Origin of the sequence: Comamonas sp. SCN 65-56 (genome assembly GCF_001724135.1) — a bacterium.
Lineage (GTDB): Bacteria > Pseudomonadota > Gammaproteobacteria > Burkholderiales > Burkholderiaceae_C > Comamonas_C.
This window is the reverse complement of the sequence record NZ_MEDS01000025.1, coordinates 110,633-222,417: the sequence shown is the minus strand read 5'-3', so window position 1 is coordinate 222,417 and position 111,785 is coordinate 110,633. Positions and strand designations below refer to the sequence as shown.

General features: G+C 66.1%; 104 protein-coding genes, 2 tRNA genes and 1 CRISPR repeat array (2 of these 107 running past the window's edge). Of the genes, 53 read left to right on the top strand and 53 right to left on the bottom strand.

Going from position 1 to position 111,785, the window contains the following annotated elements:
* Positions 1-1,573, bottom strand: partial view of a DUF4139 domain-containing protein gene (locus ABS45_RS13950; protein ID WP_291556354.1) — the 5' portion only. The gene continues 26 nt to the left of window position 1, outside the view; only the first 1,573 of its 1,599 coding nucleotides appear in the window; its start codon is at positions 1,571-1,573; its stop codon lies off the left edge, out of view.
* Between the two features lie 76 nt (positions 1,574-1,649).
* Between ABS45_RS13950 and ABS45_RS13945 the strand changes: the two genes are divergently transcribed.
* Positions 1,650-2,447, top strand: a complete 798-nt coding sequence (locus ABS45_RS13945; protein WP_291556352.1) for a DUF169 domain-containing protein — start codon at positions 1,650-1,652, stop codon at positions 2,445-2,447.
* Between the two features lie 24 nt (positions 2,448-2,471).
* Here ABS45_RS13945 and thiL read toward each other — a convergent pair whose 3' ends face one another.
* The 5 genes from thiL to apaG form a co-directional block, all read right to left on the bottom strand.
* On the bottom strand, positions 2,472-3,458 hold the full coding sequence (thiL, locus tag ABS45_RS13940) for a thiamine-phosphate kinase (protein ID WP_291556350.1): 987 nt from the start codon (positions 3,456-3,458) through the stop codon (positions 2,472-2,474).
* Positions 3,451-4,596, bottom strand: a complete 1,146-nt coding sequence (locus ABS45_RS13935) for a YbdK family carboxylate-amine ligase (RefSeq protein WP_291556348.1) — start codon at positions 4,594-4,596, stop codon at positions 3,451-3,453. The genes thiL and ABS45_RS13935 overlap by 8 nt, the downstream gene beginning before the upstream one ends.
* Positions 4,593-5,855, bottom strand: a complete 1,263-nt coding sequence (locus ABS45_RS13930; RefSeq protein ID WP_291556346.1) for a cation:proton antiporter — start codon at positions 5,853-5,855, stop codon at positions 4,593-4,595. The genes ABS45_RS13935 and ABS45_RS13930 overlap by 4 nt, the downstream gene beginning before the upstream one ends.
* Positions 5,856-5,938: 83 nt before the next feature.
* Positions 5,939-7,915, bottom strand: coding sequence for a site-specific recombinase (locus ABS45_RS13925; RefSeq protein WP_291556344.1), 1,977 nt, complete (start codon positions 7,913-7,915; stop codon positions 5,939-5,941).
* Positions 7,912-8,316 (bottom strand): Co2+/Mg2+ efflux protein ApaG, encoded by a 405-nt coding sequence (apaG, locus tag ABS45_RS13920; RefSeq protein WP_291556342.1) that lies wholly within the window; start codon positions 8,314-8,316, stop codon positions 7,912-7,914. The genes ABS45_RS13925 and apaG overlap by 4 nt, the downstream gene beginning before the upstream one ends.
* A gap of 53 nt (positions 8,317-8,369) precedes the next feature.
* Between apaG and rpe the strand changes: the two genes are divergently transcribed.
* Positions 8,370-9,056, top strand: coding sequence for a ribulose-phosphate 3-epimerase (rpe, locus tag ABS45_RS13915; RefSeq protein ID WP_291556340.1), 687 nt, complete (start codon positions 8,370-8,372; stop codon positions 9,054-9,056).
* 129 nt (positions 9,057-9,185) lie between these two features.
* Here the strand turns inward: rpe and ABS45_RS13910 are convergent, their stop codons facing one another.
* Entirely contained in the window at positions 9,186-9,572 is a 387-nt protein-coding gene (locus ABS45_RS13910; RefSeq protein WP_291556338.1) for a hypothetical protein, read from the bottom strand.
* Between the two features lie 5 nt (positions 9,573-9,577).
* Entirely contained in the window at positions 9,578-11,251 is a 1,674-nt protein-coding gene (locus tag ABS45_RS13905; protein WP_291556336.1) for a hypothetical protein, read from the bottom strand.
* Between the two features lie 246 nt (positions 11,252-11,497).
* On the opposite strand from ABS45_RS13905, the gene ABS45_RS13900 reads away from it, so the two are divergent.
* Both ABS45_RS13900 and ABS45_RS13895 read left to right on the top strand, forming a co-directional pair.
* A complete protein-coding gene (locus tag ABS45_RS13900; RefSeq protein WP_291556334.1) occupies positions 11,498-12,136 on the top strand; it encodes a response regulator transcription factor in 639 nt (212 codons plus the stop codon).
* 22 nt (positions 12,137-12,158) lie between these two features.
* Positions 12,159-13,994: an ATP-binding protein gene (locus tag ABS45_RS13895; RefSeq protein ID WP_291556333.1), complete on the top strand. Its 1,836-nt coding sequence runs from the start codon at positions 12,159-12,161 to the stop codon at positions 13,992-13,994.
* Here the strand turns inward: ABS45_RS13895 and ABS45_RS13890 are convergent.
* Positions 13,984-14,352, bottom strand: coding sequence for a hypothetical protein (locus tag ABS45_RS13890; RefSeq protein WP_291556331.1), 369 nt, complete (start codon positions 14,350-14,352; stop codon positions 13,984-13,986). The two genes, ABS45_RS13895 and ABS45_RS13890, sit on opposite strands and share 11 nt — an antisense overlap.
* A gap of 96 nt (positions 14,353-14,448) precedes the next feature.
* Here ABS45_RS13890 and gph point away from each other — a divergent pair, with 96 nt between their 5' ends.
* Positions 14,449-15,171: a phosphoglycolate phosphatase gene (gene gph / locus ABS45_RS13885; protein WP_291556329.1), complete on the top strand. Its 723-nt coding sequence runs from the start codon at positions 14,449-14,451 to the stop codon at positions 15,169-15,171.
* Between the two features lie 27 nt (positions 15,172-15,198).
* Here the strand turns inward: gph and ABS45_RS13880 are convergent, their stop codons facing one another.
* From ABS45_RS13880 to ABS45_RS13870, 3 genes are all read right to left on the bottom strand, one after another.
* Positions 15,199-16,308, bottom strand: a complete 1,110-nt coding sequence (locus ABS45_RS13880) for a caspase family protein (RefSeq protein ID WP_291556327.1) — start codon at positions 16,306-16,308, stop codon at positions 15,199-15,201.
* A gap of 384 nt (positions 16,309-16,692) precedes the next feature.
* Positions 16,693-18,249, bottom strand: a complete 1,557-nt coding sequence (locus ABS45_RS13875) for a ShlB/FhaC/HecB family hemolysin secretion/activation protein (RefSeq protein WP_291556325.1) — start codon at positions 18,247-18,249, stop codon at positions 16,693-16,695.
* Between the two features lie 170 nt (positions 18,250-18,419).
* Entirely contained in the window at positions 18,420-18,881 is a 462-nt protein-coding gene (locus tag ABS45_RS13870; protein WP_291556323.1) for a DsrE family protein, read from the bottom strand.
* 214 nt (positions 18,882-19,095) lie between these two features.
* On the opposite strand from ABS45_RS13870, the gene ABS45_RS13865 reads away from it, so the two are divergent.
* The 9 genes from ABS45_RS13865 (at position 19,096) to ABS45_RS13825 (ending at position 29,484) form a co-directional block, all read left to right on the top strand.
* A complete protein-coding gene (locus ABS45_RS13865; RefSeq protein ID WP_291556321.1) occupies positions 19,096-19,569 on the top strand; it encodes a type III secretion system chaperone in 474 nt (157 codons plus the stop codon).
* A gap of 28 nt (positions 19,570-19,597) precedes the next feature.
* Positions 19,598-21,112, top strand: coding sequence for a hypothetical protein (locus tag ABS45_RS13860; protein ID WP_291556320.1), 1,515 nt, complete (start codon positions 19,598-19,600; stop codon positions 21,110-21,112).
* A 21-nt stretch (positions 21,113-21,133) separates the two neighbouring features.
* Positions 21,134-21,496 (top strand): hypothetical protein, encoded by a 363-nt coding sequence (locus ABS45_RS13855; protein ID WP_291556319.1) that lies wholly within the window; start codon positions 21,134-21,136, stop codon positions 21,494-21,496.
* Between the two features lie 261 nt (positions 21,497-21,757).
* Positions 21,758-23,257, top strand: coding sequence for an anthranilate synthase component I (gene trpE / locus ABS45_RS13850; protein ID WP_291556318.1), 1,500 nt, complete (start codon positions 21,758-21,760; stop codon positions 23,255-23,257).
* On the top strand, positions 23,254-23,823 hold the full coding sequence (locus tag ABS45_RS13845) for an aminodeoxychorismate/anthranilate synthase component II (protein ID WP_291556317.1): 570 nt from the start codon (positions 23,254-23,256) through the stop codon (positions 23,821-23,823). Before trpE ends, ABS45_RS13845 begins: the two co-directional genes overlap by 4 nt.
* Positions 23,824-23,889: 66 nt before the next feature.
* Entirely contained in the window at positions 23,890-24,927 is a 1,038-nt protein-coding gene (gene trpD, locus ABS45_RS13840) for an anthranilate phosphoribosyltransferase (RefSeq protein ID WP_291556316.1), read from the top strand.
* 8 nt (positions 24,928-24,935) lie between these two features.
* A complete protein-coding gene (gene trpC, locus ABS45_RS13835; RefSeq protein WP_291556315.1) occupies positions 24,936-25,739 on the top strand; it encodes an indole-3-glycerol phosphate synthase TrpC in 804 nt (267 codons plus the stop codon).
* A gap of 213 nt (positions 25,740-25,952) precedes the next feature.
* On the top strand, positions 25,953-28,217 hold the full coding sequence (locus ABS45_RS13830; RefSeq protein WP_291556314.1) for a diguanylate cyclase: 2,265 nt from the start codon (positions 25,953-25,955) through the stop codon (positions 28,215-28,217).
* 97 nt (positions 28,218-28,314) lie between these two features.
* Positions 28,315-29,484, top strand: a complete 1,170-nt coding sequence (locus ABS45_RS13825; protein ID WP_291556313.1) for a diguanylate cyclase — start codon at positions 28,315-28,317, stop codon at positions 29,482-29,484.
* 14 nt (positions 29,485-29,498) lie between these two features.
* Here the strand turns inward: ABS45_RS13825 and queA are convergent, their stop codons facing one another.
* Both queA and ABS45_RS13815 read right to left on the bottom strand, forming a co-directional pair.
* A complete protein-coding gene (gene queA, locus ABS45_RS13820) occupies positions 29,499-30,614 on the bottom strand; it encodes a tRNA preQ1(34) S-adenosylmethionine ribosyltransferase-isomerase QueA (RefSeq protein WP_291556312.1) in 1,116 nt (371 codons plus the stop codon).
* 38 nt (positions 30,615-30,652) lie between these two features.
* Positions 30,653-31,930, bottom strand: coding sequence for an HD-GYP domain-containing protein (locus ABS45_RS13815; RefSeq protein WP_291556311.1), 1,278 nt, complete (start codon positions 31,928-31,930; stop codon positions 30,653-30,655).
* A gap of 70 nt (positions 31,931-32,000) precedes the next feature.
* Between ABS45_RS13815 and recG the strand changes: the two genes are divergently transcribed.
* The 4 genes from recG to ubiA all read left to right on the top strand — a co-directional run bounded on the left by recG (position 32,001) and on the right by ubiA (position 36,734).
* Positions 32,001-34,091, top strand: a complete 2,091-nt coding sequence (recG, locus tag ABS45_RS13810; RefSeq protein ID WP_291556310.1) for an ATP-dependent DNA helicase RecG — start codon at positions 32,001-32,003, stop codon at positions 34,089-34,091.
* 72 nt (positions 34,092-34,163) lie between these two features.
* The gene (locus ABS45_RS13805) at positions 34,164-35,129 is read left to right on the top strand and encodes a LysR substrate-binding domain-containing protein (RefSeq protein WP_291556309.1); all 966 of its coding nucleotides are present in this window, start codon (positions 34,164-34,166) and stop codon (positions 35,127-35,129) included.
* A 146-nt stretch (positions 35,130-35,275) separates the two neighbouring features.
* Positions 35,276-35,782, top strand: coding sequence for a Dps family protein (locus ABS45_RS13800; RefSeq protein ID WP_291556308.1), 507 nt, complete (start codon positions 35,276-35,278; stop codon positions 35,780-35,782).
* A 64-nt stretch (positions 35,783-35,846) separates the two neighbouring features.
* Complete coding sequence (gene ubiA, locus ABS45_RS13795) at positions 35,847-36,734, top strand: 4-hydroxybenzoate octaprenyltransferase (protein ID WP_291556307.1); 888 nt, start codon at positions 35,847-35,849, stop codon at positions 36,732-36,734.
* Here the strand turns inward: ubiA and proC are convergent, their stop codons facing one another.
* Positions 36,735-37,571 (bottom strand): pyrroline-5-carboxylate reductase, encoded by an 837-nt coding sequence (gene proC / locus ABS45_RS13790; RefSeq protein ID WP_291556306.1) that lies wholly within the window; start codon positions 37,569-37,571, stop codon positions 36,735-36,737.
* A 62-nt stretch (positions 37,572-37,633) separates the two neighbouring features.
* Positions 37,634-39,139: a glycerol kinase GlpK gene (gene glpK / locus ABS45_RS13785; protein WP_291556305.1), complete on the bottom strand. Its 1,506-nt coding sequence runs from the start codon at positions 39,137-39,139 to the stop codon at positions 37,634-37,636.
* Between the two features lie 47 nt (positions 39,140-39,186).
* Here glpK and ABS45_RS13780 point away from each other — a divergent pair, with 47 nt between their 5' ends.
* The 4 genes from ABS45_RS13780 (at position 39,187) to ABS45_RS13765 (ending at position 45,713) form a co-directional block, all read left to right on the top strand.
* A complete protein-coding gene (locus ABS45_RS13780; RefSeq protein WP_291556304.1) occupies positions 39,187-40,767 on the top strand; it encodes a glycerol-3-phosphate dehydrogenase/oxidase in 1,581 nt (526 codons plus the stop codon).
* A 126-nt stretch (positions 40,768-40,893) separates the two neighbouring features.
* On the top strand, positions 40,894-42,891 hold the full coding sequence (locus ABS45_RS13775) for a molybdopterin-dependent oxidoreductase (RefSeq protein WP_366246633.1): 1,998 nt from the start codon (positions 40,894-40,896) through the stop codon (positions 42,889-42,891).
* Between the two features lie 3 nt (positions 42,892-42,894).
* The gene (locus ABS45_RS13770; protein WP_291556303.1) at positions 42,895-44,748 is read left to right on the top strand and encodes an NAD(P)H-dependent oxidoreductase subunit E; all 1,854 of its coding nucleotides are present in this window, start codon (positions 42,895-42,897) and stop codon (positions 44,746-44,748) included.
* Positions 44,745-45,713, top strand: coding sequence for a 2Fe-2S iron-sulfur cluster-binding protein (locus ABS45_RS13765; protein WP_291556302.1), 969 nt, complete (start codon positions 44,745-44,747; stop codon positions 45,711-45,713). The genes ABS45_RS13770 and ABS45_RS13765 overlap by 4 nt, the downstream gene beginning before the upstream one ends.
* Positions 45,714-45,730: 17 nt before the next feature.
* Here ABS45_RS13765 and selB read toward each other — a convergent pair whose 3' ends face one another.
* Together selB and ABS45_RS13755 are read right to left on the bottom strand one after the other, a co-directional pair.
* On the bottom strand, positions 45,731-47,545 hold the full coding sequence (gene selB / locus ABS45_RS13760; RefSeq protein WP_291556301.1) for a selenocysteine-specific translation elongation factor: 1,815 nt from the start codon (positions 47,543-47,545) through the stop codon (positions 45,731-45,733).
* Between the two features lie 93 nt (positions 47,546-47,638).
* Positions 47,639-47,734: transfer RNA gene (locus ABS45_RS13755), tRNA-Sec, on the bottom strand.
* A 301-nt stretch (positions 47,735-48,035) separates the two neighbouring features.
* Between ABS45_RS13755 and rplN the strand changes: the two genes are divergently transcribed.
* From rplN to ABS45_RS13665, 18 genes are all read left to right on the top strand, one after another.
* Complete coding sequence (rplN, locus tag ABS45_RS13750) at positions 48,036-48,404, top strand: 50S ribosomal protein L14 (protein ID WP_291557243.1); 369 nt, start codon at positions 48,036-48,038, stop codon at positions 48,402-48,404.
* Positions 48,405-48,418: 14 nt separating this feature from the next.
* Complete coding sequence (rplX, locus tag ABS45_RS13745; protein ID WP_291556300.1) at positions 48,419-48,739, top strand: 50S ribosomal protein L24; 321 nt, start codon at positions 48,419-48,421, stop codon at positions 48,737-48,739.
* An 11-nt stretch (positions 48,740-48,750) separates the two neighbouring features.
* The gene (gene rplE, locus ABS45_RS13740) at positions 48,751-49,290 is read left to right on the top strand and encodes a 50S ribosomal protein L5 (protein WP_291556299.1); all 540 of its coding nucleotides are present in this window, start codon (positions 48,751-48,753) and stop codon (positions 49,288-49,290) included.
* An 8-nt stretch (positions 49,291-49,298) separates the two neighbouring features.
* Positions 49,299-49,604: a 30S ribosomal protein S14 gene (gene rpsN / locus ABS45_RS13735; RefSeq protein ID WP_291556298.1), complete on the top strand. Its 306-nt coding sequence runs from the start codon at positions 49,299-49,301 to the stop codon at positions 49,602-49,604.
* 21 nt (positions 49,605-49,625) lie between these two features.
* Positions 49,626-50,021, top strand: a complete 396-nt coding sequence (gene rpsH / locus ABS45_RS13730; RefSeq protein WP_291556297.1) for a 30S ribosomal protein S8 — start codon at positions 49,626-49,628, stop codon at positions 50,019-50,021.
* 22 nt (positions 50,022-50,043) lie between these two features.
* Entirely contained in the window at positions 50,044-50,577 is a 534-nt protein-coding gene (rplF, locus tag ABS45_RS13725; RefSeq protein ID WP_291556296.1) for a 50S ribosomal protein L6, read from the top strand.
* Between the two features lie 14 nt (positions 50,578-50,591).
* Complete coding sequence (gene rplR, locus ABS45_RS13720; RefSeq protein WP_291556295.1) at positions 50,592-50,957, top strand: 50S ribosomal protein L18; 366 nt, start codon at positions 50,592-50,594, stop codon at positions 50,955-50,957.
* Positions 50,958-50,969: 12 nt separating this feature from the next.
* Positions 50,970-51,491 carry a 30S ribosomal protein S5 gene (gene rpsE / locus ABS45_RS13715; RefSeq protein WP_291556293.1) on the top strand — a complete coding sequence of 174 codons (522 nt, stop codon included), beginning with the start codon at positions 50,970-50,972 and terminating at the stop codon, positions 51,489-51,491.
* A gap of 26 nt (positions 51,492-51,517) precedes the next feature.
* Positions 51,518-51,700, top strand: coding sequence for a 50S ribosomal protein L30 (rpmD, locus tag ABS45_RS13710; protein ID WP_024538823.1), 183 nt, complete (start codon positions 51,518-51,520; stop codon positions 51,698-51,700).
* Between the two features lie 10 nt (positions 51,701-51,710).
* A complete protein-coding gene (rplO, locus tag ABS45_RS13705) occupies positions 51,711-52,142 on the top strand; it encodes a 50S ribosomal protein L15 (protein WP_291556290.1) in 432 nt (143 codons plus the stop codon).
* Between the two features lie 17 nt (positions 52,143-52,159).
* Positions 52,160-53,479 carry a preprotein translocase subunit SecY gene (gene secY / locus ABS45_RS13700; RefSeq protein ID WP_291556288.1) on the top strand — a complete coding sequence of 440 codons (1,320 nt, stop codon included), beginning with the start codon at positions 52,160-52,162 and terminating at the stop codon, positions 53,477-53,479.
* 121 nt (positions 53,480-53,600) lie between these two features.
* Positions 53,601-53,714, top strand: a complete 114-nt coding sequence (gene rpmJ / locus ABS45_RS13695; protein WP_084301239.1) for a 50S ribosomal protein L36 — start codon at positions 53,601-53,603, stop codon at positions 53,712-53,714.
* A gap of 23 nt (positions 53,715-53,737) precedes the next feature.
* Positions 53,738-54,103: a 30S ribosomal protein S13 gene (rpsM, locus tag ABS45_RS13690; protein WP_024538820.1), complete on the top strand. Its 366-nt coding sequence runs from the start codon at positions 53,738-53,740 to the stop codon at positions 54,101-54,103.
* Between the two features lie 16 nt (positions 54,104-54,119).
* Complete coding sequence (gene rpsK, locus ABS45_RS13685) at positions 54,120-54,524, top strand: 30S ribosomal protein S11 (RefSeq protein ID WP_291556286.1); 405 nt, start codon at positions 54,120-54,122, stop codon at positions 54,522-54,524.
* Between the two features lie 89 nt (positions 54,525-54,613).
* Entirely contained in the window at positions 54,614-55,237 is a 624-nt protein-coding gene (rpsD, locus tag ABS45_RS13680) for a 30S ribosomal protein S4 (protein WP_291556284.1), read from the top strand.
* A 112-nt stretch (positions 55,238-55,349) separates the two neighbouring features.
* Positions 55,350-56,342, top strand: a complete 993-nt coding sequence (rpoA, locus tag ABS45_RS13675; protein WP_291556282.1) for a DNA-directed RNA polymerase subunit alpha — start codon at positions 55,350-55,352, stop codon at positions 56,340-56,342.
* A gap of 86 nt (positions 56,343-56,428) precedes the next feature.
* Positions 56,429-56,818 (top strand): 50S ribosomal protein L17, encoded by a 390-nt coding sequence (gene rplQ, locus ABS45_RS13670; protein ID WP_291556280.1) that lies wholly within the window; start codon positions 56,429-56,431, stop codon positions 56,816-56,818.
* 23 nt (positions 56,819-56,841) lie between these two features.
* A tRNA-Met gene (locus ABS45_RS13665) sits at positions 56,842-56,918 on the top strand.
* Positions 56,919-57,675: 757 nt separating this feature from the next.
* Positions 57,676-62,706: a CRISPR direct-repeat array (repeat unit 29 nt; unit sequence GGGCCTATCCCCGCTCGCGCGGGGCAACC).
* 56 nt (positions 62,707-62,762) lie between these two features.
* Here ABS45_RS13665 and cas2e read toward each other — a convergent pair.
* The 7 genes from cas2e to ABS45_RS13630 all read right to left on the bottom strand — a co-directional run bounded on the left by cas2e (position 62,763) and on the right by ABS45_RS13630 (position 68,842).
* Entirely contained in the window at positions 62,763-63,080 is a 318-nt protein-coding gene (gene cas2e / locus ABS45_RS13660; RefSeq protein WP_291556278.1) for a type I-E CRISPR-associated endoribonuclease Cas2e, read from the bottom strand.
* On the bottom strand, positions 63,052-63,945 hold the full coding sequence (cas1e, locus tag ABS45_RS13655; RefSeq protein ID WP_103046046.1) for a type I-E CRISPR-associated endonuclease Cas1e: 894 nt from the start codon (positions 63,943-63,945) through the stop codon (positions 63,052-63,054). Before cas1e ends, cas2e begins: the two co-directional genes overlap by 29 nt.
* An 11-nt stretch (positions 63,946-63,956) precedes the next feature.
* Positions 63,957-64,727, bottom strand: a complete 771-nt coding sequence (gene cas6e / locus ABS45_RS13650) for a type I-E CRISPR-associated protein Cas6/Cse3/CasE (protein WP_291556273.1) — start codon at positions 64,725-64,727, stop codon at positions 63,957-63,959.
* Positions 64,724-65,434: a type I-E CRISPR-associated protein Cas5/CasD gene (gene cas5e, locus ABS45_RS13645; protein WP_291556271.1), complete on the bottom strand. Its 711-nt coding sequence runs from the start codon at positions 65,432-65,434 to the stop codon at positions 64,724-64,726. The genes cas6e and cas5e overlap by 4 nt, the downstream gene beginning before the upstream one ends.
* Before the next feature lie 3 nt (positions 65,435-65,437).
* Positions 65,438-66,622: a type I-E CRISPR-associated protein Cas7/Cse4/CasC gene (cas7e, locus tag ABS45_RS13640; RefSeq protein ID WP_291556269.1), complete on the bottom strand. Its 1,185-nt coding sequence runs from the start codon at positions 66,620-66,622 to the stop codon at positions 65,438-65,440.
* 98 nt (positions 66,623-66,720) lie between these two features.
* Entirely contained in the window at positions 66,721-67,263 is a 543-nt protein-coding gene (locus ABS45_RS13635) for a type I-E CRISPR-associated protein Cse2/CasB (protein ID WP_291556267.1), read from the bottom strand.
* Positions 67,256-68,842 carry a type I-E CRISPR-associated protein Cse1/CasA gene (locus tag ABS45_RS13630; protein WP_291556265.1) on the bottom strand — a complete coding sequence of 529 codons (1,587 nt, stop codon included), beginning with the start codon at positions 68,840-68,842 and terminating at the stop codon, positions 67,256-67,258. The genes ABS45_RS13635 and ABS45_RS13630 overlap by 8 nt, the downstream gene beginning before the upstream one ends.
* A 178-nt stretch (positions 68,843-69,020) precedes the next feature.
* Between ABS45_RS13630 and ABS45_RS13625 the strand changes: the two genes are divergently transcribed.
* Together ABS45_RS13625 and ABS45_RS13620 are read left to right on the top strand one after the other, a co-directional pair.
* The gene (locus ABS45_RS13625) at positions 69,021-69,311 is read left to right on the top strand and encodes a nucleotidyltransferase family protein (RefSeq protein ID WP_291556263.1); all 291 of its coding nucleotides are present in this window, start codon (positions 69,021-69,023) and stop codon (positions 69,309-69,311) included.
* Complete coding sequence (locus tag ABS45_RS13620) at positions 69,308-69,676, top strand: DUF86 domain-containing protein (RefSeq protein ID WP_291556261.1); 369 nt, start codon at positions 69,308-69,310, stop codon at positions 69,674-69,676. The genes ABS45_RS13625 and ABS45_RS13620 overlap by 4 nt, the downstream gene beginning before the upstream one ends.
* On the opposite strand, the gene cas3 is transcribed toward ABS45_RS13620, so the two are convergent.
* The 5 genes from cas3 to ABS45_RS13595 form a co-directional block, all read right to left on the bottom strand.
* Entirely contained in the window at positions 69,667-72,315 is a 2,649-nt protein-coding gene (cas3, locus tag ABS45_RS13615; protein ID WP_291556259.1) for a CRISPR-associated helicase Cas3', read from the bottom strand. The genes ABS45_RS13620 and cas3 overlap by 10 nt on opposite strands.
* 450 nt (positions 72,316-72,765) lie before the next feature.
* Positions 72,766-73,677, bottom strand: coding sequence for a tRNA 2-thiocytidine(32) synthetase TtcA (ttcA, locus tag ABS45_RS13610; RefSeq protein ID WP_291556257.1), 912 nt, complete (start codon positions 73,675-73,677; stop codon positions 72,766-72,768).
* 5 nt (positions 73,678-73,682) lie between these two features.
* Positions 73,683-74,063 (bottom strand): dihydroneopterin aldolase, encoded by a 381-nt coding sequence (locus ABS45_RS13605; protein ID WP_291556255.1) that lies wholly within the window; start codon positions 74,061-74,063, stop codon positions 73,683-73,685.
* 18 nt (positions 74,064-74,081) lie between these two features.
* A complete protein-coding gene (locus tag ABS45_RS13600; RefSeq protein WP_291556253.1) occupies positions 74,082-74,495 on the bottom strand; it encodes a dihydroneopterin aldolase in 414 nt (137 codons plus the stop codon).
* On the bottom strand, positions 74,492-75,325 hold the full coding sequence (locus tag ABS45_RS13595) for an SDR family oxidoreductase (protein ID WP_291556252.1): 834 nt from the start codon (positions 75,323-75,325) through the stop codon (positions 74,492-74,494). Before ABS45_RS13595 ends, ABS45_RS13600 begins: the two co-directional genes overlap by 4 nt.
* A gap of 27 nt (positions 75,326-75,352) precedes the next feature.
* Between ABS45_RS13595 and ABS45_RS13590 the strand changes: the two genes are divergently transcribed.
* Genes ABS45_RS13590 through trxC form a run of 4 tightly spaced genes read left to right on the top strand, consistent with a single transcriptional unit; the run spans position 75,353 to position 78,101 of the window.
* Positions 75,353-76,435 (top strand): SAM-dependent methyltransferase, encoded by a 1,083-nt coding sequence (locus ABS45_RS13590; RefSeq protein ID WP_291556250.1) that lies wholly within the window; start codon positions 75,353-75,355, stop codon positions 76,433-76,435.
* A gap of 9 nt (positions 76,436-76,444) precedes the next feature.
* Positions 76,445-76,639, top strand: a complete 195-nt coding sequence (locus tag ABS45_RS13585; RefSeq protein WP_291556248.1) for a DUF2905 family protein — start codon at positions 76,445-76,447, stop codon at positions 76,637-76,639.
* A 58-nt stretch (positions 76,640-76,697) separates the two neighbouring features.
* On the top strand, positions 76,698-77,597 hold the full coding sequence (locus ABS45_RS13580) for a GGDEF domain-containing protein (protein WP_291556246.1): 900 nt from the start codon (positions 76,698-76,700) through the stop codon (positions 77,595-77,597).
* A gap of 60 nt (positions 77,598-77,657) precedes the next feature.
* Positions 77,658-78,101, top strand: coding sequence for a thioredoxin TrxC (gene trxC, locus ABS45_RS13575; protein WP_291556244.1), 444 nt, complete (start codon positions 77,658-77,660; stop codon positions 78,099-78,101).
* Position 78,102: 1 nt separating this feature from the next.
* On the opposite strand, the gene ABS45_RS13570 is transcribed toward trxC, so the two are convergent.
* Genes ABS45_RS13570 through ABS45_RS13560 form a run of 3 tightly spaced genes read right to left on the bottom strand, consistent with a single transcriptional unit; the run spans position 78,103 to position 80,622 of the window.
* Entirely contained in the window at positions 78,103-78,861 is a 759-nt protein-coding gene (locus ABS45_RS13570; protein WP_291556242.1) for an enoyl-CoA hydratase/isomerase family protein, read from the bottom strand.
* A complete protein-coding gene (locus ABS45_RS13565) occupies positions 78,858-79,448 on the bottom strand; it encodes a cysteine dioxygenase (RefSeq protein ID WP_291556240.1) in 591 nt (196 codons plus the stop codon). Before ABS45_RS13565 ends, ABS45_RS13570 begins: the two co-directional genes overlap by 4 nt.
* A gap of 4 nt (positions 79,449-79,452) precedes the next feature.
* Complete coding sequence (locus tag ABS45_RS13560) at positions 79,453-80,622, bottom strand: CoA transferase (RefSeq protein ID WP_291556238.1); 1,170 nt, start codon at positions 80,620-80,622, stop codon at positions 79,453-79,455.
* A 357-nt stretch (positions 80,623-80,979) separates the two neighbouring features.
* Here ABS45_RS13560 and ABS45_RS13555 point away from each other — a divergent pair, with 357 nt between their 5' ends.
* A complete protein-coding gene (locus tag ABS45_RS13555) occupies positions 80,980-82,296 on the top strand; it encodes an MFS transporter (protein WP_291557239.1) in 1,317 nt (438 codons plus the stop codon).
* 80 nt (positions 82,297-82,376) lie between these two features.
* Here the strand turns inward: ABS45_RS13555 and ABS45_RS13550 are convergent, their stop codons facing one another.
* Complete coding sequence (locus tag ABS45_RS13550) at positions 82,377-83,045, bottom strand: GntR family transcriptional regulator (RefSeq protein WP_291557236.1); 669 nt, start codon at positions 83,043-83,045, stop codon at positions 82,377-82,379.
* A gap of 140 nt (positions 83,046-83,185) precedes the next feature.
* Between ABS45_RS13550 and ABS45_RS13545 the strand changes: the two genes are divergently transcribed.
* From ABS45_RS13545 to ABS45_RS13535, 3 genes are all read left to right on the top strand, one after another.
* Positions 83,186-83,920 carry an alpha/beta hydrolase gene (locus ABS45_RS13545; protein WP_291556236.1) on the top strand — a complete coding sequence of 245 codons (735 nt, stop codon included), beginning with the start codon at positions 83,186-83,188 and terminating at the stop codon, positions 83,918-83,920.
* A gap of 8 nt (positions 83,921-83,928) precedes the next feature.
* Complete coding sequence (locus ABS45_RS13540; RefSeq protein WP_291556234.1) at positions 83,929-85,170, top strand: iron-containing alcohol dehydrogenase; 1,242 nt, start codon at positions 83,929-83,931, stop codon at positions 85,168-85,170.
* A gap of 151 nt (positions 85,171-85,321) precedes the next feature.
* Positions 85,322-86,167 (top strand): fatty acid hydroxylase family protein, encoded by an 846-nt coding sequence (locus ABS45_RS13535; protein ID WP_291557233.1) that lies wholly within the window; start codon positions 85,322-85,324, stop codon positions 86,165-86,167.
* A 99-nt stretch (positions 86,168-86,266) separates the two neighbouring features.
* Here ABS45_RS13535 and glcF read toward each other — a convergent pair whose 3' ends face one another.
* The 11 genes from glcF to ABS45_RS13480 form a co-directional block, all read right to left on the bottom strand.
* Positions 86,267-87,502, bottom strand: coding sequence for a glycolate oxidase subunit GlcF (gene glcF, locus ABS45_RS13530; RefSeq protein WP_291556232.1), 1,236 nt, complete (start codon positions 87,500-87,502; stop codon positions 86,267-86,269).
* A 3-nt stretch (positions 87,503-87,505) separates the two neighbouring features.
* Entirely contained in the window at positions 87,506-88,600 is a 1,095-nt protein-coding gene (glcE, locus tag ABS45_RS13525) for a glycolate oxidase subunit GlcE (RefSeq protein WP_291556230.1), read from the bottom strand.
* Between the two features lie 2 nt (positions 88,601-88,602).
* A complete protein-coding gene (locus tag ABS45_RS13520; RefSeq protein ID WP_291556228.1) occupies positions 88,603-90,087 on the bottom strand; it encodes an FAD-linked oxidase C-terminal domain-containing protein in 1,485 nt (494 codons plus the stop codon).
* A 154-nt stretch (positions 90,088-90,241) separates the two neighbouring features.
* Positions 90,242-90,976 (bottom strand): transcriptional regulator GlcC, encoded by a 735-nt coding sequence (gene glcC / locus ABS45_RS13515; RefSeq protein ID WP_291556226.1) that lies wholly within the window; start codon positions 90,974-90,976, stop codon positions 90,242-90,244.
* 83 nt (positions 90,977-91,059) lie between these two features.
* On the bottom strand, positions 91,060-92,319 hold the full coding sequence (locus tag ABS45_RS13510; RefSeq protein WP_291556224.1) for a multifunctional CCA addition/repair protein: 1,260 nt from the start codon (positions 92,317-92,319) through the stop codon (positions 91,060-91,062).
* Between the two features lie 8 nt (positions 92,320-92,327).
* The gene (locus tag ABS45_RS13505) at positions 92,328-92,621 is read right to left on the bottom strand and encodes a type II toxin-antitoxin system RelE/ParE family toxin (protein WP_291556221.1); all 294 of its coding nucleotides are present in this window, start codon (positions 92,619-92,621) and stop codon (positions 92,328-92,330) included.
* Positions 92,618-92,920 (bottom strand): CopG family transcriptional regulator, encoded by a 303-nt coding sequence (locus ABS45_RS13500; RefSeq protein WP_291556219.1) that lies wholly within the window; start codon positions 92,918-92,920, stop codon positions 92,618-92,620. Before ABS45_RS13500 ends, ABS45_RS13505 begins: the two co-directional genes overlap by 4 nt.
* 70 nt (positions 92,921-92,990) lie before the next feature.
* A complete protein-coding gene (locus tag ABS45_RS13495) occupies positions 92,991-93,677 on the bottom strand; it encodes a glutathione S-transferase family protein (RefSeq protein WP_291556217.1) in 687 nt (228 codons plus the stop codon).
* A 124-nt stretch (positions 93,678-93,801) separates the two neighbouring features.
* On the bottom strand, positions 93,802-94,524 hold the full coding sequence (gene arsH / locus ABS45_RS13490; RefSeq protein ID WP_291556215.1) for an arsenical resistance protein ArsH: 723 nt from the start codon (positions 94,522-94,524) through the stop codon (positions 93,802-93,804).
* 131 nt (positions 94,525-94,655) lie between these two features.
* The gene (locus tag ABS45_RS13485) at positions 94,656-95,876 is read right to left on the bottom strand and encodes an MFS transporter (RefSeq protein WP_291556213.1); all 1,221 of its coding nucleotides are present in this window, start codon (positions 95,874-95,876) and stop codon (positions 94,656-94,658) included.
* 5 nt (positions 95,877-95,881) lie between these two features.
* A complete protein-coding gene (locus tag ABS45_RS13480; protein ID WP_291556210.1) occupies positions 95,882-96,454 on the bottom strand; it encodes a 5-formyltetrahydrofolate cyclo-ligase in 573 nt (190 codons plus the stop codon).
* Positions 96,455-96,471: 17 nt separating this feature from the next.
* Here ABS45_RS13480 and ABS45_RS13475 point away from each other — a divergent pair, with 17 nt between their 5' ends.
* On the top strand, positions 96,472-98,502 hold the full coding sequence (locus ABS45_RS13475) for a lytic transglycosylase domain-containing protein (protein ID WP_291556209.1): 2,031 nt from the start codon (positions 96,472-96,474) through the stop codon (positions 98,500-98,502).
* Positions 98,503-98,529: 27 nt separating this feature from the next.
* Here the strand turns inward: ABS45_RS13475 and ABS45_RS13470 are convergent, their stop codons facing one another.
* The 5 genes from ABS45_RS13470 to ABS45_RS13450 form a co-directional block, all read right to left on the bottom strand.
* Positions 98,530-99,213 carry a Fe2+-dependent dioxygenase gene (locus tag ABS45_RS13470; RefSeq protein WP_291556207.1) on the bottom strand — a complete coding sequence of 228 codons (684 nt, stop codon included), beginning with the start codon at positions 99,211-99,213 and terminating at the stop codon, positions 98,530-98,532.
* Positions 99,207-100,301, bottom strand: coding sequence for an alpha-hydroxy acid oxidase (locus tag ABS45_RS13465; RefSeq protein WP_291556205.1), 1,095 nt, complete (start codon positions 100,299-100,301; stop codon positions 99,207-99,209). The genes ABS45_RS13470 and ABS45_RS13465 overlap by 7 nt, the downstream gene beginning before the upstream one ends.
* A gap of 52 nt (positions 100,302-100,353) precedes the next feature.
* Positions 100,354-101,979, bottom strand: a complete 1,626-nt coding sequence (locus ABS45_RS13460; RefSeq protein ID WP_291556203.1) for a thiamine pyrophosphate-binding protein — start codon at positions 101,977-101,979, stop codon at positions 100,354-100,356.
* 107 nt (positions 101,980-102,086) lie between these two features.
* Positions 102,087-104,429 carry a TonB-dependent receptor gene (locus tag ABS45_RS13455; protein WP_291556201.1) on the bottom strand — a complete coding sequence of 781 codons (2,343 nt, stop codon included), beginning with the start codon at positions 104,427-104,429 and terminating at the stop codon, positions 102,087-102,089.
* Between the two features lie 178 nt (positions 104,430-104,607).
* Positions 104,608-105,501 carry an MBL fold metallo-hydrolase gene (locus tag ABS45_RS13450; protein ID WP_291556199.1) on the bottom strand — a complete coding sequence of 298 codons (894 nt, stop codon included), beginning with the start codon at positions 105,499-105,501 and terminating at the stop codon, positions 104,608-104,610.
* A 227-nt stretch (positions 105,502-105,728) separates the two neighbouring features.
* Between ABS45_RS13450 and ABS45_RS13445 the strand changes: the two genes are divergently transcribed.
* Complete coding sequence (locus ABS45_RS13445; RefSeq protein ID WP_291556197.1) at positions 105,729-107,378, top strand: tetratricopeptide repeat protein; 1,650 nt, start codon at positions 105,729-105,731, stop codon at positions 107,376-107,378.
* Positions 107,379-107,386: 8 nt separating this feature from the next.
* The gene (locus ABS45_RS13440) at positions 107,387-108,517 is read left to right on the top strand and encodes a DegT/DnrJ/EryC1/StrS family aminotransferase (protein WP_291556195.1); all 1,131 of its coding nucleotides are present in this window, start codon (positions 107,387-107,389) and stop codon (positions 108,515-108,517) included.
* A 61-nt stretch (positions 108,518-108,578) separates the two neighbouring features.
* Here the strand turns inward: ABS45_RS13440 and ABS45_RS13435 are convergent, their stop codons facing one another.
* The 3 genes in view from ABS45_RS13435 to ABS45_RS13425 are tightly spaced (at most 56 nt apart) and all read right to left on the bottom strand, a layout consistent with a single transcriptional unit that may run on beyond the window.
* Positions 108,579-109,118, bottom strand: coding sequence for a methyltransferase domain-containing protein (locus ABS45_RS13435; RefSeq protein WP_291556193.1), 540 nt, complete (start codon positions 109,116-109,118; stop codon positions 108,579-108,581).
* Positions 109,119-109,127: 9 nt separating this feature from the next.
* On the bottom strand, positions 109,128-111,014 hold the full coding sequence (locus ABS45_RS13430) for a class I SAM-dependent methyltransferase (protein ID WP_291556190.1): 1,887 nt from the start codon (positions 111,012-111,014) through the stop codon (positions 109,128-109,130).
* A 56-nt stretch (positions 111,015-111,070) separates the two neighbouring features.
* Positions 111,071-111,785 carry the 3' portion of an aromatic ring-hydroxylating dioxygenase subunit alpha gene (locus tag ABS45_RS13425; protein ID WP_291556188.1) on the bottom strand. It continues 398 nt past the right edge of the window, so only the last 715 of its 1,113 coding nucleotides appear in the window; the start codon falls outside the window, past its right edge; its stop codon occupies positions 111,071-111,073.

Genomic DNA, 111,785 nt, shown 5'->3' with positions numbered 1-111,785 from the left:
CCTTGTCGTGCTCGACCAGGTAGCGTGCGGCAAAGCGCGCCGTGGCGCCCGCGGCCAGCTCCTGCTGCCAGGCGATGCTGCCTTCCTGCCCACCCCAGGCGGTTTCCCTGGGCGCGGGCTCGTAGCTGGGTTTGACGCGGATGGCGTCGTTCTTCGAGATCGGTGCGGCGTCCAGCACCTGCAGCGCGATCGCTCGTGCGTGGCGGTTTTCCACCTGGTAGGCGCGCTCCAGCGTGCGCTCGATCCGCCCGCCGGTGAAGCCGACGTTCGCCGTATGGTCCTTGAGCGGCTCGGCGGTGACGATGATGCGTTCATCGCGCCCGAAAGACAGACCGTTCTTCACCCAGTCGCTCGCGCCGGGGTTGAACTGCCCCTGGCCGACGTAGGCGCCATCGCGCAGCAGCGCCACCGGCCCCACCGGCCAGATGCCGGGGAGCGCCGGCATCTGCGCCACCAGGTAGGCGGCCTGCTCCAGCGCCGGTGTGGTGCGCGCCAGCAGGGCCGCCTCGACGGTCTGCTCGTCCAGCGCCAGCGTCGTCCTCTGCCCGCCCGTGGGCACATTGATGCGCTGGGGCACGGCAAACGTCGTGGCAAAGCTGCCCTCGCTGATGGCAACGTCAAAGCTCGGTTCGGCCGCGCTCTCGGCCTGCGCGGCCTTCATCGCCGGAGCGCCGGCCATGTGCGCGCCGGGTGCGGGCGCCGGCATGGCGAGCGGCGCCGGCCGCTGCACATCCAGCGTCCAGGGGCGTGGCAGGCGCCCGCTGGTCGTGGCCAGCGGCTGGCCGGTGGAGAGCGTCAGCTGCACGCCGCTCCAATCCTCGCCGGTGTCCTGCGCCACCAGCGCCAGGCGTTCGATGCGCACGCGGGCGGTTTTGCTGTCCAGGCTGGCGCGGTAGCTGGGCGACCAGCTCGGGCCGCGCACCTGGTAGGACAGTTGCAGATCGGCATCGGCCTGCGCCGCCAGCGTGATGTGCACCACCGCCACCTTGCCGGTCTGCGCATTGCCGGGCTCGGCCTGCAGGCGTTTGAGCGCGCGCTCTTTCTCCTGCACCGTGCGCAGCGCCAGGTACAGCTGTTGCTGCGTCTCGCGCGTGTGCCGGCGCAGGGCCTCCATCATCGGGCCCATCTGGGCGGCAGTCGCTGCCGTGGCGCCGGGTCCGGGGGCGTGGTTCGCCTGCGATTTCAGGTAGGTTTGCGCCAGCTCCAGCGCATCAGCGTCCGCGCGCGCCTGCGCCAGCGCATCTTCTGCAGCGCGCAGGCGATCCTGCTGTCCGCTCTCGCAGCCTTCGGCAAGCTGGCGGTCCGTGATCTGCACGCTGATCTCGCCGATGCGCACCGCGCCGGTGCCGGAAACCTGCAGGCTGCGCGCATCGAGCTTCTCCGGCAGACAGGCGAAGGTGGCGCTGCGGCTGCCGGCGGCCACGCGCAGGCTGCGCTGCACCGTGGCGCTGCCGGGGTAGAGCGTGACGCTGCTGATGCGCGAGCTGTTGGCTGAATGGCCGCCCTGCGCAGGGGCAAGCAGTGGAGCGAGCGCCACTGCGGCGGCGAGGAGGGGGGCGAATCGAAAAGCCATCGTTCAGGGATTCCAATGGACGGGAAGAAGAGGCATAGTGTGCCCCAGCCCTTCACTACTGCGTACGACGAATCGCATGACTCCTGCCGCCCCAACCGCCCTCTCTGCTGCCGATGGCACCGCCCTGACCGATGCCCTCATGCGCCTGCTGCGCCTGAAGACCACACCCATCGTCATGCAGATGTTTGCCAGCGTGGCCGAAATGGAGGCCGTGCCGCGCATCCGGCGGCCGAGCCATGTCCACACCACCGACCAGATCGTCGGCCAGGCCGCGCGCCTGGGCTTTACCGTGGGCATCACGGTGGATGACCTGGTCGGTCCGCAGTGCAGCGCGGTGCTGGGCCTCTCGCCGCGCGATGCGGCGTTCGAGCGCGGCGAGGACTTCGCCGGAGTCTGGTTCGACACCGTGGAAGATGCCAGCGCCCACCAGAAGGCGATGCACACCGCGCCCTACGGACGCTGGACCGCGATGGCGGTCTCGCCGCTGAACAGCGGGCGCCTGACCGCGCCGCAGATCGCGCTGGTCTATGCCAACCCGGCGCAGATGATTTTGCTCATCAACGGCCTGCAGCACAGCGGCTACCGCAAGCTCGAATGGGGCGCGGTGGGTGAATCGGCCTGCGCCGATTCCTGGGGCCGCGCGCTGGCCACGGGCGAGCCCAGCCTGTCCATCCCCTGCTTTCCCGAGCGGCGCTATGGCGGCGTGGCCGACGATGAGCTGCTGCTGGCGCTGCAACCTGCCGACCTGGCCAAGGCGGTGGCGGGGCTGGAGCGGCTCTCGGCCAACGGCCTGCGCTACCCGATTCCGCCGTATGGCGTGCAGATGGACGTGCGCGCGGGGATGCAGCGCAGCTACAGCGGCAAGAAGGTGTGAGTGCGGCCCTGCCGCGCCGACAGGTCAGGCGAAATGGTCGTAGCCGGCGAATTGGCCGGCGACCGGCGCGCCCTGCGCGTCCACCAGGCGCAGGCCGGGCGCGGCTTCGATGCGGCCGATGCGCGTGACCGGCGTCGCGCTGGCGGCTGCCGCGGCCTGCACCGCGGCGCGCTGCGCCGGCGCGGCGGTGAACAGCAGCTCGTAGTCATCGCCGCCGGCGAGCGCGCAGCGGCGCAAGGTTTCCATGCTTGAAAGGCCGGTAACGCCCGCCCCGCTTGCGCTGTCAGCTATCAATGGGTGAGTTGCTGCGTTCGCATCCACTGTCGCTCCGACGCTGGACGCGGCCAGCAGATGGGACAGATCGCCCAGCAACCCGTCGCTGACGTCCAGCATCGCGTGCGCCAGCCTGCGCAGCCGCTGACCCAGCGCCACGCGCGGCAGCGGACGCTCCAGGCGAGTGCGCAGCGGCGCCAGCAGGGCCTCGGGCAGTGCCCATTCACCGCGCAGCGCGCCCAGCGCCAGCCGCGCCTGGCCCGGCGCGCCGCTGACCCAGACATCGTCGCCCGCGCGCGCGCCGCTGCGCAGCAGGGCCTGGCCGGCGGGCACTTCGCCAAACACCGTGATGCAGAGGTTGAGCGGCCCGGCCGTGGTGTCGCCGCCCACCAAGGTGCAGCCATGTGCGTCGGCCAGCGCGAACAGGCCCTGCGCAAAGCCCTGCAGCCAGCGCTCGTCGATGCGTGGCAGCGCCAGGGCCAGCGTGAACGCCAGCGGCCGCGCGCCGCAGGCCGCCAGATCCGACAGATTGACCGCCAGCGCCTTGTGGCCGAGCGCCGCGGGGTCTACGTCCGAAAAAAAGTGCCGGCCCTCGACCAGCATGTCGCTGGAGACCGCCAGCTGCATGCCCGGCCTGGGTGCCAGCAGCGCGCAGTCGTCGCCCACGCCCAGCGCCACGCCACGCCCCTGCGGCGCGGGACGCGTGAAATAGCGTGCGATCAGGTCGAATTCACCCATGGTGCGCCAGGGATGTGGAGCCCGCGCCCCGAAACCGCAGCCCTGCCTGCCGCGTCACCTCCGCCAGCAGTTCTTCCCGAGCCATGCATTCGCGCAGCCAGCGGGCATCGTTCTGGCCGGTCTGCGACTGGCTGCGCAGCAACTGCAGTGCGGGCGTGGCGCCGTGCGCCTGGCCGTAGGGCGCGATGCGATCGATGGTGCGCAGGATGTGCTCGCGCAGCGGCAGGTGCTCGCCGCTGCCGGGGTCGACGTATTCCGCCTCCAGCCCGAAGCGGCAGGCCTGAAAGCGGTTGTAGGTGTAGACGAGGTAATCGTCCTCCTGCGGCGTGAACGGTTGCTCGGCCAGGAACCAGGCGGCGAGCGACTGCACGAAGCCGGCGAGCGCCGCCGCGCGCTCAATGGTGAGCGGCGTGTCGAACACGCGGATTTCGACCGTGCCGAACTCCGGCTTGGGCCGGATATCCCAGTAAAAATCCTTCATGCTCCTGACCACGCCGGTGGCGGTCATCTTGCCGAAATAGGCTTCGAATTCGGCCCAGGTCAGCACGCAGGGCGCGCGCCCCGAGAGCGGAAACGCGAACACCGAGTTCAGCCGCGCGGAATCAAACTGCGTGTCGTGCCCCTGCACGAAGGGGCTGGAGGCCGAGAGCGCGATGCAGTGCGGGATGTAGCGGCTCAGGCGGTGCAGCATCATGAGTGCGGCATCCGCGTCGGGGCAGCCGACGTGCACATGCTGGCCGAAGATGGTGAACTGCTTGGTGAGATAGCCGTAGAGCTGCGTGAGCTCCTGAAAGCGCGGCTTGTCGTAGATGCGCCGCTCGTGCCACTGCTGGAAGGGGTGGGTGCCGCCGCCGAGCACCGCGATGTTGAGCTTGTCGGCGCTTTTCACCAACGCATCGCGGATCTGCGTGAGCTGGCTCAATACCTCGGCGCTGCTGCGGCAGACGTCGGTGGAAATCTCGATCATGCCGCTGGTCATCTCGGGCACGACGGAACCTGGCAACTGGTGGTGCTCCATCAGGCGCAGCATGTCGGCGGCGTAGGGCGCGAGGTCGTAGTCGTGGGTGTTGACCAGCTGCAGCTCCAGCTCCACGCCCAGCGTGAGCGGCTCGGAATCGTGAAACGCACCCAGGTTCATGCGCCGTCTCCTTCAGCGGTAGCCGCGCGCTCGCGCATCTGCGGCGTCCAGGGTTTCAGGCTTTCGCCTGCGCCGTACAAGGCGATGGTGGTGATGATGGCCCCCAGCACTTCCATCAGCAAAATGGCCGGCAGTGCGATCTCCGCCATCGGCGCCGCCGCCTCGGGCGCCGCGGCGACAAAGCCGGATGCCACCAGCAGCGCCACGCCCGAGAGCGGCGACATGGCGCCGCTGGTCCAGGCCGCCTGGCGCCAGCTGGCGCCGCTGCCCGGGTTGGCCAGCGCCACGCCAACCGCCTTGGCCGCCAGCCGCACGGCCACCAGCACCAGCACCGCGCCGGCCACGGCAGCACTCCAGTGCCCCTGCGCGGCGATGGTGGAGACGAGCACGAACATCAGCATGGCCAGCAGCGTGGAGGCGGAACTGCCCTGGCGCGGCCAGGCCCAGGGCCGGACGTAGAAATGCTTGAGCAGCATGCCCGCGAGCAATGCCGCCAGCGGCGCCGAGCCACCGAGTGGCGCTGCCAGCGCGGTGCACAGCGCGATCAGGGCGAGCACGGCGATGGCGGTGTTTTCACTCAAGGGGCTCATCACGCGCAGCACCAGGCGCAGCACCAGCGCCAGCACTGCGCCCATGGCGGCCGACGCGCCCAGCACCAGCGCCGCCGATTCGATGGCGGGGCCCAGGCCCTGCGCCTGCCCCGTCATGAGCCGCGCATAGGCTGCGCCCAAGACCAGCACATAAAGCGAAGACAGCGTGCACAGCACGATGGCGCGTTCCGTGACCGCGCCAGCGGCGCGCGTGTCGGCAATCACGCGCATCAGCACCGTGGGCGATGCCGCCACCGCCACCAGCGCAAGCAGCAACGATGCCTGCTGCGCCAGGCCCAGCCAGCGCATGGCGGCGTAGCTCGCAAGGCCGGTGAACAGCGCTTCAGCCAGGCTTTGCAGCAGCACCATGGGGTTGTGCCGCAGCCAGCGCAGCGGCAGCCGCCCGCCGCACTCGAACAGCACCACGGCGACGGCCAGCTCCATCACGAACAGCTCGGTGCCCGACAAGGGCCAGACGGCACCGCGAAATCCCATCAGGCCCGCCGCCGTGCCGACCAGCGTGTACCCCACCACCTTGGGCAGGCCGATGCGCCGCTGCACCAGATAGCCCGCCATCGCCGCCACGGCCAGCAGCAGCGCCCATTGCAGCGCGGGCAAGCCTGCCGGCCGCTGCAGCCACTGCGCCCAGAGATCCATCCATTGATTCATCGTTCGTCCTCATCCCGCTCTTGCCGCGCGCGGCGGGAAGGGGTAGAGGGTAACGCTTTGGCTTTGATCGCCGCAACGCGGGCTCAGCGCCGCGTGCCCGAGGGGATGAAGAAGCTCAGCGGCAGATGGCGCAGGCGCTGGCGCAGTGCCGCGTAGATGCGGGCACGGTCCACGCCGCTCACGTTGTGCGCGCGCAGCGCAAGGCGAAACGCCAGGTAAAAGCTCACCAGCACATTCACCGCGCCGTTGAACGGCACCATCGCCACCGCCCACCAGAATGCGCTCAGTTGCAGCGCCTCGGGCCCGAGCACGGCACTGGCCACGCCGATTTGACCGGAGGTGAGCGTGACGTGGCGTACCTCCAGGCCCAGGCCGAAGAACCCGGCGAACGCCGGCGTGAGCCCCAGCATGAAGCCCAGCGAGGTGTTGGAGGCAAAGCCCGAGATGTTTTCGCGCAGATACTTTGCCCAGCGCGCCGCGCGCTCCTTGCCCAGCGTGGCGGTGATGCGCGGGTTGTACTGGATCGCCGAATCCAGTCGGCGCAGCACGAACCAGTTTTCGACCCAGCCGGCGAAGATGCTGGAGGCAAACAGCAGCACGCCGGTGAACGCGGCAAACAGCAGTGAAGGCCCGAGCAGGCTGAGCGCATCGAGCGCCTGCACCGCATGCCCGGCGCTGATCGCGGCCTCGCCGGTCGCCCGGTGCCACAGCCAGGCCAGCGCAAATCCGGCTGGAAACACCAGCAGCACGTTGCCCAGCACGGCGGCCACTTGCGAGCGCACCAGCCAGGTCACCTTGTCGGCAAAGCTCTGCACCGCCTCGTCGCTGTCGAGCTCCTTGAGGCTGGCGGCCATCGCGGGCGCGGTCATCGCCGGTTGCTTGGTGGCTATCGTGAAGTGCAGCAACTGGATCAGCACGAAGCTCGCCGCGTAGTTGATGCCTGCGGCGAACCCGCCCCAGAAGGCCGACAGCGGCAGCGCCAGCAGCGCGAACTTGAGCAGCGTGGTGAAGCCCATCACCGCGCCGCCACCGGCGGCCGCGCGCACCATCGAAAAATATTCGCCCGGCGTGCGCGTGATGTAGTGCTCGCCGGTTTCGGCGCTGCGCTCGGCCACCTTGGCCGCCAGCAGTTGCGAATTGCTCGCCAGCACCGCGCGCAGACTGCGCCTCTCGATGCCCACCTGCACCAGGCGCGCGAGCAGCTTGGCAGTGGTGGCGGGGCCGTGGTCCGAGAGCACGCATTCGAGCAGCGCGCGCACGCGCACGATGCGCAGGCGCAACTGGCGCAGGCGAAACACCAGGCCGACGGAGATGCCGCTTTCCTCGATGTGGTTGTAGATGGTGTTGGTGGCGCTGCGGCAGCCGTCCAGGTGTTCGCGCAGTTGCGCCGCCGCCTGCTGCAGCCGGTCGTCGGTGCGCAGCGGGTGCATCACCTCGATGCGCAGCGCCTCCGAGTCGCGCAGCAGCGCATGAAACGGCTGCTCGGCGCGCGCCTCGTGGCTCATGCGCAGGCGCAGCTCGGGCGAAAAGCCGTTGGCCAGAATCTGCCCGGCGCAGTAGGTGATGGCATCCAGCAGCGTGCGCTGCCAGTGGCTCGCGCCGCCGTTGCCGCCCGCAGGCGCCATCAGCGCGCGCAGGCGCTCCAGCAGTGGCTCGTCCAGCGCCGCGATCCAGCGCGCGTCGAACTCGCACGGCAACGCGAGCATGAACAGCTCCGAGGCATCGAGCGTGTCCGGGCTCACCGGCAGGAGCTTGACGCGCAGGCGCTCGCCCAGCTCGCTCAGCATGGAGGTGCGCTGCGCAAAGCCGAAATCGGCCAGCAGCGTCGTCATGTCCATGGTGTGAAAAATCATCGCCCACCAGGCCTTGACGCGTTTTTCGTCGATGGGCGCGGCATCCAGCGCATCAACGAACTGCGTGAGGCGCGCCAAGGCGCCTTCGACCGATGGCTGCTTGCCGCGCACCCAGTCGAGCAGCGCGATCAGCTGCAGGTGGCGCTGCGCGGGCGCGGACGATGGCTCGATCGCGGCGATCAGCGCGGAAAGATCGGCGTCGCTCAATGCAGCACTCGTGCGTCGTGCGCGCTCTCGCCGTCGTCAGCGATCGCTTGCAGCGCGAACGGCGCGATCGCGCAGTCAAAGCGCTCGCCATCCTCGGCGACGCAAAAATAGCTGCCGTGCATGCTGCCGCTGGCAGTGCGCAGGCGGCAGCCGCTGGTGTACTCAAAGGCTTCGCCCGGAGCCAGCAGCGGCTGCTGGCCCACCACCCCCAGGCCCTTGACCTCCTGCACGCCGCCGCCCGCGTCGCGAATGATCCAGTGGCGCGCGATCAGTTGCGCCGCCATCTCGCCCACATTGGTGATGGTGATCGTGTAGGCAAAGCTGTAGATGCCGCGTTCGGGCGACGAGTGCTCGGGCAGATAGTGCGGCTGCGCTTCGGCGTGAAAAGCGTACTTGGGCATGCGCCGGATGGTAGCAGTGCACGGCAGCGGCGCCGCTGCGACAATCGGGCGCCATGAGCACCACCTACCGCATCGCCCCGTCCATTCTTTCGGCCGATTTTGCCCGTCTGGGCGAGGAGGTGAAAAACGTCATCGCCGCCGGCGCCGACTGGATCCACTTCGACGTGATGGACAACCACTACGTGCCCAACCTCACCTTCGGCCCCATGGTCTGCCAGGCGCTCAAGCCCCATGCGGTGCGCGCCGACGGCACGCCGGTGCCGGTGGACGTGCACCTGATGGTGCAGCCCGTCGATGCCCTCGCCGCCGCTTTCGCCAAGGCCGGTGCCGACCTCATCAGCTTTCATCCGGATGCCTCCGGCCACGTGCACCGCAGCATCCAGGCCATCAAGGCGGCGGGCTGCAAAGCGGGGCTGGTGTTCAATCCGGCGCTGGGGCTGGACGTGCTGGATTGGGTGATAGAGGACATCGACCTCATCCTCATCATGAGCGTCAACCCGGGGTTTGGCGGTCAGTCCTTCATCGATGGCGCGTTGCGCAAGGTGGAGGCCGCGCGCAGCCGTATTGATGCCTCAGGCAGGGACATTCGCCTGGAGGTCGATGGCGGCATCAAGGCCGACAACATCCGCCGCGTGGCGGATGCGGGTGCCGACACCTTCGTGGCCGGCAGCGCGATCTTCGGGCGGCCGGACTACGCAGCGGTGATCACGGCGATGCGTGAGCGGCTGCTGGCGCGCTGAGAGTTTGAAGCCTAGTTTGCCTCTGACAATTGACTGAATTGCGCTGGAAGCTATCGAATTTGATAGCTCCGCCCGACTCCTTCCCCCGCCGGGGGAAGGCCGGGATGGGGGCTGGCGCGTGCGGTGCCTCTATTTGGGCTTGACCGGCGCCACCTCGCCGCTGGAGCGTTTGAACAACACCTGCTCGCCTACCAGACGCACGTCGTTGCAGGCCGAGGTGAAAGGCCCCTTGAACTCATAGCACATCTTGCCGTCTTCGGCGCGCCAGGTGCCGGAGTCCGATTTGCCTCCCACGAAGGCACGGAAACCGCCGTCGGCCGCATGCTCCAGCTGAAGCTCGCCGCCACGCGCCGGGATCATGATCCAGGTCTTGCCGGCAAAGAGCGCACTGATCTCGGCGGCTGACGGGGTCTTGGCGTCGGCGGGGAAGTCATCGGCCAGAACCGGTTGCAAGCCCAGAGCTGCAAGCAATGCGCCGATGCCGAGCACGCGGGTGGGAATGGGGGTTTTCGTCATGGCGCTCAGAGACCGAGTTGCGCCTTGATCGCGCTCCAGGCCGCGCCGTCAAGCCGCATGGTTTGCGACAAACGGCTCACTGCGTCGGGCTTGCGCTCGTGGGCGCGGTAGACGAAGGAACCCACCGTCCCGCCCCAGTCATGGTCGGTATAGAGAAAGGTGTAGTTGATGGACGCGCCCACGGCCGGATGTCCGGCGAAGCGCATGAAGTTCTCGCCATGGATCTTCTCGATGGTGTAGCCGCCCACAGTGGTTGCGTGACAGTTGGGCGGCGACGCCAGGTTGTTGCCGCTCGCTTCCAGGTCACACTCGTAATACTGCGCGGCGCCGCTGGTGGCACTGGTGGCGGTACCGAAGGTCACGCGCATGTTTTTGTCGTTGGCGCTGCCCAGCCCCAGGTTGAGCGTGCCTGCGGCGGTGGCCAGGTTGGCCCCGGCATTCGGATAGGCGGCGAGCAACTCCGTCAACGTGCGCGCGGTGGTCGAGGGCAAACCCCGTGTGCCTATGTTGTCGATCTGGATTTCCGGCCCCACGACCAGGCTGGTGCGTCGCAGTTCTTGTGCCCCCGCAGGGAAAGCGGCGCTGCCGAGTGCGCCGAGCAGCGCGGAGGTGGGCGAGCCGTTGTTGATGGTGTTGCTGCTGCCCAGGCTTTGCCAGCGGGTGACCAGGTCGGTCATTGTCTGGTCGGCCACGGGGGTGGGCTGGCTGAAGCCTACGCTGTGCTGTGCCTCGCAATACGTGCTGCGGCTGGGGGTGCCCACGGTGGTCGTGCCGATCACGGTGTCGGTGCATTGCTTCCAGCCCTCTGGCGTCAGCATGGCGCTGGCGTACAGGCGCCCGGTGCCGGTCTTGGGACGCTCCACACCGCCCGTCTTGCCGTAGCGCGTGTCCACGAAGGTCGCGCCCTCGCCGCCGGCAGCACGCGCCTGGGTTTGCAGCAGGCGTACGAAGTAATCGCCGCTGCCGCTCCAGGTCAGGGAGGCGAGCTGCTCCGACGCGCTGACGGCGGCGCTCTGATCGCCCACTTGCAGCGCCACGCCTTGCGCCAGCGCGGCGGCTGTCACCAGCGCCATCAGGCGCGCGCTGTCGGGCGCGGCGTCGGCGGTCACGGCCGGGTCGTCCTGGTAGCCGTCGATCTTGACTTCGGCAATACCCAGTTGCAACGCCGCATTGGCGCGCGCGTTGGCCTCCGTCATGCCGCCGGCGATGCCGGCCTGCACCAGTGTCGTCAAGGGGTTGATGGCGCCGCCCGCCGCGTTGGCCGGGCGCTGCAGCACATAGCCGCTGCCCATGCCCAAGATCCCCGTCGAGGCGGGGACTGCGGCGATCAGCGGCGCGCTGCCGGCCTGAGCCTCAGGCGCGCTTACCGTGTACTGACCATCGGCGCCGGTGGCGGCCGAGGTGGGCTCGTTCGCGTCGCAGGTGCCGTTGCCGTTCAGGTCCAGACACACCTGAACCCCTTGCAGCGGCCCGTTGACGGCCACCTGGCCCTTGAGCGTGACGCTGCCGGGTGCGGGTGCCGGGGCAGGAGTGGGCGCCGGTGCAGGTGCGGGTGACGGACCTGGAGCAGGCGTGGGTGCAGGTGCCGGGTCGTCGCTACCACCGCCGCAGGCAGAGAGCGCTAGCACGGTGGCGGCGCACAGCGCGGTGAGGGCGAAAATTCGCGGATGCTGGGACATGGGGCCTCTCCTCTTTGGGTGTGTTGGAACGGGATGGCGGCGCCCGTCGCAGAAGGCGATGCGGGCGCGCGACAGTTGGGCTGACTATCAGGGTCGAGGCGGCGCGGCGCATCCCATGAATGGGGGAGACGCACGCCTTGCGCGTCGCGCCAAAGCGCCCTAGGCTGCGGCTTCTGGTGGTTGCACTGCGTTCAACTTTCGCCATGAAAATCCCCCCCCCCGCGCCATCGGGTGGGCCTGCACGCCATGCCCGATGAGCGCCCGATCTCGGTAGCCCTGGTCGAGGACGACGAGGGCATGCGCGCGCGCCTGGTGCGTGTGCTGGCCGATTCACCCGATACCGTGCTCGCGTTCGCGGCGGACACGGCCGCGGCGGTGGATGTGTTGCTGGTGGACCTGGGCCTGCCCGACCAGTCCGGGCTGGAGGTGATCCGCTGGTGCCAGGCGCATCGCAGCACGATCGATGTGATGGTGGTCACGATGTTTGGCGACGAGGCCAACATGATTGCGGCCTTCGAGGCCGGGGCGCGCGGTTATCTGCTCAAGGACGGCACCGAGGATGAGCTGGCGCGCCATGTGCTGAGCCTGCACTCGGGTGGCTCGCCGATGACGCCGTTGATTGCGCGCCAGCTGCTCGCGCGCCTGGCGCCGCCGCAACCCGCGCCCGCGGCGCCAGGCGGTGCAGCCGACGCTGCAAACATCACTATGCGCGAAAGGGAAATACTTCAGGTACTCTCGCGCGGCTATACCTATGAAGAAACCGCGCGGCTGCTGGGCATTGCCGCGTCCACCGTGCAGTCGCACGTGAAGAACATTTACGGCAAGCTGGCGGTGCGCTCGCGCACCGAGGCAATTTTCGAGGCGCGCCAGCTCGGATTGCTGTAGTCGAGGGAAACAGGGGGTTGCCATGCCGAATTGGCTGCGCTGGCCGCTGGCCTGCGCGCTCGCCGCGCTGGCGCTGCTGGCAGGCGCCACGCCCGCGCGCATCACCCAGGCGCAGGCCGTCCTGCAGCCTGAGGGCGGCGCGCCGCACGCTGCCGCCGTGGCCTTGCCTCACAGTTGGGATGACGGCTTTCCCGGGCAGGGCGGCGCGGCCACCTATGGCTTTACCGTGCCGGCGCTGGCCCAGGGCGGCTCACGCGGGTTGTTCATCCCGCGCGTGGGCAATCAGTTCGAAGTCTGGATCGATGGTGAGCGTGTCTACCGCGCCGGACGCCTGGGCGATGCGCGCAGCGACAGTGCCAAGGGGCCGGTCTGGATTGCGTTTTCCGAGTCTGATGCCGAGAGCCGTGTGCCGGCGCAGGTACAGGTGCGCCTGACGGCGCAGGCGGCGCGCTGGGGAGGGCTGTCGGCGCCGTGGGCCGGTCCCGAGGACGAGGTCTTCGCGCTCTACCGCGCGCATTACCAGCTGCGCCAGTACGGCGGCCTGGCGGTGTGCGTGGCGCTGGTACTGATGGCGCTGATGGCGGCAGGCTTCTGGTGGGTGCAGCGCGACGCGGTGTACCTGGTGTTCGCGCTGGCGTCGCTGTTTGGCGCGCTGCGCGTGGGCGACCGCCTGCTGGAGTACCCACCACTGCCCTGGCCGTTGTGGGGCGCGGTGACGGCCGTGGCGCTCGTCGCCTACCTGCTGTTGATGGCGTATTTTTCGTTGCAGCTGGTGCAGCGCGGACACTGGCTGCGCCAGCCTTGGGTGCTGCTGCTGGTGGCGTGCGCGGTGGTCGCGGGCCCCACGGCGTTTTGGCTGGGCGAACCACGGCTGTGGACGGTGGCCACTGGCTTGCTGGTCCCGGCGGCGTTGGTGGCCTGGGTCGGATTGGTGCACGCCGCCTGGGCCGAGCGCAGCGCCCGGGCACTGGCGGTGCTGCTGGCCGGCTCGGCAGTGATTGCCGCGGCGCTGCGCGACTGGCTGGTGGTGCGCGTGCTGGGTGAGGGCTCGGGCACGGTCTCGCTGCTACCGCACGCGACGCTGCTGTTTGTGCTGCTCATGGGCGGGCTGCTGGTGGCGCGGTTTGCCGGCGTGGCGCGCGCCAACCGCGAGCTGCTCGCGACGCTGGACGCACGCGTGCACCAGCGCGAACTGGAACTCGAACGCAACAGCCTGCAGCTGCGTGAGGAGCACGCACGCCAGGCAACGCTGCAGGAGCGCCAGCGCTTGATGCGCGACATCCACGATGGCGTGGGCGCGCAGCTGGCCGGCCTGCGCAGCCTGCTCGCGCGCGGCCAGCTCTCGCGCGACGTGCTGCGCGCCCACGCTGACGCCGCGCTCGACGAGCTGCACATGGCGGTGGATGCGCTGCAGCCGGTGCATGGCGATCTCGCGACCGTGCTCGCAACGCTGCGCTATCGCATGCAGCCGCGGCTGGACGCGGCGGCGATCCAGGTCGATTGGCAGGTCGATGCGCTGCCCGAACTCGAAGGCCTCACGCCCACCGTGGTGCTCCAGTTGCAGCGCGTGCTGCAAGAGGCGTTCACCAATGTGATCCGCCATGCCCAAGCCACGCAGCTATGGGTACGCGCCTGGCTGGACGAGGGCCCGCCCGAACAACTGGTGCTGAGCGTGGAAGACGATGGCCAAGGCATCGTCGCTCTGCCCGCCGTGTCGGGCGATGGACAAGGCCAAGGCCTTGTCAGCATGCACGCGCGGGCCGTGGCGATTGGCGCCGAGTTGACGATCTGCTCCGGCACCCGGGGTGGCACGCTGGTGCGCCTGGCGCTGCCGCGGCGCCCCGTGGTCAGCGCGTGACGGTGTAGGTGTCGACCTGCTCGCGCAGGATGCCGCCGCCATCAACGGAGCCGCTCAGCGTGGCCTTCGGCCCCATGCGTTTGATGCAATCGGATTTGTCTTGGGGATTCTTGAATACCGAGCAACGCGCCAGCGCATTGAGTTCGTAGACACTCGCGCTGGCGCTGGTGAGCTGACCCGCGCGTGCTGCTTGCGCGGCGGCGCCCATCTCGCGCACGCAGGCCGTGCGGCTGGCGGCAGGCTCGCTGGCGCATGAGGCCGCATGGCTGACGGGAGCAGCTTGCGCGGCGACACCGGGAAACAGCAAGACCGCAGAAACAAGCGCCGAGGCCAACAGCGAAAGATGGGAAAACGGCATGATCAAACTCCTTGAGGCACCGCGAAAAATGGCGCCAACTTGCATGATTGGATGCCCTGCAGCCGGTTTTGATCGGGGAAAATGCAAATGAATGTAATGAATCACAAGTCGGCAGATGCAGCAGCGGCGGGTGCGCTGCTCGGGCGCATCGATGCCGTGATGTCGGACCTTGACGGCACGCTGATCGATACCTTGGGCGATTTTGTTGAGGCGGTCAACCGTACGTTGGCCGATCTGCACCTGCCCGCCATCGCTCCCGAAGAAATCGCACTGCGCGTCGGCAAAGGTTCGGAACACTTGTTGCATTCTGTATTGAATTGGGCTCTGGCGCAATCAGGACAAGCGCCAAAAGCTATGCAAACAGAAGCACTTTTCGCACAAGCCTGGGCGCGCTACCAGCACCATTACGAGACGATCAACGGGCAGCACGCCACGGTTTACCCCGGCGTGCGTGAAGGTCTGGCGCGACTGCGTGCGCGTGGCCTGCGGCTGGTGTGCCTGACCAACAAACCGCAGGCCCACGCGCTGGCCCTGCTGCAGGCCAAGGGACTGGATGATGCGTTCGAGGCGGTGTTCGGCGGCGACAGCTTTGCGCGCAAAAAGCCCGACCCGCTGCCGCTCGTCCAAGCCTGTGCGTGGCTGGGCACGGCGCCCGCGCGCACGTTGATGCTGGGCGACTCCAGCAACGACGCCCAGGCGGCGCGGGCGGCGGGGTGTCCGGTGGTGCTCGTTACCTATGGCTACAACCACGGGCAGCCGGTGCGCGAGGTGGGTGCGGACGGTCATGTGGATGGTTTCACGCAGTGGCTGCCCCATTGATCGGCTTTTGAAACCATTGCGTTCACGTCAACGTGCAGTGGCGCTGCCGCCCTGCAGCATGAAATCGCCCCCTTCCTCATGCCCGGCGGCCTGGGCGATGCCGTACACCGGCGTTTGCGGCAGCTCACGCTCGACGTCGCCGCGCACTGCGCCGAAGATGCGTGCAGCGGCTACCCAGCCGCGCGCCGCGTCGAGCTGGCGCAGCAGGCTCCAGGCAAAGACCGAATGGCCCGCACGTCCGCCATCGGCCACCGGCTCATTGCCGCCCGAAGCCATCACGACCACCGCGCGCAACTGGCGGATGCGATCCACGTCGGGCGGCGTGCTGGCTGCGCTGGAGAGCAGTGCGTCGCCCTGCGCCAAGGTGCCGGCGTAACAACTGTCGGCAAACACCGCAATTTGTCGACTGGTGATGGCCGAAAGCGCGCGATTGATGTCGGCATTCGAAAGCCAGCCCGAAGGGTCGTCGGCGCGCGCGTCCGAGGGCAGCCAGTAGCCCTCGCCGGTTTCCTTGACGACCGTGCCATGCCCGGCAAAGTAGATGGCCACACTGTCGTTCGGTCCGGATTCCTCGATCAGGCGATTGAGCTCTTGCAGCACCTGCGCCTTGCCGGCGTTGGGCAGCACGCGCGCCTCGTAGCCCATGTGCTGCCCCAGGGCCCGGGCGATGGCCTGCGCGTCCGAGACCGGGTTGGTGAGTTGCGGAATGCGCAAATCCTGATAGCGGTCCAGACCGATGACGAGCGCCATGCGCCGCGCCGGGCGCAGCGGCGAGACCACGTGCGTCTGGCGCCGCAGCAGGCAGCCGGGGCTGGCGCTGTCGCAGCCTGGCGCATCGGCCAGACGCGGATTGGCCTTGAGCTGGCGGGTGGCGCTGCCGAGCACGCCGTCCATGTAATCGCTGCGCGCGCGCAGCACGCCCTCAAGCGCCGCGCGCGACATGTGCGCCACGGGCAACTCGCGCAGGTATTGGCTGCCGTCCGGTTGCGGCGTGAGAAAGCCGGGTGCGGGCCAACGTGTTGCGCCATCGGTGTCGGCGGGCGTGGGCTGAACCGCGTCGAGCAGATAGGACGATGAGCCCAATGGCGTGCGAATCCGTCTGATGGCGCTGGAGCCATGTTCCCAATCGCTCCACATGTCACCGATTTGCACCGCCGGTGGGGGCGGTGGCACGGGGGCAGGTGTCGGCGCAGGTATCGGGACAGGCGTTGGCGTCGGGGTTGGTGCTGGAGTGGGTATCGGGACAGGAATCGGAGCGGGCGCCGGGACAGGCTTTGGAGCCGGAGCCGGAGCCGGAGCCGGAGCCGGAGCCGGAGCCGGAGTCGGAGCTGGAGTGGGCGATGGCGACGGTGTCGGCGCTGGAGGTGGAGCCGTCACCTGCGCAATCGTGGCCGATGGGGTAAGGTTCAGTGCCGCTGCGGTGAACAGCGCGCCGATGAGGGCTGGGCGCCGGGAGGGAAGAAAGGAGATCATGGCAACTCCGACGGCAGTGGGGCGATGCAGGGCGCGGGCGCATGGCGCTCAGAACAGCGCAGACAGGCTCAGGTGCAGCTTCCAGTCGCCGCGATCGGTGAACTGCAAGCGTGTGCCCGCGCGCGCCGCGTCAATGCGCAGGAAGAAGCGGTTGTCGACGTTCCACGCGGCGCCCAGGCCCGCTGACCAGACATTGCAACGGGTGTGACCCGGATGGCAGGCCGTGCCCAGGTGGTTGGAGACGCTGCCCGCATCGACGAAGAGCGAAAGCGTGGGCCAGGCGTCCGAGACCGGCTGACCCAGCAGCGTATCGAGGCGGCTGTTGAGTTCGAACGTGGTCGACAGGCCCGAGTCGCCGACCAGCTCACGCTCCTGGTAGCCGCGTACCGTGGCAGCGCCGGTCACGCCGATCTGCTCGGCGGCAACGAGGGCGCGCGGCGCCCACTGACCGTCCAGGCGCCATTTCAGTCGCCACCGGGGTGAGAGCTGGCCCAGCACTTGCGCGTTCAGGCGCAGCAACTGATAGCCGCTGGTGGCACCTGCACGGTTGACGTCGTAGTCGCTGTCGCGCCCGGCGCTGCCCCAGGCGAGGTTGCGCACCCATTGCAGGCCCAGCAGGTAGGAGCCCGGCCGGTACAGTGTGTAGCCGAGTGTGAGCGGCAGCGCATGCTGGGTGTTGTTGCCGACCGCGCCGCAGCCGGCTTCGCCCAGGTTCCCCAGCGTGCATTGCGTGCGATAGCGGCGTACATCGAGACCGAGCGAGAGCTGGGATTTGGCCTCGTCCGTGGTGGGCAGCAGCCAGATCGCGCGTGCGCCTGCCGACAGGCCATCACCGGCAAAGCGCATCTCGCCCGCCGGTGTGGTGTTGGTGCTGGACTGGGTGTTGGAAGCGAGCAGCGAGGCTTCGATGGCCGTGTGCGCCGCGTACAGCGGCACGCGCAGCGTGCTGCCCAGCACGGCCACGCGCGAGGGCTGGGTGGGCGAGGTGACGGCGCGCACGCCCAGCACCATGTCGCGGTCGGCGACGTTGGGGTTCTGGTAGCTTGCCGCCAGGCGCCAGCGGCCGGTATCCGGCGTGCCGGTGTTGTCCAGATCGATGCGCCAGGGCGGCAGCGTGCGCTCCTCGACGGTGGCGAGCGCCTGCACGTCGCCGGGCTGCTCGCCCGCTTGCAGCACCACGCGCGTGTACTTGGCCGGGTTGGTGTTGGCCAGCAGCAGCTCGCGGTCCAGGTCCTTGAGCTGGGGTGTCGTGCCGGTCTGCAGCGCGGGTACGCTGCGCAGGATGTTGTCGCGGCTGAAACGGTATTGGCCGGTGGTGCTGACCTGGCTGATCCTGCCCTCGACTACCTGCAGGTGCAATACCTTGTCGTCCAGTTTCTGCTCCGGCAGCAGCACCACGACGGCACCGTAGCCGGCAGCGCGGTAGGCGTCCTGCAGGCGCTGGGCGGCGGCCTGCATGTCCTCGATGGACATGTCGCCACCGGCTTGGCCCAGTGCTGCATCCACGCTGGCCTGGGTCAGCAGCTTGGCGCCGCTGACCTCGAAATGTTCGATGGTGACACGCCCCTGCGCGGCCGCGCTGGCGGCGCACCATGCCAACAGCATGGCCGATGCCAGCGCACGGGCTGCGACTGACAGGTGTTGGGACGGGCGGGCGACGGATGGCTGGGGCGGCCTGGCACGGACCATGGGAGCCTCTTGGGAGATGTCGCCGGCGAGACTACGGTAAAAAATCGTATCTGGCAACTCCCGGGAGAGGCCGGGATGTGGTGTCCTCAGGGCTTGATGTAGGCGTAATGCTCGCGATTTTGCAATTGCCCGATACGCACCACGCCGGAGGGCGTGAAATCGGCGTCCATGATGAACTTTTCCTTGGCGATCTTGCGGTTGCGCAGCGTGATTTCGCAAACCTCGAAGCGCACGCCGCGCGCCTTGAGCGCGCTCACCAGGGAGGCGTAGTCGATGTTGGCGTTCTTCGGGTCCTTGGCGCCTTCCATCAGGAAATCGATGCCTTCTGCGTGGGTGACCACGATGATCTTCGTCTCGGGCGCCACGTCCAGGTGGTTGCGCACGTTGCGCAGGCCCTTGGTCGCCTGCGTGGTCCAGTTGTCGATGTGGTAGACGACCTTGTCCACACCGTCGGACTTGCCCTGGGCCAGGGCGCCCGAGGCGGCGATCAGCATGCCGCCGGCGATCAGGCTGCGGCGAGCGGCGGTGTTGCGGTTGGAATTTTTCATTCCATTGCTCCGGTTCTCAGTAGAAGCGGAAAGGGTAGCGCGAAATGGTCCTTCGTGCCCATCGTTCCGACGCGGGTTGGTGCTCTCTACAATGGGTCTTCATGGCGTGCGTCCATGCACTGATGACCCGGCCTGACCCGGTGCCATGCGGGTCCATCGGGAGGCATCGGGACGCAGCGGCGGGTGCGGTCAACGCAAATCGAGCGGAGACGACATGACGAATGAGTGGAACACCTTGCTCGGGCAACTCGGCCAGCGCCTTGGCATCGAGGGCTTGCAGGCCGACGACCAGGGCTATTGCGCCCTGTCCATGGACGATGGCTGGGTGCTGCATCTGGCGCTGGTGCCCGCGCGCCAGGGCGTGCAATGCATGGCCGAGCTCGGGCCGATTCCGGTGCACGACCGCGAGACCATCCTGGCGCGCATGTTGCATGCCAACGCCTTGCTGGCCGGCACGGACGGCGCGGCGCTTGGCCTGGATGCGGCGCGAAATCAGGGCGTTCTCACGCTGGAGGCGGCGCTGGCCGCGCTCGATGCAGCCACGCTGGAAGCGATGCTGGAGCGCTTCGTGTTGCAAACCGAACGCTGGCGAGGCTGGTTGTCATCGCTTGCGCACGGGCAGGGCGTTGCGGCGACCGCGAGCACGGCACCGGGCGATGGCCTGGCTCACCACTGGGTGCGCGGATGAGCTGCACGTCGCAGCCGGGAGGGTTGTGATGGCCACGGGAATCGAAGGGTTTCGCCAGGTCGGCCAGACCACGGCCGAGCGGGTGCTGGTGCAGACCGGCGACATCGTCGGCACCAGCCGAAGCGGGCTGCTGGGGCGGCTCGCCGGCTGGATCACCGGCAGCACGGCGCGGGACAATCGCGACGCGCACATGGCGCTGCGCACTGCGGTGGTGGCGGAGTACGGCGCCGAAGGCGTCCAGGCCTTTCGCGGTCTTGGTCTGGAGCAGCGCGCGTTGTCCGGCCGACGGCTGAACGCCGAGCATGTGCGTCAGGTCATCGACACCGCCGCGCGCCTGAACGCGCTGGCGGGGCCGCGCGCCGCGGTACTCGATGGCATGGGTGCGCTGCCCGCTCGTTCCGACGCGCTGGCCATGGCGGTAGTCAAGCTCGGGCTGCTGGGTGAGGGCAGTGTGCGCATCGGCGATCATCCGGTCGAGCTGTGGGCCGCCAAGGACTTGTCGCAGCGCACCAATGAGCTGGATTTTTATCAGGTCAGCGCGCAGATCCTGGCGCTCGATCAGGACCGCGATACCTTTCTTCAGACCATCCCGGCCGGGCAGCGCGCGCTGGTGGGGCGGCGGCTTGACCAGGCCGTGGACATCGCCCGCACCTGCGCGGCGCTGCAGGGGGACGGCTTCAAGGCCGATTACGCCCAGGGGCTCACGCGCCACATCATGGGCATCCGCGATGCCGGGCTGGTGCAGCGCTTCCCCACCGGCATGCAATGCCCCAAAGGTCAGGAGACTGCGGGCGCGCTGCGCGATGAAAACGGGCGCAGCTTTGACCACTGCCGGGGCAGCGGCTCGCACGTCGTGCATCTGGACAAGTACATGCGCGAGCAAGGCCTGAGCCAGAAGGCCATCGCCCGCTGGGGCTCCGATCAGGCGGGTGATTCATGGTCCCAGGGTGCCAGGGCGCTGAAGTACCTGCTGGCGCAGCAGCGCGATGTCGGGCTGGACGCCTACTGGATGGGTCAGGGCTACAACCTGCCGAGCGAAACGACGCCCAAGCAGGTGGAGCAGCATTACCAGGCGCAGGTGGATCGGTTCTGCCGGCGCTGCAGCGTGACGCCGCAGCAGCTGCTCGGCTCGGTGCAGACCTGGCATGCGCTCAACATGGAGTTTCTGGCGCGCGTGGACCTGCCCGGCAACGACCGTGGCGCCAAGACCATGACCATCTACCGCACCGAATCCGACGTGGCGATGCACGCGAGCTTTGAAGCCGGTCTTCAGCCCGGGGGCACGGTCACGCTCAAGCGCGGACCGGCGGAATCGGGCTCGCTGCTGGCACCGGTGTCGGTGTTCGGCAGTCATGTCACCACGCAGCAGGTGCCGCACCACCGCATTTTTGCCGGCTACTACTTCGAGCGCTCGCCGGGCGCCGGGGGTGGCACCTTCCTGACCAACTCGGAAAAGGAAGTGCTCTTCATGCCCCAGGGCATTGCCGCCACCTACCAGGGTACGTCGGCGCCCGTGGCTCCGGCCTACGATGATTTGTTCTGATTGCTTGCGGGAGACAGGGTGATGAGTCTGAATGTCGAGCGCGCCGAACTGGTCGAGGTCGATGGCCGTCCCGGGTTGCGTCTGGTCATCGACGGCGCCGTGGCCTGGGTGTACGAGCCCAAGCGCAGCCTGCTGGACCTGGGCTGCGTCGTGCTGGTGGACGACATCGCCGCGCCGGCCGGCTGGGATGCTCGCCTGCCACCCGTGCAACTGCCGGCCGATGCGCAGACCGGGCGCGCTGCGCTGGAGCTGGAGGGTGTGACCCAGGATGCGCTGGTGGTGGGGCTGGCGCGCAGCTTCTGGAATCTGTGCAACGGCCACGGCCGCTTCGCACCGCGCACGATCGACGTCGCCGCGGCGCGCGCGCGCCTGCCCGCGCCGTGATCGGGCGGTCACCCGGGCCGCAAGCGTTTTGGCCTCGGATCGCGTTTGCTACACTGTCACGCATGTTCATCCATCGCGCGTTTGTTGCAGGTCTGAGCGACCGGGGAGCCTGGCCCTGGCGTAGCTGCATGCTTGTTTGCTGAACGCACTCTGGCACCGCCCAGGGTGCCACCGCAGCCTTTGCCCGTGCCGGGCGCAAGGCCTCCATCGAGATGAACCCGGCGGTTCACACGCACGCGCCGCCGGACCTGGGAGATCCCCGTGATCACTGAACTGGAATTCAAGAGCCTCGCCGCCGAGGGCTACAACCGCATCCCCCTGATAGCGGAAGCCTTTGCCGACCTGGAAACCCCGCTGTCCCTCTACCTCAAGCTGGCGCACGGCTCGGGGCAGGGCGCGAACAGCTTTCTGCTCGAATCGGTCGTGGGTGGCGAACGCTTCGGCCGCTACAGCTTCATCGGCCTGCCGGCGCGCACGCTCTTGAGAGCCAGCGGCTTTGGCAGCGCGGCCACCACCGAGGTGGTGACGGACGGCCGGGTGGTGGAGACCCATGCGGGCAATCCGCTGGACTTCATCGCGCAGTACCAAAAGCGTTTCAAGGTGGCACTGCGCCCCGGCCTGCCGCGCTTTTGCGGCGGCCTCGCGGGCTATTTCGGCTACGACGCGGTGCGCCATATCGAGAAGAAGCTGGAGGGCTCCTGCCCGCCCGACCAACTCGGCTGCCCCGACATCGTGTTGCTGCAGTGCGAGGAGGTGGCCGTCATCGACAATCTCTCGGGCAAGCTCTACCTCATCGTCTACGCTGACCCGGGCCAGGGCGAGGCCTACGCACGCGGCAAGAAGCGGCTGCGGGAGCTGAAGGAGCAGCTCAAGTATTCGGTCAGCGCGCCGCGGGTGGTGGCCAGCGAGAGCTACCCGACCGAGCGCAGCTTTGCCAAGCGGGATTACATCGCGGCGGTGGAGCGGGCCAAGGAGCTGATCGCCGCGGGCGACTTCATGCAGGTGCAGGTGGGCCAGCGCATCCACAAGCGCTACACGCAGTCGCCGCTGTCGCTGTACCGCGCGCTGCGTTCGCTCAACCCTTCGCCTTACATGTATTTCTACGATTTCGGCGACTTCCAGGTGGTGGGCGCGAGCCCCGAGATTCTGGTGCGCCAGGAGAAGGTGGAGGGCGGCACCAAGATCACCATCCGCCCGCTGGCCGGCACACGTGCGCGCGGTGCGACGCCCGAGAAGGACCAGGCGGCCGAGCAGGAGTTGGTGAGCGACCCGAAAGAGCGTGCCGAGCATGTGATGCTGATCGACCTGGCACGCAACGACATCGGACGCATCGCCCGTGTCGGCAGCGTCAAGGTGACCGAGGCCTTTGCGGTCGAGCGCTACAGCCATGTCATGCACATCGTGAGCAATGTCGAGGGCATGCTGCTGGACGGCATGGGCAGCATGGAGGTGCTCAAGGCGACGTTCCCGGCGGGCACCCTGAGTGGCGCGCCCAAGGTGCATGCGATGGAGCTGATCGACCAGCTCGAACCCACCAAGCGCGGGCTCTATGGCGGCGCCTGCGGCTATCTGAGCTATGCGGGCGACATGGACATGGCGATCGCGATCCGCACCGGCATCGTGAAGGACGGTGTGCTCTACGTGCAGGCCGCGGCCGGTGTGGTGGCCGATTCGGTGCCCGAGCTCGAATGGAAAGAGACGGAAGCCAAGGCGCGCGCGCTGCTGCGTGCGGCCGAGCTCGTCGAGGAGGGGCTCGAATGAAACTCTTGATGATTGACAACTACGACAGCTTCACCTTCAACCTGGTGCAGTATTTCGGCGAGCTGGGGGCGCAGGTGGAGGTGGTGCGCAACGATGAAACCAGCCTGCAGGACATTGCAGCGCGCGCGCCCGAGCGTCTGGTGATCTCGCCCGGACCGTGTTCGCCCCGGGAGGCGGGCATCTCGGTCGATGCGATCCGCCACTTCGCCGGAAAAATCCCGCTGCTGGGCGTGTGCCTGGGTCACCAGGCGATAGGTGAGGCCTTTGGTGGCGAGGTGGTGCGCGCCGGGCAGCAGATGCACGGCAAGACGAGCGTCATCACCACCGATGAAAAAGGCGTGTTCGCCGGGCTGCCGCGGCAATTCACCGTGAACCGCTATCACTCGCTGGTGATCGCGCAGCCGACGTTGCCGCAGTGCCTCGTCGTGACCGCAACCAGCGAGGACGGCGAAATCCAGGGGGTGCGCCACCGCGAGCTGGCGGTGGAAGGCGTGCAGTTCCACCCGGAGAGCATCCTCACCGAGCATGGTCATGCGCTGTTGCGCAACTTTCTTGATCAGCGCTGAAATTTTGGTCAAATCAAGCTCAAACGCCCAACCAACGGGCGCAAGCAGCTATCAAAGGAGAAGTTCATGAATGCACCCATTACCCCGCAGGAGGCGCTGCAGCGCACCATCGAGCACCGTGAGATCTTCCACGACGAAATGCTCCATTTGATGCGCATGATCATGAGCGGCGAGCTCTCGCCGGTAATGACCGCGGCCATCATCACCGGCCTGCGCGTGAAGAAGGAAACCATTGGCGAGATCACCGCCGCTGCGCAGGTCATGCGCGAGTTTTCCAACAAGGTGCATGTGGCCGATACCACGCATCTGGTGGACGTGGTGGGTACCGGCGGTGACGGCGCAGGCTCCTTCAACATCTCCACCTGCTCGATGTTTGTCGTGGCCGCGGCAGGCGGTCGCGTCAGCAAGCACGGCGGGCGCGGGGTGTCGAGCAAGTCCGGCAGCGCCGACGTGATGGAGCAGCTGGGCGTGAACATCAACCTCACGCCCGAGCAGATCGCGCAGTCGGTGGCCGAGGTGGGCATAGGCTTCATGTTCGCGCCCAACCACCACCCGGCAATGAAGAACGTGGCACCGGTGCGCCGCGAGATGGGCGTGCGCACGATGTTCAACATCCTCGGGCCGCTGACCAACCCGGCGGGCGCACCCAACATCCTGATGGGTGTGTTTCACGAGGATCTGGTCGGCATCCAGGTGCGAGCGCTGCAGCGCCTGGGCGCCGAGCACGCGCTGGTGGTCTACGGCCGCGACGGGCTCGATGAAATCAGCCTGGGCGCGGGCACGCGCGTGGGCGAATTGAAGGACGGCGTGGTGCGCGAGTACGAAATCCACCCCGAGGACTTTGGTTTGCGCATGGTGGGCACCCGGGCGCTGAAGGTGGAGACCCCGCAGGAATCCAGGGCCATGCTGATGGGTGTGCTCGCGGGCGAGCATGGTCCGGCACGCGACATCGTGTGCTTGAACGCCGGTGCCGCGCTCTATGCGGCCAATGTCGCCAGCAGCATCGCCGATGGCCTGGCGCGGGCGCAGGCGGCGATCGACAGCGGCGCGGCGCGCGCACGGCTCGAGCAGCTCGTCGCCTTCAGCCAGCGGTGCGCGGCATGAGCGCGCAAATGGCTTCGGACATTCTGCAGAAGATCTGCGAGGCCAAACGCGAGGAAGTCGCTGCGGCCAGCAAGCGCATGCCACTGGCGGTCATGCGCGCGGATGCAGAAAGCCGCGTGCTCACGCGGGATTTCGTCGGCAGCCTGCGCACCAAAATCGCTGCCGGTCAGGCCGCGGTGATTGCCGAGATCAAGAAAGCCAGCCCGAGCAAGGGTGTGATTCGCGCAGACTTCGTTCCCGCCGACATCGCGCAAAGCTATGCCGAGGGCGATGGCCAGATCAGCGCCGCCTGTCTTTCCGTGCTGACCGACAGGCAGTTCTTCCAGGGCCAGCCGGATTACCTCAAGCAGGCGCGTGCCTCCTGCGGGCTGCCGGTGCTGCGCAAGGATTTCATGGTCGACGCCTGGCAGATCTACGAATCGCGCGCCATGGGCGCGGATTGCGTACTGCTCATCGCCGCCTGCCTCGACGATGCGCAAATGGCGGAGATGGAAGCCATCGCGCTGCAGCTGGGCATGGCGGTGCTGGTGGAGGTGCACGACGGCCCCGAACTGGAACGCGCCTTGCGCCTGAAGACGCCGCTGGTAGGCATCAACAACCGCAACCTGCGCACGTTCGAGGTCAGCCTGCAGACCACTTTGAGCCTGCTGGCGCAGGTGCCGGCCGATCGTTTGCTGGTGACGGAATCCGGAATTGCCACGCGCGAGGATGTGGCCACGCTGCGCGATCGCGGAGTGCATGCCTTTCTCGTCGGCGAGACCTTCATGCGCGCGCCGCTGCCGGGCATGGCATTGGCGCAGCTCTTTGCCTGAAGTGCGGGCGCGGCCAGCAGGGTGAGTGGCTGCGCTGGCAAGGCGCAAAAAAACACACCTGATGCTCGCGTACGCGAGAAAAACCGTTTTATCCTGTTTCCTGGAGCCGTTTGGGTTCTGTCGCCAAGGCGCTTGCGTCTGATTTGACAGCTGTTGACAATTTGATACATGCCGCGCCAGCCGCGATCCTCCCAACGCCAGCGCCACGGAGAAATGTCCTGGCTGCTGCTGGCTTGGCTCATGCTGGGAGTGTTGCTGGTGCTGATGTTGTGGCAGACGCACCGCCAGATCGAGGCGCGCGAGCGTGACGTGCTGGAGCAGCAGGCGCAGGTGCTGCGTCAGCAGATGCAGGTGGACATTCGCATGATCTACCTGGGCCTGGGCAAGCTGATGGAACGCTTGCCCGACTGGCAGCAGCGCACCGACGGAGCGCAGGAGCTGCAATGGCAGCTGCAGACCCTGGAGGCTGCCGTTGGCGGTGTACGTTCGGTGAGCGTGCTGGACGCCGACGGAATAGTGATTGCCTCCAGTCGCTCGCAACTGGTGGGCCTGCGCTCCGCTACGCGCGATGATGCCGTGCGCCGCCGCTCCTCTTCTTCGGATTTTTTGCTCGTCAGCACACCCATCGTGGGCGCGCTGGGACGACCCACGGTCATTCTCTCGCGTGCGCTGCGCGATGCGCACGGCGCCTATGGTGGGGCCGTTGCTGCCTCGATTGAAGTGGACGAGCTGCGCGCCAGTTTTGAAGCCGTGCGTTATGCGCACGACATGATCGCAAGCCTCATTCATGGCGATGGCAACCGTGTTCTGGCGGTACCCGTCGGGACGGATGAGTCGCAGATGGGCACTGCGGGGACCGCATTCGCGCAGCACCAGGAGAGCGGGAAAGCCAGCAGCGTGCAGCTGGGCACGATGCGCCCGGGCGGCAAGCAGCGACTGGTGGCACTGAGCACGCTGAGCACGCTGGGCCCCGGCGATGCGCTGCCGCTGGATCGCCCGCTTGTGCTGGCGGTCGGGCGTGATTGGCAAGCCATGTTTGCGCCGTGGCGCCGGGAGTTGGTGGTGGTGCTTGGCGCCTACCTGCTGACGCTGCTGGTGGCCGGTGGCGGCATGCTGTCGGCGGGCCGGCGCAGCCAGCTGGCGGAGCGTCAGCGCGCCCAGGTGCAGGCCGAGGCCGAGCGTCTGCACCAGATGCTGGAGCGGCTGCCGGAGAACGTGCCCGGCATGATTTACCAGTACCGCCTGGACGCCGATGGCAGCAGCCGGTTTCCCTATTCCACCGAGGGGGTGCGCGAGATTTACGGGCTTGCGCCCGAGGCCGTGCGCGAGGATGCATCGGCGGTGCTGGCCCGCTTGCACCCGCGGGATCTGGACAGGGTGCTGCAGGGCATCCAGGAATCGGCGCGAACGCTGGGTGTCTGGGAGGATGAATACCGCGTCTTGCTGCCCGACCGAGGCTTGCGTTGGGTGCATGGCATTGCGCGTCCGCAGCGCGTCGAAGCAGGCGGCGTGCTTTGGCATGGCTATATCCACGATGTGACCGAGCAGCGCCAGGTGCGCGAGCGGCTGGACCGGCTGCTGCGCAACGTGCCGGGCGCCCTGTTCCAGATCCAGCTCCATCGCGATGGCAGCAAGCGTTTCCCTTATGTGAGTGCCGGCGTGAAATCGGTCTATGGCCTCTCCCCGCAAGAGCTGTACGAGGATGCGGGGCGCCTGCAGGCGCGCATCCATCCTGAAGATCTGCCTGAGTGGCTCGCGAGCACGGTGGTTTCGGCGCGCGACCTCTCCCTGTGGGAGCAGGAATTTCGCGTGCGGCTGCCCGAGCGTGGCGAGCGCTGGATCCATGCCATTGCGCAGCCCGAGCGGATCCATGATGACGCCGTGCAGTGGTATGGCTATGCCTACGATGTCACCGAGGCCAAGCAGCAGCAACTGCGGCTGGAAGCGACCGAGCGCCAGTTGCGCGAGCTGGCCTACGTGGATGGATTGACGGGTGTGGCCAACCGCAGGCACTTCGATGAGCAGCTACAAATCGAGTGGCGCCGCTGCGAACGCAGCGGGCAGCCACTGTCGCTCTTGATGATCGACATCGATCATTTCAAGCACTACAACGACCAGTATGGCCATCAGCAGGGCGATGGCTGCCTGCAGGCCGTGGCGGGGGCACTCAGAACGGTGCTGGGGCGCGCTCACGACCTCGTAGCGCGCTATGGTGGAGAAGAGTTCGTCTGTCTGCTCCCGGAGGTCGATGCCGCCGGAGCACTGTCCGTCGCGGAAAGCCTGCGCACGGCGGTGCAGGCGCTGCAGCTGCCGCACGCCAGCTCGCCGGTGGCAGGCGTGGTGACCGTCAGCATTGGTGCGGCCAGCGGTGTTCCCCGGGAAGACGGCAAGCCCGCCGATTTGTTGGCGCGGGCCGATGCCAGCCTCTATCGTGCCAAGAGCGAAGGGCGCAACCGCGTGGCACTGGATGGCGCATGACCTTTGGCCGCTGCAGCAAGGGTTATGCCTGACATTTGGCGCCCGGTGTTGGGCGTATGCTTGCGACCCACTGCGACTTGCCAAGTGGTGAAGGGTCATGACGAGAACTGCCTTTGTCTGGGACGAAAGCTTTGCCACCGGCCTGCCCGAGGTGGACGGACAGCACCGGGAACTCATCAACCTCTTCAATGAGCTGGGGCTGACGCTGTTCGTGCACGGCGTGCAGGACGAAGGGCCGCTGGTCGATGCCTTTGGCCGCATGCTGCGTTACGTCGAATCGCACTTTGCCGAAGAAGAGGCGCTGATGCGCCGCATGGGGGTGGACTCGCGTTACGTCACCAGCCATCTGGCGGCGCATGCACAGTTTCTCGAGCATTTGCAGATGCTATGGAGCCAGCGCGCCAGCCTGCCGGATCTGCGGGTCACGCTGACGGAATTCCTCGCCTCGTGGATGGCGCTGCATATCCTGGGCTCGGACCAATCGCTGGCGCGCCAGGTGCATGCCATCGAGCGGGGCAGCACGCCCGCTCAGGCATTCGAGGACGAGGGTGAACCGCGTGACGCCGGCACCGGGGTGCTGATCGAGCTGGTGGGCCGCCTGTACAACGCCCTGGCCAACCAGAACCGTCAGCTGGTCTTGATCAACCAGCAGCTGGAAGAGCGCGTGGCCGAGCGCACGCGTGCGCTGGAGGAAGCCAACCAGGCGCTGCGCGCCATGGTGCGCACCGATGGGCTGCTGGGCATTGCCAACCGCGCGCATTTCGATGAACGCATCGAGCAGGCCTGCAGCCTGGCCTGGCGCCAGGAGCGGCATGTGGGTCTGTTGATGATCGACCTGGACCACTTCAAGCGCTACAACGACTGGTATGGCCATCGCCAGGGTGACATCTGCCTGCAAATTGTGGTGCGCGCCGTGGCCAGCGTGCTCAAGCGCGACACCGACCTGCTGGCACGTTACGGCGGTGAAGAGCTGGCGGTGATCCTGCCCGATACCGACCGTGAAGGCAGCGTCGCCGTGGCCGAACGCGTACTGCAAGCGGTGCGTGCCTTGCAGCTCAACCATGCAGATTCGCCGGTGGCGCCGTATGTCACCGTCAGCATCGGCGTGTGCAGCCGGGTACCCGCACCAGCCGATCCCAGCCGCGGCGGCTCTGGCGCCGCGGGGTTGATTGCCTGCGCCGATGAAGCGCTGTACCGCGCCAAGGGTGAGGGGCGTGATCGCAGCGTCCTGGCAGAAAAAGCAGTGAGATTTCAGGCTGTAGCGTAGTCCTGATAAACGTGTCAAGCTCCTGTTTTGTGAGCTTGCGCGCTTGTGCGAGCCAGCAGCGTGGCGTCGCCATAGCTGAAGAAACGGTAGCGCTCGGCGATGGCGTGGCGGTAGAGCTGCATGGTGTGTGCATAACCGGCAAAGGCGCTCACCAGCATCATCAGCGTGCTTTTGGGCAAATGGAAATTGGTGATGAGCAGGTCCACGACCTTGAAGTCGAAGCCGGGTGTGATGAAGATGTCCGTCTCGCCTTCGGTGCGGCCGGTCAGCGCCAAGGATTCGAGCGTGCGCACCGTGGTGGTGCCTATGGCCAGCACGCGCCCGCCGCGCGCGCGGCAGGCTGCGATGGCGTCCAGGGTCGCGGTCGGCACCTGGTACCACTCGCTGTGCATGTGGTGCTCGGCAATGGTTTCGGTCTTGACCGGCTGGAAGGTGCCTGAGCCCACATGCAGCGTGACGTGCGCGGTCTGCACGCCGCGCGCGGCGAGCGCTGTCATCACCCCGGCGTCGAAATGCAGCGCCGCTGTCGGCGCGGCCACCGCGCCGGGCTGGCGCGCGAAGATGGTCTGGTAGCGCTCGTTGTCTTCGACTTCGTCGGGGTCGTGCCCGCCGTCTTGGTGGCGTTCTATGTAGGGCGGCAGCGGCAGGTGGCCGTGGCGCTGCATCAGCTCCCAGGGCGATTCGTCCGCCGCTCCCGTGAGCCGCAGGCGAAACAGCGCGCCCTGCGCGTCGGGCCAGCGCCCGAGCAGCTGCGCGTCAAAGCCGCCCTGCTGCCTGCCGCCCGCAAAGTGCAGCACGGCGCCGGGGGCCGGCTTCTTGCTCACCTTCATGTGGGCGATGACTTCGCCCTCTTGCAGCACGCGCTCGATCAATAGCTCCACATGGCCGCCGCTGGCCTTGTGGCCAAACAGCCGCGCCTTGAGTACGCGGGTGTCGTTGAACACCATCAGATCGCCGGGTGCGAGCAGCTCGGGCAGGCTGCGGAAGATCCGGTCCGCGGGTGGCCAGCTGCGGCCGTCGAGCAGGCGCGAGGCGCTGCGCTGGGGCGCCGGGTGCTGGGCGATCAGTTCGGGCGGCAGGTCAAAGTCGAAGTCACTGAGCGTGAAGGTATGGGGGGTCTTGTCAGGCATGGGATGGGCGCTGGAGTGTGCGCCACTGCAACAGAGGGTCAGCGTGCGATTGTCGCGCCGTCGGTCTCGCTCCAGAGCCGGTGCAGGTCAGGGAAATTCCATTGCGCCGGGTCTTCGCGCCCGATGATTTTTTCGCCACAGCCAGGATCGGACAGATCCAGTGTTTCAGGCGAAATCCGCAGGCCGCAGGAGAGCGAGAAAAACGCCCTGACGCGGGGCGCGAGCAAGGTGCCCGGCGATTGTTCGAGCACGATCGCCAGATGTCCCGAGCTCAGCCGCACCAGCGACCCCGTGGGGTAAATGCCTATGCATTTGACGAAGGCCTGGAAGAGGCGGCTGTCAAAGTGCCCCTTGGTCCATTCGGCCATGCGCCGCAGCGATTCCGAAGGGTCCCAACCGGCCTTGTAGGGGCGGTTGGAGGTGATGGCGTCGTAGACGTCGCAAATCGCGTTCATGCGAGCGAGCAGGTGGATGTCGCCGCCCGTCAGGCGGTGCGGATAGCCGGTGCCGTCGATCTTCTCGTGGTGGTGCAGGCAGGCGTCGAGCACCTGCGGCGCCAGGCCGGAAGTGCGCAGCATCTCGTGGCCGAGCGCGGGGTGGCTGCGCATGGTGTCGAATTCCTCGTCGGTCAGCGCGCCCGGCTTGTTGAGGATGGCATCGGCGATCCCGGCCTTGCCCAGGTCATGCAACAGGCCTGCCATGCCGGCTTGCTGCACCGTGGTCTCGTCCAGCCCGAGCTGGCGCGCCAGCGCAACCATCAGCGCCGATACCGCCACCGAATGCAGGTAGGTGTATTCGTTGGCCGTCTTGAGCCGCGCCAGGCTGATGAGCGCGCCGGGGTTGCGCGTGAGCGAGCCGGAGATCTCCTCGACCAGTGCAGAGGCGTTGCGCGCATCGACCGCCTGGCCCATGCGCGCCTCCTGGAACATGGACATCACGGCGGTTTTGGCCGTACTGCAGATGGTGCTGGCGCGCTGCAATTCCTCGGTCATCGTCGCGGGGCCAAGGTCCGCGCGGCGCGGCGCGGATGGCATGGCGGTCAGCTCGGCGGGCCCGGTATCGATGCTGGCGAAGGTGCTGTCGATGGCCTCGTCTGCCTGGCTGCGCGTGATCGCTGGCGCATCCAGGGCCACGTCCAGGCCTTTGTCGGTGTCTATCCACACTTCCTGGATGGAGCTGTCCTGAATGCGCCGCAGGTCCTGATCGCTCTTGAGCAGAAAGCGCGTGCGCCAGAACGGATGTTCCATCCACGAGCCACAGAACTCGTGGATGAACATGCCTTGCGAGAGGTGGCTGATATCTATGCGCTTGAGCATGAGGGTGTGGCAGCGGGCAAGCGCATGGTAGCCTCTTTGCGTGGACAAGTTACCAGCTGTTTCACATAAATTGACAAAACCGAACCAGAGCCCGGCGCAGCGCGCGCTGGCCAAGCTTGGCTTGGTGCGCGACATCGACCTGGCGCTGCACCTGCCGCTGCGCTATGAGGACGAGACACGCATCACGCCGATCAAGAACGCCCGCGAAGGCGAGGTGGCGCAGATCGAGGGCGTGGTGGTTGATTGCAGCGTGCAGCTGCACCCGCGCCGCCAGCTCGTGGTGGTGCTGGACGATGGCACCGGGCGTTGCGAGTTGCGGTTTTTCAGCTTCTACCCCTCGCAGCAGAAAAGCATGGTCGTGGGCGAGCGGCTGCGAGCCCGTGGCGAGCTGCGCGGCGGCTTCTGGGGGCGGCAGATGCTGCACCCGGCGTTTCGCAAGGCCGAGGGGCCGTTGCCAACGGCACTCACGCCGGTGTACCCGAGCACGGCACAACTGCCGCAGCCCTATCTGCGCCGCGCGGTGGCGATGGCACTCACGCGTGTGCGGCTGGATGAAACGCTGGCGCCCGATTTGCCGACGCCGCCGCTTGCGATTGATGATCAAAACGGCCGTTTGCGCATATGGGGCCTGCGCGAAGCACTTCTGTTTTTGCACCATCCGGCGCCCGATGTGGCGCTGGCCACGTTGCAGGACCACAGCCACCCCGCCTGGCAGCGCCTGAAGGCGGAGGAGCTGCTGGCGCAGCAGCTCTCGCAATACCAGTCGCGCGCCGAGCGCGCCCGGTTGCGGGCTCCGGTACTGGCGCCCGGCGACGGCGCCAACAGCCTGCACGCGGGGCTGATGGCAGCGCTGCCGTTTGCACTCACCGCCGCACAGCAGCGCGTGGGCGCGGAGATTGCGCAGGACCTGGCGCACCCCCAGCCCATGCACCGCCTGCTGCAGGGTGACGTGGGCGCGGGCAAGACCGTGGTGGCGGCGCTGGCCGCAGCGCGCGCGATGGATGCGGGCTGGCAATGCGCGCTGATGGCGCCCACCGAGATCCTGGCCAGCCAGCACTTTGCCAAGCTGGTGCAGTGGTTGCAGCCGCTGCTGCAGGCGCGCGGGCAATGCGTTGCCTGGCTGGTCGGCGGGCAGAAGAAGAAGGAGCGCGCGGCGGCGCTGGAGTCGATTGCGCAGGGCGCGGCGGCGCTGGTGGTGGGCACGCATGCGGTGATCCAGCAGCAGGTGCAGTTTGCGCGCCTGGGCCTGGCGGTGATCGATGAGCAGCATCGCTTTGGCGTCGCCCAGCGCCTGGCGCTGCGCCAGAAGACGGCCGATGCAGCGATGGAGCCGCACCTCCTGATGATGACCGCCACGCCGATTCCGCGCACGCTGGCGATGAGCTATTACGCCGACCTAGATGTCTCCACGCTCGATGAACTGCCGCCCGGCCGTACGCCCGTGCTCACGCGTTTGATTGCCGACAGCCGGCGCGATGAAGTCATTGCGCGCCTGGCGCAGCAGGTGATGGCAGGCCGGCAGGCCTACTGGGTCTGTCCGCTGATCGAGGAAAGCGAGGCGCTGGACCTGAGCAATGCCACCGCCACCCACGCCGAGCTGGCCGAGGCGCTGCCGGGCGTGGCCGTCGGTCTCCTGCATTCGCGCATGGCGGCGGGCGAGAAGCAGGCGGTGATGGCGGCCTTCAAGGCGGGCCAGACGGCCGTGCTGGTGAGCACCACGGTGATCGAGGTGGGCGTGGACGTGCCCAATGCCAGCCTGATGGTGATCGAGCATGCGGAGCGCTTTGGCCTCTCGCAATTGCACCAGCTGCGCGGGCGCGTGGGGCGCGGCGCAGCGGCCTCGGCTTGCGTGCTGTTGTACGCCACGGGCGAAAGCGGGCATCTGGCGCAGGCGGCGCGCGAGCGCCTCAAGGCGATGCTGCAAACGCACGACGGCTTCGAGATCGCGCGTCGTGATCTGGAGATCCGCGGCCCGGGTGAGTTCCTGGGCGCGCGCCAGTCCGGAGACGCCATGCTGCGCTTTGCCGATCTGGCGCAGGACGGCGCCTTGCTCGATTGGGCACGCGCGGTGGCGCCGCAGATGCTGGCACGTCACCCCGAGCTGGCGCAGGCGCACATCGAGCGCTGGCTCGGCGGGCGGGCGGAATTCCTCAAGGCCTGAGGAATATCAATCCTCGATGCCGAGCCAGGGAAGAAGCATGTGCAAGCGGCGCAATTTGAGGCAAGATAAGGCATGACCCTGACCGAACTCAAGTACATCGTTGCCGTGGCGCGCGAACGCCATTTCGGCCGCGCGGCCGAGGCCTGCTTCGTGGCGCAGCCCACACTGTCGGTGGCGGTGAAGAAGCTCGAGGAAGAGCTGGAAGTCAAGATTTTCGAGCGCAGCGCCGCCGATGTGACGCTGACCACGCTGGGCGAGGAGATCGTGCGCCAGGCGCAAAGCGTGCTGGAGCAGGCCGCATCGATTCGCGAGATCGCCAAGCGCGGCAAGGACCCGCTGGCCGGCGCGCTCACGCTCGGCATCATCTACACCGTCGGCCCCTACCTGCTGCCCGAGCTGGTGCGCCAATCGCTCAAGCGCACCCCGCAGATGCCCCTGATGCTGCAGGAGAACTTCACCGTCAAGCTGCTGGAGATGCTGCGCACCGGCGAGATTGACTGCGCCATTCTTGCCGAGCCGTTTCCCGATGCCGGGCTGGCGATTGCGCCGCTGTACGACGAACCGTTCCTGGCCGCCGTGCCGTCCAGTCATCCACTGGCCGAGCGGGAGTCGGTCTCGGCGCTGGAGCTCAAGAACGAGACCATGCTGCTGCTGGGCACCGGCCATTGCTTTCGCGACCATGTGCTCGAAGTCTGCCCGGAGTTTGCGCGCTATGCGACCAACGCCGAAGGCATACGCCGCACGTTCGAGGGCTCGTCGCTGGAGACCATCAAGCACATGGTCTCGGCCGGCATGGGCGTGACCCTGGTGCCGCGCCTGGCGGTGCCTGATGATGCGCTTTCCGTGGTGCGCCGGCGCCGCTCGGATGAGCCCTTCATCCGCTATCTGCCCATCGTCGAAGACAACGGCGCGGCGCCGCCGAGCCGGCGCGTGGTGCTGGCCTGGCGGCGCAGCTTCACGCGCTACGAGGCCATCGCCGCGCTGCGCAATGCGGTGCATGCCTGCGATCTGCAAGGGGTGCAGATGCTGGGCGGGTAGTACCCGGGCGCTCGCTTGCATTGTCGCAGGCTATCTCCGGCATTGGCGCAATTCATCGCCAAAACGCAGACAAAACAAGCGCTGGCAGCTATAGTTTTGCAATGGTCTCCGCACAATGCGGGGCTGCCCAACAGAAAGGAATTGCCATGGCCAAGACCAGCAAAGCCGCATCCAGCGGCATCGCCATCAACATCGGCATCAGCGAGAAAGACCGCGCTGCCGTCGCCCAGGGGCTCTCGCGCCTGCTGGCCGATACCTACACGCTCTACCTCACCACGCACAACTTCCACTGGAACGTGACGGGGCCGATGTTCAATACGCTGCACACCATGTTCATGGCGCAGTACACCGAGCTGTGGAATGCCGTGGATCCGATTGCCGAGCGCATCCGCTCGCTCGGCCACGTGGCGCCGGGCTCTTACGCGGCCTACGGCAAGCTCGCCAGCGTGGCGGACGCCCCGGCCGAGCCGCCCAAGGCGCTGGAGATGGTGCGCATCCTGGTGCAGGGCCACGAAGCCGTGGCGCGTACCGCGCGCGGATTGTTTGCGGCGGTGCAAAAGGCGGGCGATGAGCCCACCGCCGATTTGCTGACCCAGCGCCTCACGGTGCACGAGCAGACCGCGTGGATGCTGCGCTCGCTGCTCGAAGACTGACGTTCCTGCTCCTGCCGCACCTGCCCGCTACCAGCGGGCATTTTAATGGCGCGACAATCGGCGCATGACGGATTCCACTCTTGCAGCCCCGCCGCGGCGCACCCGGCTTGCGCTTTATCTGGATCTCATCCGCTTCAACCGGCCGGCCGGCTGGCTGGTACTGCTCTGGCCCACGCTCTCGGCGCTGTGGCTCGCGGCCGACGGCTTTCCGGGCTGGCATCTGCTGGGGGTGTTTGTTGCCGGCACCATCCTCATGCGCTCGGCGGGCTGCTGCGTCAACGATGTGGCTGACCGCGAGTTTGACCGGCATGTGAAGCGCACCGCGCGACGCCCGGTGACCACGGGTGAGCTCGGCGTGCGCGAGGCGCTCGGTGTCGGCGCGGCGCTGGCCTTCATTGCCTTTTTGCTGGTGCTCACGACCAACGCCACGGCGATTGCGCTGTCGTTTCCGGCGCTGGCGATTGCCATTGCCTACCCCTATGCCAAACGCCATGTCTCCATGCCGCAGGCGGTGCTGGGCGTGGCGTTCAGCTTTGGCATTCCGATGGCGTTTGCGGCGGTGCAGGGGCGGGTGCCGCTGCAGGGCTGGCTGCTGCTGGCGGGCAATCTGTTCTGGGTGCTGGCCTACGATACCGAATACGCGATGGTGGACCGCGACGATGATTTGAAGATCGGCATGAAAACCTCGGCCATCACGCTGGGGCGTTGGGATGTGGCGGGTGTCATGCTGTTTTACCTGTGCTATCTGGCAATTTGGCTGTTTTTCGCCGCCAGCCAAGCGCCTTCAGCTCTTCTTTACATAGCGTTTGCGGCGGCTGCGGCGCAGGCGCTGTGGCATTACACGCTGATCAGGGAGCGCACGCGCGAAGGCTGCTTTGTCGCCTTCAGCCAGAACCACTGGCTTGGCGCGACGGTGTTTGCCGGGATCGCGCTTTCGCTCGCGCTGCGCTGATCAGGCGCCGAACTCCGCCGCCAGCTCGCGCGCCCGTTGCTCGGCGGCCTTCATGGCGGCGATGAAGTGCTCAGGTACGTGCGCCTGCTGCATCGACGTGATGGCGGCGTGCGTGGTGCCGCCCTTGCTCGTCACGCGCTGGCGCAGCGTGGCCGGCGGCTCATCGGAGCGCAGGGCCAGCTCGGTTGCACCGCGAAAGGTCGCCAGCGTCAGGCGCTGCGATTGCTCGGCGCTCAGCCCCATCTCCTGACCGGCCTGGGTCATGGCTTCGAGAAAGAAGAACACATAGGCCGGGCCCGAGCCCGAGAGCGCGGTGACGGCATCGAGCCGGGCTTCGTCCGCCAACCACAGAAACTCGCCCGTGGTGCCCATCACGCGCTCGACCTGCGCCTGGTCGGTGCTGCTGACTTCGGCGCGCGCAAACAAACCGCTGATGCCTTGGCCGATCAGCGCCGGCATGTTGGGCATGGCGCGCACGATGCGCCCCGTGCCCAGCCAGCGCGCGATGCTGTCGGTGGCGATGCCAGCCGCCACGCTCAGGTGCAGCGCGGAGCGCACATGCGGCGCCACCGGCTCGGCAGCTTCACGAAACACTTGCGGCTTGACGGCCCAGATCACCAGGTCGGCATGCGCCAGCGTGGGCGCAGCTGCGACCGCATCGGTCAGCGCGCGGATGCCAAAGCGCGTTTGCAGCGCGGTGCGCGCAGCGTCGAAGGGTTCGATGACGGTGAGTTGCTCCGGGCTCACGCCCTGCTGCACCAACCCGCCGAGCAGGGCGCCGGCCATGTTGCCGCCGCCGATGAAGGCGATCAAAGGGCTGTGGGTGCCTGTGGTCATGGTTTTTCCTTGAAATGATAGCTGTCCGCGTCTGTCTGGCGTGCGCTAAAGCCTGATTTGGTTCATGAAATTGCCGACTTGAGTACCGCCTGAGCGACCGCATGCTCCCAGCGCGCCATGAGGTCCTGGGCCTGCGTGCGTGGCAGAGTGGGTTCAAAACGGCGCTCGACGCGCCACTGTGCGCTGATCTCGTCGGTGCCCTGGTAAATGCCGGTTGCCAGCCCCGCAAGGCAGGCGGCGCCCCAGGCGGTGGTCTCCACGCACGCGGGGCGCAGCACCGGAATGCCGAGCAGATCGGCCTGGAACTGCATCAGCAAGTCGTTCACGCAGGCGCCGCCATCGACGCGCAGCTCATGCACCGGGGCGCTGCCTGCGGCGGCCGCGTCGCGCCCCATGGCGGCCAGCAGGGCAGCGCTCTGGTAGGCGATGGATTCGAGCGCTGCGCGCGCAATATGCGCCAGCGTGCTGCCACGCGTCAGGCCGGTGATGGTGCCGCGCGCGTCGGGCGACCAATACGGCGCGCCCAGGCCGGTGAAGGCCGGCACGAACATCACGCCACCGGCGTCGGGCACGCTTTCGGCGAGTTGCTGCACTTCGCTGCTCGCCTTGATGGCGTGCAGGCCGTCGCGCAGCCACTGCACCACCGCGCCGCCGACGAACACGCTGCCTTCGAGCGCGTACTGCGGCCGGGTTCCCGGCTGCGCCGCGGCGGTGGTGATCAGGCCGTTGCCGGACGGCTGAAAACGCTCGCCGGTGTGCATCAGCATGAAGCAGCCGGTGCCGTAGGTGTTCTTGGCCATGCCCGCCGAGAAGCAGCCCTGGCCGAACAGCGCCGCCTGCTGGTCACCGGCGACGCCGCCGATGGCGATGGGGCCTCCCAGCAGCGCAGCATCGCATTGACCAAAATCGCCGCTGGAAGGCAGCACCTCGGGCAGCAGGCTGCGGGGAATGTCGAACAGCGCCAGCAACTCCTCGTCCCACTGGTTGGTGTGCACGTTGAAGAGCATCGTGCGGCTGGCGTTGCTCACGTCCGTGGCGTGGCACCTGCCGGCGGTCAGGTTCCAGATGAGCCAGCTGTCCACCGTGCCAAAGGCGAGCTCGCCGCGTGCGGCCAGGGCGCGAGCGCCGGGGATGTGGTCCAGCAGCCAGCGCAGCTTGGTCGCCGAGAAATAGGCGTCGATCACCAACCCGGTTTTCTGCGCAATCCGCTCGGCATGGCCTTGTGCGAGCAACTGCTGGCACAGCGGGGCGGTGCGTCGGTCCTGCCAGACGATCGCATGGTGCAGCGGCTCGCCGGTCGCGCGGTGCCAGAGCACGGTGGTCTCGCGCTGGTTGGTGATGCCTATGCCCGCGATGTCCTGCGCCGCCAGCCCCGCCTGGCGCAGCGCGTCCTGCATCGTGGCGCGCTGGTCGTTCCAGATGCGCCGTGCATCGTGCTCCACCCAGCCCGGCTGCGGGTAAATTTGCGGCAGCTCCCGCTGCGCCTGTGCGACGATGCGGCCGGCACGGTCAAACACAATGCTGCGCGAGCTGGAAGTACCCTGGTCCAGGGCCAGCAGATAGCTCATGGCATGCAAGCATAGGGCAAGCGCAGATGCAGTTTTCAGGCAAGGGGATGGATGCAGCACCGATCAGCACCGATCGGGCGCAGTTGCTCGAGCGGCTTGCCGATGCGCGCACCTGGGATCTGGCGGTGATCGGCGGCGGCGCGACCGGCCTGGGTGTGGCGCTGGACGCCGCGGCACGCGGTTTTTCCGTCGTGCTGCTGGAGGCGCACGACTTCGCCAAAGGCACCTCCTCGCGTGCCACCAAGCTCGCGCACGGCGGCGTGCGCTACCTGGCGCAGGGCAATATCCACCTGGTGCGCGAGGCGCTGCACGAACGCACCACGCTGCTGCACAACGCACCGCATCTGGCGCAGCCGCTGGCCTTTGTCATGCCCACCTACCACCTGTGGGAGGCGCCGTTCTATGGCGCGGGTCTCAAGGCTTATGACTTGCTGGCCGGCAGCGCCGGCCTGGGCGGTACCGAGTTCCTCTCGCGCATGGCGGTGCTGCAGGCGCTTCCAGGCATCCGCGCCGAGGGCTTGCGCGGTGGCGTCCGGTATTGGGACGGGCAGTTTGACGACGCGCGCCTGGCCCTTGCGCTGGCGCGCACGGCCGCGAGCAAGGGTGCGCTGCTCATCAACTACTGCCCGGTGCGTGCCTTGCAGCACGAGGGCGGCCGGGTGCAGGCGCTCACCTGCGAAGACGCGGAAAGCGGGCGCACCTTTACCGTTCGTGCGCGTGCCACTGTCAACGCCACCGGCGTATGGGTGGATGAGGTGCGCGCCATGGATGCACGCTCCACAGGTGCATCGCACGCCCCGCTGGTGGTGCCCAGCCAGGGCGTGCATCTGGTGCTGGATCGCGAATTCCTGCCGGCCGACCATGCCTTGCTGGTGCCCAAAACGGCCGATGGCCGGGTGCTGTTTGCCGTGCCCTGGCTGGGCAAGGTACTGGTGGGCACGACCGATACCGAACGCCCGCAGGCCGAGATCGAGCCGCGTGCGCTGCCGCAGGAGGTGGCCTTTTTGCTGCGTGAATCCGCCAAGTACCTGCGCCACGCGCCGCAGCCCGCGGACGTGCGCAGCTGCTGGGCGGGGTTGCGCCCGCTGGTGCGCCCGCAGGCTGTGGGCGTGCAAACGCGCAGCGTGAGTCGAGAGCACCATGTCTGGGTGGAAAAGAGTGGCCTGGTCACTGTCACCGGGGGCAAGTGGACGACTTACCGCGCGATGGCCGAGGATGTGCTGGAAAAATGCATGGGCAGTGGCTTGCTGCAGCGCCGCGCCGCCGGCGTGACGCGCGACCTGCCGCTCGTCGGTGCGCCCCGCACACCGGTGCCCCACCGCCTGTGCGATGCCCCCGGCCTGCACCTGTATGGCACCGAGGCGGCTGCGGTGCAGGCATTGCAGGGCAATGCGCGTGAGCTGGCCCCCGGCCTCACCGAGGCCATGGTGCGCTTTGCCGCGCGCTTCGAGTACGCGCGCACGGTGGAAGATGTGCTTGCGCGGCGCTCGCGTTGGCTTTTCCTGGATACCTCGGTGGCCGCGCGCGCCGCCCCCGCCGTGGCCCAGGTGCTGCGTGAAGAGCTGGTGCGGGATCCGCAATTGCAGGTCTTTGAGCAGTTGCTTGCACGCTACGCGCTTTCGGCGTAGAAAATGGCGTGTGTCGGGGCAGTCGGCCGAGCGCATGCGAATGACTGGTTCAGGGCTCCGGCTGCACATGATGTACAACTGGTATATTTGTACCAAACCCATACCGAGGCACTCTGGAGGCAAACCGTGTCCAAAACCGCTCACCAACCCTATACCCGTTTGACCGAGCCGCTGGTGCGCGATGGCGGCGTTCTGCGTCCCGCCACCTGGGAGGAGGCGCTGGATCGCGCGGCAGAGGGTTTCAGGCGCAACCGCGAAGCCCACGGCGCCGATGCGTTCGGAATGTTCTCGTGCTCGCGCGCGACCAACGAGCTCAATTTCATCGCGCAGAAATTTGCCCGCGCGGTGATGGGCAGCAACAACATCGATTCCTGCAATCGAACGTGACACGCACCCAGCGTCGCCGGTCTGGTGACGGTATTTGGTGCGGGGGGCGGTACCTCTTCCTATCGGGAGATCGAGGACGCGGATCTGATCGTCTTCTGGGGCTCCAACGCCCGGGAGGCGCACCCGATCTTCTTCCACCATGCTCTCAAGGGCATCCACAAGGGTGCCAAGGTCTATGTGGTCGATCCGCGCCGCTCCAAGACGGCGGAATGGGCGGACAACTGGCTGGGGCTGGATGTCGGCACCGACATCGCGCTCGCCTACGGCGTGGGCCGCGAGATCATCCATGCCGGCCTGGTGAACGAGGCTTTCGTGGCCAACGCCACGATCGGTTTTGAGGAGTATGTGGCAGCCTGCGAGCCGTGGACCCTGGAAGTTACTGCGCGCGAGACGGGCGTACCCGCCGAACTGATCCGCGCGCTGGCGCACGACTATGCCAAGGCCGAGCGCGCGCAGCTGTGCTGGACGCTGGGCATCACCGAGCATCACAATGGCACGGACAACGTGCGTGCGCTGTGCAATCTCGCGCTGCTCACCGGCCAGGTCGGCCGCTGGGGCGCGGGTCTGGTACCGGTGCGCGGCCAGAACAATGTGCAGGGCGGTGGTGACATGGGTGCCATCCCGAAGAATCTGCCGGGCTTTCAGGATGTCGGCAACCCCGAGCACCGCGCCAAATTCGAGCGCCTGTGGGGCGTCACGCTGCCCACGAGCGAGGGCCTGACAGTCTCGGAGATGATGGATGCAATGGATGAAGGGCATCTCACCAGCCTCTATGTCGTGGGCGAGAACCCGGCGCAGTCCGATGCCAATACCGCCGCTGTGATCAAGCGCCTGGAAAACCTCGATCACCTCGTGGTGCAGGACATTTTCCTGACCAAGACCGCGTCGTATGCCGATGTGGTGTTTCCGGCCACCGCCATGTGGTGCGAGAGCGATGGCACCTTCACCAACAGCGAGCGGCGCGTGCAGCTGGTGCGCAAGGCCCTGGAGCCGCCAGGGCAGGCGAAGGACGATATCGAGATCATCCGGCTGCTGGCGGCGCGCATGGGCCATCGCTGGCCGGTGCAAACGGGTGAACAGGTGTGGGATGAATTGCGTGCGCTCTCGCCGGCGCACCATGGCATGTCGTGGAAGGTGCTCGCCGAGCGCGGTGGCGTGCAATGGCCCTTCCCCGACGAGGCGGGGCCGGAAACACCGTTCCTGCACGCTCGTCTGTGGGAGACCGACCCGCACAAGCGCGGGCGCCCGGCACCGTTTGGCATCATCGAGCACCGCTTGCCGGTCGACCAGCTGGACGAGGACTATCCGCTGCGCCTGACGACGGGCAGGCGACTCACGGACTACAACACGGGCGTGCAATCGGGCGGCTTCAACTCCCCCATCCGTTTTGGCGGTTGTGTGGATATCTCACCGGAGGACATGGCCCGCATGGGCATGGCCGAGGACGAAGTGGTGCGCGTGACATCGCGCCGTGGCTCGGTGCTGGCGCCGGTGCGCTGCGATCCGGGCTTGCGCCCGGGACTGCTGTTCATGGCCTGCAATTTCCCGGATGACGTGGACGTCAATGCACTCACCATCGAGGCCCATGACCCAATTGCCAAGACGGCGGAATTCAAGGCTACGGCGGTCAGAGTGGAGAAGACCCAGGAGGCCCGGCCCGCAAGCTGGCGTGCGCAGGCTGTGGCTGACCGTGAGCCGGGCAGGAATGAGTTGGTGACGGCGCAACAGGAAGGATGACCCGTGGATCTGAAGTTTTCCAACGCCGAGCCATTTGCGCAGGAGCGTGAGGCCATCGACCAGCGCCTGGGCGGACCCGGTGACGGTGGCTGGCATGGCGGCGAGCGCGACGAGCAGGACCATCGCCGTGCGCACACGGGCCAGGAGCGCTCGCGCCGGCATCTGGTGCTGGAAGCCTTGCATGCGGTGAACGACCGCACAGGCTGGATCAGCCCCGGGGCGCTGAACTACATTGGCAAGCGGCTGCATGTGGCGGCGGCGGATGTCTACAGCGTTGCAACCTTCTACGGGCTGTTTTCCACCAGCCCGCGCCCCAGACGCATCGCGCATGTCTGCACCGATATCGCGTGCATGGCGCGTGGTTCCAAGGAATTGTGCAGCGCACTCGAACAGCGTCTGGGCCACGCGGGAGCCCATTCGGGCTGGAAGCACAGCCCCTGCCTTGGCGCCTGCGAGCGCGCGCCGGTGGCGCTGGCGGTGGAAGCGGGCGATCCACCGCACGAGCACTTGATCGGGGCAGCCAGTGCCGACGACATTGCGCGCGCGCTGCACGAAGGCCCCCAGACCTTGTCCGCCGAGGTGCCACCTTCCGTGGCCGTGCCGCAAGCCGGCGAGACAGGGTTGATGCTGCTTGGGCGCATCGGCCAAGTGGACCCGCAGAGCCTGGACGACTATCTCGCGGCCAGCGGATACGAGGGACTCCAGCGCGCGTTCGCCATGGGAGCCGGGCAGGTCGTTGCCGAAGTCAAGGCATCGCGCCTCATGGGCCGCGGTGGAGCGGCGTTTCCGACGGGTGTCAAGTGGGAAAGCACGGCCAGACAGAGCGCCACGCCGCGCTACCTTGTCTGCAACGCAGACGAAAGCGAACCTGGCACGTTCAAGGACAGGGTGCTGCTGGAAGGCGATCCGTTTGCGTTGATTGAAGCCATGACGATCGCGGGTTTTGTCATCGGCGCCGAACGCGGTTACATCTATCTGCGTGGCGAGTACCCGCGCTCGTACCGGATGCTGTCCAACGCCATCATCAAGGCACGCGAGCGCGGCTTGCTGGGGACGGACATTCTGGGCTCGGGTTATGGGTTTGAGCTTGAAATCCGCCGCGGCGCGGGCGCCTACATCTGTGGCGAAGAGACGGCGATCTTCAATTCGATTGAAGGTTACCGCGGCGAGCCACGCACCAAGCCGCCTTTCCCCTTCGAGCACGGACTTTTTGGCCAGCCGACGGTGGTGAACAACGTTGAAACGCTCTACAACATCCCGCTCATCCTGCGCCTGGGTGGCGCGCAGTACGCCACGATAGGCACGAAGGATTCCACCGGTCCCAAGCTGTTCTGCGTCTCCGGCAACGTGGTGCGCCCCGGTATTTATGAGGTTGCGTTTGGCGCCACGCTGGGCGAGGTGATCGCGCTGGCCGGCGGCTTGCCCCAGGGCCGGACGCTGCAGGCGGTGTTGCTCGGCGGCGCCGCCGGCGGCTTCGTGCGCGCGGACGAGCTGCACATCCCGCTCACGTTTGAAGGCGCGCGTGCACACCAGACGACGCTGGGCTCCGGCGTGGTGCTGGCGTTTGCCGACAGCGTTGACTTGAGCGGCATCCTGCTGCGCATCGCCAGCTTCTTTCGCGACGAATCCTGCGGCCAGTGCGTGCCGTGTCGCGTCGGGACGGTGCGGCAGGAGGAAGCCTTGCTGCGCATCATGCACAGGCACCGCGGCGATGGCGAGCACGAGCGCGACATCGCGCTGCTGCGCGACGTCGGTCAGGTGATGAAGGATGCGTCCATCTGCGGTCTGGGCCAGGCCGCCTGGAACGCCATCGAGTCGGCGATTGACCGCCTCGGCACGCTGAAGGAGCCGGCATGAACGCCGTGGACAAAGGAATGCCCGCGCACGCAGCGCCGTCCGTGCAGATGGTGACGATCACCGTGGACGGAGCGCCCGTGAGCGTGCCCGAGGGCAGCACCATCCTTGCCGCGTGCAACGCCGCGCGCAAGGACACGCCCACGCTGTGCTGGGGTGACACCCTCACGCCCAAGAATGCCTGCCGTGTCTGCATGGTCGAGGTCAAGGGCGCGCGCGTGCTGGTGCCATCGTGCTCACGCAAGGTCGAACCCGGCATGGAGGTGCTGACCGACAGTGAGCGCGTGCGCCATAGCCGGCGCATGGTGCTGGAGCTGCTGGGCTCGTCCGTCGATCTTTCCACCACGCCGCGCATCGATGAGTGGATGCAGCGCTACGAAGCCGACCCCGGACGCTATGGCGAGCCGGCCGGCGAGAGCCTGCAGCGCGACATGCACCAACCGGGTGAGCATCACTTGGGCGACGGCAGTGTGGCGGCGACCATGGCCCAGCCCGATAAGGTCGACAACGACCTCTTTGTGCGCCAGTACAGCAAGTGCATCCTGTGCTACAAGTGTGTCGATGCCTGTGGCCCGCAGTGGCAGAACAGTTTTGCGATCCAGATCGCCGGGCGCGGGTTCGATTCGCAGATTTCCACCGAATTCGCGGTCGATCTGCCTGACTCCGCCTGCGTTTTTTGCGGCAACTGCGTGGAGGTCTGCCCGACGGGCGCACTGTCGTTCAAGTCCGAATACGACATGCGTGCGGCGGACACCTGGGATGAATCCCGTCAGACGCAAACCACGACGGTGTGTACCTACTGCGGTGTGGGTTGCAATGTGACGCTGCACGTGCAGGACAATGAAATCGTCAAAGTCACCTCGCCCCATGATCATTCCATCGGGCATGGCAATCTGTGCATCAAGGGGCGGTTCGGCTTTCAACATGTGCAAAGCCGCAAGAAGAAGGGCGGCGCGGACAGCCTCTGATCGACGAGGCGCATTGGCTACTGAGCCGGTGTCTCGCGCCGCACTTCGCGGTGGTCGTCGTCCACCCGTCGGGTCAGACCCTTTCGGTCCAGGTATTCCAGCAAGGGAATCGCCACGCGGCGCGAAGTGCCCAGCGCCTGCCGTGCCTGGCTGGTGGTAAAGGGCTGCGGCAACTGCGTGAGTCGCTGTAGTGCCTGCCGCGGAGCAGAGGGCAACAGGACCACGCCACCCGGAAAGCGCAGTACCCGTTGCGCGCGCTCGGCAGCGGCGAGTTCGCGGGTGCCCAGGGCAAGGGCAGTCAGTTCGTCGGCCAGGGGAGCGTTGAATGGCTGCGCTGTCAAGCGCGCCTCCAGTGTGCCAACCGCCGCTTCAGCCCGGCCCAGATGAAGACGGGCGTGTGGCTGACGGATGTGGCCTTCGTGCAGTTCCAGCCCGCCATCTTTCACCAGTTGAGCGATGAAGGGCGCGGCGCACGGCGCGAGCACCGACTGCACGGCCCCTTCGGAAACGCCTCGCGTGAGCGGGTTGCGTCGTTCGTCTTCTTCCACCAGTGCGCGCAGTTGCCGCACCCATGCGTCGTACGTGGGCTGATGCACCCACCAGGGACCCCGCACATGCACCTCCGGTGGCGGCACGGCGTTGGCGTCCGTCAAGCCCAGGCGCTGCAGTTCATCCGCAGCCACGGCACCTCGCTCGGCGACCTTGGCCTGCACATCGCCCGCAAGAGGCATGGCAGCGAGCGCCTGCGTGCGCCGACGACTGTCTCCGCGGCGCAGCAGTGCCGGGGGGGCGGGGTCGAGCACGTTCACGCCGCCGATCACCAGGTGCCGACCGGGGTCGCGCAGCAGCAACCGATCGCCCACGGTGAGCGGCAACGGCCAGGCGAGGGTGATGCGAGCGTGATCGCTGCCAAGGCTGCGCAAACGCGCTGGCACCGCGGCTGTGCCGATGTGCGCGATGACTTGCGCGGGCGCTGCATCCAGTGCGACGCCACAGATGCGCCGCACGTCCATCGCCGCAGCCATATGCCAGGTGTCAGGCGCAATCAAGGCTTGGCCGCGGCGTGCCTCTGTTGCGGTAATGCCGCGCAAATTGATGGCTGCGCGGTTGACCGGGTACAAAACCCCGGCGGCCTTCTCACGTGATTCCAGGCCCCGGATGGACACCGCTCGCGGTGTTCCCCCGTGGCGTGTCAGCAGCAGCGAGTCGCCCTTGGTCAGAGTGCTGCTGGCCAAGGTTCCGGTGACCACCGTGCCAGCGCCTGAAATGCTGAATCCGCGGTCAATCCACAGTCGCAGCCGGGCCGAGCGGTCGGGATCAGGCGTTGCTGTGAGGACCTGCTCGAGTGTCAGTCTGAGGTCGTCCAGTCCCTTGCCCTGCGCGACCGATACGGCGACGATGGGAGCGTCACGCAGGCCTGTGAGTGCAAATTCGCTGCGCGCACGCGCCATTGTTGCGGCGACCAGGTCGGGGGCGCGATCCGTCTTGGTGACGACGATCAACCCGTGACGGATGCCGAGCGCGGCAATGGCATCGCGGTGCTCGCCAGACTGGGTCGACCAACCTTCATCGGCTGCCACTACAAAGCACACGATGGGTGCAGTCGCCAATCCGACAATCGCATTGCCGATGAAGCGCTCGTGGCCGGGAACGTCCACAAACGACACTTCGCGGCCCGACGAAAGCGTCGTCCACGCGAAACCGAGATCCATGGTGAGCCCGCGCACGCGTTCCTGTTCCCACCGGTCGGGCTCCATTCCGGTCAGTGCCCGGATCAGAGTGCTCTTGCCGTGGTCCACGTGGCCGGCCGTGGCCACGACGTGCGTCGTCATGCGCGGCAGCACGGGCGCGTGAGCGCTGCGATGGGCAGTTCAGGCGTCTGGAAAGACTTCGTGGTCATTGGTGTGAAGCCGGGAGAGGGCCGCTGGCGGAGGCGGACGGGAATCGAACCCGCCAGACCGAGATGCTCGGCCTCACCGGTTTTGAAGACCGGGGGGGCCACCAGGCACCCACACACCTCCATGTGCCTGTCTATACTAGCATCGCGTCGCCTCTTGTGCGCCGTGGACGCGCCGAGGCCATCGGCGCAGACAGGCCTTTGGGTATGCATCTTGCGCGAGACGCACAGCCCGATGCATACACGTTTTTTGGAATGTCTTGACTCATTTGCCAAAAATGAGCCATAATAGCCAGCTTCGCCGCTCATGGCGGAGTGAATTTAGCCCTGCGAAAGCAGCTGGCGCCTTGGATGACAGGGCTGCTGGTACGGGTCCAAGACTGATCCGGCTCGGTTTGAGTCGGGTACAAGTTGGGAATATTGCAATGATCCAGACTGAATCTCGTTTAGAGGTTGCCGACAACACCGGCGCCAAGACCGTGCAGTGCATCAAAGTACTGGGCGGCTCCAAGCGGCGTTACGCGAGTGTGGGCGACATCATCAAGGTGAGCGTGAAAGAAGCTGCTCCGCGTGGCCGCGTCAAAAAAGGCGAGGTTTACAGCGCGGTGGTTGTGCGTACCGCCAAAGGCATTCGCCGTGGCGATGGCGCGCTCATCAAGTTCGATGGCAACGCTGCGGTGTTGCTCAATGCCAAGCTCGAGCCCATCGGCACCCGCATCTTTGGCCCGGTCACGCGCGAGTTGCGCACCGAGCGCTTCATGAAGATTGTGTCGCTGGCTCCCGAGGTCATCTAAGGAAGAGGCGCGTCATGAACAAGCTTCGCAAGGGCGATTCGGTCATTGTCTTGACTGGTCGCGACAAGGGCAAGCGTGGCACCGTCACGCTGCGCAAGGACGAGACGCATCTCGTCATCGAGGGTGTGAACATGGTCAAGAAGCATGTCAAGCCCAATCCGATGAAGGGTACGGCGGGTGGCATCGTTGAAAAGGCCATGCCGATTCACCAGTCCAACGTCGCAATTTTCAATGCGCAGACCGGCAAGGCCGATCGCGTGGGCATCAAGATGAGCGACGACGGCAAGCGCACGCGCGTCTACAAGTCCACCGGCGCCAATATCGCCACCGCCTGAGGTAAACACAGATGGCACGACTGCAAAAACTCTACCGCGAAAAGATCGCGGGCGAACTCAAGGAAAAGTTCGGTTACACCTCCATCATGGAGGTGCCGCGCCTGACCAAGATCACGCTCAACATGGGTGTGGGCGAGGCCGTGGCCGACAAGAAGGTCATGGACAATGCCGTGGCCGATCTGACCAAGATCGCCGGGCAAAAGCCCGTGGTCACCAAGGCGCGCAAGGCGATTGCCGGTTTCAAGATCCGCGAAGGTCAGGCGATCGGCTGCATGGTCACGCTGCGTGGCGTGCGCATGTATGAGTTCCTTGACCGCTTCGTCACCGTGGCGCTGCCGCGCGTGCGCGATTTCCGCGGTGTGTCGGGCCGGGCGTTCGACGGCCGTGGCAACTACAACATCGGTGTCAAGGAACAGATCATTTTCCCGGAAATCGAGTACGACAAGGTCGATGCGTTGCGCGGCCTGAACGTCAGCATTACCACGACGGCCAAGAACGATGCCGAGTGCAAGGCGTTGCTCACGGCGTTCCGTTTCCCGTTCAAGAACTGAGGTGGCGCATGGCTAAGAAAGCACTGATCGAGCGCGAACTCAAGCGCGAAAAGCTGGCGGCCAAGTATGCCGCCAAGTATGCCGAGCTGAAGGCCGTGGCTGGTGATGCCAAGCGCAGCGATGGCGAGCGTGATGCCGCGCGCCTGGCGCTACAAAAGCTGCCGCGCAACGCCAACCCGACGCGCCAGCGCAATCGCTGCGAGATGACCGGGCGCCCACGTGGCACCTTCCGACAATTCGGTCTCGGCCGCGCCAAGGTGCGCGAGCTGGCGTTCGCCGGTGACATCCCTGGTGTCACCAAGGCGAGCTGGTAAGCCGCAGCAGGAGAGAACAACATGAGCATGAGTGATCCCATTGCCGACCTGCTGACCCGCATCCGCAACGCCCAGATGGTCGCCAAGACCACGGTGTCGGCCCCCGCCTCCAAGGTAAAGGTGGCCATCGCCCAGGTGTTGAAGGACGAGGGTTACATCGACGGTTTTCAGATCAAGAGCGAAGGCGGCAAGTCCGAGCTCGAAATCGCGCTGAAGTACTACGCCGGTCGCCCGGTGATCGAGCGCATCGAGCGTGTGAGCCGTCCCGGTCTGCGCGTCTACAAGGGCAGCACCGCCATTCCCCAGGTCATGAACGGCTTGGGCGTGGCCATCGTCACCACCCCCAAGGGCGTGATGACTGACCGCAAGGCGCGCGCCAGCGGCGTCGGCGGCGAAGTGCTGTGCTACGTCGCGTGAAGCATCAAGGAGAAATACCGCAATGTCTCGCGTAGCCAAAGCACATGTGACCATCCCTTCGGGGGTGGATGTTTCCATTACCGCCGACCGTATCCAGGTCAAGGGCGCTGGCGGCACCCTGTCGGTGCCGCAGAACGCGCTGGTCAAGATCAGCAACGATGCGGGCAAGCTGTCGTTTGCCCCTGTCGACGAGTCGCGCGAAGCCAACGCCACCAGCGGCACCGTGCGCCAGCTGGTCAACAACATGGTTGTCGGCGTGAGCAAGGGTTTCGAGAAGAAGCTTTCGCTGATCGGGGTTGGTTTCAAGGCGGCAGCCTCGGGCAACAAGCTGAACTTGAATATCGGTTTTTCGCACCCGGTCGACTTCGTGATGCCTGCCGGTGTCGCGGTGGCCTGCCCGACACCTACCGAGATCGTGATCAAGGGTGCTGACCGCCAGGTAGTCGGACAACTTGCGGCCGAAATCCGTGCTGTACGTCCTCCCGAGCCCTACAAGGGCAAAGGCATCCGCTATGTGGATGAAACGGTCGTCATCAAAGAGACCAAGAAGAAGTAAGGAGCTGCACCATCATGCTAGACAAGAAACAGCAGCGTCTGCGTCGTGCCCGTCAGACCCGCATTCGCATCGCCCAACAGGGCGCGGTGCGGCTGACTGTGCATCGCACCAATCTGAACATCTACGCCACCGTGATTTCCGGCTGCGGCAGCAAGGTGCTGGCGACTGCATCCAGTGCCGAAAAGGAAGTGCGCGAAGCCTTGGGTGGTCATGGCAAGGGTGGCAATGCCGCCGCCGCGCTGGTCGTCGGCAAGCGCATCGCCGAGAAGGCCAAGGCGGCCGGTGTTGAAAAAGTGGCGTTTGATCGCGCCGGTTATGCCTACCACGGCCGGGTCAAGGCCCTGGCGGAAGCGGCCCGCGAAGCGGGTCTGCAGTTCTGATCGGAGCAGAAAATGGCAAGATTTCAAGCCAAGGTACAAAACGAAGAGCGTGACGACGGCCTGCGCGAGAAGATGATTGCGGTCAACCGCGTCACCAAGGTGGTTAAAGGCGGGCGTATTCTGGGTTTTGCCGCACTCACCGTGGTTGGCGACGGCGATGGTCGTGTTGGCATGGGCAAAGGCAAGTCCAAGGAAGTGCCTGCTGCCGTTCAGAAGGCGATGGAAGAGGCGCGTCGGCGCATGGTCAAGGTGTCGCTCAAGAACGGCACCATTCACCACAATGTCGTCGGTCAGCATGGGGCTGCCACCGTCATGATGGCACCGGCTCCCAAGGGTACCGGCATCATCGCGGGCGGACCAATGCGCGCGGTGTTTGAAGTCATGGGCATTACCGACATCGTGGCCAAGAGCCACGGCTCGTCCAATCCCTACAACATGGTGCGCGCAACGTTCGACGCGCTGGCGCGTTCGACGACGCCAGCCGAGATCGCCGCCAAGCGCGGCAAGTCGGTCGAAGACCTCTTTGCCGCCTGAAGTCCGCTAAAGATACCGAGGCTACAGTGACAACTCAGCAAACCCTCAAGGTGCAACTGGTGCGCAGCCCCATTGGCACCAAGGAATCCCACCGCGCCACGGTGCGTGGTCTGGGCCTGCGCAAGCTCAACAGCGTGAGCGAACTCAAGGACACGCCGGAAGTGCGTGGGATGATCAACAAGATCGCCTATCTGGTGAAGATCCTCTGAAAGATCGATCATGGAACTCAACAGCATTCAGCCTGCAGCAGGCGCCAAGCATGCGGCACGCCGTGTCGGCCGCGGTATCGGCTCCGGTTTGGGCAAGACGGCCGGTCGTGGTCACAAGGGCCAAAAATCCCGTTCTGGCGGCTTTCACAAGGTTGGCTTCGAGGGTGGTCAGATGCCACTGCAGCGGCGCCTGCCCAAGCGTGGTTTCAAATCCACCCAGCTCAAGTACAACGCCGAGGTCACGCTGTCGGCGCTTGAAAAATTGGGGCTCGGCGAAGTTGATTTGCTGGCACTCAAGAAGGCCGGTGTGGTTGGTCAGCTCGCGCGTGTGGTCAAGGTGATCAAGAGCGGCAGCCTGACCAAGGCTGTCAAGCTTGCCGGTATCGGCGCGACCGCTGGTGCCAAGGCCGCGATCGAAGCGGTCGGCGGCAGCGTGGCCTGAGGGCGTTCGGGCGCATCGTGGCAACCAACGCGGCTCAACTGGCAAAGACCGGCAAGTTCGGCGATCTGCGTCGCCGACTGGTGTTCTTGCTGCTCGCCCTGGTGGTGTATCGCATCGGAGCACATATTCCGGTGCCAGGCATCAACCCGGATCAGCTTGAGCAGCTTTTCAACAGCCAACAAGGCGGCATACTGAACCTGTTCAACATGTTCTCCGGCGGTGCGCTGGAGCGCTTTACGGTGTTCGCATTGGGCATCATGCCCTACATCTCGGCGGCCATCATCATGCAGCTGATGACGTACGTGATACCGACCTTTGAAGCCTTGAACAAAGAAGGTGAGGCAGGTCGCCGCAAAATTACCCAATACACGCGCTATGGCACGCTCGGACTGTGCATTTTCCAGTCGATGGGAATTGCCGTTGCCCTGGAAGGTCAACCTGGTCTGGTGATCGATCCGGGATTCACGTTTCGTGTAACAGCGATGGTGAGCCTCACGGCCGGCAGCATGTTCCTGATGTGGTTGGGTGAACAGATGACGGAGCGCGGTCTCGGCAACGGCATCTCATTGTTGATTTTCGGAGGCATCGTCGCTGGATTGCCAAGCGCACTGGCAGGCTTGCTGGAACTGGTTCGTACGGGCGCGATGAGCATCATCGTCTCGCTGTTGATTGTCGCGGTGGTGCTGCTGGTGACGTATTTCGTGGTTTACGTCGAGCGTGGACAACGCAAGATCCTGGTGAACTATGCACGTCGCCAGGTCGGCAACAAGGTCTATGGCGGGCAATCGTCTCATCTGCCGCTCAAGTTGAACATGTCGGGCGTGATTCCGCCGATCTTTGCGTCGTCCATCATCCTGCTGCCCGCCACGGTCGTGAACTGGTTCAGCGCTGGTGATTCGATGCGCTGGCTCAAGGATATCTCCAGCACGCTTACGCCCGGCTCGCCGATCTATGTGATGTTGTATGCGGGTGCCATCATCTTCTTCTGTTTTTTCTATACCGCGCTGGTGTTCAACAGCCGGGAAACGGCAGACAACCTGAAGAAGAGCGGCGCCTTCGTCCCGGGCATCCGCCCCGGAGAAAATACCGCCAAGTACATTGACAAGATCCTGCTGCGGCTCACGTTCATTGGCGCGATCTATGTCACCCTGGTTTGCCTGTTGCCGGAGTTTCTGATTCTGCGCTACAACGTGCCGTTCTATTTCGGAGGCACATCGCTGCTGATCATCGTGGTGGTGACCATGGACTTCATGTCCCAGGTGCAGAACTACCTGATGAGTCAGCAGTATGAGTCGTTGCTCAAGAAGGCGAATTTCAAGACGACGATCAGTGGTTAGCCAGAAACAAGGTGTTCGCTTACAATGCTGGGTTTCGCTGTCGTACGGGCAGTAGCCTAGCCGGTTGAAAACACAAGGTCACCTGCCTTGAGCGCAGGGGCTTGATGTTCAGGAGAAAAAAATGAGAGTTTCCGCTTCTGTCAAGAAGATTTGCCGTAATTGCAAGATCATTCGCCGCAAAGGTGTTGTGCGCGTGATCTGCAGCGACCAGCGCCACAAGCAGCGCCAGGGTTGATTGAGAAAGTTCAGAGGACGCATATGGCTCGTATTGCTGGTATCAATATCCCGCCGCATCAACACGCCGAGATCGGGTTGACGGCCATCTATGGCATCGGTCGCTCACGCGCTCGCAAGATCTGCGAGGCTTGCGCCATTGGGTATTCGACCAAGATCAAGGATCTCACGGACGCTGATCTGGAGAAAATCCGCGATCAGATTGCGCATATCACGATCGAGGGCGATCTGCGCCGCGAGACCACCATGAACATCAAGCGGTTGATGGACATTGGCTGCTATCGCGGGATGCGCCATCGTCGCGGCCTGCCGCTGCGCGGGCAACGCACGCGCACCAATGCCCGTACACGCAAGGGTCCGCGCAAAGGCGCTGCGATCCTCAAGAAATAAGCAGTGAAAGAACACCATGGCCAAATCTCCCGCCAGTAACGCAGCCCAGCGTGTGCGCAAGAAGGTTCGCAAGAACGTCTCCGACGGCATCGCGCACGTGCACGCATCGTTCAACAACACCATCATCACGATTACGGATCGCCAAGGCAATGCCTTGTCGTGGGCGTCGTCGGGTGGTCAGGGTTTCAAGGGATCACGCAAGTCCACGCCGTTTGCCGCGCAGGTGGCGTCCGAAGTGGCGGGCCGCGCTGCTATCGAGCAGGGGATCAAGAACGTCGACGTGGAGATCAAGGGCCCCGGCCCTGGTCGTGAATCGTCCGTGCGCGCTCTGGGCGCGCTTGGTATTCGCATCACGTCAATTTCCGACGTCACGCCGGTGCCGCACAACGGTTGCCGCCCCCAAAAGCGCCGTCGTATCTGAGTTTTCAATAAGCCCACCGCCACCGTTTGCCTTGCGCGATGGTGGCTCCTGCGGCAGCTTGCCGCAGCAGAACAACCTAGGATTTCAAAGTGGCACGCTATCTCGGCCCCAAGGCCAAACTCTCCCGCCGTGAAGGCACGGACCTGTTTCTCAAGAGCGCGCGTCGCTCGATTGCTGACAAAGCCAAGTTCGACTCCAAGCCCGGCCAGCACGGCCGTACTTCCGGTGCTCGTACATCCGACTACGGCTTGCAGTTGCGTGAAAAGCAGAAGGTCAAGCGCATGTATGGCGTACTCGAAAAGCAGTTTCGCCGCTATTTCGAGGAGGCGGATCGCCGTCGTGGCAATACGGGTGCCAACCTTTTGTCTCTGCTTGAGTCGCGCCTGGACAACGTGGTGTACCGCATGGGCTTCGGCTCAACCCGTGCCGAGGCGCGTCAACTGGTTTCGCACAAGACGATCACGGTCAACGGGCAGTGTGTGAATATTGCCTCCTACCTCGTGAAGGCTGGAGATCAGGTGGCAGTGCGCGAAAAGTCCAAAAAGCAAGCGCGCATCGCCGAGGCGATGCAACTGGCACAGCAAGTGGGTTTGCCGGCATGGGTTGAAGTCAATGCCGACAAGGTTGAAGGCGTCTTCAAGAAAACTCCGGATCGCGACGAGTTTGGCGCTGATATCAACGAATCGCTGATCGTTGAGTTGTATTCGCGCTGATTTGGGTCGCACCCGCATTTTGCAATGGTTCCCGCGGGGCGAGGCATCGCCCCGCGGGCGCTTCATCAGCCTTACCGGTGTAACGAGCTGGGGGCATTGAGAGGAAGACTGCATGCAAGCCAATTTGCTCAAACCCAAGACAATCAACGTCGAACAGATCAGCACCAATCGTGCGAAGGTGGAGCTCGAACCGTTTGAGCGCGGATACGGCCATACGTTGGGCAACGCCATCCGTCGCGTGTTGCTGTCGTCGATGGATGGCTATGCACCGACCGAAGTGTCCATCGCCGGTGTGGTGCACGAGTACGCTTCCATTGATGGCGTCCAGGAAGACGTGATCAACATTCTCCTGAACCTCAAGGGTGTGGTGTTCAAGCTCTACAACCGCGATGAGGTCACGCTGAGCCTGCGCAAGGATACCGAGGGGATCGTCACGGCCAGCGATATTCAGACACCTCACGATGTCGAGATCATCAACCCCGGCCACGCCATTGCCACGCTGTCTGCCGGGGGCAAACTGGATATGCAGATCAAGGTGGAAAAGGGGCGTGGGTATGTGCCAGGCAATCAGCGCTGGCATGGCGACGAATCCAACAAGGTGATCGGCCGCATTGTTCTGGATGCGTCGTTCTCGCCCATCCGCCGCGTCAGCTATACCGTGGAGAGCGCACGTGTCGAACAGCGTACCGACCTGGACAAGTTGGTACTCGATATCGAAACCAATGGAACGATGACGGCAGAGGAAGCTGTACGCACCTCGGCCAAGATACTGGTCGAGCAACTGGCGGTGTTTGCGCAGCTGGATGGTGGAGAGATTTTCCCGTCGAGCGGTTCAAGTGGCCACGCGAGCAGTGCTGCGTTCGATCCGATCCTGCTGCGCCCCGTCGACGAACTCGAACTCACGGTGCGGTCGGCCAATTGCCTCAAGGCCGAGAATATTTACTACATTGGTGATCTGATTCAGCGCACCGAGAACGAACTTCTGAAGACGCCCAATCTGGGGCGCAAGTCGCTCAATGAGATCAAGGAAGTGCTGGCTTCTCGTGGGCTCACCTTGGGCATGCGTCTGGAAAACTGGCCGCCAGCGGGTCTCGAAAAGCGTTAACAAGGAACACCGGGCGGTCGCCGCCCTGTGCAGCGGCGGGTACCTGAAACGGCCTGTCGTATTACAAGCGTAAAAAGGAAACCACCATGCGTCACGGAAATGGACTGCGCAAACTCAACCGCACCAGCGCCCATCGGCAGGCGATGCTGCAAAACATGATGAACTCGCTGATTGAGCACGAGGCCATCAAAACCACATTGCCGAAGGCCAAGGAGCTGCGCCGTGTGGTGGAGCCCATGATTACGTTGGCGCGCAAGGACACCGTCGCCAATCGCAGGTTGGCCTTTGCGCGCCTGCGCAGCCGCGATAGTGTCACCAAGCTGTTCACTGACTTGGGTCCGCGTTTCATGAACCGACCAGGCGGGTACACCCGTATTCTGAAGATGGGGTTCCGCGTCGGTGACAACGCGCCCATGGCGTATGTCGAATTGGTCGAGGGCGCTGCAGAAGCCGCGGTCGAGAACGACAAGGCTTGATTGCGCTATAATACAAAGCTTATCGCGCGGTGGAGCAGTCTGGTAGCTCGTTGGGCTCATAACCCAAAGGTCGGAGGTTCAAATCCTTCCCGCGCAACCAATGAAATCAAGGGGTTACGACAGTGTCGTAACCTTTTTTTTGGGTTTTGGGTTATTGCTGCAATTTTGCTGCAATGGTTCCTACACGCCTTGTCCCAACATAGGGAGCAAGGATGGCAACCCTCACATACCGCGGTCCGTACCAGTGGCAGGCAACTGTCCGAAGAACTGGCTACCCCAGCCAGACCCGCACGTTCGAAAGCAAGCGAGATGCCCAGGATTCGGCGGCCACCGTCGAGTCGGAAATGCGGCGCGGACTGTTCATTGACCGCTCCGAGGCCGAGCGCACGACTTTGGGAGAGCTGCTGGTACGTTACCGGACAGAGGGGACTCCCATGAAACGAGGCAAGGGGCCGGAGTTGTCACGCCTCAAGCGCCTCATCGCACACCCGATACCTGCGTACCCCTACCTCCCCCATCACATTGCAAAGCCTGGCGCGTGCCTATACCAGGTATATCGACTCACGCCCTCATCATGGCAAACACCCCTATCGCACGCAGCAAGAGCGCGGCACTTTCACGCATCCTCGACAGCATCCCCAAGGGCTATACCCGCTACACCTTCGGCCAGGTGCCCGCGGAGAAGGCTCGCAAGCTCCTTGAGAAGCTGCACGAGCGCCATGGCATCGGCTGCACGCCGGCGCAGCGCATGGCCCGCAAGTCACGCGGCATGGCCAACGCCATCTTGGTCACCTACTCGGCGACCGGCGAGGCGACGACCCAGGTGCACTGGTTGATGCTGTTCACGGCGGGCGAGCTGGCGGCTCCCCGCTCGCGCGGGGCAACCGATCGGGCCGTCTGGCTACACGTCTGAGTCGGGGGCCTATCCCCGCTCGCGCGGGGCAACCCAGGCGACGCGCCAGGCATTTGCTTCGTGCTGGGGCCTATCCCCGCTCGCGCGGGGCAACCGAGGTCGAGGCGCGGGGGCAAATGCCGCTGGTGGGCCTATCCCCGCTCGCGCGGGGCAACCGCCGAATGGCAATACCATCTGCAGAGCCATTGCGGCCTATCCCCGCTCGCGCGGGGCAACCTCGCTCAGAACTACCCTGACGCGGTGCTTGTGGGGCCTATCCCCGCTCGCGCGGGGCAACCCGTTCAACTCAACCACGATAGGCGATGGACAGGGGCCTATCCCCGCTCGCGCGGGGCAACCGGCACGCTGACGATCACGCGGGCGGGGGTGACGGGCCTATCCCCGCTCGCGCGGGGCAACCCAGCGGCGCGAGCCTTCGCGTTGTGGAACAAAGGGCCTATCCCCGCTCGCGCGGGGCAACCGCGAGCACGCCCGCGTTCATCAGTCTGGCGAAGGGCCTATCCCCGCTCGCGCGGGGCAACCCGTGTCGATCGCCTGCTCGCCATCGCGGGCGAAGGCCTATCCCCGCTCGCGCGGGGCAACCGTCTCGATACATACACGCATGCTTACCCCCCGGGGCCTATCCCCGCTCGCGCGGGGCAACCGCACCGATATAGCCACGCTGGCCCAGCGGGTCGGGCCTATCCCCGCTCGCGCGGGGCAACCTTGATGATATTAATCCTTCTCCAATTTACTCAGGGCCTATCCCCGCTCGCGCGGGGCAACCAAAGCCAATGATCTATTTGCATCCCAACAATAGGGCCTATCCCCGCTCGCGCGGGGCAACCGGCACGGAATGGCATTGCCAACTGGCGGACGGGGGCCTATCCCCGCTCGCGCGGGGCAACCTCAGGGCCACCGCACGCGCAATGGCGGCGAATGGGCCTATCCCCGCTCGCGCGGGGCAACCAGCCTGTCCGCCCCGCTGGCCGCCCCGCTGTAGGGCCTATCCCCGCTCGCGCGGGGCAACCCTGGCGCTCCTCCCACTCCTCGTACACCGCGGGGGCCTATCCCCGCTCGCGCGGGGCAACCCTTTTTGCGCCCGCTCCTTGCCTCGCGCCAAGGGGCCTATCCCCGCTCGCGCGGGGCAACCCTGGAGATTGACCAGCAGCTAGCCAGTGGGAAGGGCCTATCCCCGCTCGCGCGGGGCAACCTGGGCGACGGTCGCGTAGATGGTGTGCTGGCCGGGCCTATCCCCGCTCGCGCGGGGCAACCTACGTGGACGAGAACTTCCCGCTCGGTCTGAAGGGCCTATCCCCGCTCGCGCGGGGCAACCGTTAAGCGCCCACGTCCAGTAGGACTTGGGCACGGCCTATCTCCGCTCGCGCGGGGCAACCTGGCAGTGGCGCCAGCAAGGCCGAATTGGCCTGGGCCTATCCCCGCTCGCGCGTGGCATCCCAACTGGTGTGGCTCACGGGCACGAGCGGCGCGGGCCTATCCCCGCTCGCGCGGGGCAACCGAGCGTGCTCGCCGTCAGGAGCGCCTGGAGTCGGGCCTATCCCCGCTCGCGCGGGGCAACCTAGAAACCCAGCATTTCGGTGGCCTGCCAACGGGGCCTATCCCCGCTCGCGCGGGGCAACCGTGTAGCTCATGACGTCGAACGCCTTGAGCCGGGGCCTATCCCCGCTCGCGCGGGGCAACCGATACGGCGTATTGGGTAGGCGTCACTGCGCCGGGCCTATCCCCGCTCGCGCGGGGCAACCCTGGTGACGTACCAGACGCCGCCAATCCGCGCGGGCCTATCCCCGCTCGCGCGGGGCAACCACGCCGTACTGCGGGTCGGCGATTTCTTGCTGGGGCCTATCCCCGCTCGCGCGGGGCAACCGTTGGTTGGACCAACCCTGTTCCACCACGCGCGGGCCTATCCCCGCTCGCGCGGGGCAACCGGCCAGGCGCCGGGCCTCGTTTTCGTCCTGCAGGGCCTATCCCCGCTCGCGCGGGGCAACCCAAGCTGCGCCTGCTCTTGCTGGGCGGCGATGGGGCCTATCCCCGCTCGCGCGGGGCAACCGAGAGGGTGAGCGGCTGGGCGATGGTGGGAACGGGCCTATCCCCGCTCGCGCGGGGCAACCTGCACCATGCGATCGAACGCGCGCAGGTCGTCGGGCCTATCCCCGCTCGCGCGGGGCAACCGCCGAGGCTCAGGAGGCGTAGACGGTGGGGAGGGGCCTATCCCCGCTCGCGCGGGGCAACCTGGCCGCAGTCGGACAGCACCATCACTGCTAGGGGCCTATCCCCGCTCGCGCGGGGCAACCTCAATCCCAGGAGGGAATCCAGCATGGCCGCCGGGCCTATCCCCGCTCGCGCGGGGCAACCGCGCTGTCATTGTCTCCCGCCTACGCTACACACGGCCTATCCCCGCTCGCGCGGGGCAACCGCTGTCGTCGCCGGGCTCTTCGTGCGTCGCGAGGGCCTATCCCCGCTCGCGCGGGGCAACCAACTGCGGGTACTTGGCGCGCTTGGCCCAAAAGGGCCTATCCCCGCTCGCGCGGGGCAACCTTGTCCGGTGGCCTTGATGTAATCCTCCTCCACGGCCTATCCCCGCTCGCGCGGGGCAACCCCGCGCCCATGGGCTGGCCATCCTTTGCGGATGGGCCTATCCCCGCTCGCGCGGGGCAACCCCGCAACATCGCGTCGATCAAGTCCAAGGGGCGGGCCTATCCCCGCTCGCGCGGGGCAACCGTATTCGACAACGACGTCGTTGATGATCACCCGGGCCTATCCCCGCTCGCGCGGGGCAACCCCACTACGGCGCTCCTGTCATCACTGGAGACAGGGCCTATCCCCGCTCGCGCGGGGCAACCCGCTTTTGATTCAGCTCGTGCCGCGCGAGAAAGGGCCTATCCCCGCTCGCGCGGGGCAACCGCCATCTTCACGTCGGCGGCCTTCGTGGCCCGGGGCCTATCCCCGCTCGCGCGGGGCAACCCCAGCCTGCAGTTCTACGCCCGCTTTGCCGGCGGGCCTATCCCCGCTCGCGCGGGGCAACCGTGGGCACACCTCACGCCCACGCGCCTGGTGGGGGCCTATCCCCGCTCGCGCGGGGCAACCTGCGTCACGCCCCCATGCGCTGACTCTGGCGGGGGCCTATCCCCGCTCGCGCGGGGCAACCGCTCAGGACATGGGCTACAAGGAGCGGGCGAAGGGCCTATCCCCGCTCGCGCGGGGCAACCGCATTGTCTGGAGGAACGACATGACAATTATTGGGCCTATCCCCGCTCGCGCGGGGCAACCGGCACTGCATGGACGTAGACAGTGTGCGCATAGGGCCTATCCCCGCTCGCGCGGGGCAACCCGCGTCAGGCGCGAAAAAAGCGTGCTGCCCTCGGGCCTATCCCCGCTCGCGCGGGGCAACCGCCGCACCACGGCAGGAACACCGCCTTGCAATGGGCCTATCCCCGCTCGCGCGGGGCAACCGCCATGACCTTGCTGGCGCGGATTTTGATGTCGGGCCTATCCCCGCTCGCGCGGGGCAACCGCCTACAAGAGCGATTATGAAAACGCCAACGCGGGCCTATCCCCGCTCGCGCGGGGCAACCCGGCTGACGGTGTCGACGTCGTCGAACAGGGTGGGCCTATCCCCGCTCGCGCGGGGCAACCTGCGCCAGGCCGGAGACGCTGGTGTTGGTGGCGGGCCTATCCCCGCTCGCGCGGGGCAACCGGTGTAGGTGGTCATGAGTGGGCTCCTTTGACGGGCCTATCCCCGCTCGCGCGGGGCAACCCGTGGGTTTGTGGCTGATGGCACCATAGGGCGGGGCCTATCCCCGCTCGCGCGGGGCAACCTCGCCCAGGCCGACGTCGCCCGCCTGAGCGAGGGGCCTATCCCCGCTCGCGCGGGGCAACCTGGTTGCGCGACCGAGCTGAATCATCGCTAGCGGGCCTATCCCCGCTCGCGCGGGGCAACCCACCACCGCCGTGGCTGCGCTGGGCGCATCCAGGGCCTATCCCCGCTCGCGCGGGGCAACCGATGCCGCGCAGGGCGTGCAGGCGCTCGGCAAGGGCCTATCCCCGCTCGCGCGGGGCAACCTGTGGTAGGCGACGGGCGCGCCGTATTGGTCAGGGCCTATCCCCGCTCGCGCGGGGCAACCGCAATGGCGGCTTTCCATGAGGCGGGCGAGCGGGGCCTATCCCCGCTCGCGCGGGGCAACCGCAGCGGTCATCGATGATGGAGAAGCCGCGCAGGGCCTATCCCCGCTCGCGCGGGGCAACCTGCGGCGCCGACACGCAAGACAACCGCATCGAAGGCCTATCCCCGCTCGCGCGGGGCAACCGATCCCCTGCCCTGCATCGCCGAGGTGCGGGTGGGCCTATCCCCGCTCGCGCGGGGCAACCGGTGTCGCGCAGGCGGTTGTTGATTTCGCCGAGGGCCTATCCCCGCTCGCGCGGGGCAACCTGCGGCGCCGACACGCAAGACAACCGCATCGAAGGCCTATCCCCGCTCGCGCGGGGCAACCATCGATCAGCCCATCGCGGCCAGCCTTCGCTAGGGCCTATCCCCGCTCGCGCGGGGCAACCTTTCTTTGGCCGGCAGCAACGCGGGCGCTTTGGGGCCTATCCCCGCTCGCGCGGGGCAACCACCGACGCCCAGAACCGCCGCCTGTGGGCCATGGGCCTATCCCCGCTCGCGCGGGGCAACCTCGATCGATACGAAGCCCTCGACCGGAATACGGGGCCTATCCCCGCTCGCGCGGGGCAACCAGCGTCCGCGCGCGCCCGGAATCCTTCGCGCTGGGCCTATCCCCGCTCGCGCGGGGCAACCGTCTCGTCGCTCGACAAGGCCATCCAGGCGCAGGGCCTATCCCCGCTCGCGCGGGGCAACCGTATGACGCTGCTTGTCACCGAACCGATCACGGGGCCTATCCCCGCTCGCGCGGGGCAACCTTTTCGAGGATGCCAAGGCGCTCTGCGGCCTGCGGCCTATCCCCGCTCGCGCGGGGCAACCTCTCGTGGTCAACTCGTTATCACACAAGAGAAAACCACCAAACTGGCTTCTGAATTTTAAAGAGCTTTTCCGACGTCCGATGAGCGCCTGCGCACCAGCCACATACCGTCCAGCTCTACCAATTCACGCGGCGGGCTACCCAGGCTGGCGATGCCGACACCGCCGGTGGCGTTGGTATCGCGCCAGACCATGACGGCGCTGCCTTGCGGTTGCTGGGCATACCAATCGCTGAGCACGTCCCAGACCCGTTCGCGCACGCCGGGGTTCATGCGCGGCGAGATGAACACGTTGGGGGCCACCTCCAGCATCACCGACGACAGAAAGCCATGGTGGCGGTTGGCCATGTCACGGATCACGATCGTCACCAGCGCCATGCTCTACCTCGTCCATGCGTAAGACTTTCTGGATGCTGTCGATCATCGAAGCAATGACCTGCTGCTTGCGAAACACCGTGGCTGCTTCGCGCCGCACCAGCCTATCGACGGTGTCGCTAGATTTCTCCGCTTGCCGCGCGGCAGTGAAGGCGATGTGCAGCGTCACGCTGTCGCGGTACAGGTCGGCAATGTCCAGCACAAATGACTGACCCGAATCCTCGTGGATGAAGCCCAGCGGCGGCAGCGCCGCCACGGCCTGCACCGCAATGGCGGCGGCCGCTTGCACGGCGGTGGCGGCGTGGTTGATGGCCTGGTTGGGGATGTCGGCTGCGTTGGGGTTGGCGCGGTCGTAGTGGCGGCCCCTCCAGGTAATGCCGTGCTTTTGCGCCATCAGGCCGTACATGGCCTTGACGCGCGCACCCTCGATGCCGCGCAGGGTGTCTAGGTCGCGGTGCGGCAGCACCTCGCCCAGGCGCAGCGCGTACATGTGGCGTGCCACGCTGATACGCCGCTTGGGGCTACCCCACAGCTCGGCCTGGCGGCGCGCCACGTCGGAGCGGTCGGGCAGCAGCGGCGGCGCGGTGTAGCTGCGCACGCCGTCTTCGCCCACGGCGGCCAGCAAGGTGCCGTGGCGCGCCAGCAGGCGCAGCGCGTCCTGCGTCACGCTGCTGCCGGGGCCCAGCAAGATCATCGACACGGCCTGGTGCGGGATCTGGTCGATGCCGGGCGTCAGGCTATCCTTGCCGCGCACGAAGTGCAGGCAGCCGTCGATCACGCAGAGTTCGCCGCGCGACAGCCACAGCAAGCCGTGGCGGTCGGCGTGGGGGATACGGGCTTTTTCCAGCCCCAGGCGGCCTTTGAGCATGGCACTACATCTCAAGCCGCCCGCTGCAGCAGCAACATGCCAAAGCCATAGCTGCGGTGGCGCCCCACGCCGCGCGCCAGCAGTTGGGCGAAGGCGTCGGAGTCGGTCACGCGCAGGCGGCCGGTCACGGTGGCGTCCGGGCCGTCGATGACGCGGCCCTTGCGCTCGCCGCCTGCACCGGGTTGGCTGCGGCGGGTGATGGGGCTGCGGGCAAAGGCCTGCAGTTGCACGTCCAGCAGCTCTACCGCGCCCTGCCAGGGCTGGCGCGGCTGGCCTTCGCGGGGGCCAAGCTGCCCATGCAGCCACTGCGCATACACGGCTTCGCGCTGCACCGGGGCACCATCCTTGCCACCAGCCTGGGCCACGGCGTGCAAGAAGGCATCCTGCTCGCCCTTGGCGCCGCGCACCGTGGGGCGCACGCGCACTTCAAAGCCCAGCACCTGGCCCTGCGCCCATTGCGTGGGATACGGGCGCAGGCGGTAGCCGCCGTGCTGGGCGCTTGTGATCAGCCCCAAGGTGCGCACAGCCAGCGGGTCGGCATCAACGGCTTTGGCCACCTGGGCAGCCAGCGCCTGGGCATCGAGCGGCGTGTAGGCTAGCAAACCCCGCGCTTCGTCCAGGTAGCGAAACGGCTGGGGTGTTGCGGTGCCAAAAACGGCACGCAGCAGGCCGTGCAGGGCTTCGCCTTCGTCGTGCGTGCGGTGGCGCGCCATCCAGGTAGCCAGCAGGCGCGCGTCAGGCTGGCAGTGCAGCAGGTACAAGGGGGTGGCAGTCTGGCTCATGCGCGGCCCTCCGCGTGCAGCAGGCCCTGGCGCACGGGCCGCCAGCCGCCGTGCAATTGGGTTTGCCAGTTGCGTTCATCGCAGATGTCCGACAGGTGATCGCCCGGCTGCGCCCCTTCGCCATCGGGCCACTGGGCACGCCAGCCCTGGCCCTGCTGCGCACTGACGATGGCCTGCAAGGCGCTGCGCACGTCCGCCGCCTCTTGCCAGCCCGCCACCAGCCGGCCCGTGGGCAGGCAGGGTTTGCGGCCAATGAACAGCGGGCGAGCGGGTTGATCCAAGGCGCGGGCGATGTCGCCCAGCGAGGGCGCTTCATCAGCGGGTAGCAGGGTGAAGGCGACCCAGGCGGTCAGGTCGGCGTGGTAGTCGCGCCAGCGCAGGTGCGGGCCGGCGTAGGTGCCGGCGCCGCCGGCGCGCTCTTCGGGCACGCCCCATGTCGTCCAGGCCTTGTCGTCCTTGGCCAGTTGTGCAGTTTGAAAATCCTGCACGCGCTGCGCGCCCGGGGCCAGCACGCAGCCCACGCGCAGGCGCTGCTGCAAGCGGTTGTGGCGCTCGGCCTCGCCCCGATCCCAGCCCAGGGCGTTGGCCAGCAGGCCGGTGAGCATGGACAGGGCGGGAAAGTCGCGGATCACGCCCAGGTTGTCGATAGCCTCGCCGCCAAAGGCGATCAGCGGCGAGGCCAGCCGCAGTACGAGGTAGCGCCGCATGGCCTACACCTCCACCTGGGCTTGCATCACAGCGTTGTGCGCCCAGTCGGCCAGTTCTTTGAGCGACAGGCGCTGCGCGCCCGGAACGGCCACATCGTCCACGGCCAGAAAGCGCCGCACCAGCGGTGCGCCGTAGGCAGCATCGAGACGGGAAATCTCATCGCCCAGCGACTGCACCGCCGCCTGGCGCAGTTGCGGCTGGCGCGTGGACAGCGCACTGTGAAAGGCCCCGGCCAGGCTGCGCGGTTGCCAGTCACCGGCTTCCACCAGCATGAACTTGGCCCATTCAAACGGCGCCGTCGAGCCGCGCTTGGCGCCGGGGCTGACGGTGGCCACCAGGTGCAGCAGGCTTTGCACCACGCGCGCGGCCAGCACGCGCTGCTCAGGCGCAGCGCTGGCCCAGTCGCTGATCTTCACGCCTTCGAGGTTGGCGATGAGCTGCGGCACATCGACCACGGTGTAGCCGTAGTACAGGCCGCTGGCCAGCTCGGTATCAAAAATGCCGGCCGATCCGGCCTCGCCGGCTTCGCGCGTCAAGTCATCGACGACGGTGAAATAGTCGTTTTCCACCTGCGCCTCATGCACGGTGAAGGCGTGCGCCACGTACACCGCCGCGTCGCGGCTGGCGAGTACGTCCGAAGTGACCATGCGGCCGAACAGGGCCGATTCCAGGCCGCTGCCCAAGCGCATGGTTTCGAGGTTCTTCTTCTCTTCTTTCAAAAAGGCGGCAATCGCAGCCTTCAAGGCTTTTTCTTCGGTGTGCTCGCCCGCCAGCGCCGCGCAGCGCTGCACCAGGTAGTCGATTTCGGCATAGCCCAAGAGTACGGCCTGGCCGGTTTCCAGCGCTTCTTCGCCCTTGAGATCCTTGGCCTTGTCCACCAGCCCGGCAGCACGCAAGCCCTCGACGCACAGCTGCGCCAGCGACTCGGCCACGCCAGCTGCCATCAGCCGCTTCTTGATCAGGCGTGGTGTTTCGCGCGAGCGCACGGCCATCGGTACATCCAGGTTTTTCAACGCAAAAGCATCGTCGGCCACGCGCCAATGGCGCTTCAAGCACTGCGAGGAAATGCGCGTGCGGATGGCGTTGCCATAGGGCAGGCGCTTGGCCAGACCGGCATCGTCGCGGTTGAGCAAGGCGGCGCTGTAGTTGTGCAGGGTGTGGATTTGCAGAAAGCGGGGCAAGGTCATGAGGGCTCCGGTGATGGCAATGGAAAAGGTGCTGAAAGGGGGGAGCGGGGGGCTATTTACTATTTAATTGATAGCTGTTCACGCTTTGTACACAAGGATTAACGACTTTTTTCGCTCTTGGAAATCGTCAAAAAATAGGCTTTGGCAATGCCCAGGCGGATGGTTTCGGCCTCTTGCTGGGCGTCGCTGTCGGGCTTGCTTTCCTTGTGAATCAGCGGCCCCAGCTCGTACCAGTTGGGGCGTACACCCCGGCTGGCCAGCAGGCGCAGCAGGCGCGGCAGCAGCTGGGTGAAGGCGTCGCCCCGCGCCGTGAGCAGTCGGGTAACGCGCGACTCGTGCGCGCCCAGGCGGGCGGCGCTGTCATGCCCAGCCAGAGCCATGCCGTGGGCCACCAAGGCCCAGCGCCGCCAGGTGGCGGGGTGCCAGTTCTCCGGCTCCAGGTGGGTGTCCACCAGCGCGCGCGACAGCGCGGCGATGGCCTGCGGGCGCAACGGCTGGTCGGGATCCAGGCGCGCCAGTGCTGCGCGTTCGCCGGTGCTGGCGCGTGCTATGGCAGCGGCCAGGGCACCGTAGGGGTTGCGCGTCACCCCGGCCTCGGTGGAGGCTTCACTGTCTGGAGCAACGGCATCGGTTTCAAGCATGGGCTTCTCCTTCGGTCGAGAGGGTATGGGCGTTGTGCTGTTGGGCGTAATGCACCGCCAGTTCGGGGAAAAGAGGTTTCTTGCCGCCACGCAGCCCACCGGCAAAGCGCGACAAAGCGGAGGCCTGGGCTTTGTAGCGCTGCATGGCGCTGCGCGGGCCAGCGTCAAAGGCCGCTTCGAGCACCGTCTGCGCGTGCTCAGCCAGGCCCAACAGCCAGTGCAAGTAGACGACCTCCTGCTGTTCGCCTTCGGCCTCGATGTGCGCCGTCAGGTCGTTGAAAAAGCGGCTGTCTTCCTGTTGCTCGAAGGGTTGGGCGAAGCGGCTGGCGCGGTCTTTGACGGCGTCAGTCATATCGTTGTCTTTGCCATTAGCAAACAACACGGCCAGCGCCGTCCAGAGCAGCTTGCGCATGGCAGCGATGGCGTCGATGCGCCGCCTGGCCATGCGAGCCAGCAGAGGGCGCTGATCGCCCGCGAGGTAGCGGCGCAGTTTGGGCGAGAGGGGCACGCGGCGCTCGTGGTAGCCCTCGGTCTTGCCCTGCCCGCGCACGGTGGCCTGGGCGATGGCTTGCAAAGCCGTGCCCTGCGGCCAGCCATCGAGCCGCCAGGCCGCGCCCTGGGCGTAGCTCTCGCCCGCCAGCAGCTCGCTCATCAGCTTGTAGTCAAAACCGTTGCGCGAAACTGTCAGCGCCTTGCTCTTGGCGGTTTCCACCGGCGTCCAGACATCACCCGTGACGCCGTTGCTGTCTTTGGCGGCAATGCGCGCGACCTTGCTGCCGGTGACATGGGCCTGAATGCGCCCGCCGGGTGCCGCCAGGCGCACGCGGCGGCAGATTTCGATGTACAGCGGATCGAGTGCTGCCAGGGCCAGCGAGTCTGCTCCCGACCAAGGCAGCAGCCACAGCAGGGCATGGCCATGCTCCTCGGCCAAGCCAAATTTCTCTGCGATGTGTGCGCGCTGCACCAGGGCGCTGTGGACGTCTGCCCGCCAACGTGCGCCCCAGGCACCCACCGGGGCCACGCCGACGCCGGGACGGTTTCCATAGCCGCTATTCATGCGCGAAATGCCGTAGTTGTCTCGTCCCAAAATTCCCTGTTGCGTTTGCAGACTGAGCAGGGCAAACAGCCAGTCGTCGGCCTCGGCCCCATGGGCACGGGCGGCCTTGAGGTCGTGGTTTTTGGAGGTGACCAGCATGTCCAGCGCATCCGGCGCATGGAGCAAATTGGTCCAGGCGGCAATGTTTTCTCCCGGCACCGGCGCCTGCAGCAGCGCCGGCCTATCGGGCGGCGCCACCAGGCACCAGGCGGCATCATCGGCATCGCCCGGTGTCAGCGCCAGCAGCGCCGCGCGCCAGTCAGTTGTCTCTAGCCAGGGCTGCTCCTGCCCCGCGTGGTGCAGGGCGATGGAAGCCAGTTGCACCAGAAAGGCGTGCCAGGGGTGGCGCTGATGCGGGCGCAACCGGGGGAAGTCGCACACGCCATTGGCGGCCAGCGCGGCCAGAAGTTCAGGCAGGTTGCCGCGCTGCACGGCTGCGTGCGTGTCGCGCCAGCAAATCAAGGGCTCGTCCAAGAGACTCAAGCTCGGCTCCATCGCAACACCCGAAGACGGCATAGATATCTCCTCTCTTCATGTAATTTTTGCAACTTAACATGGATTTTTGTTTTATCCAGGCTTCTGCTATCTTGTACCGACCTGTCGGCAAGCGTCGCCCGGCAGCGACAATGCGGGCACGCGTGTCGTAAATGAAAGGATGTCCATGCGCCCCTCTGCAGCACTCCAGTTCAAGCGCGCCCTGGTGCGGGAGGCGACGGATCGCTACCGCACGGCGAACCCACGCGTCTTTGGGTCGGTGCTGCAGGGCAATGACCGCGATGGCAGTGACCTTGATTTGCTCGTGGATGCGTTGCCTGGCGCCACGCTATTCGATTTGGGAGGCTTGCAGGACGAATTGCAAACCCTGCTCGGCGTGCCCGTCGATGTGCTGACCCCGGCGGATTTGCCGGCCAAGTTTCGCGCCCAGGTGCTGGCGCAGGCGCGGCCGGTATGAACGAAAACCGGCTCCCGGACTATCTGGATCACATGCAGCAGGCGGCCTTGGACGCCTGCGCTTTTGTCGAGGGAATGGCACAGGATGACTTTCGTTCCGACAAACGCACCCAGCAAGCCGTCATCATGAGCCTCGTCATCCTGGGCGAGGCCGCCACCAAGGTGATGGACGGCTACCCCGACGTTGTTCAGGCCCACCCACAGGTTCCGTGGCGCCACATGCGCGGCATGCGCAACCGCATTGCCCATGGGTACTTTGACATCAACCTGGACCTGGTGTGGGATACCGTGCGGTCTGCGCTACCAGAGCTGCTGTCACTGTGGCCTGCCGTGCGCCAGCAGGCGGACAAGCCCTATCAGCCTTGAGCTTTGGCGACGGCCGTCAGGCCAAAGCGGTCGTAACGGTAGCGCCGATCACCCAAGGCAAATGTGAAACCGGCTTGCGATGCTAGCGCCTCAACTTGATCTGGCTGCGCATCGTCCGGCAAGTCGTGCGGGAGCATGTGGTGGCGCAGCGCCAGCTGCTGCACGGGCTCGCCGAAGGGGCCGGTGGGCGCGGGGGTGAACACCACCAAGCGGTCGGCCGCGCCCAGGCGGCTGCCAACACTTGCCTCATCTTCTGGTGACACCGAAAACATGGCGAACTCCGCTTCGTAGGCCAAAGCTTGAATGTTGGCCATCCGTCCAGCCGCATCACGCCCTCCATCGACATCCATTCCAAATGTCACCCAGTCGGCGCCCATCTCCTGGGCAATGGCGTCCAGCGCCTCGCCGTGCGTGGCCTGCTCCACCAGAACGCGGTTGTCAGCCGGGATGTTGCGCGTGGCGTCAGCATTCACCAGGCGGCGCGTGGCTTCGAGCACGCGCAGGTCGGGATAGACGCCGCCCATGGGCTGGCCCTTGATGCGTATCGGCCCCAGGCCATGGCTTTGGCGTTGCAGCAGGGGGCGCAGGTCATGCCCAGCGGGCGTGAGCACCCAGGCGCGCGCCTGCGCGCAGCCCGCCGGACGTGTGTCGCGCGCATGGCGGTGCAGGCGGCCCAGGCGCTGCAAGAGCACGTCCATGGGGCACAGGTCGGTGATGAGCAGGTCGGCGTCGATGTCCAGGCTTTGCTCCAGCGTTTGCGTGCCCACCAGCACCAGGCCGGTGCTGCGCTCTGGGCGTTCCTTGCCCATTTGCGTTTGCACCTGGGCGTCGAGTAGCGGCCGATCCTGGCGGCTGAAGCGGCTGTGGTGCAAGGTGCTGATGCCATGAACGCGAAACAGGCAGTCCAGGTCGCGCGACTGGGCCAGCGCTTCGACCGCCTGCAAGGTAGCCACGGCGGCGGGCACGGTGTTGCGCACCACCAGCACGCGCGCGCCCTGGGCGGCGGCATCCACGGCCAGGTGGGCAATGCGTTCGGGGTCGGCAATGGCGTCCAGCGTCTGCCAATGCACGGTTTTCTGGCGCGGGTTGCCCTCCACCGGCAGCAGCTGCGGGCCGCTGGCGCTGCGGTGGCTGATGGCGGGATAGGCCAGCGCCTGTGCCTGGGCCAATGGCGGCGTGGCGATGGAGCCGCGCTGGCCGATGGCCAGATAGCGGCTGCGTGCCACCGCGCCCAGCGTGGCCGACAGCAGCAGCGCCTCGCCGCCGCAAGCCACATGGGCGCGCAGCAGCTGCTCGGTCAGCCGCGTCATGTAGGCGTCGGAGGCATGCACCTCGTCGATCACCAGCAGGCTGCGCGCCAGCAGCGCATGGCGCAGGTGGGCGTGCTTGATTTGCAGCGCCCCCAGCAGCGCCTGGTCGATGGTGCCGACCGCGATGGGGGCGGCCAGATAACGCTTGGGCGATTCGGCGGCCCAGCGGCGCTCCGCTTCATCGTCCTGAGGTTTGTCGTGCCACAGCACCTGAAAGCCGGGCAGCGGCTCATAGCCCTGGCCGTCGGCAGCTGCGTAGCCCGGCAAGGCGCGCACGACGACGGGGGGTTGCCCCTTCCAGGCGCGCTGCACAAAGGCGTGTACCCGTTCGTAGAGCTGGGTGGCCGCGACGCGCGTGGGCAGGGCGAAGTACAACGCATCGACCGCTCCCACGCGCCACAGGTGCAAAAAGCGCCACAGCGCGGCCTCGGTCTTGCCGCTGCCGGTTTCGGCTTCCAGTATCACCACGGGTCCCAAGGCGTCATCGGCCATGGCGGCCTGCATGGGGCGGGGCGAAGGCACGCCAAATACCTGACCAAAGTCTGCCAAGGTGGCAGTGGGGCGATTGGCTGTCTCTTTAGCTATCAACCCAATAGCTGTTAGCGCTTTATCAGCATGCGTTGGAGCTGTTTTTGATCTGATTTCCCCAGGCTGAGAGTACGCAAAAAAGCTAGGGCGGGTGTCCGAGCCTAGCCAGTCGGCCAGCTGCACTAGGCCGGCAAACAAATGGCCGAGCGCTGGCGCGTTGGGCAGATCAGGGGCATCCGTCACAAACGCCTGGGGATACTGCGCCTGGATGGTCTGGCCCATGGCCGTCAATGCCTGCGCGGGGTCGTAGCCGGGAACGGCCCGCCAGAGGACTGCACTACCGTCACACTGCACCGGCCGGCCATGGTGGCTGATGCTGGCGTGCAACAGCGGGAGGAAGGCATCGCCCCAGTCGCACATCGCGGCCAGCGGCAGCCCGGCGGCCACCTGCTGTGTCCAATGCTCACCAGACAAGCAGGCATCCACCAAATCCCAGCCCTCAGGGCCGTGGCCGCATGCGCCAGGCCAGCCGTGCGGGCGCTGAGCCGGATCGCTCCAGTATTTGCCTTGAAAACCCGCATTGGCCTTGCCGATGTCATGCAAATAGGCCAGCACGGCCAAGCGGGCGCGATCGGTATCGCTCAAAGGGCGGCCTGCGGTGCGCTGCAAGGCGAGGGCGATGGTAGGAATGAGCAGCAACCGGTGCAGGACGGCGGCGACATCCGTCATATGGTCTAGCAGACTATGCGTTGCGGTCTGCTCCGGTAAACGCTGGAGCTTGCCCCACGGGAAGATGTGCATGACGGCGTTGATCTGCGATGCGAAACAAGGAGTATGATTTTGCAAACAAATTATTCAAAACGACAGAGCATGTGCTACGTGCCATCGTCCTCCATACCATGATTGGCTGGCATGGGTTTTGGATGGTGCCACCCCACTTCACCTCTAGTCTGCGCGGCTTCAGCTTGGCTCCTTCGTGATCCTCCCCGTACCCTCCAGATGCCGCCATCCTTTGGGGCTCTGGTGGCCGCGTCGGCGTGACGGGGCGATGCGCCTCGCAGGCATGGCACTCTGGCGGTGCACTGGGGGTTATCTGAGGCTATTGTCTCAACGGTTTTGTCTCACGCCGTCTCACCAAACGCCTCCTCGGCCTGGTTGCGGTTGCGATACCACGTTGCCCTGTCAAAGGGAAGCGGGTTTTTTGCCGTAAAGACACGGTGCTCTGAAAGTATCCAAAGCCGTGGGGGCGACTCACAACCACCGATGGTCCCCGGCATGGGCCGGCAGGATTTCGGGATCGAACGCCCTGTCACCCATGGGATCGGCAGTGCCCGTGGCGTGCGCACCCTTGAAGTCGTGCAGCTGCTGGTCCATGAGGTGCGTGGGCACGATGTGGCTCATCGCGCGGAACATGCTCTCTATGCGGCCTGGAAACTTCTTTTCCCACTCGCGCAGCATCTCGCCGACAACCACGCGTTGCAGGCCTTCCTGACTGCCGCAGAGGTTGCACGGGATGATGGGAAAGCCCTGCAGCTCGGACCAGCGCCGGGTGTCGGTTTCGGTGACATAGCAAAGCGGGCGGATCACCACATGCTTGCCGTCGTCGCTGACGAGCTTGGGCGGCATGCCCTTCATGCGCCCACCGTAGAACATGTTGAGCATCAGCGTGGTCACGATGTCGTCGCGGTGGTGGCCCAGCGCTACCTTGGTGGCGCCCAGTTCGCTGGCGACGCGGTAGAGGATGGCACGGCGCAGGCGCGAGCAGACGCTGCAGGTGGTCTTGCCCTCGGGCACCAGGCGCTTGACGATGCTGTAGGTATCCTGGTTTTCGATGTGAAAGTCCACGCCGATGCGCGTGAGATAGTCGGGCAGGATATGTTCGGGGAAGCCCGGCTGCTTCTGGTCCAGGTTGACGGCGACGATGCTGAACTGGATCGGTGCGCGCCGTTGCAGCTTGCGCAGAATGTCCAGCAAGGTGTAGCTGTCCTTGCCGCCAGAGAGGCAAACCATGACCTTGTCGCCTTCTTCGATCATGGCGTAGTCGATGATGGCGCGCGTGGTTTCGCGGCACAGGCGCTTTTCCAGTTTGTGCGCTTCATGTTCGGCCTTGCGGGTGTCGTGGGCGACGGCTGTGGGTTCGAGGATGGATTCGGTTGTTTGCATGGGGTCTACCACTGTCCGGTTTCGACGCGAATGGCGACTTCGCAGTCATCAAATATTTCCAGTTTCGCGATTTTCACGCGCACGCCGCGCACACCCGGCAGCAGCAGCAGACGGCGCGCGAGCTTGCCGATCAGACTCTCCAGCAGGTTCACGTGCTCGGCGGTGCACTCGTCGATGATGATCTGGCGCACCTTGCGGTAGTCGAGCACGTGCAGGATGTCGTCGTCGGGCGGTGCCAGCGGCTGGGTGCCGAGGTTGAGCTCGGCATCCACGCGGATCGGTTGGGGCGCGTTGCGTTCATGCGCAAGGATGCCGAGGTTGGCGTCGAAACGCAGGCCGTTGAGCGTGAGGCTCTGCTGGCCTTGGTGGGGCTGGGGTATGGACATGGGGTGTCGTAGGTGCGTCTACCAAGGTTTGATGGCTATGCGCTCCGTGCCGACCGATGCGCTGTCCGGATACACGTCCGGCTTGCGTGTGGCAACGCGCGCTGCCTGCACGTCAGGACGCTGGAGCATGGCGTTGAGAATGGTGTCGCACAGCGTTTCCTGCAACTCGTGGTGCTGCGTTCCTACGGCGCTTGCGATCGTCTGGCGGATGAAATCGTAGTCGACGGTCTGGGAGATGTCGTCGCGTGCGGCCGGAGCCTGCTCCAGCCGCACGCACAAGTCCACATCGAACCACAGGCGTTGCGGCGCCTGACGCTCGAAGGTGTGGATGCCGATACGCACCTGTTGCTCGTGCTGGCGCAGGCTGAGCAGGCGGCAGTGCGTCGCCAGGCGGGCATCGAGCGCGCCAAAGGCCAGCAGGAGGGAGTTCATGGCGCTGGATTTTCGCCCATGGCAAACATCACGTCGCGCGCCAACGGCACCAGGTGCTGACCATTGTCTGCTTGCACGGTGCAGCCGTTGAGGGCGGTGTTTTCGGCGATGAACACGGCGGCACGCGCAACGGCTGCGGGGTCAATCGGTTGCTGCAGCAGATTGACGCGGCTCGCGCGATCGAAATTTTCCTGTGTCTGCGGCCCGCTCAGGTACATCAGCCCGGGCGAGAGGCCGCACACGCGCACCTGCGGCGCCAGCGCCTGCGCCTGCAGCGCGACGCTGCGCTCGAGCGCCAGTTTGCTGACGGTGTAGGAAAAGTAATCCGGGTTGAGGTTGTGCACTTTCTGGTCCAGCAGGTGGATGACGCAATGCCGCCCGTGGCTGTCGGGCGATTGCGCGCGCACCTGCAGCGCGAGTGCATTGGCCAGCAGCAGCGGTGTGATGGTGTTGGTGGCAAAGTGCTGTTGCAGCGAGTCTGCGTTGGCACTCGCTGCATCGTCTGCATCGAACAGCGAGGCGTTGTTGACGATGCAGCGCGGAGCGGCGTGAACTTCAGCGGCACACAGGCTCAGCAGATCTTGGGCGGCATCGGGTTTGGCCAGATCGGCAGCGATCAGTCTGCACTGGCGGCCAAGCGCCGCGATTTCACCGGCTGTAGCCTCGGCCGCGATCCGCGAATGGCGGTAGTGACACAGCACATCCCAGCCGGCGCGTGCGAACGCCAAGGCAATTTCTCTGCCCAGGCGGGTGGCGCCGCCGGTGACGAGAACCCAGGAAGAAGATGGATGCATGGCGCTTTGCACGGGGTATTGGTCGAGTCCAGCCATTGTGCACAAGGCAAAATCGCGTCAACGATGACAAGCTTGAGTGAATTTCTGGCGCGGCAGATCCGCAATGCCATCCGCGATGCGGGAGGCTGGATCGGCTTTGATCGGTTCATGCAGCAGGCGCTGTATGCGCCCGGTTTGGGCTACTACGCCAACGATCTGCGCAAATTTGGCGCGATGCCCGAAAGCGGCAGCGACTTTGTGACGGCGCCGGAGCTCTCGCCCGTGTTTGGCGCCGTGCTGGCAGAGCAGGTGCGCCAAGCGCTTGCTGCAACGCAGACCGATGAAATCTGGGAATTCGGCGCCGGCAGCGGGGCGCTGGCAGCGCAGGTGCTGGGCGCGCTGGGCGATGGCGTGCGACGTTACACCATTGTGGATGTCTCCACCAGCCTGCGCATGCGCCAGCAGCAGGCGCTTGCGCCGTTTGCCGGCAAGGTGCAGTGGGCGCAGCGCCTGCCCGAGTGCATCGAGGGCGTAGTGCTGGGCAACGAAGTGCTGGATGCCATGCCGGTGCAACTGCTGCAGCGTTTGGACGGTGTCTGGCATGAGCGCGGCGTGGCGCTGCAAGATGATGATTTTGCGTGGAGCGACCGCCCTACCGATCTGCGTCCGCCGGTGCAGGTGCCGGGCGATCATGACTATCTGACGGAGATTCATCCGCAGGCAGAGGGTTTCGTGCGCACGCTGGCGCGGCATCTGGTGCGTGGCGCGGCCTTTCTGATCGATTATGGTTTTCCGGAGTCCGAGTATTACCACCCGCAGCGTGCCCAGGGGACGCTGGTGTGCCACCGGGCGCACCAGATGGATACCGATCCGCTGGCGGATCCGGGCCTCAAAGACATCACCGCGCATGTCAACTTCACGGGGATTGCGCTGGCGGCGCAGGAAGCCGGGCTGAAAGTGCTCGGCTACACCAGCCAGGCGCACTTTTTGATGAACAATGGATTACTTGAAAAATTGGAGCAATTGGCGCCCGTGGATAAAGCGCCAGCGGTCAAATTGATGCTTGAACACGAGATGGGCGAGCTGTTCAAGGTGCTGGCCGTGGGACCGGGCGAGGCCTGGCAGCCGCGCGGGTTTGCGCAGGGCGACCGCACCCACCGCTTGTGAGGCCTCGGCATGGTGCGCTGGCTCATCGTTGTCTTTTTGGCGCTGGTCCTCATCAGCGGGTTGATGCCGCTGCTGCGCCGCCTGGGGTTGGGGCGGCTGCCGGGCGATTTCGAATTTCGGCTCTTCGGGCGCCAGTGGTCAATCCCGTTGGCGAGCACCGTGCTGCTCAGCTTTTTGCTGAGCCTGGCTGTCAAGTGGTTATGAGTTGCGATTCGGGTTTCCCTGCTTTGGATGTAACCATTTGTCGCGTTATCCTGCTGCCATGCCTGAATTGATGTTGGCCGAGATGGCGCACACCTTGCTGCGCGAGACCGAGATGGCCGTTGCGATGTTCGATGAGGCGGATGTGCTGCGCTTTGCCAACGAGGCTTTTGTGCAGCGGTTTCACCACCAGCCCGATGGTCAACGCACCTGGACGGACATCATGCGCGCCAACCATGCGGCTGGTCAGGGCACGCGGGTCAGCGGGGATGTGGATTTCGAAACCTGGCTTGCGTCGGCGCGCTCGCGCCGTGGCAAACAACCGTTTCGGGCTTTTGAGGGCGATCTGGAGAACGGCCAGTGGCACTGGATCACGGAAACCACGCTGGCCAACGGATGGATGCTGTGTGTCGTGATCGACACCACCGCATTGCATCAGCAAGGGCGAGACTTGCGGGCGATGCGCGATCGGGCGCTGCGTGCGGCGCAGACGGATGCGCTGACGGGCATCAGCAACCGCGCTTACATGCAACAGCAGCTGGCTGCACTTTTCGTTCGGCCCAATCCCCTGGTGCTGGTGATGCTGGATCTGGACCATTTCAAGCAGATCAATGACCGCCATGGGCATCCGGTGGGGGATGCCGTATTGCGCGATTTTGCGGGTCATCTGCAAGCCCAGATGCGCCGTGCCGATCGCTACGGGCGCGTGGGGGGCGAAGAGTTCATGCTGCTGCTGCCGGACTGCACGATGGCGCAGGCGCAGCCCATCGTCGAGCGCTTGCTGGCGCGCGCACGCAATGCCGTGCCACTGCCCGCAATGCCGCAGCAGCGCTACAGCGTGAGCGCGGGCCTGGCGCTGCGCAGCCCCGGGGATACGGCGCAGCAGCTGGTGGCGCGTGCCGATGCAGCGTTGTACCAGGCCAAGCGCGAGGGGCGCGATCGGCTGGTTTGCGCAGCGTGAACGGTTGAAAATTCCGGCTGCGACCGCAGCTGACAGGCAGAATTTTCAAGCGAGCACGCCATGACCACCAGTGACCCTCTGCACGTCGTCTGTCCCCACTGCCATACCACCAACCGGATTCGCGCCGACGATCTGGCGAGCGCTCCCGATTGCGGTCAGTGCCACCGGCCGCTGTTCGAGGGCGAGCCGTTGCCGCTGGATGAAGCGAGCTTTGACAAGCACATCACGCGCAGTCAGATTCCCGTCGTGGTGGATTTCTGGGCGCCGTGGTGCGGGCCCTGCCTGCAGATGGCGCCGTTCTTCCATGAGGCGGCGCAGCAGCTCGAGCCCCAGGCCCGCCTTGCCAAACTGGATACCGAGGCTCACCAATCCATCGCTGCACGCTATGGTATTCGGAGTATCCCGACGATGATCGTGTTCCAGGGTGGGCGCGAAATCGCGCGTACCTCGGGCGCGCGCGGCGCAAGCGACATCGTGCGCTGGGTGCGCCAGTCGCTGGGTTGATTCAGCGCGGGCGTTGCGCCGCGCGGTAGGCAGCGATGCGCTCACGCAGGCCGCGATGCGCGGCCGATTCGACCAGTCGGGCCAAATCCTGCGCGTCGCCCACATCCCCTCTGGGTCTGCGCCTGGTGCCAACGGCGGCGTGGATGGCGCGCTGGGTCTGGGTGTCCAGCCGACTCACGCGCCTGAGCAGTTGATCGCGCTCGAGCGGCAATGCCGTGCGCTCGAGTTGCCGCAGCGCAAGGCCACTGGCGCAGGCGCCGGCGGCGTTGATCGTCTCGCCGCCTTCTATCCAGCGGCTGGCCTGCGTCGCACCGACGATATCCGCCAGTCGTGCGGTGCCCAGTATTAAGCCGAAACCCGCACCCGGAAAGGCAAAGCTCGCGTCGTCGACGATCCAGCGCTCGCTGCAGGCGGCAAACAGATCGGCGCCGGCGCCCATGGTGCGTCCGTGCGCCAGTGCCAGCGTGGTGCAGGGCATGCGCGCAAGCGATTGCAGCATCAGCTCTACGCGAGTGAAGCGGGCGAGCAGCGTATCGTCGGTTTCGGATTCCAGCTTGGAAAGGTCAAAGCCGGTGCAGAAGTGCTTTCCCGCGCCGGAAAGCACGAGCAGCCGCAACCCAGCATCCAGCGCAGCCGCATCGAGCGCCACCTGCAAGGCCGCGACCAGACTGGCAGACAGCGCGTTGCCCTTGTCCGGGCGCTGCAATTGCAGGTGCAGCAGCGCGCCTTCGCGCTGAACCAGCAGCTCGTCAGTGCTCATGCGGCAGGCCTGGGCCAGAGGTTGGGCGCCAACAGGTTGGAGTAGCCCGAGACAAAGGTTTTCACGGTGCTGGTGCCGGGGACATAGACGTGGCGGGCCACCCGCCCGATATTGCCGCCGTAGAGGTGGATGCTGATGGAGACACGGTCGTCCAGCGCGTTGGCCACTTCATGGATGTCACCGCGCGTGGGCGAGACGATGTCTAGGTCGCCCGGCTGCAGCGTGGTGGGTTCACCCGCGGGCGCCCAGTGGCCCTGGGCGTCGGCGGCGAAGCGCTGGCCGTTTTCGGCGCCGCGCAGCATGCCGATGATGCCCCACACCGTATGGTCGTGCACCGGTGTCTTCTGCCCCGGGCCCCAGACAAAACTCACGAGTGAGAAGCGGTCCAGCGGGTCGCCGTAGAGCAGGTGCTGCTGGTAGAACTGCGGATGTGGCACGGCCATGGGCTCGGGCAGCCAGTCGTCGTGCGTGACCAGATCGCGCATCAGCGGCGTGGCGCCGTCGATCAGCGTGTCTTCATCGTTGCTGGCCTGGACCAGCCGCGTCATCGCGGCAACGAAATCCAGCAGGCGCGTGTGGTTGGGCATGCCTTTATGCTCCTTTGCGCCCGAGTTCGGCGCGGATTTCTTCGGTGTGCTCGCCCAAGGCTGGCGGACGGCGGCGGATGGCAAAGCCCTGCCCGTTCAGCCGCAGCGGCGAGGCGAAGGTGCGCGTCTCGTGTCCGCCCGGCAGCTGCACGGGCCGAACCCAGCCCATGTGCTCCACCTGGGGATCGGCAAGAGCCGCGGCGTAATCGTTGATGCGTGCATGCGGCACCCCGGCAGCGTTGAAGGCGGCAATCCAGTGCTCGACAGGCTGGCGCGTGAACGCCGATTCCAGAATCTCCTTGAGCGCGCCCTGATGCTTGGCGCGGTCGGTGGTCGTCAGAAAGCGCGCATCCTGCGCGAGTTCGGGCAGTCCCACGACGTCGAGCACCGCAAGCCACAGCTTGTGGTTGCCGGCCGCGATGGCGAAATAGCCGTCGCTGGCCTGAAACGCCTGGTAGGGTGCGTTCCTCGGGTGTGCAGAGCCCAGGCGCCCCGGACTGCGGCCGTTGCCAAAGAACTCGCTGGTCTGCAGTGCCGCGACGCCCAGCGTGCAGCCGAACATCGGGATATCGATATGCGCCCCCTTGCCGCCGGCGCGCACCTGCACCAGCAGGCTGGCGATGGCAAACGCCGCGTACAGCCCCGAGGAAAAATCCGCGATCGGCACGCCGCATTTGGCGGGTGCGCCATCCGGGTCGCCAGTGACGCTCATCACGCCGGAGGCTGCCTGAATGGTCAGGTCGTAGCCGCCCTCGCTGCTGCGCGGACCGCTCTGGCCGTAGGCGGAGATGGAGCAGTAGATCAGCCCCGGCTTTTCCGCTGACAGCGCCTCATACCCCAGACCCAGGCGCGCCATGACGCCAGGACGGTTGTTTTCCACCAGTACGTCGGATTCAAGGATCAGGCGCTTGGCCAACGCCAGATCCTGTGGGTTCTTCAGATCGAGCGCCGCCGAGCGCTTGTTGCGGTTGAGCGAGGCGAAGTTCTCGCTGTAGCCATCGGTGAGTGGCGGCCACTGGCGCAGGCCGTCGCCTGCAGGCGGCTCGACCTTGACCACCGCCGCGCCCATGTCGGCCAGCAGCATGGCGGAAAACGGGCCGGCGGCGGTAGAGCAAAACTCGACGACGCGAACGCCGTCAAGAGGCAGGACAGCGGAGGAAGCGCTGGAGGACATGGGTACGGGCAAAAAGGGATGCACGCCAAAAGAGGCCGCGTCGACTATAGCAACGCTGGCAGGCAGCGCTCAAGGGTTGCCGAACTAGCAGAAATCGACAATGTTGGCAACAGGGTTTTGGCTTTCATTCGCCCTTTTTTGATTAGGGTCAATACCTATGTCCAACGTTCTGTAACACAACTAATATTTTAGCCGCGTATCAGGACTTTCCGTCCCTCCCTTTTTCCCTTCAAGAGGACTCTTCCCATGAATACCTTGACGAGAGATCTCCCGCAGTACGGCGGGACATCACCGTCGCAGGCCGCTGCAGGCGCAGCGGCTGGCGTCAATGTCAGTGGCCGGCTGGATCGGCTGCCGATGACCGGTTACCAGCGCATGCTGTTTGCCATCATCGCCACGGCCTGGCTGTTCGACTCGATCGACCTGGGCATCATGACTTTCATGCTCGGCACCATCAAGACCGAGTTCGGCCTGACCGCGGCGCAGACCGGGCTGCTGGCAAGTTCCAGCTTTCTGGGTATGTTCCTGGGCGCGGCCTCGGCCGGCATGCTGGCCGACAAGTTCGGCCGCCGCCCGGTGTTTCAGGTCAGCATGATCTTCTGGGGCATTGGCAGCCTGATGTGCGGCTATGCCTCCAATGTGAATGAGCTGATGGGCTGGCGCGTGCTGCTGGGCTTCGGCATGGGCATGGAGTTTCCGATCGGCCTGGCCATGGTCTCGGAGATCGTTCCGGCCGACAAACGCGGCCGCTACGTGGCGATCCTGGAGGGTTTCTGGCCCTTTGGCTTCATTGCCGCGGGCGTGATCGCCTACCTGTCGCTGGGCCATATCGGCTGGCGCGGCATTTTCATCGCCCTCGCGGTGCCGGCGATCTTCGTGCTGGTGGTGCGCCGCATGGTGCCGGAGTCGGCACGCTGGCTGGAGGACGCAGGCCGCTATGCCGAGGCCGAGCGCGTGATCTCGCACATGGAAGAGCGCGTGATGCACTCGGCGGGCTTGCGCAGCCTGCCGGAGCCCAAGCGCGTGGTGACTGCTTCGCAGTACCAGAGCCGCGGCAGCCTGATCGGCGAGCTGTTCAAGGGCATCTACGCCAAGCGCACCATCATGCTGTGGTCGCTCTGGTTCCTGGCGCTGCTGGGCTATTACGGCCTGACCTCCTGGCTCGGCGCGCTGCTGCAGCAGGCCGGTTATGAAGTCACCAAGTCGGTGCTCTACACCGTCTACATCTCGCTCGCGGGTATTCCGGGCTTCATCTGTGCGGCCTGGCTGGTGGAGCGCTGGGGGCGCAAGAGCACCTGCATGCTGATGCTGCTGGGCAGCGCGGCGGCAGCGTACTTTTACGGACAGTCTGCGGCCACGCAGGCGCCGGTGTCGCAGTTGATTGGTGCCGGCCTGTGCATGCAGTTCTTCATGTTCGGCATGTGGTCGGTGCTCTATGCCTACACGCCGGAGCTGTACCCGACGCGCTCGCGCGCCACGGGCGCCGGCTTTGCCTCGTCGATCGGCCGTATCGGTTCGTTGATTGGCCCGTATGTCGTTGGCCTGGTGCTGCCGGTGGCCGGCCAGCTGGGCGTCTTCTCGCTGGGCGCGGCCTGCTTCGTGGCGGCAGCGCTGGTGGTGCTCTTCCTGGGGGTGGAAACCAAGGGGCGTTCGCTGGAGGAGGTCTCGCATTGATGCCAGACCCGGTGGCCGGCGTTCGCCGGCCAGCGCAGCGATCCAGTCCGAAGGCGCCACTGTGTTGGCGCCTTTGGCATTCAGCCGTCGGGCAGCACGGCCGAGCGGGTGTATTGCTCTATGAAGTCGATCAACGCATCCAGGGTCTTGCCCGCCCCTTGCACATCGGCACCGGCGATGGCGTCGGCCACGTGGGCATGCAGCTCGGCCATCTTGGGCAGATCAGGTGATTGTTTGTAATGAATGAACCAGAAGCGCCGCGAGAGCCCGTGCAGGCTGCGCATCGCACTCTCGGTGAACGGGTTGCGGGCGGCGGCAAGGCATTGCTCGTTGAAATCCCGGTCGGCCTGCATGAAGGCGTCCGAATCTTCCTGTCGCGCCAGGCGCCGGAATTCCTCGGCCAGCTCGGCAAAGCGCTGGCGCTGCGCCGGCGTGGCGCGCTTGGCGGCACTGGTGCAGATCAGCCGCTCGAGCTCGCGCCGGGTTTCCAGCAGCAGCAATTGCCGGCTGACCATCACGTCGGTGATGAGCAGACCGCGCTGCGGCAGGATGACGATGAGGTGCTCGCGCGCCAGGCGCTGGATGGCCTCGCGCACCGGCGTGCGGCCAATGCCGGTCATGTCGGCCAGGGTCTGCTCCGAGATCGCCGTTCCTGGTGGCAGCTTGAGCGTGACGATGGCTTCTTCCAGCGTCTCGTAGGCCAGGTCGGTCAAACGGGCGCGCGGCTCCAGTGCCTTGAAGCCGGGCATGGGGCGCTCCGCACTTGCCTGCGAGCCCTTTCCCGTGGCCTTGGTCGCGGCGCTTTTGGTGGTGGCAGTTCTTGGCATGAAAGAAGAATCATGAAACGGTTGGTATATCAGTATCGTAGCGGCTGGCTGGCGAGGACGCCATGCTGAGCGCCGGTGGCTATCGTGCCAGCGACGTGGTGGAGCTCGGCGATGGCCCGCTGCGCGTCGTGGCCTTGCATGGCATTCAGGGCACGCGCGATTCGTGGATGCCGGTCGCCAGGCGCTTGAGTGATGCGGCGCGCTGGGTGCTGCCCAATCTGCGCGGGCGCGGCACGGCACTGCGCGGGCAGGGCGTGGCCGACTACACGCTGGAGCAGTATGCCGAGGATGCGCATGCTGTGGTGGCGCGCCATGTACCGCCCGGGATGCCCTGGGTGCTGGCGGGCTGGAGCATGGGGGTATCGGTCACGCTGGAGTACCTGATCCGCAACGCCGGGCCACGGCCTGCGGGTCTGCTGCTGCTCTCAGGCACGCCGGCGTTGTGCGAGGCGTCCTGGTTCAAGGCGAGTGAACCGGCTGCGCTGCTGGCCGAGATCACGGTGCGGGAACAAGCCCTGGGCCTGCGCGTGGCGGCCGATCGTGAGGCGGTGGCCGCGACCTGGACCGCCATTCGCGGCACCGATCAGCGAGCGCACCTGAAAGACATCGACATTCCGACCCGGGTGATCCACGGCAGGCAGGACGGCGACTCGCCCTGGAGCCATGCGCAGCAGCTGGTCAGCGGGCTTGCCAATGCACGCCTGCTGACGCTGGAAGACGGCGGCCACGGCATTCCTTCCAGCCATACCGAGCGAGTCGCCGAGGCGGCACGCGTTTTTTTCACTGAATTGCAATGAGGGATTCCATGAGAACTGAAGACTTGATCCATTTCTGCGCGCCGGCGCGCCTGGTGATGGGCTGCGGCACGCGTGCGCAGCTGCCGGCGCTGGTGCAGCGCCTGGGCTGGCGCTGCGGCGTGCTGGTCACCGACCGCTTTTTCACGCAAAACACGCCCTGGGTGCGCGAGTATGTGGAGGCCGCCCGGGTGCGCCAGATTGACGTCATCGTGTTTAACGGTGGCGAGCCCGACCCCAGCACCGTGCTGTGCGATGAAGCCACTGCCAGCGTGCGCCAAAAGGCCGAAGGGCGGGTGATAGACCATGTGATCGCGCTGGGCGGCGGCAGCAACATTGACCTGGCCAAGGCGCTGTGCCTGACGCTGCCGGGCGGCCAACCGATCAAGGATTTCGTCGGTGACATTGGCGGTGTGCAGCCACTGCCGCTGGTGGCGATGCCGACGACGGCGGGCACGGGCTCGGAGGCCACGCCGGGTGCGATCCTGATCGACCCCGAGAACGCCACCAAGATCGCCGTGATGGACAACGCGCTGCGCCCGCAGATCGCGCTGGTGGACCCCGAATTCACCTACAGCTGCCCGCCGCGCGTTACTGCCGATGCCGGCATCGATGCGTTCACGCACGCCATCGAGTCCTTCCTGACGCTGGACAGCGCGCTCTACGACCGCCAGGGCCATGCCGACCCGGGCTACAGCGGCCGCTCGGCGCTCACCATGCTGTTTGCGCGCGAATCCATGCGCTTGTGCGCGCGCTGGATGGTGCCGGTCTACCAGGACGGTAGCCTCAAGGAAGGGCGTGCCGCGATGGCCTACGCCAGCCTGTACGCGGCGCTGTCCTATGGCAGTGCCGGCTTGAACGCCGTGCATGGCCTGGCCTACGCCATCGCTGCGCAAACCCACAAGAGCCATGGCAGCACCAACGCGGTGATGCTGCCCTATGTGCTCGATGAAATCGCGGCGGTGCGCCCGCACGAGTTCGTCGAACTGGCCGACGTGCTCGGCCTGGGCGCGATGACGGCCGCCGAGGCCAGCCGCGCCGTGCCGCTGCGCGTGCGCGAATGGGTCGGGCAGCTCGGCATTGCGACGGATCTGAAGGCCTTCGGCATTGCCGAGGCGGCGCTGGAGACCATGGTCAAGGACGGCCTGGCCGTCGTGCGCCTGGCCAAGGCGTTCCCGGTGGCGGATGTGCCAGCCGCCTACCGCCGCATCGTGCTCAAGGCCTTTGCCGGGCGCCTGAGTGGTGATGCCTGAAAAGTTTGGTGCCGACCTAGGGAAAACCATGATTGCATTCCGGTCATGGAACTAATATATTAGTCACATATCAAGACCATCACTTCAGGAGTCCATCGTGTCGATAGCCAGTTCCAGTGCTTCCACAGAAAACAGCCCCTTGTACACCCGCGTGATGACCGAGCGTCAGCGCAAGTTCCGCGAGAAGTACAAGTCCAACATCAGCCCGCTGTACAACGGCGTGCTGCACCTGGCCGTCACCTACGGCGTGGGTATCGCCGGCATCTGGTGGTGCCTGAACCATATCGAGAACGCCGGCTGGGCCTGGCTGTTGATGATCCCGGTGTTCCTGTTCGGCAATTTCGTCGAGTGGTTCATGCACATGCACGTGATGCACCGCCGCATCGACGTGTACGCGCTGCGCGCCATCTATGAGCGCCACACCCGCGAGCACCACCAGTACTTCACCGACGCCGAGCCGACGATGGACACCACGCGTGAATGGCGCATCGTGTTCTTCCCGTGGCGCGTGCTGACGGTGGTCGGTATCGGCGGCGTCGGCCTGGGCTATCTGACCTCGCTGATCTTCAACGCCAACGCCGGCTACATCGTGTTCCTGACCATGGTCGGCTACTACCTGACGTATGAAACCTTCCACTACTGCTGCCACGTGCACGAGAACTGGTTCGTGCGCAACATGCCCTTCATCAACACCATCCGCCGCCATCACATCCTGCACCACAACTTCGGCATCATGATGAAGTACAACATGAACCTGTCCTTCCCGATCGCCGACTGGTTCATGGGCACCTCGGACCTGCGCCGCGGCCTCATCGGCCACCTGTTCAACGGCTACAGCGAGAAGCACCAGAAGGAAGAGCTCAAGCCCATCATCGCCAAGTTCCGCACTGACGACAGCCGCGTGACCACCGATGGCCCGCAACTGACCGCGCAGGAGCAGCAGGTGATTGACAACGACCTGAACAACCCGCGCAGCACGGCGGGGGCGATGGCCTGATCAGGGACAGGCAATCCATGAAAAGGGCGACCCTCGGGTCGCCTTCTTTGCGTTTGCAGCCACTGGCGGCTACGCCGGTGGTGCGTTGGGGCACAGCGCTCAGCGCAGCGCTTCGTCCAGCACCTCTATCCAGTGGCGTACGGGCGTCTCGGTGCCGTTTTGCAGATGCGTGATGCAACCGATATTGGCCGACAGAATGGCCTTGGCGGGTGCGTCGGGGAACGCTGCTTCAAGATGGGTGATCTTGCGGTCGCGCAGCTGGTGCGAGAGCTTGGGGTTCAGCACCGAATAGGTACCGGCCGAACCGCAGCACAGGTGCGATTCGCAGGCCGCCAGGCGCAGTTCAAAGCCCAGCGCTTTCAGGCCTTGCTCCACGCCGCCGCGCAGCTGCTGGCCGTGCTGCAGCGTGCAGGGCGGGTGCCAGGCCATGGGCGCGGTTTGCGGCTGGATCTTGCCTTGCAGCAGCGGCACGAGGTCCGGCAGCAGCTCCGAGAGATCGCGCGTGGCGGCGCTGATCCGGGCGGCCTTGTCCGCGTACTCCGGATCGTGCTGCAAGGCGTGCCCGTAGTCCTTGACGGTGACGCCGCAGCCCGAGGCGTTCATCACGATGCATTCGACTTCGCCGCGCTCCAGGTAGGGCAACCAGGCGTCGATGTTGGTGCGCATCTCGTCCTTGCCGCCGCGCTGGTCGTTGAGGTGAAACTTCACCGCGCCGCAGCAGCCGGCCTTGGGAGCGATCAGCGTCTGTATGCCAGCGGCATCGAGCACGCGGGCGGTGGCGCCGTTGATGTTGGGCGCCATCGTCGGCTGCACGCAGCCGGCCAGCATCAGCACCTTGCGTGCGTGCACCGCGGTGGGCCAGTGGCCGGCGCTCTGGCGCGACGGCACCTTTTCCTTCAGGCGCTCGGGCAGCAGGCCGCGTACGCTTTGCCCCAGCTTCATCGCCGGGCCGAAGAGCGGTGAGGGCAGGCCCTGGGCCAGCGCCCAACGCACGGCTTTTTCGACCGGCGGGCGCGCGACTTTCTCCTCGACCACGCGTCGACCGATATCGAGCAGCTTGCCGTACTCCACGCCGCTGGGGCAGGTGGTTTCGCAGTTGCGGCAGGTCAGGCAGCGGTCCAGGTGCAGCTGCGTCTTGCGCGTCACCTCCTGGCCTTCGAGCACCTGCTTCATGAGGTAGATGCGCCCGCGCGGGCCGTCGAGCTCATCGCCCAGCAGCTGGTAGGTGGGGCAGGTGGCGGTGCAAAAGCCGCAGTGCACGCATTTGCGCAGGATGGCTTCGGCCTCGATGCCGTCGGGCGTGCCGGCAAATTCCGGAGAAAGATGGGTTTGCATGGCTCAGGCTCTGCGGGTGTTCAGGATGCCCGCCGGATCAAAGGCGGCTTTCAGGCGTTGGTGGATGGCCTGGAGTGCCGGGTTTTCGATGTCAAATTGGCTTCTGGCGCTTGCTGCATCTGCGTTCGGAGCTATGAAAACGGTGGCATCTCCGCCCGCCTGGCGTGCGGCTGCACGCAGAGCGTCACCGGCCGTGAGCGGTGCCTGCACCCAGCGCAGGCCACCGTGCCACTCCACGAGCGGGGCGGCAATGCCCGCGGGCAAGGCGAGCACTGGCGCAGTTTGCGGTACGGAAAGCCGCCACAGCGCGTGATCGGCAGAGCGCGTTGCAAACCACGGCAGGCGTTGGTCGCGGCAGGCGTCCCAGTCGCCAGTCACATCGGCCAGGCGCTGGCCACCGGGCCGCTGGCAGGCGGCCTGCACTGCTGCGCGGGCGCCGCGCAGGCGCAAATAGAGCAACTCCTGCCCATCGGCGTGCACCCAGCAACTGGCGTTCAGTGGCAGTGGCTGGCCGCCCCACTGATTCAGGCGCTGCAGCGCGTCGGCTTGCGAGCACTCAAAGCGCAGCGTGGTTTCCAGAACCGGAAGCGGCAGCACTTTCAGGCTGACTTCGGTGATCACGCCGAGCTGGCCCCAGCTGCCGACCATGAGGCGTGAGACATCGTAGCCTGCGACGTTCTTCATCACCTGCCCGCCAAAGCGCAGCAGCTCGCCCTGGCCGTTGATGATCTCCATGCCAAGGACGTAGTCGCGCACCGCGCCGACGCTGGCGCGCGCCGGGCCCGAGAGGCCGGTGGCCACCATGCCGCCCAGCGTGCCGCCGGCGCCGAACCGCGGCGGCTCGAACGGCAGGTATTGGCCGTGTTCGGCGAGGGCTGCCTCGATCTCGGCCAGCGGCGTGCCGGCCAGCGCGGTGATGACCAGCTCGGTCGGCTCATGGCTCAGGATGCCCGAGAGCGGCCGCAGGTCGAGCGGGTCGCCCGCAAGGCCTGCGGCCAGGGGGTGAAAGGCTTTGGTGGCACCGCCCCGGATGGTGAGCGGCTGGCGCGCGGCGTGCGCGGCGCGCACTTGTTCGGCAAGGGTCTGCAGCGTTTTCATGCTCAGAAACGTTCCAGCTCGGGGTGGGAGATCTTGCCCGCGCGCACCAGCATCTTGCCGTACTCGGCGCAGCGGTTGAGCGTGGGGATGACTTTGCCGGGGTTGAGCTGGCCGCTCGGATCGAAGGCGTTCTTGAGTGCCAGCATCTGCGCGTTTTCCTCGGCGGAAAACTGCACGCACATGGAATTGAGCTTTTCCACGCCCACGCCATGTTCGCCGGTCACCGTGCCGCCCATGGCGACGCTGGTCTCCAGAATGTCGGCGCCAAACAGCTCGCAGCGGTGCAGCTCGTCGGCATCGTTGGCATCGAACAGGATCAGCGGGTGCAGGTTGCCGTCGCCCGCGTGGAAGACGTTGACGCAGCGCAGGCGGTATTTCTTCTCCATCTCGGCAATCGCCAGCAGGATGTCCGCTAGGCGCTTCCTCGGGATGGTCGAATCCATGCACATGTAGTCGGGGCTGATGCGTCCGCTGGCCGGGAAGGCGTTCTTGCGCCCGCTCCAGAATGTGAGGCGTTCCTGCTCCGAGTTGCTGACTGCAATTTTCGTAGCACCTGCCGCAGTCAGGACCTGCGACATGCGGCCGATTTCCTCTTCAACTTCTTCTGGCGTGCCGTCGCTCTCGCACAGCAGGATGGCAGCGGCATCGAGGTCGTAGCCGGCGTGCACGAAGTCCTCGACCGCGGCGGTCATGGGCTTGTCCATCATCTCCAGCCCGGCGGGGATGATGCCGGCGGCGATCACCGCGGCCACCGCCTCGCCCGCATGGCGCACGTCGGCAAAGCTGGCCATGATGCAGCGCGCCAGCTGCGGTTTGGGGATCAGGCGCACCGTGGCTTCCAGCGTGACGGCGAGCATGCCTTCGCTGCCGATGACGGCGGCCAGCAGGTCGTAGCCCGGGGTATCCAGCGCCTCGGAGCCGAACTCCACCGGCTCGCCCGCGACCGTGAAGCCGCGCACGCGCAGCACGTTGTGCAGCGTCAGCCCGTACTTCAGGCAGTGCACGCCGCCCGAGTTCTCCGCGATGTTGCCGCCTATGGTGCAGGCGATCTGGCTGCTGGGGTCGGGCGCGTAGTACAGGCCGTGCGCGGCGGCGGCTTCGCTGATGGCGAGGTTGCGTACGCCGCACTGCACGCGCGCGGTGCGGGCGAAGGGATCGATCTTCAGGATGCGGTTGAACTTGGCGAGCGAGAGCGTCACCCCCATCGCATGCGGCAGTGCGCCGCCCGACAGCCCCGTGCCTGCGCCGCGCGCCACCACCGGCACCGCCAGGCGATGGCAGGCGCGCAGCACTGCCTGCACCTGGTCCTCCGTCTCTGGCAGGCAGACGACGAGCGGGCGCTGGCGGTAGGCGGTGAGGCCATCGCATTCGTAGGGCGTGGTGTCCTCGGCGTTCCAGAGCAGGGCATGCGCGGGCACGCAGTTGAGCAGGGCCTGCACGATTTCCGCCTGGCGTTCAGCGCGGTTCTCGGAAGTGGTGGCTGTCATGGATGGGACGGTTCTGGTTGCAGGCACGCATGGCGCGCGCCTGGGCGTGCGTGGGTTCATGGAGACGTCCCCGATTGTTGGTCACGAAGCAGGCGATGTCGATGGCTTTCGCTGCTGGTATGACCAGTTGATGCGCACGCGGCGCGCTTTGCCATCAGGGTGCTGTGGGCAGCGCATCCACCACCAGCAGATGCTCTGATGTTTCTATCTCGCGCAGGCAGGCGATCACGGTATCGATATGCGCGCCTGCGAGCCGCCGTGCCTGCTCCGAATCACGCGCCATGATCGCCTTGTACAGCCGCGTGTGCTGCTGGTCGATCACGCGCATGTCCTCCTCCCGGTGGTAGAGGTTGTTGACCGATGCGAACACCGAGGTCAGCAGCAGGTCGGACAGCGAGCTCAGGGTATGCACCAGCACCGGGTTGTGCGAGGCCGCGCAGATCGAGGCGTGAAACGCATGGTCCAGCTGGGCCAGCGTGGCGGCGCTGGTGGCCCGGCTGCGCGACGATTGCATCTCTTCGTAGCGGCGCGTGATGCGGGCGAAATCGGCCCGGCTGCCGCGCAGCGCGGCCAGGCGGGCGGATTCGGCCTCCAGCATCTGGCGCACCTCGAAGAGGTCATACAGCGTTTCGGGACGCGCCTGCAGTTGGCGCATGAGCGGTGGCAGCTCGGCACGTTTCACCAGGCCGGCCACCCTGGAGCCGCGCCCGTGCACGGTTTCGATCAAGCCGCGCGCGCGCAAGGCGCGCAGCCCCTCGCGAATGGCCGCGCGCGATACATCCAGCCGCGCCGACAGGCTGCGTTCCGACGGCAGGGCCTGGCCGGGTTTGAGTATTCCCTCGGTGATCAGGGCCTCCAGCCGCTGCACCACCCAATCCGCTACGGGCATGTTTTGCGCTCCTTGTTCCGGTGCGTCGATACGGTCCACTGGTCATACCACTTTACCTGCTTGCCGTGGCGTGTGGCGCGGTTTCAGGGCTGTGGGGATGTGGTTGGTGCCAGCAGCCATTGCCGCAGCGCCTGCACACGCGCGCGGCGAATCGCTTCGCCCACCTGCGGGCCGCGTGCGCCGGCGGCAGCGGCCTGTGCGGCAATCGCCGCGGTGGCCACCTGCTGCACCACCTGCAATGCCGCCGCCAGGCGCGGCCGTTGCGGGTAGGGCGATGCGTGCAATCCGCCGCGTCCGCGCGCATCGCATTCGCAGGCCAGCAGCACATCCGCAAAACGCGCGCTCTGGCGCAGCGCGTCGCAGCGCTCGAGCAGGCGCAGGATGGCGGCGGCATCCAGGCTGTTGCTGCGGTGGATATTGCCGTGCTCGCGCGCCACCACGTCCGCGGTCTCGCGGCAATCGGTGGGCACGCGCAGGCGTTCGCACACGCCCTTGAGCAACTGGGCGCTGCGCCCTTCATGGCCCAGGTGGCGCGGCAGGATATGCGCGGGCGTGGTGCCCTTGCCCAGGTCGTGCGTCAGGCAGGCGAAACGCACCGGCAGGCTGGCATCGAGCTGTGCGGCCATGTCCAGCACCATCAGCAGGTGCAGGCCGGTATCCACCTCGGGGTGGTAGTCGGCGCGCTGTGGCACACCCCACAGGCGATCGACTTCGGGCAGCAGCACGGCCAGCGCGCCGCAATCGCGCAGCACCTGCAGCATGCGCGAGGGCCTTTCTTCCATCAGCCCGCGCGAGAGTTCTTGCCACACGCGCTCGGGTACCAACGCATCCGCTTCGCCCGCCGCGACCATTGCGCGCATCAGCGCCAGCGTCTCGGGCGCGACGGAAAAATCGGCAAAGCGCGCGGCAAAGCGCGCCACGCGCAGGATGCGTACCGGGTCTTCGGCAAAGGCAGGGCCCACGTGGCGCAGCACGCGCGCCTTCAGGTCAGCTACGCCGTTATATGGGTCAAATACGGCTCCAGCGCCCGTCCAATCGGGGCTGGCAGCTATGGCGTTGATAGTGATATCGCGCCGCGCCAGGTCTTCTTCCAACGTCACCTCGGGCGAGGCCTGCACCACAAAGCCGCGATAGCCGCGCCCGCTCTTGCGCTCGGTGCGCGCCAGCGCGTATTCCTCGTGCGTCTTCGGGTGCAAAAAGACCGGAAAGTCGCGCCCTACGGGTTGGTAGCCGAGTGCTGCCATTTCCTCTGGCGTGCTGCCAACGACAACCCAGTCGCGGTCGTGCACCGGGCGGCCCAGCAGCGCATCGCGGACCGCGCCGCCGACCTGGTAAATCTGCATCGCCGCCATCAGCGCTTGAACCCCTGCTCGCGCTGGTGGCGCAGCGCGAGCACGAAGGCCGTGTCCAGCGCCGCCCCGTAGGCGTACAGCGCCACGTAGCCGCGCGACGCGCGGCCGATCACCAGTTCGCGCAGACCATCGCCCACGGGGCGGCCGATCTCGGGGCTGTGCGTGAGCACTTGCAGCGCATCGATAAGGGTGCCGATGCGCTCGGGCGCACTGCCCGGGTCGTGTTGCGCGATGTGCTCGAAGAAGCGGTCGAAATCCTCGAACACCTCGGGGGCCAGTTCAAGTCGGGTCATGCGCCAGGGTGCGCTGCCGGTTTGGCCGTGCCGGCCTTGAGGTTGCGTGCTGTTTGGTCTTGGGCGCGTGCGCCGAGGTAGGCCTTGGCCTCATCCCAGGCCACCGTGCGCCCGGTGGCGCGGATGTGCGCCCAGCGTTCCTGTGCCAGCGCGTGAAAGGCGGCGTCCTGCTCCGCCTGCGCCACCGTGCGCTCGATCGCTTCAAGGATGAAGGCATGCGCCGTCGTGCCCGCGTGCTGCGCAGCCGCATTGATGCGCGTTTTCAGGGTGTCTTCGAGGCGGATGGTGGTGGTCGACATGGTGCGCCCTTCGGTCAAGGTTTGTGGTCAATGTAGCACATTCGTGCTACATCCGGTCCATGGCAAGCCGTCAATCGCGCCGCAGCCGGTACGGTTCCTGAAACGCGACGAAATCGTGCTCGGCGCGCGCATCGTCGCACCAGGCCTTGACGCCCGGCAGCGCCAGCACACGTTGCACGTAGTCTTGAACCGCAGGCGGCAAGGGGATGCCGTAGGTCATGAAACGCGTGCACATCGGTGCGTAGTAAGCATCGGCGATGCTGAAATCACCGAACAGCATGGGTCCGCCGTGGCGCGCGAGCAACTCGGGGAACAGCTCGACCGCACGCTGCACGTCGGCGCGCACGCCTGGCTGGTCGCGCCAGAGGATCGCGCCGACCTCGGGCAGGTGCGCCTCGATGTTCATCGAGCAATGCTGGCGCAGCGCGCCGAAGCCGCTGTGCAGCTCGGCCACGACGCTGCGCGCTACCGCGCGCGCGGCCTTGTCCTGTGGCCACAGGTGTTTGCCCGGGAATTGCTCGGCGAGGTATTCGCAGATCGCCAGCGTGTCCCAGATTTTCAGGTCGCCATCGACCAGTAGCGGCACCTTGCCGGTGGGGCTGACGGCCTTCAGGCGCTGCTTGAAGGCGGAACCTTCATCAAAGCCGTCAAAGCGCACCAGTACCTGCTCGTGCGGGATTTGCGCCTGCGTCATCAGCACACCGACGCGCATGGCCCAGGACGAATAATTCTTGTTGCCGATGTAGAGCGTGAGCATGGGGAGGACGCTTTCAAGGAAAAGGTGCGCGCATTTTGGCGCGATCCTCCTTCTGCCGGTGGGTGAAAGGTGTTTGCGGCGTCGGCAGACGGCGATTGAAGACCGAAACCGCGCTCTCAAGCGCTCAGAGCGCCGCCTGCTGCACGCGTAGGCTCAGTGCCTCGGCGCTTTCCTTGCGTTCGCTGTAGCGATCCGCAAGGTACGGCGCGACGTCACGCGTGAGCAGCGTGAACTTCATCAACTCCTCCATCACGTCCACGATGCGGTCGTAGTAGGCTGAAGGCTTCATGCGCCCGGCTGCGTCAAACTCCTGGTATGCCTTGGCGACCGAGGACTGGTTCGGGATGGTCAGCATCCGCATCCAGCGGCCCAGCACACGCATCTGGTTGACGGCGTTGAAGGACTGCGAGCCGCCCGAGACCTGCATCACCGCCAAGGTCTTGCCCTGGGTCGGGCGCACCGCACCGGCGGACAGAGGGATCCAGTCAACCTGGGTCTTCATCAGGCCGGTCATCGCGCCGTGGCGCTCGGGCGAGCTCCACACCATGCCTTCGGCCCATTGCGTCAGCGCGTGCAGCTCCTTGACTTTGGGGTGGTCTGAGGGGGCATCGTCCACCAGCGGCAGGCCGGAGGGGTTGAACATGCGGGTTTCGCCGCCGAGCGCGCGCAGGATGCGCGCGGCTTCTTCGGCGGCGAGGCGGCTGAACGAGCGCTCGCGCAGCGAGCCGTAGAGCAGCAGGAAGCGCGGCGCGTGCGTGGCGCGCGCGGGCGCGAGCAGTCGCAGCGTGTCGGGTTGCTGCAGCAGCGCGGGGTCGATATTGGGCAAATTCATCCGATGCTCAGGCACGGCAGCACTCCGCGGTTGCCATTGCCCTGGAAGGCGGGCCCATGCGCCTGCCCGGCGGCGTCACCAGCATGGGACGGTGAATGGAGATGGGGTGTTGGAGCATGAAGCCTCCGGAGGAATAACCAAAAAAATCAGTCAGGCAAGTGGGCTGGCGAGGGCGATGGGGGTGGACGCAGCAGCATCAAGGCGCCAAACGCCGCCGCTCCCAAGGCGCTGGTGAGCCACAGCGCATTCACGCCCCAGGCATCCAGGGCCAGCCCGAACAGCAATGGAGCCAGGGCCTGCGCGAACCGCGCCGGCAGCATCAGCCAGCCTTGGCGGGCGCCATAGCCCCGCGCACCGAACAGCGCCAGCGGCAAGGTGCCATTGGCGATCATCAAAATGCCGTTGCCCGCGCCATGCAGCATGGCGAACACCGGGGCCAGGGCAGGCCCCGTGACGAGCAAGGCCATCGCACCAATGGGATGGGCAAGCGCGGCCAGGCGCGCCGAGAGCAGCGGGTGGATGGCGCGCAGAACGCCGAATTCCAGCATCCGCGCGACCACCTGCGCCGGTCCGATCAGGGCGCCTATGCCGACGGCCGCTGCCAGTGTCATTCCCGTGGCTTCCAGCATCCGGGGCAGGTGCGTGGCGATGGCGGTGCTGATGAACCAGGTGGCAGCAAAGACAAAGGCCAGCAGGACCGAGACCCTGCCGGCGGACGCGGGTGTTGCGGGCGGTGCATCCACGGAAGCTGCCTGGTCTTCGGCATGTGCCTTGGCTGGCGCCCCATCGACCCTGGATGCACGCCCCGTGCGCGGCAGCCAGGCATTGAGTGGCAACCCCAGCAGCAGATGGAGGGCCGCCCAGCCGAGGCAGGCGCCGCGCCAGCCAAACTGCGCCTGCATCCACGCGGACAGCGGCCAGCCTGCCGTGCTGGCAAAGCCGGCGATCAGCGTGATGCCGGTGATCGCGCTGCGGGCATCGCGGCCGTAAATCCGCACGAGGGTGGAGAACGCGCTCTCGTACAGGCCGGCGCCCATCGCCACGCCGATGATCAGCCAGGCCGCCACCATCATCGAGGGCCCTGGAGCGAGGCCCAGCATGGCCAGGCCCAGAGCGAACAGGAGGCTGGCAGCGACCAGGACGTTGCGGCCCCCGTGGCGATCGATCGCATGGCCGGCCACTGGCCCGAGCAGCGCCGAGGCCACCAGTGCGCCCGAGAACGCTGCGTAGACCATGGGCGTGGTGATGCCCAGCTCCCGGGCCATGGGCGCTGCCAGAACGGCCGGCAGGTAGTACGAAGACCCCCAGGCCAGTGTCTGGGCGACGCCCAGTGATCCGACAACCCTGACCCGGGACGGTGCGTCCATCCCGCTTACACCGGCCACACCACTCCGTTGTCATTCAGGATCGCATCCAGGGGCAAGTCGTGCGCCTCGGGCACGAAGTCGTCGACATAGCCGTGCGTGTAGCCCAGCCCCACGGTGAAGGGTCTGGGCTGCAAGGCGGCCAACGTGCGGTCGTAAAAACCGCCGCCGTAACCCAGCCGGTAACCGCCGGGCCCGTAGCCCACGCAGGGCACGAACAGCAGCGTGGGGTGCAACACCTCGGTGTCCTTGGGTTTGGGAATGCCGTAGGCGTCTTCCTCCATCGGGCAGCCGGGGTACCAGGCGTGGAACGCAAGCGTCTTGGTGGCTTTGTCGATCACCGGCAGGCCGATGCGTCGGCGCTGGGGCTCATCCATCAGCTCGCCGTCTTCCTTCCAGCGATGCAGCGCGGGCAACGCGTCGAACTCGCCCTTGATCGGCCAGTAGGCGCCGATGACGTTGTCGGGGCGCTGCACCAGCCAAAACCGCAGCACCTGCTGCAGCGCGTCGGCGCGCGCGAGGCGATCGGGCAGGGCGAGGCGTTCGGCCACCAGGCGTTTGCGTACGGCTGCTTTGTCCATCCGATAATTCCCCTCATATGCAATTCATCCGGATTCTGACACTGCTGCTTGCGGCCCTGGTGGTGATGGCGGCCATGCCCGCGACGGCGCAAAACGTCAGTGACGAAGTGCTGCTGCAGATGCACAAGGCCTTTCGCAAGGGCGACCGCGCCCAGTTGACGCAGCTGCTGCCGCAGGCGGCGGGCAGTCCCATCGAGGCCTGGGCCGCGTACTGGGAGCTCAAGGCGCGCCTGGAGTCCGCCAGCGATGAGGAAGTGCAGGCGTTTTTCCAGCGCTGGAAGGGTACTTACCAGGAAGACCGCCTGCGCAACGACTGGCTGCTGATCCTCGGGCAACGCCGCGACTGGCAGCGCTTTTCCGATGTGCTGCAGGACTTTCGCATGCGCGACGATCCGAACGTTCGCTGCTATGCCTTGCTGGTGGCCGAGCTCAGGGGAGAGGCACCGGCGGATGCGGGCGATCAGGTCCTGAGCCGCTGGTATGCCCAGAAGCGAAGCAGCGACGGCTGCACCCAGGCCGCCGCGCAGCTGCTGGCCGATGGCCGCATCCAACCGCTGGATGTCTGGCGCAAGGTGCGGCTGGGCGGTGAGATCAACCATCCGGGGCAGTCGCGCGCTGCCGTCGAGGCGGTGGCGCCGCAGCTGCTGGCGCAGTTCGGCGACGCCTTTGGCGCGCCCAGCAAATACCTCGCGCTGGGCGGCCCTGCGGCCAAGACCAAAGCCAAAACCAAAGGCAAGCACAAAGCGGCTGAACCGGCGCTGCGCGAGCACCCCAGTGAACTCGTCACGCTGGCGCTGGTGCGCCTGGCGATGAGCAACTACACCGGCGCGGCGCGGCTGCTGTCCGATACCTGGGCCGAGCGCCTTAGCAGCGAGCAGCGCGACTGGGTCTGGGGCGCGATAGCGCGGCAGGCGGCGCTGTCGCTCTCGGACGACGCGATGGCCTACTTTGCCAAGGTCAAGCGCGATGCCGACTTGTCCGACGACATGCTGGCCTGGAAGGCGCGTGCCGCGCTGCGCGCCGGCCAGTTCAAGCAGGTGCGCCAGGCCATCGATGCCATGCGCCCCGCGTTGCGCGAGGAAAGCACATGGGTCTACTGGAAGGCGCGTGCGCTGATGGCAGGCCAGCCCAGCGCCGACGCCAGGGCGCAGGCCGAGGCCTTGTATGCACGCATCGCCGGCACCAGCGGCTTTTATGAGCAGCTGGCGATGGAGGAGCTCGGCGGGCGCATCCAGACGCCGCCGGCACCCGCGCCGCTCAGCGCTGAAGAAAAGGCCGCCGCCCGCGCCAATCCGGGGCTCAACCGCGCGCTCTACGCCATCTTGCTGGGCCTGCGCGGCGAAGGCGTGCGCGAGTGGAACTACACCACCAATTTGCACACCCCCGGCGGCATGGGCGAGCGCGAACTGCTCGCCGCTGCCGACTTTGCCTGCAGCCAGGAGGTGTGGGACCGCTGCATCAACACCAGCGAGCGCACCAAGACGGTGATAGCCAGCGCGCAGCGCTTCCCCATGCCGTTTCACGACGCGGTGCTCAGGCGCGCGAAGGAAATCGGGCTCGATCCGGCCTACGTCTATGGCCTGGTGCGCCAGGAGAGCCGCTTCATCATGGATGCGCGCTCGCATGTCGGTGCCTCGGGCCTGATGCAGGTCATGCCCGCCACCGCGCGCTGGACGGCCAGGAAGATCGGTCTGACCGGTTTCACGCAGGATCAGCTCACCGATCAGGAAACCAACATCACCATAGGCACGGCCTACCTCAAGCTGGCACTGGACGACTTCGATGATTCCATGCCGCTGGCCGCCGCCGCCTACAACGCCGGGCCGGGGCGCCCGCGCGCCTGGCGCAACGGCCCGGTGATCGAGGCCGCCATCTGGGCCGAGAACGTGCCGTTCACCGAAACGCGCGACTACGTGAAGAAAGTGCTGGCCAACACGGTGAACTACGCCGCCATCATCACCGGCGAGCCGCAGTCGCTCAAAAGCCGCCTCGGCAAGGTCGGCCCGCGCGGGAGCAGCGATCGCGAGCCGAACCCCGATTTGCCCTGACGCGAATCGCGGCTTGGGAGCCGAGGCTCAGGGCCTGGCCCAGCGCCTGAGCAGGTTGTGATAGACGCCGCTGAGTTGCACCAGCCGCGCGTCATCGGGTGCGACCAGTGGCGTGAACCGTTGCACGCTCTGGTCCAGGTCAAACAGCAAGCTGCGTTCGGTCTCGTCCGCCACCAGGCTCTCGATCCAGAAGAACGAGGCAAGGCGCGCACCGCGGGTGACGGGCGTTACGCGGTGCAGGCTGCTGGACGGGTACAGCACCATGTCGCCGGCCGCGAGCTTGACCTGCTGCACGCCGAACGGCCCATCGACTTCCAGCACGCCGCCGTCGTAGTCCTCGGGCTCGGCCAGGAACAGGGTGGCGGAAAGATCGGTGCGCATCTGCTGGCTGGAATCGGGCAAGACCATCAACGCGCTGTCCACATGCGCGCCGTATTCGCCGCCGTCCGCATAGCGGTTGAACTTGGGTGGGTAAATCGTGCGCGGCAAGGCGGCGCTGACGAACAGCGGTGTGGCCGCCAGGCGCTGCAGGATCTGCCGGCCCAGGCGCACGGCCAGTTCGCTGCCGTCGGGCAGCTGCTGATTGCGCTTGACGGTCTTGGCCAGGGTGCCGGCGGTGCGCGCGCCGTCGTGCCAATCCGCGCTGTCGAGCTGGGCGCGAAACTGCGCCACCTGCGCCGCGGTGAGGACGTGATCGATGGCAATCAGCATGGCAGCAGTGCCTCGGGGGTGATGTCGGACAAGGTGGCGCAACCCGCCTGCGCCATGGTGGCGTGCAGCTCTTCGGTCAGCAATTGCAGCAGGTGCGCCACGCCGAGTGCGCCGGCGACGGCCAGGGCGTAGAGCTGCAGTCGGCCGATGAGCACCGCGTTGGCGCCCAGCGCCAGTGCCTTGAAGGCGTCGTGGCCGCTGCGCACGCCGCCATCCATCAGCACCGGATAGCCTTTGCCGACTGCGGCGCGCACGGCTGGCAGCATGCTGAGGCTGGCCGGGCTGCCGTCCAGGCCGCGCCCGCCGTGGTTGGAGACGACGATGCCGGCCACGCCCGCGGCCTTGAGCTGGCGCGCGTCCTCGGCATGCAGCACGCCCTTGACCCAGACCGGCAAGTGCGTGGCCGAGAGCAGCCAGCGCAGATCGTCCCAGGTGGGGGCATGGCGCATTGCGCCCTGGAAGATGCGGCTTTGCCCCTCGCCTGGTTGCGGCGTTGGCGCTTGTGGATAGCGCGCCAGGTTGGCCGCCACGCAGTCGGCGGGCAGCACGAAGCCGCTCGCCAGCGCACTGCGGCTGGGCAGCTGCAGGCTGGCGTCCAGCGTCAGCACGATGGCGCGATACCCGGCGGCTTGGGCGCGCGCCAGCAGGTCCAGCGTGTGCGCCCGCTCGGGCTGCAGATAGAGCTGAAACCAGCGCGCCGGCCCGGCGGCCGCGGCAATCACTTCCAGCGGGCGTGAGCTCAGCGTGCTGGCGACGAGGCAGGTGCCGGTGGCCTCGGCGGCGCGCGCGGTGGCGAGTTCCGCCTGCGAGTGTGCCAGCAGGCCGTGCGCCACCGGTGCCAGCACAAAAGGGTGGGGCAGCGCCATGTCGGCGAGCTGCAGGCGGGAGTGGCCACCGCGCACATCGCGCAGCAGCCGGGGAACGCTGGCCCAGCGCCCGAACGCCGAGCGATTGGCGGCTACCGTCACGTCCAGGCCGCTGCCGCCGGCGATGTAGGCAAAACGCTGGGCGCCCAGCACCTCGGGCGCGCGGTATTCGTAGTCGATGGCGTTGTGGATGCCGTCTGGAATGCGCTCTGTGTTTGCCATGCAATTGATAGCTGTTGACGCTTGATGGGCAAGCGCAAAGCCGGTATTTGGTTCAAAACTCAGGCATCACTTTCGGATCGAGCTTGATGTCGATCAGAAAGGGCCGGCTGCGGTCCCGCGCCTTGAGCTGCGCCATCGCGGCGTCCAACTCCGCGCTGCTGCTCACGGTGGCCGCCGGGATGCCCAGCGCCTGCGCCACCGGGGCGAAATCGGGCCAATCGAGCAGCGAGAGCGACGGGTCCATGTCCTTTTTGGTGAACTGGATGTACTCGGCGCCGTAGCTGCCGTCGTTGCAGATGACGATCACCAGGTCGAGCTTTTCGCGCACCGCGGTGGTGAGCTCCGACAACCCTGAAAGCATGAAGCTGCCGTCGCCCGCCACCAGCAGCGTGGGCTTGCCTTCGGCGGCGATCGCCGCGCCGATCGCCTCGCCCAGCCCCAGGCCAATCGCGGCAAAACTCTGCGTGTGCACGAAGTGGCGCGGCGTCTGTACGTCGATCTCGGCCCAGGCGGCAATCGCAAAGCGCCCGCCATCGGTGGCGAACAGGCGCTCGGGTGGCAGCGCGGCGTTGATCGCCTGCAAGGCCTGCAGCACGTCCACCGTGCCGGGGCGCGGCGTGCCGCGCACACGGGTGGCGGGTTGCCAGTCGCGGATGCGCTCACGCAGTTCGTCGCTGCGGCAGCCCGAACCGGGGATTTCCGCTTCGTCCATCAGCGCCACCATGGCGTCGGCGAGCAGGTCGAGATCGCCGACCAGCCCGGCCTCGAAGTCGGCATAACGGCCGATGTCCTCGGGGAAGGGGCTGATCTGGATGATGCGTTTCTTGCTCGTCAGGCTGCCCAGTGCCGCGGTGTATTTGTTCAGGCTGGCGCCAAAGGCGATGATGCAATCGCTTTGCGTCAGCACCTCCAGCGCCAGCGGGTTGCTCAGCGTGCCGCAGAAGCCGAGGTTGAATTCGTCGTCCTGAAACAGATCCTTGCCGCGCAGCGTGGTGGTGAGCGGCGCCTCGATGCGTGCGGCAAAACGGCGGATGGCGGCCTGTACCTCGGGCGCCATCGCGCCGCGCCCGGCCAGCACCACCGGCAAGCGCGAGGAGGCGATGATGCCGACGGCGTTGTCCATGTCGTTGCTCGCGGTGGTGGCGCTGCGCACCTCGGGGAATTTGAGCGAGACTTTTTCCGGCGTCGCCTCCTGCCACTGGAAATCCACCGGCATGTTGAGCACGACGGGGCGCCGTTCCAGCCAGGCGCGGTGAAACGCGCGCACCACGTCCCGCGCCACGGTGCGCGGGCTGCGCAGTTGCTCGAACCCGGCGCCGGTGGCGATGACGAACTCGCTCTGGTTGACCTTCTGCAGGTGCTCACGGTCTTCCATCGGCGTGTCACCGGCGAGCAGCACCATGGGCGTGCGCGATTTCACGCCCTCCACCAGCGGCGTCACCGCGTTGGTCAGGCCGCCGCCATGCGTCACCGTTGCAACGCCGATGCGGCCGGTGACCTGCGCCCAGCCCAGCGCCATCAGCACCGCGCCCGCCTCGTGCACCGCGCGGATGTAGCGCCCCGCGCCCTGGCGCACGAAGCTGTCCACCATGTAGAGATTGCCGTCGCCGATCAGGCCGAACAACTCCTTGACGCCCACCTCGTGCAGGGTGTGGGCGATGGCTTCATGGACCTTCATGGCGGGCTTTCAATGGGGGTGGCAAAGGCGCAAATTTTAGGAGCCTGCGGACAGGCTCCCGGGAGTTCCCCACCAGGATTCCCCCGCAATGCGTACGGCTTCCTGCCTTACAGCTCGATGTCCAGCGTCACGCGAATTGCGCGGCTGTCGCCCTTGTACAGGAAGGCGCCCGAACGGTAGACGGCGGTGAAGTAATCCTTGTTGGTCGCGTTGAGCACATTCAGGCGCAGCGTCGCGTGCTTGTTGAAGCGGTAGGCCGCGAACAGGTCGTAGCTGCTGTAGCCCGGGACCGGTTGCGAGCAATAGCCCTGGGCGTTGAACCCGGCGCCGGTATCAGGCTGGCCGCCGCAGCGCCCGCTTTCATAGCGTGCGCCCGCGCCGATCGACAGTTGCGGTGTGAGTTGGTATTTGCCGACCAGCACCGCGCTGCGGTTGGCGAAGTTGGACAGTGGGTTGCCGACGTTCGCCGCCGTGGCCGAGGCCAGCACGCGCGATTGCATCAGCGCCAGACCCGCTTGCAGTTGCAGGCGCGGCGTGACGTTGCCCACCAGCCCCAGCTCGATGCCGCGCACACGGTTCTTGCCGGTGTTGAAGGTGCCGATGGTGTCGTAGTCCGCACCTTCCATCACGTCGCGCTTGGTGGTCTGGAACACGGCGGCAGTCGCCAGCAGCTTGTCGTCTAGCAAGTTCCATTTGGTGCCGATCTCCAGGTTGACCGAGCTTTCCGGCTTGGCGCCGGCCGCGCTGCCGTCGTGGATGACCAGGCCGCCATAGCCGCTGCTGGTGCCGGTGTCGGGCTCGCCGCCATTGATGTCCTGCGCGGTGCCGATGCTGGCATACACCATGCCTTGCGCGCTCAGCTTGTAGCTCACGCCCAGGTGGCCGTTGGCCAGCGTGTCGCTGAAGCCGTAGTCGCCCGTGTCGGCGCCGGTGGTGTTGTTCTGCGTCAGCATGGTGAGCTTGTAGTGATCGGCGCGCACGCCGCCGAATACTGTCCAGCGCTCGTTCAGATCGACCGTGTCCATCGCGTACAGCGAGGTGGTCTTCACGCGCCAGTCGCGCGTCCAGGTCTGGCGGGTGTAGTCGCGCCCGAGGAAACTTCCCGCATCACCCGTCACCAGTGCGCCGTCGACGCCGGTGAGGCACCAGGCACCGCTCACGCCGCCGCCGCGCCCGGGCGACAGGCAGTTGGTTGCCGCCGTATTGCTCACCTTGTAGTTGCCTGAGATCACCTTGTGGTCGGTGTACTCAAAGCCGAAGATGAAGGCGTGCATCATGCCCGCCAGGTCCGCATCCCAGCGGATGTTGCTCTGGTGCGCGAAATACTTCACGTCCTGCCAGCCCGTGTGACCGCCGTCGAGCTTGATCGCGTCGTATAGGTGGTTGCCACCGGCATCGACGATGCTGCCCATCGATGCACCGGTGGTTCCGTAGCCGTTCTGCGACTGACCGTAGCGCGTCAGGCTGGTGAGCTTCACGTCGGGGTTGATCTGCCAGTTCACGCGTGCGGTGAGCGTGTCCACGTCGGAACTCAAGAAATCGTTGTTCTGCGCGTACAGCGGCACATTGCTGGCCGGATGGCGGTTGGGCGGCGTGCCGACGAGGAAATAGCCCAGGTCGGGCCGCTTGTCCTTGGCGCGCAGGCCGTAGTAATCGACCGTGACCGACAGATCTTCGTTCGCCTTCCACAGGCCCGAGAGTGCCAGACCGTCGCGGCTGCGGCTTGACGGGCCGCGGCCAGGCACGTCCTCACGGCCGAGCAGGGCGTTGGCGCGCAGCGCAAAGCTGTCGGAGAAGACGTGGTTGGCGTCGCCCGTCAGGCGGTAGTGCTTGTCGGTGCCCACGCCCACGTTGATGTGCGTGAAATCCAGGTCGGTCGTCGCCTGCTTGGTGATCGCATTGATCGCGCCACCGGCCGAGCCGCGCCCGGCGAAGCTGGAGCTCGGACCCTTGGTGATCTCAAGCTGCTCGATGGCAAAGCTCTCGCGCGTCGTCATGCCCGGGTCGCGCAGACCATCGACGAACACGTCCGAGCGCGCTTCCTGGCCGCGGATGATGTAGCGGTCGCCAAAGGCATTGCCGTTCTCGCCCGTGCCCAGCGTAATGCCGGGCTGGGTTGCCAGAATCTGTTTCAGATCGGTGTGGCCGGCATCTTGGATCTCCGCGCCGGTGATCACCGAGATGGTCTGCGGGATTTCCGCCAGCGGCTTGGTGTGGCGCGAATCAGCCGAAGTCTTGGCCTTGTAGGGCGCGCCGACTTCGGCGTTCGGGTTGGGGTCGATGGCTTCTTCCTTGACCGTCACCGTGGGCAGCGCGGTGCCGCTGGCGGCGGCGGGCTGGCTCTGCGCCTGCGCGGCCAGTGGCAGCAGGGCGGCGGCGGACAGGCTGGCAGCCACGCTGGTGGCCAGGCGCAGGCTGGAAGGACGAAAGATGGAGGACTGGGCTGGCATGGGATGGAGCAATGGTTACAAACAAAAACGGTGTGGATTATCAGTGAGAATCATTCGCATTCAATGAAAATTTGGACAAACCAAGGGAAAACCCGGGGATTGCAAGGGCTTGCGCGCCGTGGCTGTTGCGGCGGCGATACGAAAGACGGTGGCGTGCCGCGACCGGGCGCGCCGGCGCTCAGACGTCGAGCAGCACGCCGTCTTGCAGCCGCAATGCGCCCGACTGGGCCAGCGACTGCACCAGCTGGTCGAACCACGCACGCCGGTCGGCAGTACCAAAGAAGCGCTGGTGCACGCGCTGGAAATAGGCGGTGCGCGAGAGCCAAGCGTAGGCATCTTCCAGCGGCTGGCTGCGCCATTCGATCAGCTTGTACTTGAGCAGCACCTTGGCGGCATGCAGCGCGTGCTTGACGGGGTCGGCCTCAAAGCCCGCCAGGCGCGCGCGGGCGCGCACCAGTGCACCGGGAACGTCATCAAACACCATGCCATGGCCCGGAATGACGGTGGTTGGCGCCAGTGATGCAATCAGATCCAGCGTGGCGGCGACCTGTTCGAAGGCGTGCTCGCCCTCGAGCTCGGGAAACACCACGCCAAAGCCGTTCTCCCACAGCGCGTCGCCGGAGATCAACAAACGCAGATCGGGCTGAAACAGCACCACCGCATGCGGGTCGTGCCCCGGTGCGGCGTGAATCTGCCAGCTGCGACCACCCAAGTCAGTCACAGTGCCAGGTTCCAAAACGCCATCGACGCGAAAGCGCGGGCAGAACTGCCCGGTGGGCTCGTAGGAGAGCGCCACCGGGTCCCAGTCGCGCACCTGCGCCCATTGCCCCGGCGGAATGGCGGTCTGCGCACCGGGCCAGTGCGCCTGCAGCGCGGCATTGCCACCGCAGTGGTCGCTGTGCAGATGCGTGTTGAGAATGCGCTCCAACGGACGCTCGCCCAGCGCCCGCTCCATCAGCGCCACGGTTTCTGCCGCATCGGTGTGGTAGCCCGTATCCACGACGGCCGTCTCGCCCCCGTCGGTGAAAAGGATGTTGTTGGCCGAAAGCCAGCCGCGCTGAAACACGGTCATTTCAGCCGGAAGCGCTTGTATGTTTTGCGTCATTAGCTATCAAACCAAGAGTCACCAATACCGGAGGATTGACGGCACTGTAGTGCACAGGCCCGTGCGCCAGGCCGCGCAAGACGCCGGATACCCGCCCAAGGGTGCATATCTCCGGCTTTTCGCGCCGCGCGTGCAGGTTAGCATTCGGCAACAAGGCGTCCTGGGGGCGTCTGCGCACCGGATGGAACGCACGCATGGCCGCACAGAGCAACACCCTGAACCTTGACGACGAAGCCGATCTGCTGATCAACATGCACTTGGCCGACGAGGCCGATCGCAGCCAGAACCTCGTCGCCGCGCTGACCCAATACACCTCGGCACTCGCCATCGATCCGCAGCGTGCCGACATCTGGGCGCGGGTGGGGCGCATCTACATCAAGATGGACAACTTCGCGCAGGCCTTGCCGGCGCTCGAGACGGCGCTGGCGCTGCAGCCCAACCTGCTGGAAGCCCAGCACGCGCTGGCGTTCACCTACTACAGCCTGGGCCAGCGCGAACGCGCCTGCGAGCTCATCGACCAGGTCGCCAGGCGCAGCCAGCAAAGCTATATCTGGGCCATGCGCGCCTACATCCGCGCGCACACCGACCGCGATCCGATGAACGCGCTGCAGGTCTACCGCGACTGGGGCCGGCGCTTTGCCGACCCGCTCACGCGCAAGGCCAGGCCGCTCGTGGTGCGCAATCGTGATCCGCGCAAGCGCCTGAAGGTGGGCTATGTCACGGCCGACTTTCGCGAGCATTCCATCGCCTTCTTCATGCGGCCGGTGCTTGAGCACCACAACCCGGACAACGTGGAAATCCATGTGTATTCCAGCGGTCGGCACGACGCCTATACCGCTGAGCTGCAGCGCTTCGTGGCGCATTGGCACGACGTCATCAAAGTCAGCGATGAGGACCTGTGCACGCAGATCCGCGCCGATGGAATCGATATCCTGGTAGATCTCTCCGGCCATACCGCAGGCCACCGCCTGCTCACCTTTGCGCGCCGCGCCGCGCCGGTGCAGGTCACCTGGCTGGGCTTCATGTTGCCGCTGGGCATGAAGGCGATGGACTACCGCATCGTCGACTACGGGATTGCTCCAGCCGGGCATGAAAAGTATTACGACGAGACGCTGTTTCGCGTCGCTGGCATGGCCAGCTACGCGCCGCCCGCCTACGCACCGTTGTGCGAAGAGCCACCGCTGCTCAAGAACGGCTATCCCACACTGATATCACTCAACAGCTCGGCCAAAATCACCGATGCCATGCTGCGCCTGTGGGCGCGCATCCTGCATGCGCGTACCGACGCGCGCCTGGTCATCATGGTCAAGGAGCGCACCGCCGAGGCCGCGCAAGCCAACATGCAGCCCCGCGTGGAGGCTGCGGGCATGCCGCTCGAGCGCGTGTTCGTGATGCATCAGCAGCCGCTCAACCAGTTCATGGAACTAGGCCATGTGGCCGATGTGGCTTTGGATACATCCCCCGTCTCCGGTGGCACCACCACGCTGCATGCGCTGTGGATGGGCCTGCCCATCGTCTCCCTCAATGCCGAGCGCGGTGTGGATGCCTCCACCGCCCGCATGCTCCAAGGCCTGGGCTGGCCCGAATGGGTGGCACCTGATGAAGACTGCTACGTGCAGCGCGCCCTGGCCTTCATGGACGACCCCGATCGCCTGAGCGCCCTGCGCTATGCAACCCGCGCGCAGCTGCAGCGCAGCGTGCTCATGGACTATGCCGCGCGTACCGGCGAGCTGGAAGTAGCCTACCGCCTGATGTGGCTTAACTACCTGCGCGGCAACCGCCAAAGCCGCAGCGTGGCAGACGATCTGTCAGCGCAGCTCGCAGCCGTGGAAGCCCCCGAGTGAGCGCCGCCGTGCCAGAGTGGATCCCCCTGCTGGTGCCCGACATGCCCAGCCCCGAGGAGCTGCTGCCCTATCTGCAGCGCATGCACGCGGCGCACCAGTATTCGAACTTCGGCCCGCTGGTGCTGGAGCTGGAAGCCGCCTTCGCCCGCCGCTTTGCCTTGCCGCAAAGCCAGCTCACCACCGTAGCCAACGCCACGCTCGGACTGGAGCTGGTGCTGCAGGCGCTGGGCCTGCCCCCGGGCGCACGCGTGCTGATCCCGGCCTTCACCTTCGTTGCCACCGCTACCGCCGTGGTGCGCGCAGGCGCCATTCCGGTGCTGGCCGACGTGGACGCGCACAGCTGGCTGCTCACACCCGCCATTGCCCGCGATGCCTGCCAGCGCACCCGCATCGACGCCGTGCTGCCCGTGGCCGCCTTCGGCATGCCGCACGACATGGCAGCGTGGCAGCAGTTCGAGCAGGGCAGCGGCCTGCCCGTGGTGATCGACGCCGCTGCAGCGTATGGCAGCCAGTGGTTGCAGGGGACCGGCGGCACGCTGGTCTTCAGCCTGCACACCACCAAAAGCCTGCCTGCCGGCGAGGGCGGTCTGGTCGTCTCCACCCGCCCGGGCCTGGCCGAGCGCGTGCGCCAGCTCTCCAATTTCGGCATCAACCTGAACCCCGCCGCCAGCGTACCCCCGGGCGCTCTGGCCAGCGTGGGCAGCAACGCCAAGATGAGCGAATACCACGCCGCGATTGGCCTGGTGTCACTTTCAAAATGGGAGTGTGGTGCGCAAGCCAGGCAAGCGCTTGAGGCTGATTTGATTCAAATATTGAACGCCGCCAGCGGCGCGCGCCTGCGCTGGCAAACCCCGGCCTGCGACGCACCCTTGATGGCCCCCACCACCCTCTGCGCCCGCCTGCCCGACGCCGCCACGCGCAACGCCCTGGAAGCCGCCTGCGCCCAGGCACGGCTCATGACGCGGCGCTGGTACCAGCCGCTGCTCAGCCAAATGCAGGCGCTGCCCGGCGACACGGTGCGCCTGCCCACGCCCTGCGCGGAGGATTTGGCGCAGACACTGCTGGGGCTGCCGTTTTTTGCGGGGATGGCCCAGGGGCAGCGTGAGCGGGTGCGGGCGGTGGTGGAAGCGGTTTTTTGATGATGATGATTCCCGATCAGAAGTCAGGGGGTTCTGCTGGCGAGGACGGTCATCAAGGCGATCAATCTGACGTTGCTTTGCTGGCGCAAAGATTAAGGTGCCAAGGGTTAGTGTCCGCGCCCACGGTACGCCGGTAGACGCCGACGAAGCCCGCCTGCATCAACTCGGCGGTTAACGTCTTTTGCGTGTAACCCCATCGGTGGGCATCCTCTCGATCACCTCCGCGCGCTACGTCGCGCCAACCCCAGAAGCCGGCGAATGCGTGCTGCTCTTGGTCAGGCAAGACACTGTGGGTTAGCCCCAGAAGCTGCCGTGCGTGGAATTCGATGTCCGGCACGATGACATTGACCGTGCCACCAGGCTCCAGCAGTGCAAGCCAATGCTGGAGTGTTCTTCGTGCATTTTCAGGGTCGAGGTGTTCGAGCATGTGCCGTGAGTAAATGAAACCGACGGTGCCACCCGCCACCCCGGCAATGCCCCATGCCGGTGCTACCAGATCGGTGGCAGGGGTAGGGCGGCAATCGATATTGATGAACCCGTCCAGGCGCAGATCCGCGCACCCGACGTGAAGTTTGAGAGACTGTGTTGAATCGCCTTTCACGACAGCCCTTCAAGGAATTCTCTTGCGGCAGGCAAAGATGATGAATTGCCGCTCGGCGCCGTTGTGCAGTTGCATCCGCGTGGGGTCCGCCAGCGGCACGGGTTGGCCCTGGGCGTTGAAGGAGTAAACGTCCTGCCCGGCCCATTCGAGCAGTTCCAGCCCATGTGCATCGATCAACGCCTTGGCTTCTTCCAAGAGGTAGTGCCGGTAATGAAAGTGGAAAAGATGGGAAAACTTCGCATGCGGGAGATGAGTTTCGCAAGGTGTGGAGAAGAACAACAAGCCGCCGGGTTTGAGGCTGGCCGCCAGCATGGCGAAGAACGCCTCGCCCTGCTCCACATGCTCCACCGATTCGAGCGAGACGGCGAAATCAAAAGCTTGGCTTGGCAGGCTGAAGGGGTAGCGCGCCTGGGCGAACAGGGTGTTGGGCGTGCGATAGTGCTGCTCGGCCAGGCGGATGGCGTCGGTCGAGCCATCAATGCCCAGCACATGCCGGGACGTGGACAGAAGATGGGTGCCGTAGCCGTTGCCGCAAAACACATCTACCCCATGACCCTTCTCGGGCAGGCGCGCATGGGCCCACTCATAGCGATAGCGGTGGTCGGCGCGGATGTCCTCATAGCGCGTGGCCACCTGGCGCTCGCCCGAGTTCAGGCTGAAATCGTGGTCATCAGATGGGGCGCTAGCCCAGCCTTGGCCAGCTTGGCGCTCCAGAGCCTCCAGGCGTTGCCGCAGCCCCGCCCCGCCACCGCGCATGACGGTTTCGTAGGGCAAAGTGCGTTCCCAGGTCAAGACCTTGGAATAGTCCCACCATTGATCGATGGTTTGGCGTGCATGGTGGTGCGCCAGTTCGGGGAGGGCAGCCAATCGGGGAGCCGACCGTTCCGGAGCCAGTAACTGGTGCCAGAAAGAGGGTGCCAGCAGCGACTGAAAATGAATTTGCTGGTAAGCATTCCCGTTGTCGTTGTCGTTGTCGTTGTCGTTGTCTGCCAGGGGCACGTAGGGGCGATACAGCATGTGTGCCGTCTTGCCGAACCAGACAGCTTCCTGCAGCAATCCGGAGGAAATCCCCACCAGCGCCACATCTTCTTCGCTGCTCAGAATCTGGTAGGCATTTTGTTGGCAGAGCTCGGGCGTTTGCCCCGTGATGTGGTGCAGCAGCGCCCGTTCCGCTTGAGCGGCCTCCAGCGCAAAAGGATGCCCCTTGTGCAGCAGGCGGCGTCCTCGGCTCACTTGAAGCAGCCGGTCAGCGAAATCGTCGGCGCGCAGCGATCGCCCATCGGGCGCGAGCAATGATGCGTCATAAGGTGCCTGTCCTGCAAAAAGCAGACAGCCATCCAACGCTTCGAAGGTGAAACCGCGCTCGCTTTCCAGCCGTGCTTTGTGCAGGCGCACATTGGCGCCCAGGATGGCTGCCTCCAGGCGCAGCTCCTCGTCGAGCACGATATGGCCACCGATGCGCTGTCGAATATCCCTCCGACTCGATCGCAGCGCGATGTAGAGATCTCGGCCAAAGCGCAAAGGGGAGGCGCGCAAGTCCAGAAAATCCGCTCCCTGTTCCGCGCAGGCCTGCATCAGCCACGGCGGCATTTCAAAAGACAACAGCAGACAACCTGCCGGGATGTGCACAAAAAGGTAATCAATGGCTCGGCGTGGCAACTGGTGGTAGCAGCAGGACCAGTGCCGCTGCCGCTCGTGGGCATCTTCAAAGGAGCGGGCCGTGATTCCCGCCAGTGCGCGGAACTCGATCAGGTCAAACCCCGACATCAACCCGTGTGGCCTCTTGCCGCCAGGTGGATAGCCCATGTCGATGCCCGCACCTTGCCGGATCGACTCGCGCATCAGATCAAAAAAAGCGTCGGGAAAGGTGCGTACGCCACGCAGCAGGTCAGGCAAACAAACGATATTCATAGTGAATGCGCGCGGATCAAGACAAGCGGATGACGAAATTTTCAGGCGGGCGGCATGGCTTGCAGGTATGCACGTTGAAAGTGCGCCACCCGGTCCTCGATGCCGATACCTAGCACCGCTGTGCGCGTGGCCTGCTCCAGGCCGGCCTGCACCCTTCGGCAGATGCCGCAGTCCTCGGCGAAAACCCGCCGGGTGAAGGCATGGCCATCGGCATAAATGCGCTCGATCATCTTGGCACCGACTGCCGTGCTGTTGGCGAACTGCACGCCCACCGTGCGCGAATGCACGCGGGTGCGGTTCGTGGCGACGGGGTCAAACCGCTGAATATGGAAGCTGTAGCCCATGAACGATGTCACCGTGAGATTGGGAAAGATCATGCGGTGCGTGTAGTGCTCGAATCGCCACGGCCACTGCCCGATCTTGCGTTCGGCACTGGTAAATCGCCGGATCCAATCGGGGTCGGCAGCATGCTCCAGATAGCTGTGCCGTGGGTCATCCAGAAAAAAGACCGGGGCTTGTTCTTCGCGGCTCATGCCGTCGATCTGCCCGAAGGTGCGGGTATGCACGGCGGGCACGTGATAGCCCTCCAGCGAGTTCTCGATCACCACCTTCCAGTTGGCGTGGACTTCTTCCTGGAATTCATCCTGCACGCTGTGCATGCCAGCGCTGGCGCGTTCAAGGAACGCATATTGGTTGCCCAAATAGGCGCGCAAGCTGGGGCCTTCGGCGGCCAGGCGCACGAAGATGGACTGCCCC

Excerpts from the sequence above, each read along its gene's own strand:
- ABS45_RS13945 (WP_291556352.1), top strand. The coding sequence starts at position 1,650 with ATGACTCCTGCCGCCCCAACCGCCCTCTCTGCTGCCGATGGCACCGCC.
- thiL (WP_291556350.1), bottom strand. The coding sequence starts at position 3,458 with ATGGGTGAATTCGACCTGATCGCACGCTATTTCACGCGTCCCGCGCCG.
- ABS45_RS13935 (WP_291556348.1), bottom strand. The coding sequence starts at position 4,596 with ATGAACCTGGGTGCGTTTCACGATTCCGAGCCGCTCACGCTGGGCGTG.
- ABS45_RS13930 (WP_291556346.1), bottom strand. The coding sequence starts at position 5,855 with ATGAATCAATGGATGGATCTCTGGGCGCAGTGGCTGCAGCGGCCGGCA.
- apaG (WP_291556342.1), bottom strand. The coding sequence starts at position 8,316 with ATGCCCAAGTACGCTTTTCACGCCGAAGCGCAGCCGCACTATCTGCCC.
- rpe (WP_291556340.1), top strand. The coding sequence starts at position 8,370 with ATGAGCACCACCTACCGCATCGCCCCGTCCATTCTTTCGGCCGATTTT.
- ABS45_RS13910 (WP_291556338.1), bottom strand. The coding sequence starts at position 9,572 with ATGACGAAAACCCCCATTCCCACCCGCGTGCTCGGCATCGGCGCATTG.
- ABS45_RS13905 (WP_291556336.1), bottom strand. The coding sequence starts at position 11,251 with ATGTCCCAGCATCCGCGAATTTTCGCCCTCACCGCGCTGTGCGCCGCC.
- ABS45_RS13900 (WP_291556334.1), top strand. The coding sequence starts at position 11,498 with ATGCCCGATGAGCGCCCGATCTCGGTAGCCCTGGTCGAGGACGACGAG.
- ABS45_RS13895 (WP_291556333.1), top strand. The coding sequence starts at position 12,159 with ATGCCGAATTGGCTGCGCTGGCCGCTGGCCTGCGCGCTCGCCGCGCTG.
- ABS45_RS13890 (WP_291556331.1), bottom strand. The coding sequence starts at position 14,352 with ATGCCGTTTTCCCATCTTTCGCTGTTGGCCTCGGCGCTTGTTTCTGCG.
- gph (WP_291556329.1), top strand. The coding sequence starts at position 14,449 with ATGAATCACAAGTCGGCAGATGCAGCAGCGGCGGGTGCGCTGCTCGGG.
- ABS45_RS13880 (WP_291556327.1), bottom strand. The coding sequence starts at position 16,308 with ATGTGGAGCGATTGGGAACATGGCTCCAGCGCCATCAGACGGATTCGC.
- ABS45_RS13875 (WP_291556325.1), bottom strand. The coding sequence starts at position 18,249 with ATGCTGTTGGCATGGTGCGCCGCCAGCGCGGCCGCGCAGGGGCGTGTC.
- ABS45_RS13870 (WP_291556323.1), bottom strand. The coding sequence starts at position 18,881 with ATGAAAAATTCCAACCGCAACACCGCCGCTCGCCGCAGCCTGATCGCC.
- ABS45_RS13865 (WP_291556321.1), top strand. The coding sequence starts at position 19,096 with ATGACGAATGAGTGGAACACCTTGCTCGGGCAACTCGGCCAGCGCCTT.
- ABS45_RS13860 (WP_291556320.1), top strand. The coding sequence starts at position 19,598 with ATGGCCACGGGAATCGAAGGGTTTCGCCAGGTCGGCCAGACCACGGCC.
- ABS45_RS13855 (WP_291556319.1), top strand. The coding sequence starts at position 21,134 with ATGAGTCTGAATGTCGAGCGCGCCGAACTGGTCGAGGTCGATGGCCGT.
- ABS45_RS13845 (WP_291556317.1), top strand. The coding sequence starts at position 23,254 with ATGAAACTCTTGATGATTGACAACTACGACAGCTTCACCTTCAACCTG.
- trpD (WP_291556316.1), top strand. The coding sequence starts at position 23,890 with ATGAATGCACCCATTACCCCGCAGGAGGCGCTGCAGCGCACCATCGAG.
- trpC (WP_291556315.1), top strand. The coding sequence starts at position 24,936 with ATGGCTTCGGACATTCTGCAGAAGATCTGCGAGGCCAAACGCGAGGAA.
- ABS45_RS13830 (WP_291556314.1), top strand. The coding sequence starts at position 25,953 with ATGTCCTGGCTGCTGCTGGCTTGGCTCATGCTGGGAGTGTTGCTGGTG.
- ABS45_RS13825 (WP_291556313.1), top strand. The coding sequence starts at position 28,315 with ATGACGAGAACTGCCTTTGTCTGGGACGAAAGCTTTGCCACCGGCCTG.
- queA (WP_291556312.1), bottom strand. The coding sequence starts at position 30,614 with ATGCCTGACAAGACCCCCCATACCTTCACGCTCAGTGACTTCGACTTT.
- ABS45_RS13815 (WP_291556311.1), bottom strand. The coding sequence starts at position 31,930 with ATGCTCAAGCGCATAGATATCAGCCACCTCTCGCAAGGCATGTTCATC.
- ABS45_RS13805 (WP_291556309.1), top strand. The coding sequence starts at position 34,164 with ATGACCCTGACCGAACTCAAGTACATCGTTGCCGTGGCGCGCGAACGC.
- ABS45_RS13800 (WP_291556308.1), top strand. The coding sequence starts at position 35,276 with ATGGCCAAGACCAGCAAAGCCGCATCCAGCGGCATCGCCATCAACATC.
- ubiA (WP_291556307.1), top strand. The coding sequence starts at position 35,847 with ATGACGGATTCCACTCTTGCAGCCCCGCCGCGGCGCACCCGGCTTGCG.
- proC (WP_291556306.1), bottom strand. The coding sequence starts at position 37,571 with ATGACCACAGGCACCCACAGCCCTTTGATCGCCTTCATCGGCGGCGGC.
- glpK (WP_291556305.1), bottom strand. The coding sequence starts at position 39,139 with ATGAGCTATCTGCTGGCCCTGGACCAGGGTACTTCCAGCTCGCGCAGC.
- ABS45_RS13780 (WP_291556304.1), top strand. The coding sequence starts at position 39,187 with ATGGATGCAGCACCGATCAGCACCGATCGGGCGCAGTTGCTCGAGCGG.
- ABS45_RS13765 (WP_291556302.1), top strand. The coding sequence starts at position 44,745 with ATGAACGCCGTGGACAAAGGAATGCCCGCGCACGCAGCGCCGTCCGTG.
- selB (WP_291556301.1), bottom strand. The coding sequence starts at position 47,545 with ATGACGACGCACGTCGTGGCCACGGCCGGCCACGTGGACCACGGCAAG.
- rplN (WP_291557243.1), top strand. The coding sequence starts at position 48,036 with ATGATCCAGACTGAATCTCGTTTAGAGGTTGCCGACAACACCGGCGCC.
- rplX (WP_291556300.1), top strand. The coding sequence starts at position 48,419 with ATGAACAAGCTTCGCAAGGGCGATTCGGTCATTGTCTTGACTGGTCGC.
- rplE (WP_291556299.1), top strand. The coding sequence starts at position 48,751 with ATGGCACGACTGCAAAAACTCTACCGCGAAAAGATCGCGGGCGAACTC.
- rpsN (WP_291556298.1), top strand. The coding sequence starts at position 49,299 with ATGGCTAAGAAAGCACTGATCGAGCGCGAACTCAAGCGCGAAAAGCTG.
- rpsH (WP_291556297.1), top strand. The coding sequence starts at position 49,626 with ATGAGCATGAGTGATCCCATTGCCGACCTGCTGACCCGCATCCGCAAC.
- rplF (WP_291556296.1), top strand. The coding sequence starts at position 50,044 with ATGTCTCGCGTAGCCAAAGCACATGTGACCATCCCTTCGGGGGTGGAT.
- rplR (WP_291556295.1), top strand. The coding sequence starts at position 50,592 with ATGCTAGACAAGAAACAGCAGCGTCTGCGTCGTGCCCGTCAGACCCGC.
- rpsE (WP_291556293.1), top strand. The coding sequence starts at position 50,970 with ATGGCAAGATTTCAAGCCAAGGTACAAAACGAAGAGCGTGACGACGGC.
- rplO (WP_291556290.1), top strand. The coding sequence starts at position 51,711 with ATGGAACTCAACAGCATTCAGCCTGCAGCAGGCGCCAAGCATGCGGCA.
- rpmJ (WP_084301239.1), top strand. The coding sequence starts at position 53,601 with ATGAGAGTTTCCGCTTCTGTCAAGAAGATTTGCCGTAATTGCAAGATC.
- rpsM (WP_024538820.1), top strand. The coding sequence starts at position 53,738 with ATGGCTCGTATTGCTGGTATCAATATCCCGCCGCATCAACACGCCGAG.
- rpsK (WP_291556286.1), top strand. The coding sequence starts at position 54,120 with ATGGCCAAATCTCCCGCCAGTAACGCAGCCCAGCGTGTGCGCAAGAAG.
- rpoA (WP_291556282.1), top strand. The coding sequence starts at position 55,350 with ATGCAAGCCAATTTGCTCAAACCCAAGACAATCAACGTCGAACAGATC.
- rplQ (WP_291556280.1), top strand. The coding sequence starts at position 56,429 with ATGCGTCACGGAAATGGACTGCGCAAACTCAACCGCACCAGCGCCCAT.
- cas2e (WP_291556278.1), bottom strand. The coding sequence starts at position 63,080 with ATGGCGCTGGTGACGATCGTGATCCGTGACATGGCCAACCGCCACCAT.
- cas1e (WP_103046046.1), bottom strand. The coding sequence starts at position 63,945 with ATGCTCAAAGGCCGCCTGGGGCTGGAAAAAGCCCGTATCCCCCACGCC.
- cas6e (WP_291556273.1), bottom strand. The coding sequence starts at position 64,727 with ATGAGCCAGACTGCCACCCCCTTGTACCTGCTGCACTGCCAGCCTGAC.
- cas5e (WP_291556271.1), bottom strand. The coding sequence starts at position 65,434 with ATGCGGCGCTACCTCGTACTGCGGCTGGCCTCGCCGCTGATCGCCTTT.
- cas7e (WP_291556269.1), bottom strand. The coding sequence starts at position 66,622 with ATGACCTTGCCCCGCTTTCTGCAAATCCACACCCTGCACAACTACAGC.
- ABS45_RS13635 (WP_291556267.1), bottom strand. The coding sequence starts at position 67,263 with ATGCTTGAAACCGATGCCGTTGCTCCAGACAGTGAAGCCTCCACCGAG.
- ABS45_RS13625 (WP_291556263.1), top strand. The coding sequence starts at position 69,021 with ATGCGCCCCTCTGCAGCACTCCAGTTCAAGCGCGCCCTGGTGCGGGAG.
- ABS45_RS13620 (WP_291556261.1), top strand. The coding sequence starts at position 69,308 with ATGAACGAAAACCGGCTCCCGGACTATCTGGATCACATGCAGCAGGCG.
- cas3 (WP_291556259.1), bottom strand. The coding sequence starts at position 72,315 with ATGCACATCTTCCCGTGGGGCAAGCTCCAGCGTTTACCGGAGCAGACC.
- ttcA (WP_291556257.1), bottom strand. The coding sequence starts at position 73,677 with ATGCAAACAACCGAATCCATCCTCGAACCCACAGCCGTCGCCCACGAC.
- ABS45_RS13605 (WP_291556255.1), bottom strand. The coding sequence starts at position 74,063 with ATGTCCATACCCCAGCCCCACCAAGGCCAGCAGAGCCTCACGCTCAAC.
- ABS45_RS13600 (WP_291556253.1), bottom strand. The coding sequence starts at position 74,495 with ATGAACTCCCTCCTGCTGGCCTTTGGCGCGCTCGATGCCCGCCTGGCG.
- ABS45_RS13595 (WP_291556252.1), bottom strand. The coding sequence starts at position 75,325 with ATGGCTGGACTCGACCAATACCCCGTGCAAAGCGCCATGCATCCATCT.
- ABS45_RS13590 (WP_291556250.1), top strand. The coding sequence starts at position 75,353 with ATGACAAGCTTGAGTGAATTTCTGGCGCGGCAGATCCGCAATGCCATC.
- ABS45_RS13585 (WP_291556248.1), top strand. The coding sequence starts at position 76,445 with ATGGTGCGCTGGCTCATCGTTGTCTTTTTGGCGCTGGTCCTCATCAGC.
- ABS45_RS13580 (WP_291556246.1), top strand. The coding sequence starts at position 76,698 with ATGCCTGAATTGATGTTGGCCGAGATGGCGCACACCTTGCTGCGCGAG.
- trxC (WP_291556244.1), top strand. The coding sequence starts at position 77,658 with ATGACCACCAGTGACCCTCTGCACGTCGTCTGTCCCCACTGCCATACC.
- ABS45_RS13570 (WP_291556242.1), bottom strand. The coding sequence starts at position 78,861 with ATGAGCACTGACGAGCTGCTGGTTCAGCGCGAAGGCGCGCTGCTGCAC.
- ABS45_RS13565 (WP_291556240.1), bottom strand. The coding sequence starts at position 79,448 with ATGCCCAACCACACGCGCCTGCTGGATTTCGTTGCCGCGATGACGCGG.
- ABS45_RS13560 (WP_291556238.1), bottom strand. The coding sequence starts at position 80,622 with ATGTCCTCCAGCGCTTCCTCCGCTGTCCTGCCTCTTGACGGCGTTCGC.
- ABS45_RS13555 (WP_291557239.1), top strand. The coding sequence starts at position 80,980 with ATGACCGGTTACCAGCGCATGCTGTTTGCCATCATCGCCACGGCCTGG.
- ABS45_RS13550 (WP_291557236.1), bottom strand. The coding sequence starts at position 83,045 with ATGCCCGGCTTCAAGGCACTGGAGCCGCGCGCCCGTTTGACCGACCTG.
- ABS45_RS13545 (WP_291556236.1), top strand. The coding sequence starts at position 83,186 with ATGCTGAGCGCCGGTGGCTATCGTGCCAGCGACGTGGTGGAGCTCGGC.
- ABS45_RS13540 (WP_291556234.1), top strand. The coding sequence starts at position 83,929 with ATGAGAACTGAAGACTTGATCCATTTCTGCGCGCCGGCGCGCCTGGTG.
- glcF (WP_291556232.1), bottom strand. The coding sequence starts at position 87,502 with ATGCAAACCCATCTTTCTCCGGAATTTGCCGGCACGCCCGACGGCATC.
- glcE (WP_291556230.1), bottom strand. The coding sequence starts at position 88,600 with ATGAAAACGCTGCAGACCCTTGCCGAACAAGTGCGCGCCGCGCACGCC.
- ABS45_RS13520 (WP_291556228.1), bottom strand. The coding sequence starts at position 90,087 with ATGACAGCCACCACTTCCGAGAACCGCGCTGAACGCCAGGCGGAAATC.
- glcC (WP_291556226.1), bottom strand. The coding sequence starts at position 90,976 with ATGCCCGTAGCGGATTGGGTGGTGCAGCGGCTGGAGGCCCTGATCACC.
- ABS45_RS13510 (WP_291556224.1), bottom strand. The coding sequence starts at position 92,319 with ATGCAGATTTACCAGGTCGGCGGCGCGGTCCGCGATGCGCTGCTGGGC.
- ABS45_RS13505 (WP_291556221.1), bottom strand. The coding sequence starts at position 92,621 with ATGACCCGACTTGAACTGGCCCCCGAGGTGTTCGAGGATTTCGACCGC.
- ABS45_RS13500 (WP_291556219.1), bottom strand. The coding sequence starts at position 92,920 with ATGTCGACCACCACCATCCGCCTCGAAGACACCCTGAAAACGCGCATC.
- ABS45_RS13495 (WP_291556217.1), bottom strand. The coding sequence starts at position 93,677 with ATGCTCACGCTCTACATCGGCAACAAGAATTATTCGTCCTGGGCCATG.
- ABS45_RS13485 (WP_291556213.1), bottom strand. The coding sequence starts at position 95,876 with ATGGACGCACCGTCCCGGGTCAGGGTTGTCGGATCACTGGGCGTCGCC.
- ABS45_RS13480 (WP_291556210.1), bottom strand. The coding sequence starts at position 96,454 with ATGGACAAAGCAGCCGTACGCAAACGCCTGGTGGCCGAACGCCTCGCC.
- ABS45_RS13475 (WP_291556209.1), top strand. The coding sequence starts at position 96,472 with ATGCAATTCATCCGGATTCTGACACTGCTGCTTGCGGCCCTGGTGGTG.
- ABS45_RS13470 (WP_291556207.1), bottom strand. The coding sequence starts at position 99,213 with ATGCTGATTGCCATCGATCACGTCCTCACCGCGGCGCAGGTGGCGCAG.
- ABS45_RS13465 (WP_291556205.1), bottom strand. The coding sequence starts at position 100,301 with ATGGCAAACACAGAGCGCATTCCAGACGGCATCCACAACGCCATCGAC.
- ABS45_RS13460 (WP_291556203.1), bottom strand. The coding sequence starts at position 101,979 with ATGAAGGTCCATGAAGCCATCGCCCACACCCTGCACGAGGTGGGCGTC.
- ABS45_RS13455 (WP_291556201.1), bottom strand. The coding sequence starts at position 104,429 with ATGCCAGCCCAGTCCTCCATCTTTCGTCCTTCCAGCCTGCGCCTGGCC.
- ABS45_RS13450 (WP_291556199.1), bottom strand. The coding sequence starts at position 105,501 with ATGACCGTGTTTCAGCGCGGCTGGCTTTCGGCCAACAACATCCTTTTC.
- ABS45_RS13445 (WP_291556197.1), top strand. The coding sequence starts at position 105,729 with ATGGCCGCACAGAGCAACACCCTGAACCTTGACGACGAAGCCGATCTG.